Below are 109,849 nucleotides of genomic sequence, written 5' to 3'. Positions count from 1 at the left end.
CTGGTACGGCCCCGCCGTCGAGCTGGGAGACACCCTCGTCCAAGCAGGCCGGTCCTACGAGCCGGGCCCCACCCACGCACAAGCCCGCACGGGCACCTACGTCGTGAACCGTCGGCTTCCCGACGGAGCGGCACGCTGGGTGTACGAGACCGACCAGCCGCTCGCCGGTCTCGACGGTGACGAGCGCACGGTGTACGTCGTCTACCTCACCGGCGAGGCAGAAACCCTCGACACGGCGACGGGCGAGGTACGGGACCGGTACACCCTGCGCGCGCACGGCCACCGGGTCACGCCGGTGTCCGTCGCGTTCCGGGCGGACCAACAGCGACTGGTCATAGGAACGGTCGACGGAAGGATCCTGGACTGCACGGTCCCGGGGTGACCGGGCCGTGACCCCCCAAACCCGCCCGCCGCACCACTGAGGTGCCCGGCAAGACCGACGACGAAGTGCTCGTGCGCGAGGTGACAGCCCAGCAGCGCCACGTCAATTCAGGAGCCCGGGTGCCCTCGACGACGCCGTGGGTCCTGACCCCTGTGGAGCGGCTGGGGTGGCCATGCCCCCGAGGTGACTCGACGGGGTCAGGGGGCTGCGGCGGCCGGCGCGGGGTGAGTCGCCGTACCGGGAGAGGCAGCGGCCACGGCGGCAGAAATGCGCCGTCCGGCCATACGGCATCCCAAACAGTCGGGGTGCCCCCGACGCGCCGCCAGGTCCCTCACCCGCCAGGACCACTCGCCCGCCGCACGGGGCCCCGTCGGCTTTCCCCACCCCGACAGGTGCAGCAACCACGTCACAAGACCAGCGAAAACGCCGATACCCGCACCCAACACGGCGAGCGGCAGGGAGACCACGACCACGGCGAGCGCCAGGACACCCAAACCGACGAAAGCGATCACCGTTCCCATCCACCCGGCCACCGGCGCGAGCCGATCCCTGGCGCGAGGCGGCGTCAGCGGCGGCAGAGGGCCGTATCCACGACGGTCTCGACGCGCCTCGTGCCCGAGATGTCGGCCGGGATGCTCGTCACCGCGATGTTCGCGGCGTAGCCGTCGTCGGTCGCTCCGCCGCGGGTCTCGTATCCCACGATGTCGCCGCCGTGGCCCCAGTAGACGCCGCCGCACGACAGCTTCCTGCTCATGAGGCCCAGGCCGTAGCGGGCACCGGTGTCGCCGACCGGGACAGTGGTGCGCATCTGGGCGAGCTGGGCGGCCGGGAGGAGGCCGCCGTCGAGGAGCGCGGTGAAGAAGCGGTTGAGGTCAGAGTTGGTGGAGATCATCTGGCCCGCCGCCCAGCCTGCCGAGGGGTCGATCTCGGTGTACTCGCGCAGCGGCTCGCCCGCCGGCATCACGCGGTAGCCCTTCGGGTGGGGTTCCCTGATGGTCCTGTCGCCGGGGGCGGGGAAGTAGGTGTGGCGCAGCCCGAGGTGCTGGACGACGCGCCGGTCGATTTCCTCGGCGAGGGGGCGGCCGGTGACCTTCTGGACGATGAGGCCGGCCAGGACGTAGTTCGTGTTGCTGTAGCTCCACTTCGTCCCGGGCCGGAACTCGGCCTTGTACTTGAGGGCGATGTCGACGAGGTCGCGAGGCTCGAAGTACCGGTACGCAATCTCGTCGTCGCTGATGTGCGCCCCGTACTCGGGAAGCCCGCTGGTGTGCTGCAGGAGCTGACGGACGGTGATGCGGCGGCCGTCGTTGCCCTTCCCGCGTACGAGGCCCGGGAGGTAGGTGTCGACGGAGGCGTCGAGGGCGATCTTCCCCTCGCCAGCCAGTTGCAGAACGACGACCGCGACGAACGTCTTGGTGTTGCTGCCCATCCGCACCTGGCCGTCCCTCGGCACCTTCGCACCGGTGGCCAGGTCACCAACGCCCGCGGTGTACGTACGGGTGCGGCCGTCAGGGCCCTGGACGGTCGCCAGCGCGGCGGGTTGGCCGTCGCGTACCAGTCCATTCAGGCCCTGCTGGACAGTGTCCGGCCGGGCGGCGGCAGATGCCGTGGGCGGAGCCAAGGCGCCCGTGGTCATGACGGCGACGGCCACCGCGGCCGCGGCCGCCATCACTCCGCGGCGCCGCGTCGTGGAGGTACGGGGCCCGTGCCAGGTCTGCTCACGCATGAGTCAACTCCAGGGAAATCGTGGGGTGCTGTCGGCTGAGCCGCCCGTCAACCGGGCAGGGCACGATCATGGATTCCCGGGCTCCGGCGCGCATCGCGGGAAAGCGGGAGAACGTACTCCCCCGATCGGGGGAGGCCGCGCGTGTGCCGCCCGTACATACTGGCCGATCATGATCAAGGTTCTTCGGCCGCTGCTGCGCCGCTCCACGTACTCGGGTGCGCTGTTCGCCTACGGCGCCGTCCTGGCGAGCCTTCCCCTGCTGTCCTTCGCGCTGCTGCCGGCGCTGGCGTGGCGCTCCGCTCCCGAGGGCGTGCAGATCGTCGTGGTCCTGCTCAGCTGGGCGGCACTGATCGGCCTGGTCGGTCTCGCGCGCACCACGCGGCGGGTGCTGGTCGTGTCCGCCCGCCGGCTGCTGAGGGTGTCGTTGCCCGAGCCTGTCGCCGTACGTACGCCCCCGAGCCGGCCCGGCGACGGGCCGGCTGCCGCCGTGCCGTCCCGCGGCGACCGCTGGCGGACTCCTCTCTGGCTGCTGCTGCACGTGGCGCTCGGATGGACGGGAGCACTGGCGAGCGGCGTACTGCTCTTCGCGGGCCTGACCCTTCCGGGGGGTTGGCTCGACGCCGAGGTGGGGCTGAGCCTGTTCGGCCGGACGGTACGGGTGAAGGACGGCTGGCAGAGCTGGGCGGTCGCGCTCGGCTGCCTGCTGCTCGCGGCGAGCGTGTGCGTGGTGGTGACGAAGGCCCTGCGCTGGTCGGCGCCCCGGCTGCTCGGGCCGTCCTCGGCCGAGCGGCTCGTGCTGGCGGCCGAGCGGGAACTGCGGCTGGCCGAACGGAACCGGCTGGCCCACGAACTGCACGACTCGATCGGGCACACGCTCACGACGACCACGATCCAGGCGGCGGTGGCGGGCGAGGTACTCTCCACCGACCCGGTGGCAGCGCGGGCCGCCCTGCGCAGCATCGAGGAGTCGTCCCGGGCCGCGCTGGAGGACCTGGACTACGTGCTCGGCGCCCTGCGCGAACGAGAGGCCGAGACGGCGCCGGCCCGCACCCTGGCCGATCTGCCCGAGCTGCTCGACCGGTTGCGGCACGCGGGCGCGGTGGTGGAGCTGGGGCTGTCGGGGGACCCGGCGCAGGTGCGGGGGACGCTCTCCCGCGCGGCCTACCGGATCCTGCAGGAGGGGCTGACGAACGCGATGCGGCACGGAGCGGGCGGTCCGATCGAGGTCCGCGTGGCGGCCATGACGGACCGGCTGGAGCTCGGTGTGGTCAACCGGACCGGGGACGGGCCGCGTACGAGCACGGGGCCGGGCGCCTTCCCCACGTCCGGGCACGGCCTGCCCGGCCTCGCCGAGCGCGTGCGACTGCTGCACGGCGAGATCGACGCGGGCCCGGACGGGCCGCGGCACTGGCGGTTGGCCGTCCGGCTCCCCGTACGGTTGTCGCCATGACCGGCACCGGCAGCACACCCGTCACCCTCCTGATCGCGGACGACGACGAGGTGACCCGCAGCGGTCTGCGCACCTTGCTCGCGGCACAGCCGGGGCTCGCGGTGGTCGGCGAGGCCGCCGACGGCGTCGAGGCGGTCGAACAGGCACGGCGGCTGCGTCCGGACGTGGTCCTGATGGACGTCCGGATGCCGCGCCGCAACGGGATCGAGGCCACCCGGCACCTCCTCGCCGGGTCGGCCGAACCGCCGAAGGTCGTGGTGATCACCACCTTCGAGAACGACGACTACGTCACCGCCGCGCTCAGCGCAGGCGCCAGCGGGTTCGTGCTGAAGCGGCTTCCGGTCCGGCAGATCGCTGAGGCGGTGCGGGTGGTGGCGGCGGGTGAGGCGATCCTCTTTCCGACAACCCTGCGCCGGATGATCGCACCCCGGCCGCTGCACTCCACCAAGGCGCTGCCGAGGGCGGCGCTGACGGGGCGGGAGGAGGAGGTGCTGCGGCTGATGGCCACCGGCCTGTCCAACCCGGAGATCGCGGAGTCGCTCACGGTGAGCCTGGAGACGGTGAAAACGCACGTCGGGAACGTGCTGACCAAGCTCGGCGCACAGAACCGGACCCACGCGGTGGTGATCGCGTACGAATCCGGCCTGGTGGTCCCGGGGTTCACCGGCTGAGCCCGGGAACGTCGTCGGAACCCGCACCCGAGCCGCCCCTCCGATTCCCCACCCCGGGGGACGGAGGGGCGGCTCTCGTGCACTCCAGGGCCGGGCCGTTTCGTGTGTCTCCCATGAGCGACCCACCTCCGGTCCACGCCCCGGCACGCTTCAGAAGTGCTCCAGTGGGCTCTAGCGCACGGCGACCTGCGCGTGCCGTTCACGTACCGCATCCCGGAAGGAGAGGAGGCCGAGGGCGTGGGGTGGCCGAGCTCGCTCGCCAACTTCCCGCTGGGGCAGCGGACCGCCGACGCACGCCGCTTCTACGCCCGCGGTGACATGGACGAGGAACGTGCCGCATGGCCTGGTCCCACTTCGACGTCGCGTGGGCAGACTTGAACGCGTTCAAACTCTGTGGCAGGGTACGACGTGCGCGCGCGAGCCCTCCGGTCGCACACGCGGTCCGCGGAATCCGCTAGGAGTGGAGTGTGTTGCGTTACCGTCGTACTGCGCTGATCTTGCTCGCCACGGCCCTCACTCTGACGGCCTGCGGCAGGCTCTACGACCTACCGCCGCCTGACGGCGAACCGGTCATGCTGAAGCCGGCCGAACTCGTGACCACGTGGACCGACATCCACGACGGCACCCTCACGCTCAAGCAGGACGGGACATTCATCGCCGACAGAATCTGCATCGCCGTCGACTGGGAGGAAGGCCTGACCCAGTCCGGAACTGGCACGTGGAAGCAAAGCTCCAACGAGAAGCAAACCTTCGTCAGTGTGTCCTTCGACGCTCCTCACCCCGAAACGGGGGAGGAACGGCCCGACTCCTACTCCGCCTTGAGGCGACAGAACAACGTCCTGATGCTCTGGACCGCCGTCGGCGATCCGGACCACGACTATCCACACTGCATGCTGACCAGCTCGGCTAGCTGACCCGGCTGCGCGCGGCACGCACGAGGCCCGGATCCACAGGCCGACGATCCGCTCCCGCCGCGGGCCCCGGCGGCGCAAGCCGGGCAAGCTCCACGGCGACAGCCTTCCGACGGAAAGCTCTACCTCTACCCGGGCTGCCTCAACAAGACCAACGAGTGCCCAGACGGCTTCAAGCTCGCTGCCCCAATCCCCTAAGGCAACAACGGCTGGAACCAACGTCCGTACCTCACCTCCCCCGGCAACATCCAAGGAACGGTCGACGGCACCTCGATCACGACCACGGATCCCGATGCGGTCACGATCGAGAATCCCGAGGGGAAGATCACTTACAACTTCAAGCAGTTCACGCCCACAGCCGGCGAAGGGCACGGCGACTTCTGGGCCACGACCCCGGCCGACCCCTACACTCCCGTCCAGTTCATGAATGAGGCAGGCAACTGGACCAGCGAGGTGTGCCCCACCGGATGCCTCCTCACCTACCCCGGCACGCTCACAGGCCACGGGCTGCCACGCATTGCAGGCAGGGGAGCCTGGGGCACCGTCATCACCGGCATCTTCTAGCAAGTCGCCACCAGCAGGGCGGGCCGTGCCTCCCCGAGGCCGGCCCGCCCTCCCATCCAGTGGCACGCCATCTCTCGTCGCCTGCCCCACTGCGTGTCAGAACCACCAGTCCCCACCACATCCTGACTTGCGAAGGTCCGCACAAGCCGGGGCACGCGCGCCCTCGCGCTGACCTGCCGGGCGAGATCCGGACACCGAAGAAGCCATCCACAGCACGCAGGCGTTCCGCAAAGGGAAGGGGTGCCGCGCTCACCCGGTACCTCGCCCGTAGGGAGAGAGCCCCCGGTGAGGCAGAGCTACCACAGCTGCTCGTCATCGGCCGGGAACACGACCTGACTCTGGGAGCTGGAATGGCGAACCGGGAACCGCGCCGCGACAAGTACCCGCCCGGTGCAACGTGCGACGGCTTCCCGGGCGGGTCTGCTCCCATCGTCCGCCAGCGGGGCCCCAAGCGCGCGCTGGGGCTCTGGGCACGGCGAGGAGACCCAACACGTGCACTCCTTGCGTTCGTCGCAAGGAGAGCACCAGATGTCCGGGAGATCGTCCGCCGCCCCAGAGTTTCGGAGACGGGGAACGTCGACCAGCCCCACTGGGACTTGCAGTCGAGGTCGGCGAGGACAACCAGGTCCTCCTCACTGCCGCCGGCCCGGAGACCGTGCAGCGGCTTCCCGCCCATCTCAGGCGGTCGCTGACCTGGGACCAGGGCTCCGAGATGGCCGCCCACCGCTCGTTCACCGCCGCCACCGATGTCCCGGTCTGCTCGTGCGACCCGGCCAGCCCCTGGCAGCGCGGCTCGAACGAGAACACTAACGGGCTGCTGCGGCAGTACCTCCCCAAAGGCACCGACCTCGCGGTCCACACCCGCGACCACCTCGACGCCGTCGCAGCCCAGCTCCACGGCCGCCCACGCAAAACGCTCGGCTGGGAAACCCCAGCCGAGCGCCTGCATAACTGCTCACGGCCTGATCAAACCGACCACGTGTTGCCACGACCCCTAGCAACCGCCCGAGGACGCCGGGGCCCTGTTCCGGTCACTGACCGACGCTCATCGCCCAGCGCACGGAACTTGGAGCCTGGACGTTGACGGACGCGGAGTCGCGGTCGTGCTTGAGCTCGATCTGGTTATAGGTGGTGCTGACCTCACCTTCCACGCACTTGAGCGGGAAGGAGAGCCCGGCGGGTGTGAAGGAGACGTTGATCGTCCCTTTACCCTGACACGCCACCATGATGCCGAGCGGGCCCTTATGGACGCCTCCCTTGAGGGGGATCTCCCTACTTCCCTCGACCTTCGCCACGGCCGAGATCGCGGTCGTGTCCGGGAGTTTCGGCGCCACCTCGACCGATCCCGCCGGACTGTCGGTGGGAGACTCCGGAATCCCGCTGGGCGACGACGTGTTTGACGGATGCGTGGGTGAGGAGATTGATTTTTCCTCGGGAGTACATCCGACTGAAACGAACGTCGCAGAAATCGCAGCGCCCATCATCAGGCGTTTCAGAGCCCGCGTCCGCATCGCCTCGCTCATCACCTTTCCCACAGGTTCCACCCCACGTACCAGGGCGTTTAGCTGGTCACGTTGCTCTTCGCCGACGTCTTGCAGTTGCTGTAGAGGGTGTAGCTCGTGCCCGTGTTGTGCATGCGCCACACCCCGTACGCTCCGTAGGTCGTCTTCCGGAGCGGTGTGTCGATCTGCGGCCTTGACCGGGCGCTGGCAGCCTGCCGCACGACGGAGAGAATGCGCTGGTAGTCCGGCGGAAGCATGGTCTCCTCCGCATTGGCCGCACAGTGCGGGATGACCATCGCCGCCCTGCCGCCCACCTGCCCAGGGACCGGCGCGAACACTGCCCGTTCCTCGGCGATCTGCTCGGTCATCCGTTCCAGGACCTTCTCAGTGTCGGGCGGCTGGATCAGCGGGGCGGGAGGAAAGCCAGAGAATGGTCCCATTGATCAGCCGCGCGAAGCAGCGCTGCGGCGTCCAACCTGACCTCCACAACGTACTGGTAGATGTCAGTCCTGTCCTCACCCTGTTGCCACGGAGGCGCCGACTCCAGGGACAGATGAACACGGATCACCGCGGTCCCACCTGCGATTCGATTGCCGAGGCTGAAAGCCACGACCGGCTCGATGAACGACAGGTCCGGCGACAGCTCGCCTTCGGCATTGGGTTCGGTGACGTCCACCGTCCCTGCGGCCACCGCGCGCAGCCACGCGGACACCTGGCGAGCCTCATCGGTGAGCAGACACGGATCGGCGAAGGACCAGTTCCCTTCAGGAGTCATCACCGTGCCGTCAATGACCAGCCAGTTGTCGTCGTACGAGTCGCCCCGAACGGTGGCGAACTGATAGCGCACTGGGCGGAGGTCGACACTGCTGGAGCGATCGTTCAGGAGCACGGGGCCAGGATGGCATGCACCGGCCAGCAGGACGAACTGTGTTTCCCAGCCCAGGTGCACGGACCGGAGCGCTGCTCCGGACTCCGTTTCAGAGGCAATCCCGACCTCTGGCAGACGATCTTCTCGATGGGCTCCCGCCCACGATCAGGATGAGTACCCCGGAACACGGTCACACCAGCCCTGCTGACCAGGGATTTTCAGGTTGGCGGGGGCTCATTGGAGAGCACTCCGGGTCGCAGAGGGCGTTGTCACCCAGTGGGCAGAGTGGACGAGTTCAATCAGGTCGGGTGTCCTCAGTGGCCTCCGCGGCGCCGTGCCGTCGCGAGTGGGCATGGGGGTGCGGCGAGGGCGACAGAGAGGCCGGTGACGGCGGTGAACAGTCGCCGTCTCCCGGGATGCGAAGGCGTCATCGATGAGCATGAGGACTTGACGGAGTGAGTACACGATCAAGCCATTCCCGTTGCGGTGGATCAGGGGAGGGGGTGTCCAAGACCAGACCGGGGACCTCGCCTCCGGATGAGAGGCAACCGAGCGTGCTGGCACCGTAGTCCAGCGCTGCAGATCATTCCGGTTGCCGACTCCCTCTGACGGCTCTTGATCGGATCCGCCTGTTTCATTGGTGCGGACCTTTTCAAGCCAAGGAGGGAATAATTCGTGGTGTTCCTGGCGAGCGCTGCTGAGGATGGCGGTGCGCGAGGGACTCACGGGATGCACCTGGCCAGGGGAGGCCGGGCGCGGCGTCGGCAGGCGTCGTACGTGACTCTCGCGTCCTACCGAGCCCCAGCGGGGCTCTCATCCAAGGGGGAGGACTACCGAATGCATCGCATAGCGAAGCTGGCTGCCGTCGTCGTTACCGCGGCGGCCTTCAGTGCGCCCGCCACAGCCCAGGCCGGGTCGTCTTTCATCTACAACAGCTACAGCTACGACACGCAATACGTCTTCGTGTCGTGGGGAAAGGTCGTCGTGTGTGACGGCGACAGGGATGGCAACTCCGTCAAGGCGCACTACACACGTGACGACGGCGTGTCGCGCAGCATCCATGAGGGACGCGGTATCTACAACTGCACCCACAGCGAGGCCAGCACCACGAACCGCGTGACCAAGCACCGCTCGCAGCAGATCCGTGACTGGGCCACCGACCCGTACGGTCCCTGGGTGTACCGGGTCTGATCAACCAGGTAAGTCACCGCGCCGAGCCGATGCCTCTCATCAGAGGGCGTCGGCTCCGCGCCGCCCGGCGTAGATAGAGGATATGTGAGTACCGAGTTGCACAGCCGGAAGACGGCCGCGGTGGAAGTCCAGAACCTGCGTTACAGCATCGGCGATCGTCGCCTTCTCGATGGCCTGACCCTCAACGTGCCTGCCGGGTCGTCCGTTGCGGTCACGGGCCCCAGCGGCTCGGGGAAGACGACGCTCCTGTGCTGCCTGAGTGGCTTGATCAGCCCCTCCTCAGGCGTGGTGCGCATTGGTGGTGTCGATATCACGCAGGCATCCGCAGGTGAGCGTGCCGCCTTGCGACTGCGCACTGTGGGGACCGTTTATCAGTTCGGTGAACTGATACCAGAGCTGTCCCCGCTGGAGAACGCCGCCCTGCCCGTCCTCCTCGCCGGCGGCAGCGCAAAGGGCGCGTACGCCGACGCACAGCAGCTGCTGGACGAGCTCGGTGTACAGGGTGCGTCGTCCAAGACGACGGGATCGCTATCGGGCGGGGAGCGCCAGCGTGTCGCCGTCGCGCGGGCGCTGATCGGCAAGCCCTCGGTGATGCTGGCGGACGAACCCACTGGATCACTGGACCAGCGAACCGGGGACCTGGTGGCCGACCTGCTGTTCGGTCTCCCTGCCCGCTTCGGGTGCGCTTTGATCGTTGTCACGCACAACCGGCAGATCGCGGACCGCGCCGACCGAGCCCTTGAGCTGGCGGAAGGCCGGCTGATCGCCAACTCGGGGGAGGCCAGGTGAACAGGCATCTGACGATGCTCCGTCTGGGACACCGCGTGGGGCGGGCGAGTGGTGCGTCCGGACTGGTGCACCGCTTCGGGCTCTTCGCCGCATCCTTCCTTGTCCTGATGGTGACCTGGAGTCTCCTGGCGGTGGATGCCAGCCTGGAGGCCAGACAGGAGAGACAGGATGCCCGCTCTCCGGTCCTGACCGACCAGCGGCAGGAAGCCGTGGCCCGATGGCTTGAACGTCCGGACTACGCGGCTGGCGAAGCGGTGTCCGTGATCTTCACCGAGCCTCTGAGCGCCTCCGCTGCCCCTCCCCCCGGCCTTGACCGATGGCCTGAGAAGGGCGAGGTGTTCCTCTCCCCGCAGGCTGCCAGGCATGCCGACGGGGTGCTCGTCTCTCGCTACGGCACCATGGCGGGAACCATCGGGCGGCAGGGCCTGACCGAGCCCGATGAGCTGCTCGTCTACACCCGCTCCCCCATCGAGGGGATCTTCGATGAGACGACCCTTAACACCTTCATCTCAGGCTTCGGGCGTCCGGGATCTCAGTTCCTCGACTATTTCACGGTCAGTCACCAGTTCGAGAGATCCCCGGTGGACTTGTGGGTGCTGCTGTTGCTGTTCACGGTGCTGCCGGCGACAGCCGCTCTCGTAGTCGTCGTGCGCGGTGGCTCGGAGCTGCGGGACCGCCGTATCTCCATGCTCGAAGCCCTCGGTGCTTCTCGCCTGTCGCGCCTCCTCGTAGTGATCGGTGAGGCCGCTGTCCCTATGGCAGCGGGTTCACTGCTGGCCGCGGCCACGGCCTGGGCGACGACTCTTTGGGACATCCGCCTTCCCTTCACCGGGCATACCGTCGCCGCTGGCGATCTGGCCCGTGTACGCCCCTGGCTCCCTGTCCTGATCGTGGCCACGGCCGCACTCATCGCGGGCGTCAGCGCCCTGCGGTACGCCAGGCCGCCCAAGCGGACCTCCACTCGCCCCCAACAGACCAAGACGGCGTCGGGCCGAACGACCTGGCTCCTGTGCGGGTCGGGATCCGCACTGTGCCTGTACGGAACATGGCGCGCGGACGGTCCCGGCAGGGTCGTCTTCTTCTTGGGCGTCGTACTCGTGCTTGGCGTCCTGCCCAGCCTCGGGGGGCGTCTGTCCGGCGCGCTGGGTTCGGCCATCGCATCCTTCTCCGTTCGCCGGGGTGGCCCCGCGGGTCTGATCGCCGGACGGTGGCTCGCAGCCCGCCCGGCCGTCCTCGCCGTGCTCAGCGCATCCATGATCGTGGGACTGGGACTGACAACACTGGGGCAGGTCGTCACCAGCCAGCTCGAAGGACCGGAAATCGTCGCCAAGCAACTGGCTGGCGCAACGGACCGCAACGCGATCCTGATCAACGCATCCGGCGACCCCTCCCGATTCGACCGGCTCCGCAAAGACCTCCCCGGACAGCCCTCGGTCCTCTTGTACTCCGAGAACGACAGGGTCGTGTTCTCCGGCAACTGCACGTCCCTGGCCTTCTTCGGCCCGATGACCACCTGCCCCAAGAAGAGCACTGCGCTAACCGGTGTCATCAAGAACATCGGACCTGGACCGCAGAGAGCGCTGGCCGTCCTCGGGCTCACCCCGGACAGGGTGAATGTCACTTCCAGCCACCCGGGCATCACGGATCCCGAAAAGGTCTCGCTCGTCGTCTTCAACACGACGGGCGACGCGGGAGCCGACCGCGTCTGGAAGGCCGCCTATCGCACCCTGGGCCTACCCATGCTCGACGTGCCCGTGGAGTCCGGAATGCTGGGGGCACAGGCACGAGCCGGATACGTCAAATGGGTCCTGGACGCGGCACTCATCGGCCTTGCGGCCCTCGTCCTTGCCGGGGTGGTCGGTGCAGCATCCGTCTTCGACGACCAGGCACGTGGTCTCGGCCCGATCGCCTCATTCCGCAACGACCGACGCTTCTACGTGCAGGTCGCCTTCTGGAACCTTTCCGTCCCTCTCGCAGTCGTCGGCGTCGGAGCCGGTGCCGCCACCTACGTGCTCGGACAGATGCTCCTATCCATCGGCGACGGCGGCGAACTCTCCGCCGGCCTCGTCGCCACCGGCTCCCTTCTCATCGCCCTCGGCGGCCTCGTCGTCGCCGTCGTCTGCGGTGAGATCGCCGTGCGCCGCGCTCGTACGTGGCGCCCCACCGGCGATTGACGCACCTCGACGACATGGACTCGGGCGCTGATCACTGCCTGACTACGAGCTGTCTCCTTGGTTATGTAGATGGGGTTGGCTCTGTAGCCGGGTATCGAGAACGTTTGTCGTCCGACCGCAGGAACAGTCGCCTCATCCGGAGAGTGATGTCGTCGAATATTGAGAACACCTCGGTGCTTGCTTCGGCACCGTGGTTGTGTCCACGTGCGCGATGCAACGGACTTGGCAGGACCCGTTCGATCCCCAGCCCCACGCGGGATCGGCCGGGCAGGTCTGGCTAGTCGTCGACGCCCCCCGGGGCGAGGGCGGGGGCCGGGAACGCGAAGCGTGCCTCAGCGCCCGACCACCAGACCCCGATGGCGAAGACGGCAGTGGCCTCCAGGAGGGCAGCGCGATCGAGCCCGCCGCAGGGCAGAGGCGTGCAGTCCATGGAGGTGATGACCTCCGTCACCCGCGTGGCGGCGCCCGGCTGGTCGGTGCAGAACGGGACCGCCAGAGGGGACCCTTCGAAGGCCGGCCGGTCCAGGGTCCAGATGCTCTCGTGGCAGATCCCGAACGCTTTCACCACATGGGCGCCGGGGGCGGCGTCCGCGATGAGCCGGGCGACGGAGGTGGCGCCGCCCGTGGTCAGGGCTGGACCGTCCTCGGCCGGCGCCATGGGAACAGTGCAGTCGATCACCGTCCGCCCGGCCAGCAGGGGGGCCAGTTCCTTGGCCAACTGCGGCGCGGCGCCCGCTGGCAAGGCGAGAAGTACCACGTCCCCGTGGGCCGCGGCCTCGGCGAGGTTGCCGTGCCCGGAGGCGCCGGTGAGCAGGGCGGTGCGGGAGGCCGCTTCGGTGTCCCGACCGCCCACCCGAACGTCATGGCCGGCGCGTACCCAGGCCGCGCCGAGAGCGGTGGCCATCGCCCCTGTACCGAGAATGCCGATGCGCATGTGCTTGCTCCTGTCGTCCGTGTCGCGAGATGTGCGAGGTGTGACGGACCAGACGCTAGGCGCGCCGATGCACACCACACGGTGTGCATCGGGCCGGGCAGGATGAACGCATGAGCGGCACGGCGGCAGAGGCAGACGGACAAGGCCTGGGCGAGGACCTGGGCGGTGGCGAGTACGCCGCGGACTGCCAGGCAAGGGTGGCCTTCGAAGTCCTGTCGAACCGTTGGGACAGCGTGATTGTGTACATCCTCGGCGAGAGCGGGCCCATGAGGCCCCGTGCGCTGATCACCCGCATCGGCGGGATCAGCCCCAAGGTCCTCAACGAAGCCCTGCGCCGCCTCGAGTACAACGGCCTGGTCGCACGCACGGCGTACGCCGAGGCCCCGCCGCGCGTCGACTACTCACTCACCGAGGCGGGCCTCGCACTGCTGGTCCCGATCCATGCGATGGGCGCGTGGGCGGGACGCTACACCGAAGCCGTCCTGGCGGCCCAGGCCCGCTTCGCACCCCGGGAAGACCGCCAGGACAGCAGCTAGCCAGGACGTTCCACTACCCTGGCCGGCGCGCTGCCTCTGCTGGCTGCCGTCGCGCGACACCCGCGGGCTCCGTTCCTGTTTCTCGCCAACATTTCCCGCAGCAGCCTCCCACGGTCGTTCCCAGAATCCGGCAACAACCGTTCCTGCATGTGGCCTACGTAGCCATGGGGTCAGGCGAAGAGCCGGCGCCACGTCTCGGGTCTGGGCAGTCCGTCCGCGTCCGCACCGCTCCAGCTCTGGGCGCGCTGGAAGGCCGAGACATTCAACCGGTCCGCCTCGCCCCAGTCGCGGCTGGGGCCGACCCGGTAGTGCGTGCCGTAGCCCCGGCGGACGAGCTGCTGCCCCAGCAGGAGGATCGAGGCGTTCGACTTGCCGGGGCCGAAGGCGGCGTGGCCGGGGTAGCGGGGCGGGCCCGGCTTGGGGGCCGGAGCCCCGCCCGCGGGCCACTTCGGCATCGGTCCCGGGTCCGTGTGTGTTCTCCGGCGTCTGGCTGTGCCCGTAGTGCCCGCCCCGGGTCTCCCACACCTTCTCGCTCCGGTTTGCGGACCAGGAGGAGAGCCCATCGGCCAGCCGTCGGGAACGCCCCAGCTCCGAGCCCAAGCCAGGATCTTGTCCAGCCCCTTCGCCGGGGTGCCACGGACGGTCGCATAGGTCCTGCTGTTGACGCGGCAGTACGGGAAGAACAGGGTCTCGACCTGGAGGCAGACCCGTCCAGTGCGGTTGGTGCGGGTGCCGCCGGCGCGGTCAACGACGGACTTCGAGCGGCTGGTAGCGCGGTAGAACTGGGCGATCCTGCCGGTGAAGGGGTCCCAGAGGATGTGCGGGGCCGAGCTGCGTCCGGCACCGGTGAAGTAGGCCACGAGCCGGTCGAAAGGAACGAGATCGGCCGGCTTGGTGGCGCTGGCGTTCTTGTCCCAGGTGATGTGCCAGATCACACGGGGTGCGTACTGGGTGTCGGTGGGCGCCGTGTCGCCGAGCGGGTGTCGCTCGGCTCCGGGCAGCCAGAGGTCGGGCATGAGACGCGTCCTGCTTCTCCCCGCGCTGGGTGAGTTGTGGGTGACGGAGACCGGCCTTGGGGAACATCGGGGCAGCCGATATCGGCTGCCCCGATGTTCCCCAAGGCCGGAGATGGCTCCCCACGTCGCAATCTCGGAGGAGAATCAGGCGAGGCAGAACTCGTTGCCCTCAATGTCCTGCATCGTGATGCACGACTCGTTGACGCCATCGGCGCGCTGCGTCAGCACGTGTTTCGCGCCGAGTGCCATCAGTCGTGCGCATTCGGCCTCAAGTGTGGCAAGGCGCTCCTCACCCACAAGCCCGGTGCCGGCCCGCACATCGAGATGCACCCGGTTCTTGACGACCTTGCTCTCGGGAACTCGCTGGAAGAGCAAGCGCGGGGCCACACCCGAGGGATCGGTGCACGCGAAGTAGATCTCATCCTCGGGCGGCAGCGAGAGGTGGTACTCCTCCCACGTGGCGAAGCCCTCCGGGACCGTCGGCACGACGTACCCCAGCACCTCGCACCAGAAAGAGGCGAGGCGCGCAGGCTCCGCGCAGTCGAAGGTCACTTGGAACTGTTTGATCGTTGACATCGGCGCACGATAACAGGGCCACTGCTCATCTCCCCAGGTCGGGAGGTCCACACGTTGTCGGGAGGAGGCGTCTGCTACCCGCTGTTGTGTCGTGCGGTCGCAGGGGTGAACCGAAGTCAGTGCCTCCCCAAGGGGAACCTGGGATGCGATACCGGCCAGCCACTCTCGTGCTGCCAAAGATCAGTTACGGGACAACCCTTAGCGAATCAGGTGACCTGGCAGCACGAGAAGCCGCGTATCAAGTTGCGTCTCAAGCCGTTTGCTCCTCTATGGGCTGGACCCCCCGCCAAGCCGGGATCGCGTTGCGCTACTGCCTGAATACGGGCTCCGCTGAGGACAGACGCAGAAGGGCTAAGCAAGGATTGCATGAACGTACGGATGCCCTGATTGAGGCCGCCCGCGCCATGCTCAAGTCCGAGGACGACGTCGCCCCGACGGTGCCAGCGCAGCGACGGCGGTGGTTGCGGCGTTCGCGCTCGGAGGTCGTGCCCCCTGTCGAGTAGTCCACTCGTCGCTCACGAGGGCCATTCCTTCCATCCGCCGTTGTCCCAGTCGTACTGGCGGAGGGTGGTCCACTCGTACACGGTGGGGGTGGCGTTCTCCGGGCCGGCGTAGATCCTGACGAACGCGACCGACCCGCCGTCCGCGTTCTTCTCCACCTGCTCGGAGGCGCGTTCGAACGGGCCGCAACCTGCGCACGAGGGAGTGATCACCGGCGCGGCGCCGAGGCGGCGTCCACCTAGTACTGCAACGGTTCTTGTAGTGACGGTTTGACTGCTTGTTCGTTGATCTGTTCATGGGTGGGGAACTTGCTGAGGCCCGATGGTGGGCGGGTGAACTGAAGGCTCTGCATGAGCGGTTCGTGCATCGTTTCGCCAGGTCGGAGCCGCGTGAATCCGCGTTGGCGTATATGCGTGGGCTGATAGCTCCGCTGCGGCGGAAGAACGGCTGGACGCTGGCGGATGAAGCCGGTCATGCCGGCCCGGACCGGATCCAGCGGATGCTGAACCGGATCGAGTGGGACGCCGAGGAGGTCCTGGACGACGTGCGCGAGTACGTCGTCGAGCACCTGGGCGACCCGAGTGCGTGTAGGGGAGCCCCGTCCAAGAGGTGGTATGAGGCATGGCCGGCAAGGCTCGGTGCGACACGCACAGTCAGGTCAGGACTGACGGCCAGCAGGCCGCTGTCGAAGAGGCGGTGGATGTCCGAGCGCAGGAGCAGCCCCTCCTCGATGAGAAGCCGCTCCGTGGTCGCGAACGGCCGAAGGTGAGCGGCTTCGAGGACTTCTGCCGGCGCTGCCCCGGTGACGGCGCAGACCAGCCCGTACTGGCGGACCAGGGCTCGACGGAATGCATCTTGACCGCGTCGAGCTGCGGCTGTCGTCCGCCTGCGGCCTCCTGGCAACTCGAAGGGCCGGTGCCCGTCTCCGAGGGCTGCCCTGCTCTGTAGAGGGAGGCGGATTCCTCGTGAGGCCACCGCGGCAAGCGTCTTCGCCTTGTGCATGGCCTTGATGCCAGGTCCCGCCGTAGTGGGCCCTGTAGTTGGTCACCTGGATCGTCTCGAGCCTTGGGTGATCGAAGACCGTGGTGCACGGGCTGCACCGGTAGCGGGGTTGCTGGGACGTACGCTCTTTGAACCCGGTACTGCCGCACTGTGGACACCGATGGCGGGGCTTCTCCTGCTTCGGGATCACCTCCAGTTCCTCTACGTACCCGATGCCAAGAGCTTCGCGGCCGGTACGGACGACGACCAGATCGCCCACTGCAACGCGTCGATGGTTTCCGACAGTCGAGTCGTAGCCGTAGGACTCCCCCACGACGTCCTCGTAGCCGGCGTTTCCCTGGAACTGTCGTTCCTCTCCCACGACCAAGAACGACCAGGCGTTGCCCCGCGCGATCTCTGTCGCGACCTCCACCGCGTCCATGGCGGGATCATATGAACAAGCACTGACACTGAGCGCGGCAACCGTCGATGTCGGCGGTGCGGCGCTCCTCCCCCAGGCGCGGCAAGAACTTTGGCGCCGGCCCGCTCAGTACGGTCCGCCTGAGTGAGGGGCGGTCAGTCAAGGAAGGGGGTGAGGGCTGCAGTGACGGCGGCGGGGAAGGTGATGGCGGCGCGGTGATGGCCGTGGGCCAGGTCGCGCCGTCCATTCGGCGCGGCCAGCGTCCCGGCCGCGCCTGCGAAGAGCATGGCGACGAGAAGGACGACGGCCACGGTGAGAAGAGCAACGGCGACGATCACTGCGAACTCCCAGGAAGCGGTGGAGGTGCTGACAGAGACAAAGCTCGCGGAGTCGCTGTGCACCATGGTTCATAGCGACAAAGATGGACACTGGCGCACACACCCCCGGGGGGACTGCATGCACGACGATCCGGGCCGCCGCTCTGCACACGCCGAACTGAGCAGGAGACTCGCTGAAGGACGGGCCGGCGCCAGCCTGAATCAGACGCAGCTGGCAACCAGGGTGAGGAATGCCGTGCGCGGAGCTCCCCTCGCGCAGCCTCCATTTGGAACCGACCTTGCGTTCACGACTGCCTCCGGTTCTGGCTCTCCAGAGCGGCGGAGACGGTGCCGTCGAGGTGTCGCCTCAGGGCGCGGGTGCAAGAGTCTGAGCTGACGCATGTGTTGATCGAGGTCGTGCTCGCGTAGTCGTGGCCGACCTGCTCCTGGACGAATGTGGGGTCGGCCGTCTTCGATCAGAACCGTGACGCAGGTCCTGCGGGAGGAGTGGAAGTCCAGCCCTTCGCCCATGCTCAGGGCCCGGCTGTGGGCGATGAGCCAGGCTTCCGAACAACTGCAATCGCGTGTCTGCATTCTTCCTACGCCCTCCCGGTCCGGTTCTTCTGGACCGGGAGGGCGGTTCGTCGTTGGTCAGTCCCGGGGAGCACCATGGACGATCCGGTCGATGACGGCTGCGGCCCGCTCCGGATTTTCCTTCAGCCACCTGCCGAGGTGGTCCTGGACGGCCTGTCCGACGCAGTCGCGTACTTCGGCGTTGCCTAGCCAGCCGAGCGTGGAGCCCTCGAACTCGGGACGGTCCAGCTTCACCGACACGACCGCCGTCAGGCCCTTGCCGATCCGGGCGGCGTCAACGTCGGCGTCCGTAACTGTCAGCAGCCCCTGTTCCCGCGCGTACGCGGTGACCGCGGCTGTCATTCCATCGCGGAAGCCCCTCGCGTGCGTGCCGTCTACGGTGGGCCGGCTGTTGGCGAAAGTCCAGACCCGCTCCTCAGGAGAGCTGGACCAGCGGAAGGCCACCTCCATACTCCCCGCCATCCGAGGGTCCTCCCGCTCGAAGGCCATGGTGTCCTCGGGGGCGGACGCCGCCGCGTGGCCGTCGAGGAAGTCGACGAAGTCCCGTGCCCCGCCCGGGAACCGGAACCGCACCGAACGGACCTCATCCGAGCCGCGCAGGTCGGTCAGGGAGATGTCCAGGCCCTGGTTCAGGAAGGCCAGTTCCCTGAATCGCTCTTCCAGTGCGTCGAACGAGAACTCCGCGGCTCCGAAGATGTCCGCGTCGGGCCAGAAATCAAGGGTGGTCCCGCTTCCGGCCGCCGCCCCCACCTCGGCGAGCGGGGAGGCGGCCACGCCCCGCGCGTACTCCTGAACCCATCGAACTCCCCCGCCCCTCACCTCTGCCGTCATCCGTTGCGACAAGGCATTGACGACGGCGGGCCCGACGCTCCAGAAGCCGAGCGATACGTTGTGGCGGCCTCCGGCTCCTGTCCCGGCCTGCATTTGGGTGAGCAGGGATTCGAGCCCGGGACCTGCTTCCGTTTCGTCGATGGGAATGCCCGGCCCATCGTCCGCGACACACACGCCGCCGTCGGGCGAGAGAGTGACGTCAACGGAGGCGGCACGGCCGTGCAGAACCTCGTTCACCGCCCGTTCCGCGACCTCGAACACCATCTGGCGCAGCCCGCGTTCACCAGTCGAGCCGACGTACATTCCGGGCCGCTTTCGAACAGCTTCCCACCCCTCCAGTACCTGGATGTCGCTGGCGTCGTAACTGGTGGCTTCCTCGCTCACGATGTCCCCTCCGATGATGTCCAGCAGAACTCCCCAGGCTAGGCGAATCCCAGGAAAACACCAGGTCAGAGCCACTTCTACGATGTCACGGGCGGGCGTGTGAGGGACTGCCCGGAGGTGGTCGACCCCACGGCCTCGAATCATCGCCGGAGTGCGGCTGCGGCACCGTCGAGGGCGCGAACGGCACCCTTACCAGCGGCCCCGAAGCCCCAGTTTCGACTCCGCCAAGACCCTCCCTCTGTCCGGCCCCGCTCCCCAGGCAACACCCCAGCTCCCGAGGCGCCGCCAAGGACACGTCTGCTCCTCTTCGTCCTCGTCGAGCCCGGCTGCATCCGGGTCGAGCAGGGGCCGCAGACCACCGCTGGCCGCGGTGGAGGCGGTGGACGCGGTGAAGCACCAGCGGCCGAGCACGTTGAGATTGCGGTACTTGCGCCGGGAGAGCCTGGCGCTGTCCTCGTCCCGGATCTCGCAGCCCTCGGCCCGGAGCTGGGCAACGAAGGCTGCGACGTACCGCGTCGTTCAGAGCGCGGGTGGCGTCAAAGACCAGTCCGAGCGCGCCAAGCAGGTTGGGTCGGCTCGATGGACATGGTGGTTGCTCCTCCCGGGGGCGCGTGAGTCAGTGCTGCTCGACGAAGTGGGCGTGGACTGCGTCGAGGAGGAGACGGACGCGTGCATGAGTCACGTACGGCATGACAGTGGCAAAGGCGGCGTCCAACTCGGCCGGCGTGCGGAACAGATACAGGATGCGCTGCAGCTCGCCCGCGAGGTTGCCGAGTCGCTCATGGCAGTCCTCCGGGTGCTCGCTGGTGAGGACCTCCTCCACTGCCTCATCCACGTCGTCGTACTCACCCGAGAACATCAACGAGAGGAAGTGATCCGTCTGTGCGAAGCGTCCGCGCGCCTCCCAGAAGGAGAGCGGCAATTCAGTCATGTCCGGGTAGGAGCGGAGCTGGCTGTCACGGACCAGCGCGGCCAGCGAGCACAGGAAGTCCGCCGGCGCATCGTCGCCCGCCGCACGCGCCAGCCTCTGGCGATACACGACAGGCCTTGCCTCGAACGCCTCCGTGCCGACCTCGTCGGCAAGGAGATCGAGCAGCGAGGCCAACGCCACCAGTGGCATCACGCGGGCGATCGCCCTGGAGTCTTGCAGAAACCGGGACAGCCGCTGGAGTTCGTCCTCCAGCGGCGCGGCCCCCGGGTCGCGCGACGCGGCGGCGACGTCCAGCAGGAGCCCCACCGCACCCTGGGTGAGGAACTCTTCGTGTCTCGTGATCACATGGCGCATGCTACGGGGGCGTGGAAAAGCGGCCCGGACACGGCGCCGGCCCGGCCTCGCGATGCATCCGGTACTCCGTCGCCGCCTCACTGCGCCACCGCGCCTCGGCCCGGCCCACGAGCGCGTCCATCCGGCGCACCACCCCGTCGATGTGCGTCCGCATGGCGTCCAGGCCGTCGGCGAGACGCTTCAGATCCTCCTCCGACACCGCGAGGGTCGGCTCGATGGGCATGACGTCGGCTCCTTCCGGGTTCGGGTGGGTCAGTGCTGCTCGGCAAAGTGGGCGTGGACGGCGTCGAGGAGGAGGCGGAGCCGGACGTACGTCACCGACGGCATGACGGGCGCGAAGGCCTCGTCGAGCTCGGCGGGCGAGCGGAACATGTACAGGACGCGCTGGAGCTGGCCTGCGAGGTCGGCGATTCTGCCGTGGCAGTCAGGGTGGTCCATGGATACCAGGTCACGTGCCTCGGCCTCCGGGTCACTCCCGTACCCACCGGTGGGCAGCTGTGACGCGAACTCGTTGACGACGTCGAAACGGGCCAGTGCCTCCCACTGAGAGAACGGGAGTTCGTCGTAGCCCGGAACGACACCGAACCAGGGGTCGCGGACGAGTTCCGCCAAGGAGCGCAGAAGGGCGTCGACAGGTTCGTCGCCGGCCGCCCGGGCGAGCCGATCACGGAACACGGCGGGCCGCGCGGCGAACCGCTCCGTGCCGTACTCGTCCGCCAGTCCGTCGAGGAGCGAGGCCACCGCGTCGAAGGGCATGACCCAGGCGATCGTGTGAGAGTCCTGCATCAGCCGGGAGAAGCGCTGGAGTTCGTCCTCCAAGGGGCGGCCCTCGGGTTCCGTGAGGTCACGGCGAGGGAGACGAGGCGGGCGAGCACTCCGCTGGTGAGGACGGCGTCAGTCGGTTCGGTCACCTGCAGCATGCTAGGAGCCGGCGGCGCGGGCAAGGCCAAGGCGAACCTGGGCACGCCCCCGTTGGCCTTCGGTTGACCGCAAATCCTCACCTACTTCCCGTCCGCGACAGGAGATGAGTCAAGCAACAGCCAAAGAAGCCCCGCACTCTTGCCGCGCGCACTCACGCGCGCTTCACTGTCGATCACCCCACAGGAGAGCCCCCGCCCCACGACATCGAAGGGTTTCCCTTGACTGCCGTACCCATACGCCTGAGTGCCCTCACAGCCGCGGCCTGCGCCCTCGTCCTCGGCACGGCCCTGCCGTCCTCGGCGATCAACTCGTACAACGCGACGCCGGCGCCCGAGCGCACCGAGGTGGGCGCCCTCGTCGCCACCTGGGACAACGACGACGACCCCACCACCCCGGACCGGGTCGACTGGGTCTGCTCCGGCACCATGATCGACGCGGACACCTTCCTGACCGCCGCGCATTGCACCACCGACTGGCCAGCGAACGTGAAGTTCTACGTCTCTCTCGACCAGGACGTGCAGGCGGGTCTCGACAAGGCCTCCGCCGAACACCCCGACGACCCGACCGCGGTGGCGAAGCGTGTCGCCGTGCAGGGCGCTGTCCACAACCATCCCGCGTACCCCGGCCCTGCATCGGATAATCACGACATATCCGTTGTGGAGTTGCCTGCCGCCCAGGTCAAGGCGCGCTGGGCGTTCACCCCAGCCACGCTCCCCAAAGCGGGAGCGCTCGACGCACTGGGCCCGCAAGGACTGCGCGCCACTCCGTTCTCCGTCACGGGGTACGGCACGCAGGAGGCCGTACGTGGCCCCGGCGGCCACACCCACCCCGGAGGCGGCGTCCGCATGAAGGCCCCCGTCACCTTCGACGCCCTCAACAACGCCTGGGCCCGCCTGGCAATGACCGCGCCCCAGGGCAACGGAGGGGCCTGCTACGGCGACTCGGGCGGCCCGAACTTCGCTACGCTCGGCGGCAAGCTCACCCTGGTCTCCACCACCATCACGGGTGACGGCCCGTGTTACGCGACGAACGTTTCCTACCGCCTGGACACGCCCGGCGCCCGCGCCTTCCTCTCCCCCTTCGCCAAGCTGCCGTAACCGGCACCCTCACCCTGCCGGGGGCGGGGACAGCCCGATCAGGTTCGACCACCGGCCCTCGTCGGGCCTGTCCGGCCCGCGGCACACGCATGCGCCCGTGAACCCGTGGGTCGCGGCTGGCCTCCACCCCGTGGAGCCGAGCTGCTGCCCGCACATATATTGGCGAGATGGACGAAGCGGAGGCGAGCGGTCAGGTGTGGAGGGACGAGGTCCGAGCGCGTCCGACAGCTGAGCAGGATCGGGATGCCCTTGCCCGGCGTGTCGAGGTGGACACGGACTCTTTCGAGGTTGAGCTGTACGAGCGCGCGGCGGATCCTCAGGTTCTTTCAATCGATCGCGCCCAGAGGTCGCAGGCTGGGCAGTACGCCAGGCATGTGCGGCGACTTCGAGAGCGTCAGCCTTGCCAAGGAAGTTGAGTAGCTTTCGGATCATCCTTAGCCGAGCACCGCTCGCCTATCCGGCGAGGGCGAGGTTATGCGTCCGGGCGATGCCGAGCATGGCGTGATGGACGCCGTCGCCTTTGAGGCGGCGTTCTCGGAGGATCTTCCAGGTCTTCATGCGGGCGAAGACGTGCTCGACGCGAGCCCGGACCTGCTTGTGGGACTTGTTGTGTTCCTCTTTCCAGTGCGGGAGTTCGATGTGGCCGCGCTTGCGTCGGTGCGGGATGACAAGTCGGTGCCAGGGTAGCCGCCGTCGGCGATCGTGAATGCCTTGCCGACGGCGGCCTCGGCGCCGGATTCCTCCCACGCCTTGCAGTCGTTGCGGTTCCTGGCGAGCGGCCGGCCGACCACGACGACCAGACGGGTGTCGGCGTCGATGACGACCTGGTGGTTGGTGGAATACCGGTAGTTCTTCGACCGCTCGGCGATGGTGTGGTCGCGGGTGGGGACCGGGGTGCCGCCCACGATGAACACGGTGTCCTTCGCGAATCGCTTGCGGGGCTGGAGCGCGAGCATCGGTCCAAGGTTGTGGATGATCCGGTCCGCCGCCGACTTCGAGATCCCGAACAGCGGGGCGAGCTGCCGCATGGTCAGGTTGGTTCGCCAGGAGGCGGTGACCAGCAGGGTCCGGTCTTCCAGCGGAAGGCTCCACGGCCGCCCCTTGCGGGCGGTGTCCGCACCTGCACGACGCAGCACTGTCACCAGCTTCCCGTCTCGATGTGGCTGGTGTGATCACGGCGTCGGACCCGTCGTGGATAGCCCCGTTCTCCGGGCTGAGCCCGCGCGCCTTATCTCGCCCATGCGGCCACTTCCGCTCAGGCCCGTGGTCGAGAATCCTGCCATGAGCGAAGGTGACCGCCACGAGGCATCCGCACGTACATTCCTTGCATGCGCAGCCGAGGTGGCTCGCCTGCTGGACCTTGCGGATGCGGCCGACGTGCCTGATGACCGACGTGCGCGGCACCTGGCCGGAGCCGCACGAAGGCCACTGCTGGAACGTGCCGCTCTGTCTGAGGAGTTCTTCGATCCACTGATGGCTGCTTGGCTGCGTAGGTCATCTCCAGGAACAGTTGTTTGCGGCTTCCAGGAACGCTTCACGATTGCCGACGTCCGGAATGCCGGCGAGAAATGGGAACACCCGCCACGGGAGCGTATAGTGCTGCTGACGTATGGGACCGGCACGATCGGCGGCCAGGACGCCGGCCGTGGTCCCCCTCGGTCAGCGGTTGTTGGGGCTCAGTAGCGTGGCGGCCGCAGCGACGAAGGCCACGGACGCTTCCTTGGCCGCATGCCGCCGGGCGTCCAGCTCCGTACGGCCGGTGGCTTTGCGCAGTGCGTACGTGGCATCTGCGGCCTGCTGGGCGGGGCCGGCCAGTTCAGGGACCAGGACCTGAAGGCGGATGTGGGGCGCTGTGATCGCCGCCCGAGTGTCGTGGGACCTCGTCTGGGCCTCCAGCTGATGCTCGGTGCCTGGCTCGGTCAGGGCCAGACGCTCCCGGTGGAACATCGCCGAGCGGTGCGCGTCCAGGGCGGCAGCGAAGTCGGTGATGGCGCCGAGCTGGTCCTGGCGGTGGCTGTCCGCGCGCTGCTCGGCGCGCGCGGTGCGCGCCGAACGGTGCTGGAGGAGTCCGGCGGTCAGGGCACCGGCGAGGGTGCCGAGTACGGCAACGATCGAAGGCCATATGAACATCAGGCGTTGGGTCCTTTCGGGTAGTCGGTTTCGGTGGTCAGGGCGGCGGACAGCAAGGTACGCGGCGGCCACTTCGGTGGCCGGGTTACGCCTGCGGCGCTCCGGACCTACCCCGGCGGTCAGTCTTCGCGGCTTGGGTCAGAGATAAGGCCGGGCCCATGATCACCTGCTCTGAGCCGACCAGCACACGGGACGGCTGGAAGCAATTAACGGCACGCTTCCAGAACTCAGCAACACGTTTCTTGTCGCTGGTGGACCGTTCCCAGCGGTGACCAACAAACGTTGCTGGCTCCCGGCGACAAAACCAGGCTGGGTCTGCTGGGCGCTCGTCGATACCCCGGAGTCCGCTGAGCGGCTGAGGAATGCTCTACTCTCCGCGATCCGCTGGCCCTTGGAGAAGGCTGGACTCGACGTCGAGCAGGTGCCGGCGGCGACTCCGACGCTGCGTTCGAAGCGCGGGAAGAGCTCGCGGCGCAGCTGCTCAGGAACCGTCGGTCCCCGCGCCGGGACCTGGACGGAACGCTGCGCGAGTACGCGGCCAGAGACGGTGTCGAGCTGCCTTCGAGCCGCTCGGTGCCGAATCTCTTCCACCGGGCGCTCACGGAACCGGGGGCCCGCATGATGGTCGGCGGGGTGACCGACGTGGGCTTCGGGGGCCTGATGGACTCGTGGGAAGCCACCTGGCCGGAGGGCAGGGAGACGATCGAGCGCATCCGGGAGGCCGAACTCGCCGGCGTCGACCTGATGGCACAGTCCCCGATGGCGGACGGGCTTCGCGGACTGATGCGATTGGTCGAGCAGACGGACGACCGGCTGCTGTGCGCGGCAGTCCGCGCCTGCACGAGGGCCTCCGGCACGCTCGCGGTGCTGTGGACGCGGGCCGTGGAGAACCTGGAGCTCGTGCATCACCTGATGGCAGACGTGATGTGGGACCAGTGGGTCCGGGTGGGCGGTCTCGCACCGAACGGAGCAGCCGGTGAGGCCGCGGTCGCCATCAGCACCGTGCAGTACCTGGCCGCTCACGTCTTCCAAATCTTCAGCTGGAAGAAGAACATCGTGAGTACCCTGCAACGTCACGGGTGTTCGCAGGCCTGCTCGGCAGAACGCTGGCCCCGTTCACCACGCTACTCACGCTTTGGCCGTCACTGCTCCTGTCGCTCGCCACCCTGGCAGTGCTCGCCGTCCGAAGCGCGCCCACGCGACCCGTCCCAGCGCCCCACTGCCATCGGCCTGTTGAACCTGCGCCAGCCACTCGGCGGCGCCTTCGACCCCGCCACCGCGGCTCTGGCCGTCTTCGATGCGCTCGTGAAGGAGCCTTTCGTCGCCGTCCTGCGCCGATTGATCGGCGATGGTCTCCAGGAAGGAAAGGAGAGCCGCGCAGTCGACGGTGAGAGGTCGTCACCGCCGACGTCCGGGTAATCGAGGAGTGGCTCCAACATGGTCGGGCGCGGCGAGACACGGCTCGGTCGCTTGACCGGTGCTCAGCTCCCACCCCGACACCATCCGCTGCGCGGTGCAGCCAAGTTGGGAGGTCGAGGCGACCACGGTCCCGGACTGCGCCCGGGCGCCTGCGGGCGGGGGCGCACAGCAGGCGTGCACGGTTGGGCTGGGCGAGCGCCGGGGGCTCGTCCGGTCCGCGCGCGCCCGCCGCTCAGGTGATTCCTGCCGCTCGCCATCGGCATGTGCACACGGCATGGGAAGGACCCCGGCAGAGCGAAAGCCACTCCGAGGGGATCTTCACCATGGCGCTGGTGGTCAGTTTCGTCGGGACGGATCCGATCCCGCAGTCGGGCGCGGGCAGCTCGTACCGGATCTGGCGGTACAAGGTCGAAGGCACGGGGGCGGAGATCCCCAACGGCCTGCGCATGGCCCTGGCGCTGCCGGCCGGCGTCCAGGTGGTGGACCCGAGCCTGTACGCGGACGTCACCGAGCTGAGCGGATCCTTCTTGTGGGACGACCCGGTGTCGGGCCTCCACTTCGTGGGGCGCGCGGCGACCTCGCCCGGCAACCTCACGATCTCCTTCGTCGCCCCGGCCCGGACCTCCACCGGTGAGATGCAGCTCTTCAAGTCGGCGTCCGGCGCGGGCTGGATCGCCGCGCCGTTCGCCACGGTCTCCGGCGGCACGGCGGGCCCGGCGCAGACCATGGTCATGCCGGCCCCAGGGGCGCCCGCGTACACCGGTCAGCCCGTGTACGACTTCGCGGGCACCCTTCCGTACGCCAGTGAGCTCCTCGGGGTGTACCAGCCGCTGGTGGGCTGGCTCGGCGCCCAGTCCTCCCTGTCGGCCGCAGCCGCGAACCCGGATTCGGCGTACGCGCGCCTCGTCCCGGACAGCTTCCGTGGGGACGTCGCGCGAAGCCTGAGCCACGAGGCCCTGGCCGCGCTCGCCGGGCGGTTCGCGGCGCAGGCGGCGGGCGGGCTCTCGCCGGTCGGACTGGTCAACCTCTACAGGGAGTACTTCTTCGAGTTCGACACCTTCCTCGGCGTACCGGCGGGGCACATCTGGGTCAGCCCCGGTGGCTCGGTGGAGGTGGTCGAGACGAGCACGCGCCGCACGCTCGTCGAGAAGACGGCCGAGGTCTCGGAGGAGGTCACCCGCAAGACGGAGGAGAGCCTGACCGAGCAGGACGACGTCGCGGATGCGGTCAAGGAGGAGAACGCGAGCGACACGAAGCTGGGCGTCAGCGCCACGGGCGGGGTGAACGCGAAGATCTACCACGCCGACGCCAGCCTGAGCTTCAGCACGCAGAACACCGCCAAACGCGGCTCGGAGGCCACGCACAAGCAGACACGCACGCAGACCGCCAAGGCGAGCAGCGAGATCAAACGGAACTTCAAGACCACCTTCAAGACGGTGACCGAGTCGACGGACACATCGAGCCGGCGGTACTTCCTGCAGAACAACACCACCGAACTCGTCAACTACGAGATGCGGCGCAAGATGCGCAAGGTCGGCGTGCAGCTCCAGCACGTGGGCACGCGGCTGTGCTGGCAGGTGTACCTCGGTGATCCGGGCTTCGACCTGGGGCTCGGGGACATGGTCCACGTGGTCGAGGCGCCCGACCTGACCGCCGTACCCAGGCCGGAGAAGTTGCCCGACCTGGAGGACAGGCTGATCCCCTTCCACTTCGACATCCCCTTCCTCCACAACGACGGACCGGACGACGAGGGCGAGCTGACGTACACCCCGAACCCCACCAACGCCTGCCGCGGCATCAACACCACGACCGCCGGCGTCGACGACACGGTGCAGTTCTGCTTCACCAAGCCGCTGCCCCCGCCCCCGGCGGACTACGAGCTCACGGGCATCGCCTCGATCGAACGGCACGGCGCCCGGGTGGAGTTCGCCCCCTTCGACTCCGCCGACCTGGTGCCCAACCCGGACACGACCACCACCCCGAACAAGCTCAAACTGCGGCTGACGTACGCGAACTGGCAGGGCAAGCCCTCCCTGCCCTTCGACGCGATGCTCACGTACAAGCCCACGGCTGCGGCGGTCGCCAAGCGCAAGCAGGCCAATGACGACGCGGAGGCCGCCTACCGCCGGCAGGTGGAGCGGCTCCAGCACGAGGCGTACGGCAAGGCGGTGCGCGAGCGGCTGCGGCTGGTCAGCCAGATGCGCTCCCGGCCCTCGGAGGACCTGCGCAGCGAGGAGCGCCGGTGGGTGTTCCGCAATCTGATCCGGAAGCTGCAGAACAGCGGGCACTATCCGGCGCCGCCGTCGGCCGGGATGCCCTCGAGCCTGCCGTACGTGGAGGCGGAGCAGATCCAGCGGTTCTTCGACGTGGACGAGATGCTGTACTTCGTGGCCCCCGACTTCTGGCGGCCGGGGCCGCTGGCACCCCCGCCCGTCACCCGGGACAGCGTCGGCAGGTATCCCGTACCGCCGGCGGAGGAGCCGCCCCCGGCGCCGGGCACCGTGGCCCTGCCGCTGGCCGGGCAGACGGTGGCGGGCTGGTACTCCCGCGCCGACGAGTACAAGGCGGCGGGCGGGCCCATCCCGCCGGTGTCCGAGTACCGGGTGGACTACCTGATCACCGAGCAGACCGATCCGGCGCCGCTCGGCAGCTCTCTGGGCTGGCTGATCCAGATCGACGCCGACCCGCGGCGCAACGAGTTCCTCAACGCGGCCTGGGTGAAGGCCGTCATGCCCGTCCGGCCGGGGCAGGAGGCCGCCGCGCTGGCCTGGCTGAAGGGGGTCGAGGGCGAGGCCGGGCTGGATGTCGCGTACACCCTCCAGGACGGGGACCCGGGCTCGTTCGGCGGGAAAAAGGTGGGCGAGGTGCTGGCCATGGTCGCGCAGGAGCTCAAGGAGTCGAACTCCGACCACCGCAAGACGGCGGCCTCGGAGAAGGTGTTCGAGAGCGGTTTCGACCCCCTGGAGGGCGGGTTCCGGCCCGCCGAGCCGTACCAGGTCTTCGACCAGTGGGTGGAGGTGCTGCCGACCGACCAGGTGGCGGCCGTAGCCGTGCGCTACGACCCCAAGACCGGCCAGCAGCTCTGACGTGCGCGTCACGGTCAACGTCGGCGACGTCAACGGCACCCCGCTGCACGGCGCGCACGTGACCCTCGTCTTCACGGCGCCGGGGCCGCTGCCGACGAGCCTCACCGTGCGGCCGGGACAGGCGGTGGACGTCACGCTCGCGAGGGACGAGATCGAGGTCACGGTCGTGATGGACGGGTTCGCGGCCGAACGGTTCGTGTTCGGGAGCGGGGGCGCCGGCTCGGGCTGGCAGTCGTCCAACCCTGCGGGGCAGGCCTTCCTGCTGGGCCCCGAACTCCACGTGAACACGGTGATCGGCACGGTCCGCCTGGCACCGACCGTGGCCGTGGACCCGAACCATCCTCTGCCGGGCAATCCGGGGGCCGCACTGGTCGACGACGTGGGCGAGCCCGACTGGATCTACCGCGGGGCCCGGCACAACCGGGAGACGATCCATCGCCTCGACGAACCGGTCTTCGGCGACCTCACCGCCATGGAGTGGCAGCGCTTCAAGCACTCCGTGATCCCCGTCGACCTGGCCAGCCGCGGCCGGTTCGTGCTCCTGGAGTACGGGGCCCAGCCCCAGACGGCCCCGGGCGGCGGGGGCGGCGGGACAGGAGGCGGTGGGGGCGGGGGCGCGCGGCTGCCGCGGTTCCTCACCGGCGCCTGGGTACCGTTCGCGCCTCTCGGCCCGGCCCCGGAGGTGGTCGTCTTCTACTCCCCGCCGACCTTCCCCGACCGCGGCTACCCACCGGACTCGTACCCCTTCCTGGGCGCCTACCCGTACGCCGTCACCGCGCCCCAGTCCCCGAAGACCGCGGAACAGCCGTACGTCGGCATCCTCGTCAACTACCTCCTCGTCGGCTACAAGATCGTCTATCAGATGCTGGCGGCCGGCCGGAACCCGGTGGTCATCATGCCCAGCCAGCCCAGCACCGACTGGGGCCCGCTGGACACCCAGCCCGGCCTGGCCCGCCTGATCAAGGAGGTGCTCCGCTTCCTGTACGCGCGCCAGCTCGTGGCCGCCCACAGCGCGCCGCAGGTGAAACTCCGCCTGCTGAACGGCCGTACGCACCTGTTCCCCTGGGACGGGCCGCGGGGCTCCGGGCGGCTGCCCGGGCGGTTCACCGCCACCGTCTCCGGCTTCAGCGCCGGGATCAACGCGGTGGTGAAGCTGTGCACCGCCGACCGGCTGGACGAGAAGCGCTACCCGCCGGAGCTGTTCCACGCACCCGCCGCGCACCTGACGAGCAACTGGCGGGAGTTGTGGGACATCGACGGCGTGGACAGCCAGGGCCGACAGCACATGGTCACCGCCTTCCGCGGCTGGCTCGCCGGGCCCGGCGCGGACCGGCGCAGCCTGCGCGCGTACCACTCCCAGGACACCTACTCCGGTCCGGAGAACGGCCTCGTCCCACGGGACCGCGTGGTCCGAAAGCCGTCCGCGCCCGTGAAGGGCGTGTACGTGGAGGAGGGCAGCACGGAGGACGGGCGCGTGACGTGGGTGCACTTCTCCAACCCGGCGCTGCTGGGGGACGTGAAGGCCCCCGGCCACCAGAAGACCATCCCGGAATTCGGCACCCTCGACGCGCACCACATGGTCCCGGCCATCGCCTTCGGACACGCGGCCCAGTTTCCGCTGCGCTGAGTGCCGGGCCGGATGGCCACCCCCGCCTCGGGTGGCCGCGTGAGGACGCCGGTATGACGATCTCCTGAACCTGGCCTCGTTCTTCGCATGCCACTGGCGGGCGTTCGCGCACCTCACCGGGTGCGCTCGGCGGCCGGCATCGGACCGCGGTGCGGGTCCGTCTGCTGGGTGCGGACAGGAGACCTGGAGGCCGACTCGTTCTGGCGCGACGTGATCCAGGCGATCGGCAGCGCGGTGCCCTGACCCGCACTTCATCGGCTACTCCCTGGTCCACCAGGCCCAAGTACGCGCCCGGGGCCGCGCTCGCGTCCGTCGGCGAGGAACTGCCCACGCCGACAGGCCTCCCCGAGCATCCACGCGCGACCGCCCGGCGCCGGCCGTGAAGGCCGTGCGCGTTCATCACCTCGCATCAGCATGCAGGGACGACGCACAGTGGGCGGGCTCTCGCTGGGCTACCAGGTGTCGCGCCGACGACGTGCTCGCTCGAGCTCGGCTACATCCGACATCCAGGGACCGTGCTGTTCGAGTGCGACACAGCCGCCGCGGACAAAGGCCTTCACCAGGTTTCGGTATCCGCCGATCCCGTCGACCAGTCTGTACTCGACCCGGTACTGCGGATCCGCCGCTCCCCTCCCCTCACGCAGCGTCGGATGCGGGCGGCGGAGTCCGCATAGAAGTGGAGGTGGATCCCCTCGCCCAGCTCCTCGTCCTCGATGGTGAACACTTCGTTGTCCGCGACGGAGCGGTCACCGACGAACTCCCAGAACTCCGCGTCCGCGGTACGGGGTCCGTCCTGACGCCACTTCTTCTCGACGCCCTTGTCGTCGGTGAACGACAAGGCCGTCTTCCCCGCGCTCTCTCCGGCGTCGGAGCGGTGGTCGGCAGCCTCCTCGTCGTCATCGACGGGTGCTTTCCTGGAGCGGTCCGCGGCCTCCGAGCACATCAGGAAGCTCACGGCGCGCACCGCGTCATCGACGAGCTCAGGGTGGCACGGCGTACGGCTGCTTCGACCGTCGCCTCCATCCGGTGCCAGTCACGCCTGTCCGTGGCGCGGCTTCCCCGTCGCGGATCGCGGCCGATCTGCATCCCGGCGCACGCCTGCTCCGCGGGGGCGACCACCCGCATGACCTGGGGCAGCAGCGCGGGGTCGACGGCGTCGGGTATTCGCCTCGGAACCGTCGCGCCGTGCACTTACCGGCCCGTGGACCTCAGAATCGCGGCGTCTAGTGGACCGAGCACTACTCCGCGCTCGGCGCGACGGCGGCCCGCGTGGTACTCCTGAGCTCGCTTCCCGTCTGGCGTCTCGGTCGCCCCGCCCAGTGCCGCACACACCTGACCGCGCTCAAGTAGACCGATGTCGGCCCCGTGGGCGACGAGCCGGCCCCAGTCCCACCGGACGCGCTGGAAGAGCGCGTCGATGTCCGCAGGCGCGGCAAGGAGGATCGGGTCCAGGAGCGCGACGACAGCATCCTCGTCGAGCCGGCCCCGGGTTCCGGCGGCGTCGCACAGCGGAAGGACCGCACTCCACAGCAGCAGGTGCCTGGCGAGGTCCTTCCGGATCACCGCCAGATGGGCCTCGCTGATCGAGAAGGTGAACACGCGAGGCTCGTGGTTGGTGTCAGCCCCTGCACCGAGCATCAGCTTCAGCTCGCCATCCTCGCGTATCACGCTCGGATCCAGCCGCTCATGGATCCGCAGCCGGCGGGACACCTCCATGATCGAGTGACCCTCGGCGCACTCCAGCACGATCCGCGACCTCTGAGCCAAAGCCTGAGCCGTCGTCCGGCGGCGTAACCAGCCCTCCAGCACAGCCCGCTGGGCATCAGCGACCGACAACAGCGGAATCTTGGGCCCCGGACGACTCATGCCCAACCAACGACTAATCTCCGACTCGAGCCACTAGGTCAAACCGTACATAACGACCGGCGGCTGCTCGCTCTGAGGGCGGGCTCAGCCCAGAGACCAAACCCGGAAAGGCAGCAACCATGGGCATCGCAAGAGCCGCTTACCTGCAGGTTCGGGGACTCATGAAAGAGTCCGACGGCAAGGCTCTGCAGAATCCCGCCCTGCAGGCCGAAGGCCGCAGGATGCGTGACGCGGGCCGAGCAACGCGCGCGGCTCCTGCCGCGACGCTTCCGCTACTGGTTCCCCTCCCCCACGCCCGGATTGACGGGTGGCCCGCCCACCCGTACCGATCGTCCTGCTCACTGCCGGCGGCGCATGGAACGGGCGACGGTGGTAAGTCGCCGGGTTATGAATCCCATGACGGGTCCAGAGCGGGATGAGCCCCACGGCCCCGGTTCCGGCTCATTCGTCGGTACCGGACCGTCCAAGCAGGTGGAGGAGCGGGCGCCGGACCGGCTTTCCGAGATGCCCCGTCGGTCCTGGAAAGCCGTGCTGCGCGGCACGCTGAAGGAATTCAAGGACGACGAGCTGACCGACCGCGCCGCGGCCCTGACGTACTACGGCATCCTGGCCATCTTCCCGGCTCTCCTGGCACTCGTGAGCATGCTGAGCATCGTGGGTGAGTCCGCCACCAGGGAGGTGTTGGACAACATTCAGAAACTCGCGCCCGGCCCCGCACGCGATGTGATCCCCGACGCGGTGCGACAACTTCAGGGCAACAGCGGCCTCGGCTCCGTCGCAGCCTTCGTCGGCCTGGCCCTGGCCGTCTGGTCCGCCTCCGGGTACATCGCCGCGTTCATCCGGGCCTCCAACGTCGTCTACGACATGCCCGAGGGCCGGCCCGTGTGGAAGCTCCTCCCGCTGCGCCTCGTCCTGACGGTAACCCTCATGATCCTTCTCGTAGCCAGCGCGCTGATCGTCGTGTTCACGGGCGGCCTGGCCCGGCAGGCGGGCGAGGCCATCGGCGTGGGGGACACGGCGATGATGATCTGGTCGATCGCAAAATGGCCGGCCCTCGTTCTCCTCGTCACGATCATGATCGCCCTCCTCTACTGGGCCGCGCCGAACACCAAAGGCCGCGGTCTCAGGTGGATCACCCCCGGCAGCTTCCTGGCGCTGATGCTCTGGATGATCGCCTCAGCGGGTTTCGCCCTCTACGTCGCCAACTTCGGCTCGTACAACAAGACGTACGGCACCCTGGCCGGAGTGATCATCTTCCTGGTGTGGCTGTGGATCACCAATCTGGCCACCCTCCTCGGTCTGGAGTTCGACGCCGAGTTGACGCGTCAGCGCGCCATCGCCGGAGGCAACCCCAAGGATGCGGAGCCGTACGTCGCGCCCCGGGACACCCGCACATGGACCGACGAGGACCGTCAACGCCTCGACTGAGCACACCGCGAACCGCTGCGGTCCCACGAATCGGTCGTGCTGGGCTTCCTCACGTCGACGCGAGACGGCCGGCCACGATTCGAGGCCGGTGAACTCGGCACGGGGGGGGAGTCGCGGATGCGCACGTGACTCCCACGGCACTCAAAGAAGGATGAGCAGGAGAAGGACCGTCACGGTGCCTGCTGTGGCCATGGTTCCCACCACGGCGAATACTGTGTGGACCGTTGCCGAGTCCCAGCCCTGGATCGCGAACCGGCGGGGATTGTTCTCGTCATAGAGGATCGTGACGGAGGCACCGACGCCGAAGCCGCGTGTGGTGGTGCCGCGGCCGAGCCTGGAGGAGTGCTCGCACTCGCGGCCGTCGCGGGTCGTCCAGGCCACGACCGGGTGGTAGTACTTGGCTCCGTCGTGGTCTCGCTTGGTTTCGTGACGGACCACTCTCCCCGCCGCGGTGATGCCTGTGCGACGGAGCGCGCCGGCCAGGCGGAGACCGTGCACGCCGATGCAGAGGAAGATCACGCCGATCACCAGCGGTATGAGGAAGAAGAGCCATTCGCGTTCCATGTGGTGTCCGACGCGCGGGTGCGGGGATCGGTTGCCCGCTGCTGGAGTGCTGTCCGTCTCGCGGTGACCTGCGGGGTCCGCGCGTACCGACGGTCCCGGAACGTCTCCGGAGGGGGACCGACGCGCACGGCCTGTGATCCAGCCTGGCCCCGGTCGAGGATTTCCCCGCGCCCCGTCGTACACGCCCTTGACACGCACGGATGCGTACCCGGGAGTCCCGGCCGAAGGTCGTCAGAGGGCCGAACAGCCGCCGGCCCAGGAAGCGGCCGAGCCGCGCTCGGGTGCGGAGAGTGTCGCGGGGTGTGTGCCGGGCGCAGGGACGCGGGCCGGAGCGGAGCCGACCTTGACGGCCACCGGCACGGGTCGCGATCCGGGGTGGCGAGGCAGATTTGGGCCGACTGCGCGTCGCGTGTTCTCCACGGCGGATAGCGGCATCAATGACGCGAACATGATCAACTAGGCTGCCGCAGTAGGGCGCAGCCGGGTTTGCTGCGCGTTTCGGATTGCGGGGGAGTTCAGCTGGCTATGCGTCATCTCGTCAACACCTTGGGCTCGGCAGCCTCGCGGGTCGGCGACCCGACTCGGCCCGACCGGATCGAGGATCCGGTCATCGCCCGTATGCAGAGTCTCCGCTCAGCTGTGGGGCTGACCGCGACGCTGTGGCTGCTCTTCGCCTACCCCATGCGTGTGGACCGTCAGAGCTTCTTGATGGGCAAGCTGCAGGAGTTGTTGATCGGCTGCGGCATTGCGCTGGCCGCTGTCGTCGTCGGAATTACAGCCTTCATCGCCTTGGCACGAGCTCCTTTGGGGCGCGGGTACGCCGCTCGCGTGGGTGGCCCTTTGACCGCGCTGGGTGCGATACCCATGGGAGTAGGTGCGGTCTGGCTGATGGTGGCGGCCCTGGGTGGTGACATTGTCGCGCCTGGGGACATCGGCCCGCACGACTTCACGTTCGGACTGTTCGGTACCGTCATCGGCACACTGATCACCGGTCTGGTGATCGGCGTGCTGTTCTTCGTGGCCGCGCTTGTCTGCGCCGTCGTTCTCGTTGCGGCCTTGCTGTTCACGCTCGCTGCGGCTGTGAAGGGGCTGAACTCATGTTTTCGTGCTGGGGATGTGCATGAGCTGTTGCCTGCCCTGGTCTCGCCTCTTCTGGTCTGGTCACTGTTCGCCCTGCAGCTTTTCGACGATGCGGATGTGGCTGCTCCTCCCCTCGTGATCTACGTCTTCTCGCTCGGCGGTCCTTTGTCGGTCACTCTGCTTTCGCTCTGGGAGGTGCGGCGCTTGCGTGTCCGCTACGGCGTGACGCTCCGGTCAGCTCTCGGTCGGTAACTTCAGTTCCGATCCCGGAAGGATGGGGCTTCAACACCGTTGCGCGGCAGGCGCGATGCCATGCGACGAAGGCACGGTCCGGGGGCCCGCTCCGAAGGGGCCATGCCTGCGGGATGGGGTTCTCCGGTACCGGGTGTGCGGGGCAGTGGTCCATGGGATCGGTTGTGATCCGGGAGGTTTCGCCCGGAATCGGGGCCTGGTGAGGGCTGTCCGGAGGGCGGACGGTCGGTTGTAGGGTGTCCGCCATGCCCTGCGTACTCGTGGTCGAAGACGACCCCAGCATCCGTGCCTCGCTGATGGAGATCCTCGCGGAGCACGGCCATGCGGTGCGCAGCACGGGCGATGGGTTCGGCGCGCTGCGCGAGGTCGCGCAGGGTTCGGTGGACGCGGTGGTGCTGGACCTCGGCCTGCCCGATCTGGACGGCGGCGACGCGCTGCGCATGATCCGCGGGATATCGAACGTGCCCGTGGTGGTCGCGACCGCCCGCGACGACGAGAGCGAGATCGTCAAGCTCCTGAACGCGGGCGCCGACGACTACCTCGTCAAGCCGTTCTCCGGGGCGCAGCTCCTGGCCCGGCTCTCGGCGGTGCTGCGGCGCACCGCGGTCCCCGCCGCGGTCGCCGGGCAGGCCCCACCCGTCGATCCGACGAGTCTGGTGACGGTCGGTGAGCTGACCGTGGATCCGCCGGCGCGTTCGGCTTATCTGGCGGGGCGTGAACTGGTCCTCACGCGCCGGGAGTTCGACCTGCTGGCCTTTCTTGCCCGGCACGCCGGCACGGTGGTCTCCCGGCATCGGCTGCTCGCGGAGGTCTGGCAGGAAGCCTACATCGAGGACCAGACCATCGACGTGCACGTGTCGGCGCTGCGTCGCAAGCTCGGCGAGCGGGCCTCGGCACCGCGGTATCTACGCACCGTGCGCGGGGTGGGCATCAAGCTGGTGGCGCCGCACTGAGGAGGGGCTCAGGAGGGAGTGCCGAAGTTCTGGGTCCACCAGGGGCCTCCGTCGGTGCTGACGCCGACGCCGATCTCGGTGAAGCCGCAGTTGAGGATGTTGGCCCGGTGGCCGGGGCTGTGCATCCAGGCGTCCATGACGGCGGCCGCGTCGGCCTGTCCCTTGGCTATGTTCTCGCCGGACCGTGACCAGGTGTATCCGGCCGCCTCGATGCGGTCCTGCGGCTGGGAGCCGTCGGTTCCCGTGTGGGAGAAGTTGCCGGTGGCGGCCATGTCGTCGCTGTACTTCTGCGCCGCCTCGGTGAGGTCCGCGTCGACCGTCAGGGCCTTGCAGCCGGCCGTGGCACGTTCGACGTTCACGAGGCGTACCACCTCCTCGGCCTCGCCGCCGCCCGCCGGGCGCGTACCGCTGTCGCGCTCGGTGGCCGGCGGCTTTACGGTGGCCGGGGGCGCGGGCCTGGGCTTCCGCGCGCTCTGGGACGCGGAAGGTCTGGCCGCCTTGGCGGTGGCCGATGGCGGTGGAGTGGCCGATGGGGTCGTCGGCGTGGCGGAGGGGGTCGTCAGGGTGGGCAGGGCGGCCGACGCGGACGTCGGTCCGGTCGGCGGTGCGGTGGTCGGCGTCGGGTCGGGCGAGTCGCCGCCCATGGCGACGGACTCGGCCTTGTCGTGCGCGGAGCCGACGAGTTCGGCGCCTGCCAGGCCGCCGGCGGCGACGGCCAGGATACTGAGGCCCGCCACGGTGGCTGTGACGCGCGGGTTACGCGGGGCGCGGTGTCCGCGACGTCCGTGGGCGGCTCGGGAGCTCATCTCGGTACTCCTCCAAGGGGTTCGGTTACGGGGTGGACCTGCGGGGTGACCGGCACGGGCCGGGCGCGGCGGCGCGGATCGGCCGACCCTGTCAGTACGGCCGGGTTCGTGCGGCGGAGAGGCGCCGCCGGTTGCCGTGACGGGAGCGTAGGCGTACTTGAGCTGCGAAAACGCCGTCTGAGGGATGCGCTCAGGAGGACCTAAGCATCAGCTCAGGTTCGGTCCCCGCCTGGGGGCCCGACCGAGGGGCGATATGCGGGGCGAACCTCGAGGCGGAATGCGGGGGCCCATGTCGCCCCGACCGCGTCCGCCACCTTTCCGTACGCCTCGGGGCGGAGGCGGGGCCCCGAGCCCGACCGGTCGCGGCCGGCCCGTCCGGGACGCGTGCGCCTCTCCGTGAGCGAGGGCGGGGTCCGTGGTGCGGTGGGCGTCGGCCACACTGATGCGGTGCCACGCCTCCTGCGCTATCTCCTCATATGGCTGTCGTGCACCGCAGCCAGCGTCACCGCGGTGATGCTCACGGTGTACTTCGTCATCGGCCTGACCCGACCGACCCCGCCCGCCGCGCGGTCGGTCCAGGCGGTGTACCCCTCTCCGTCCGTCCTCGTCGGGGTGCCGGCCTCGTCCGTCGCGACCACGCCGAAGGCGCCCCCCACCACGCCCACGTCCCCCTCGTCACCGCCGCCGACCACCCGTACGCCCTCGCCGTCGCCCTCGGACACGCGGGCGCCCGTCCCGCCCACGCCCCGGCCGTCGGCTTCGAAGTGCAGCGGCGGTCCCGGGTTGCACACGGTTCCCTCCGAGGGGGGGAAGGTCACCGTCCAGTACGGCCGCGACAGCGTGTGCTTCGTCTCGGCCGTTCCCGATCCGGGGTTCCGCACGAGCACCAATCAGAGCGATCCCGGCACGCTGGTGGTCGTCTTCACCAGCGACGACCACCGTTCGCAGATCACGGCGACCGTCGTACCGAGGGCGCAGGCCAGCGTGCGCGAGACCCGGCTGTAAGTCCTCGGGCCGACGCCGCGGTCGGCCGGAGAACCCGGAGAACCCCTGGTGGAGGGCGTGCGGTCGCGAACCTGAGCAGTTCCTTAAGCGTGCCTGATGGGTGGCATCAGGACGGTCCAGGACGCGTTTTCGGCACCTAGGCTCACGGTCGGTCAGGACGATCGCTCCGGCCCCGGCGGACACGACGCCGGGCCGCGTCCTGCGCCCGCTCCGGCATCGGCCGCCTCCAGGCCCCGGAGAGCTCACCGACTCAAGGGGTTGATCCGTCATGGCCGCACATCGGCGCAGACAGCGCACCGCCGGCATTCAGGGCCTCGTCCGCTTCTCGGCCGTCTCCCTCACGGTCGCCTCCGCCGCCGTCGCCACGGCCTGGGGAATGGGCGGCTCGAAGAACGACGCGGCGCAGAACGTGTCGGTGGCGGCGGCTCCGGACGCGCCCGCCGACCAAGGCACCGGCACACCGGTGCCCATGGAGGCGGCCGCCTCCCCCACCGGCGCCGCGACGTCGGTCCCGCCGAGCCCTTCCGCCTCCTCGCCCGTGGCCAAGCGTTCCGCGGCGACGACCAAGGCCGCCCCTCGCCCCGCCAGGACGACTGCGGCTCCCGCCCCGACCAAGCCCGCGGTGAAGAAGAGCGCGCCCGTCTCCGGCTCCTCGGGTTTCACCAGCGGCTACCCGACCGGTGCGGACGCCCGTGGGGCCGTCAAGGCCGCGGTCGCCGCCGCCAAGGCCGACGGCAAGAAGGTGCTGATCGACTTCGGCGCCAACTGGTGCGGCAACTGCAAGGCCGCCGACCGGGTGTTCGCCACGAGCGGCGTGGGGGCGGTCCTGGACGCCTCGTACCACGTGGTCAAGGTCGACATCGGCAGCCAGGACTCCTCGGCCTTCGACCTCCTGCGCGAATACTGCTCCGGCGAGGGCGCGTACAAGATGCCCGTCCTGGTCGTTCTCGACGGCAACGGCAAGGTGGTGACCGAGACGCACTCGACCGGCAACCCCGAGCTGACCGAGACCGGCCTCGGCGCGTTCCTGCGGAAGTGGGCCTGATGACGGCCCGCGGCCACAGACGCGGCGCGTCGGCGGCGGTCGCCCTGTTCCTCCTCGCCCTCACGGCCACCGCCTGCGGCGGGGGCGCCGTGGCGGGCGCGGACGGCGGCGTGCCGGGAGCGGGCACCGTCGAGACCGCGGCGGTGCTGCCGGTCGCCGAACGCCCCTCCGCGCCCGACACCTCCGGCCGGGACCTCACGGGCCGGGACCTGGCGCTGCGCTCGTACCGCGGCAAGGTCGTCGTCCTGAACGTGTGGGGCTCCTGGTGCGCTCCTTGTCGCGCCGAGGCCGCCGACCTGGAGGCGCTGCGCGGTGCGCAGGCGGCGCGCGGCGTGGAGCTCCTGGGCGTCAACGTCCGCGACCGTTCCACCGGGCCGGCCCGGGAGTTCGAGCGGACCTACGGGCTGCGGTACCCGAGCATCCACGATCCCGACGGAAAGCTGCTGCTGGCCTTCCCGCCCGCGCTGCTCAACCCGCAGGCCATCCCTTCCACGCTGGTCATCGACCGGCAGGGCCGGATCGCCGCCGCCGTCTCCGGTCCGGTCACCCGCGCGCGGCTGGAGCCCCTCGTGGACCGGGTCGCCGGCGAGGACTCATGACCGGCCCCACGTGGGCGGCGCTCGCCGCCGGGCCGGCCGCCGGCGCGGTGTCGGGCACCCTGCTCCTCGCCGTGCCGGTGGCCGTGGCCGCAGGCCTGGTGTCCTTCCTCTCTCCGTGCGTCCTCCCGCTCGTGCCGGGCTACCTGAGCTACGTCACCAGCCTGTCGGTGTCCGACCTCGCCGAGGCGGACGGCGGGCGGCGCGGACGGATGGTCGCCGGAGCGGCGCTGTTCGTCCTGGGTTTCAGCGGCGTCCTGGTGTCCGGGGGCGCCCTGTTCGGCTTCGTCGGGCGCAACCTGCTCGCCTACCAGGACGGCATCACGCTGGTCCTCGGCCTGTTCACCGTCGTCATGGGGCTCGCGTTCGCGGGCTGGCTGCCCGGCTTCACCCAGCGCGAGCTACGCAGCAGCCGCCGCCCCTCGTTCGGCCTGGCCGGTGCGCCCCTGCTGGGCGTCGTCTTCGGCGTGGGCTGGACCCCGTGCATCGGGCCGACCCTGGCCGCTGTGCAGGCCCTGGCCTGGAACGAGGCCAGCGCCGGGCGCGGCGCCCTCCTCATGGTCTGCTACTGCGTGGGGCTGGGCGCGCCCTTCCTCCTCACCGCACTCGCCTTCCAGCGCGCCCTGCGCGCCTTTCGATGGGTCAGGAACCACCACGGAACCGTCATGCGGGCCGGCGGCGCACTTCTGGTCCTCGTCGGCGTCCTGCTGATCACCGGACTGTGGACCGACCTGGTGTACGCGTTGCAGGTAAGGCTGCAGGGCACGACCGCGGCCCTGTGAGCACCGGTACCCGAGTGCCACCGCCACTCGTCGCCCGGGAGAGCCCGACTCCCGCTGCGCACCGTACGGCTGCACTCCCCCGCACGCAGGAGGGCCGGTCGCGCCTCCGGCGTGCGGCCCACCTCCCCGAAACACGAGAAAGACCCGGAAAGACGACATGAGACACCCCATGACCTCCCCCCGCCTTCCCCGCGCCGCGCGCACGCGCCTCGCCTGGGCCGGCGCCGCGCTGCTGGCCGCCGCCTCGCTGACCGGCTGCGGCGAGGAGTCCGTGCCGTCGCACGCCGCCGCCGTGACGCAGTTCAACGAGAACGGGGTCACCGTCCGGCTGAGCGTGGCCGACTGGAAGTCCGACGCGGGGACCCTGGTCGCCACGTTCACGCCCGACGAGGCCGGCTTCCACCTCTACAGCACCGCGCTCCCCGCCGAGGGCGTCGAAGGAGTGGGGCGGCCGACCGAGGTCCGTCCGGTCGGTTCGGTTGCCACCGCCGGTGAGATGACGGTGGACAAGCCGGTCAAGAGCATCAAGGTGCCGGGCGTGCGCGCCGCCGTACCGGTCTACCCCGACGGCGCCGTGACGGTGACGCTGCCGATCCGGGCGACCGCTCCGGGCGAGGCGAAGGTGCTGATCGGCTATGCGAGCTGCAGTTCGACCGAGGGGTGTACGATCCCGGTGGCCGACCGGGCGGTGTCCCTGCGGACCGGCGGGGACGGCCTGTCGTTCGGGACCTCCTGACGGCCCGTCGCCCCGGATGACGGGGCCGGTGACGGCACACACCACTCCCGGAGGACGTCGTACCGGGAGACCTCCGGCGGCCCGTCGCCCGGACCCAGATCCGGACCCGAATCCGCCGACCGTGGCGCTGCGCGCACGGCTACCCGTTGGAGCGCTGCACCCGTGAACCGAGGGCCCCGAAGACGCCGCGCCGAGCCCGGGGCCCCGCGGTGAGGCGCTCCCTGGCGGGGGTGGCCCTGGCCGTCACCTCCATGGTGGCGCTGTCGTTCCTGATCCCGCTGGGACTGCTGGTGATGTCGCTCGCCCGCGAGCAGAGCATCACGGCGGCCGAGCAGAGCGCGGCGGCGATGGCTCCGATATTGGCCCTCACCACGGACGCGGCCGAGCTGCGTGAGGCGGGGGCGGGGCTGCGCGCGGCCGAGCACATGGTCATCCATCTGCCGGACCACAGCACCGTCGGCGGCGCGGGGCACGCCCCGCCGGATCTGCTGGGCCGGGCCGAGGAGGAACGCGAGTCCATCTCCCGGGACGTGCCCGGCGGCTGGATCTACCTGCAGCCGGTGATCCTGCCCCAGGACCGGGTCGCGGTGGTGGAGAACTTCGTGCCCGACGACGACCTGACCCGTGGTGTCGTCCTGTCGTGGAGCGTCATGGCCGGTCTGGCGGTCATCCTGCTCGGCGGCTCCGTCCTGGTCGCCGACCGACTCGGCTCTGCCGTCGTCACGGCGGCGAAGCGGCTGGCCGAGGGGTCACGCCGGCTCGGCGCGGGCAACCTCGACACCCGCGTCCAGACGAAGGGGCCGCCGGAACTGAAGGAGGCGGGCACGGCCTTCAACACCATGGCCGACCGTATGACGGACCTGCTCGCCGTCGAACGGGAACTGGTCGCGGACCTGTCCCACCGGCTCCGTACCCCCCTGACCGCCCTGCACCTGGCGGTCGAGCGGATCGCGCCGAGCGCCGACACCGGACGCATCCAGACGGCCGTGGCCGAGCTGGAGCGGGAGCTCAACGCGATCATCGCCGAGGCTCGCACGCCGCTCGCCGTCGGCCCGATGGGCCGGGCGCTGCGGGGCGAGGAATCGCCCGACGGGCCGCGGGAGGGCAGGGATCGCTGCGAGGTCGCCGACGTCGTCCGTCGGCGCGCGGCCTTCTGGGCCGTGCTCGCGGGTCAGCAGGACCGTCCCTGCACACTGCAGATCACGGACGAGACGACCCCTGTCTGCCTCCCCGAAGCGGACATCACGGCCGTCGTGGACGCGCTCGTGGGCAACGTCTTCCGGTACACGTCCCGGGGCACCGCCCTGGAGGTCTCCGTGTGCCGTACCGCCCACACCGTGGAACTGACCGTTCACGACGCCGGCCCCGGCATCGCCGACCCGGACGGTGCCCTCGCCCGCGGCGGGAGTACGGGCTCCACCGGCCTCGGGCTCGACATCGCCCGGCGCGCGGCCCTCGCCGCCCGGGGCGCCGTACGCATCACGCGCGGTCCGCTGGGCGGTGCCCGCGTGGCGGTCACGTTCCAGTTGTCGACGGACCCGGCGCCGGGGCGTCCGCGCTCACGCCGCAGGGGTAGGAGGGCGGCCGCGGCTCGGACGGCGCCGGGCGCGGCGGGCGCGGCGGGCGCGGCGGGCGCGGCGGGCGGGCGAAACGCCCAAGGGCTATGACGAATACCCTTCTGCGTGCGAGTGGGAGCCGGGCGTGAGAAGAACCGTGGAGCGCATCTCCGCCGTCGCCCTGCCCGCCAACCCGACCGTCGGCCGCCCTGCCGCCGCTTCCCCAGGGCGAGCAGCGGGGGCGACCGCCCCGTTCTCCTCGGGCGTCTACTCCCCCGGGCGGCGTGTCCCGCGACGGCGCAGGCTACTCAGACTGTTCGAGTCGGCGTGGGATCTGTCCGGCCGAACAGGCCGGCGTGACCCGGCGGAAGCTGAGTGAGGATGCGGTGCAGCAGCGCGTCGTCGGCGACATCGGCCACGGCGCCGAGCACCGCTGTGACGGCTCGTCGGGCATCCACCGCGTCGATGCCGTCGCGAGCGGCCACTGCCTCGCCCTTGCCGACGTCCAGGCCGAGGAAGGCGCCGATGTCACTCGTGTCGATCACGTGCGTCCTCCGGTCGTCCCCGCCCGGCCGTCCCACGGCACCGATCGCCACATCCACATGACGAAGAGCCTCCCGACCTGTGGAAACGCCGGTGGTCATGCCCCTGATCAGCGGTCTGTCGATGCCTCCGGAGCCGGTGACACCACCCCCCAGGCCATGCGTTCGACAGGGGGAGAAAGTCATGCCAACTCCGGAGGCCGGGCGCCCCATTGCGGGGCAACCAAAACGGTAACGGGGGTTGCCGCCACCGGCGAGGCGGACATCCAGGGTGAGGCGGCGGGCGATCTTGCCGCTGTCACAACCGCCGATACCACCCCGAGGGATCGCACGAGAGGGGCGATGCGTACCAGGGCGGGTATCGGGGGGTCTTCCGGGCACACGAGAGGTCATGCACGGACAACATGCGCGTCCCAGCAGCAGCGTTCTGTTCGGCCCGACTCCCGAAGCCCGGACGTCGCCGCCCGGCCGCACCGGCGCCAAACACTCGCGCCGCAGCCGGCTCACCGGCCGCCTGCGCCGACGTATCCTCGCCTACCGGGCGATCGACTTCCTGTCCACGCACGTCCCGGACACGTCCGGGCCTGGCGAGGAATGCCTGCTCCTCGTCCACATCCGCCAGGTCGTCGGCCAGGTCCACTACCGGCTCTGCACCGATTGCGCCCAGGGTGTCATCACCGCCGTCGTCATCGACGAGCGCTTCCACAGCACGGGCCTAGGCACACGCGCACTCTCCCACCTGCGCTCCCGCCACCCGGGACTAGCCTGGCGCAGCACGCTGAGCAAGCGCACCACCCGTGATCTCCTGCGCCGGATGCGGATTCCCACGACCACCTCTGCCGCGCCGTGTCCCCACGCCCACGAGACAGCCTGCCCCCGGCCCCCTGCGGACTCGGCCGGCCACAGCGACACCACCCCGAACGGCAGAGGCACCGGATGGGCCATGGCGATCGTGCCGGCCGAGCCCCAGGGCCGGTCTCCGGATGGTGCGGCACGAGGACGATGAGGACGAGGTGGCCATCACGCTCACGCCCGTTGCCGGCTCCGTCAGTCCGGCTTGCGGTCGGTGTGGCCGTTCGGAGTGGTGGTCGAGATGAGGTGGTCGACGACGTCGGTGAGGCTGCCGCGGCGGCGGTGGGCGGTGCGCTGGGCGTCGGATCGGCTGCCGTGGGTACGTAGGCGTGACCAGAGGGTGTGGACGAGTTCGGTGTCGCCGTGTTGATGGAGCGCCATCCGGATGTGAGTGAGCAGCTGGCCCATCTGGGTAACGGTGGGGGTCAGTCGGCCGGTGAACAGGTCGATGCCGTCGCCGGCGAGGCCGTCGCGGGCCGCGCGCCAGCAGGCGGCCCTGAGCATCTCGGGATGGGGGCGAGGCGCCGGTTCTCCGCCATGGATAGCCGTAAGGGCGGTGGCGGCCAGGGCTCTGACGAGGCCGGCGAGGAGGACGGTGTCGTCGGCGGTGGCGGTGGCGTCGGCGGCGCGGATCTCCAGGGTGGAGACGTGGTGTGAGGGCCTGATGTCCCAGTACAGGCCGCCCCGGTCCATGACGGCGCCTGTGGTGAGGAAGCCGGAGACGAGGTCCTCGAAATGGTTGGCGGACTCGAAGTAGGGCGGGGGTCCCGAGACCGGCCACCGTCCCCAGGTGGTCGTGCGCCAGCTGGCGTAGCCGGTGTCCCGCCCGGCCCAGTACGGGGAGTTGGCCGCGACGGCGATGAGGAGGGGGACCCACGGGCGGAGGTGGTTGCTGACCTCAAGTGCGGTGGCCAGGTCGGGGACGCCGACGTGGATGTGGCAGGCGCAGGCGACCTGCTCGTCGTCCAGCCCCCGGAACATGGCGGCGCTGCGGGTGTAGCGGGCCCCGTCGGTCAGGGGTGGCGGTCCGGGCGGAGCGAGGACGGGTGTTCCGGTGGAGACGATACGCAGGCCCTGCCGTGCCGCTGCGCGGGCGAGGGCTTCGCGGGCGGACCCGATCTGGTCGGCGAGGTCGGCGAGGTGGGTGTGGGGATCGGTGCGTGTCTCGACCTGGTAGCGCGTGAGTTCAGGTCCCACGTGGTCGCCGAGGTCGGGTGAGGCTTCGGCCACGACCTTTTCGGCGGCAGCACTCAACTCGCGTGATACGGGGTCGACCAGAAGGAACTCTTCTTCGACACCGACGGTCAGCGGCCCGCTCTCCTGGGAAATGGGGCGGCTTCGGCCTTGGCTTGCGGTGGAGGGTTGTGTGGTGGACGACGTGTGCCCTCTACTCGTCATGGTGACCATGCTGTCACGCGTGGTGAGCGTCGGGTCAGATGGCGAAGGCGTCGTTGCTCGCCCTCCTTGCTTCCCCCCGGCACCACATCGGGGAGGGCTGTCGCATACGGTTCTCAGGCCCGCACTCACGCCGAGGCCCCGACCTGGATCGCGAACCGGCGGTCCAGGAGATGAGGGGGAGGCGTGCACAGGGGCGCCCCGAACGGGGGCATGGCGTGCGGGCGCGGATACTCCGGTGCCCCGGCCACGCGCTTCTGTGTACCCTGCCGAGGAAGTCGCCTTCGTCTAGCGGCCAAGGACGACGTACACCGGCTTGCCGGATGCGTTACCCGGGTTCGACTCCTGGCGGCGACCGCTCCTCACTGCGGGCTGCGGGACAGGCGGGGGCAGGCCTCTGCGGTAGACGGAATCTGCCCGCAGGCTACCGACACCGGGGCCAAGCTCCAGCTCGGCCGGAACGCGACACGGCCTGATATCCGGCATCGCGCCGCGTTCTCGATGCCGCCGGCGCCCGCGACGCCGTCAGCGCGCTGCGCTGCGGCGTACCCATGGTGTGTGGTGTCGAGGGTGCTCGGCCGTCTGAGCTAGAGGATCGCCGCCGCCGCTGCCGCGGTCGACCACGGCAGCGGCAGCGGCAGGCAAGGTTGTTCTCGGTCCGTCCGAGGAGTCGCCGATCACCGGCTCAGGCATCAATGGGGGGATCAGGCGTACATCAGCCTGTCGGGGCGGACGCGGAGCCAGCTCATCGGCCGCTTCCTGTTCGACGTGTTCCCCGACAACCCCGGCGATCCCGCCGCGACCGGTATGCGCAACCTGTACGCCTCCCTGCGCCGCGTCGCAGCCAGCGGGGAGCCCGACACGATGGCGTTGCAGCGCTACGACGTGGAGGACTCCGTGCGGCCCGGGGTGTGGCAGGAGCGGTACTGGAGTCCGGTCAACGTCCCCGTCCTCGCCCCCGACGGCACGGTGGCCCTGGTGCTGCACCGGGTCGAAGAAGTCACCGAACTCATCCGCGCCCGCGCCGGGCGCCCGGAGGGGGCCGTGCCCGGGTCCTGGAGGCCGAGCTCTACACCCGCGCCCGGGAACTGCAGGAGGTCAACGAGCGCCTGCGCAAGGCCCACGCCCGCGAGCGCGAGGTCGCCCTCCACCTGCAGGAAGCGATGCTGTCGGCGCCCCGGCCGCTCGGCCAGCATCGCGCGGCCGTACGCTACCGGCCCGCCAAAGGAGCGCTGAACGTGTGCGGCGACTGGTACGACCTTGTCGACATGCCCGGCAGCAACCGGACCGCCGTCGCGGTCGGCGACGTCGTCGGCCACGGACTGCGCGCCGCCGGCGTCATGGGCCAGCTCCGCAGCGCCCTGTCGGCGGCCTCCCGTGTCGCCACCGGCCCGGCCCAGGCCCTCGACGTCCTCGGCCTGTACGCCCGCTCGGTCGAAGGTGCCGAATCCACCACCGCGGCGTCCGTCTTCGTCGACTGGAACGCCCGCACCCTCACCTACAGCAGCGCTGGCCACCCCCCGCCCGCCCTGTGTCGTCCCGACGGCACCGTCACCTTCCTGGACCAGGCTGCCGATCCACCGCTGGGCGCCAGCCCGGACCACGTTCCCCGGCCCCAGTCCCAGGCCGTGTTCACCGACGGCTGCGTCCTCCTCCTCTACACCGACGGGCTCGTCGAACGCCGCCACGAGGACATCGACACCGGCCTCGCGCGCCTCGCCGGCTCGGTCGCCCGCCACCACGCCACCGACCCCGACACCCTCGCCGACGCACTCCTGGGATACCTGATCCCCCCGGCGGGTCTCACCGACGACACCGCCCTCATCGTCATGCGGCTGTGACGACGCGCGCACCTGCACGAGGTGCGCAACGCCCGGGATCACTCCCACCGACACCGCACTACCGCTGCTCCCCAAGACCTATAAGGCTCTTGAGCTCAGGCAAACCGAAGGCTGATGGCATATCCGTCGGCCGGGGCTTCCCCTCGCCAGAGACGCCCGGCTCACGGCCGATGAGTTGCCGGCTCCCGGCCGGTCCAAGCTCGTGACACCCCAGGAGAGGACACCGCCATGTCGGAGCTTCTGATCGACTTCATCACCTCCGTCGACGGATACGCATCGGGAGAGGGATGGCCCGGGTTCTGGGGCCTCGAGGGTCCGGAGTACCTCGCATGGCTCGGCGAGCAACCCGAGTGCACGTATCTGATGGGAGCGAACACCTACCGTCTGATGTCCGGCTTCGCAGCAGGTGACGTCCCGAGCGGCCAGGACGAGTTCAGGCCCGAGGAAGAGGCGTCCGTCGACCAGCTCACGCAAGCGTCCAAGGTGGTGTTCTCCTCCTCACTCGAGGCGCCGCTGACGTGGGCCAATGCCACGCTCGTGCGCGACGACGCCGTCGAGGCGGTCCGCGCCATGAAATCGAGTGGCTCGGGGCTCCTCAGCACGATCGGCAGCCTCAGCCTGTGCCGGTCCCTGCTACGAGCCGGACTCGTCGACCGCTTCCGGGTCGTGATGTTCCCGGTGATCACCGGGGCCACGGGCGAAGAACGCATCTACGACGGCTATCCGGACGTTGCCCTGGAGATGATCGGGCACCGCACCTTCGACGGCCGCATCCAGCTGGTCGAGTACAGGCCCCGCGTGCTCGAGCACCCGCCGCTCGACGTCCCTGCGTGACGCCGCCCGCCGGCCGGCCTGGACGGATCAGACCGGCTGGCGGGCACGGAGCGAGCCTGAGCACCCCAGCGGCTCTCTCGGCTTCGGACTCGGTTGGCTCGATGCCCAGCAGCGTCACCGGAGGAGAGTCAGGAGGCCCGCATCCTCAGCTCAGTCGATCCAGTCTCGGAACCGGGCGCGTGATGGTCCGCACGCGCCGCTGGCCAGGGCCTTCTCGTAAGCCTGCCGGGTTGCGGCATCCACCTCTGCCGCCGAAGCGTTGAGGGGCACGTACGCCCCTGGGTAGACCGTGCATGCAGGATGGACCGGCTGGGCGGCGTACCACCCGAGGGCGGCCATTCCGGCCAGGACGGTGAGGGCGATGAGTCGGCGTCTGGATATGCGGAACAACGGGTTGATCACCCCTGGTTGGTACGGAGCGTGTCTGGGCCGGGCCGGAGGCCGGGGAATGCCCCGGGCTTGGCGCCCGGGCCTTCCCCATGGCGGGCCCCCTCCCGCGTGTCTGGCATCAGGGGCGTGGGATCCCGACCGAGGTCAGGGGCCTCGCGCTCCGGGCTGTGTGCCCGACGACTCAGACGCGGCTCCATTCGGCCGGTGGAGCTGAGGCTTCCTCTCCTACACCGTCCAGGGAGTCGACGCCTGACACGAGGTCATGCGCGTTGGTGCCGCTCTTCCTCAAGAGGCGCACGGCTCTCCCGCCCATCGGACGCCGAGTTCGCCTGACGGACGTCCCCCTCACCCTGTCTGGCGGCCAAGGCCCTCGCCAGCACCTTCGCCCGGTGGGGGTTCGACTCACCGAGGGCCTGCGCCACCTCCACTGCCTCGTCCAAGAGGGCCAGCCGTCGCTCGGGCAGGTCCCGTACCAGGGGCGACGCGCTCTCCTCCACCAGGACGTACGCCAGCTTGGACCCGCACACCTCCGGCTCGACCTGTGTCAGAAGGCGGTAGATCCACAGCCCTTCGGCACCGCGCACCACCTTCCGGTTGGCACTGAGCAGCTTGACCCTCGCCAGCACAACCATGTCCTGATCCATCGATCCCCTTCGTCTCCCACCCCCAGCCTGCGCATGTCACGGGGCGAGACTGCAAAGCGAAAACGTCGGCAACCGAGAAGGGTTGCCGACGGGTTGGCCGGGAGGTGGATGACGATGAGTCTGACGCGCGGCGCCGGGCGTCACAAGGCCGAACCGGCGTGCCGTACGTTCTACCGAAGCACCACCTGAACAGGCATGATGGACCTGACACTCACACAGATCCCGGCCGTCCCCCTGACGCAGACGCGCGACGGAATCCAGCGCATGAGTGCCCGTTCCTGATCGCGGACATGGGAGACGGCGTACCCCCCACTCCTCGTTCCGCCGCGCGTGCACCACCTCCGCGCCCCTCTCCGCATCGCGGTGCATGCCGAGCAACCGGTGGGCGGAGAGCATCGGTTACCTGTGCGTACCGCATGCGCGAGACGTGACAGCGGCGACTGTCCCGGCCCTCGCGGCGCGTGACAACGTCATTCCGTCACCGGCCGAGGGAGTGCGTTGTGAACAAGGGGTACGCGGTCTACTGCGACGCCGACCGTCATTTCTACGACGCGCCCCACCGTCTCGTCTTCGCCGACGGAGCCGGCGACTCCCTATACCCGGCCGCCACCCTGCCCGTCCCCGAGGGATGGACCAGCCATCGCACGGGTGACTGGCTCGCCCTGCGTCCGGTGGGCGGCACGCTCCCGTCGCAGGGTTGGAAGATCCATGTCTCGGCCTGTCTCGACAACGCGGAACGGGTCCTCGACAGGGTCCGGGAACACTGTCTGCGGCACGAGGTGGCGTTCAAGTTCGTGCCGAGCCGGTATCTGTTGCACCAGCGCAACGCCAAGTACGCGGACCGCGCGGCCAGCGGCAAGTTCATCACCGTCTACCCGGCCGACGACGAGCAGTGCGAGCGCCTGGCGACCGACCTGGCGCACCTGCTCGACGGTGAGCCCGGACCGTACATCCTCAGCGATCTGCGCTGGGGGCGGGGCCCCGTGCATCTGCGGTACGGCAGCTTCACGCGCCTCCACTGCTACGACGAGCACGGCGAGCTGCGGCCCGCCATGGAGGACGGCTCCGGCACCCTCGTACCCGATCAGCGCGGACCCGTCTTCCGTATACCCGGGTGGGTCACTCCCCCGCCGTTCCTGCGCCCGCACCTCGAGGCGCGAGCCGCCGTGACGGTCCAGGAGATGCCGTACGAGATCGAGAAGGCCCTGCACTTCTCCAACGGCGGGGGCGTGTACGAGGCGCGGCACCGCGAGACGGGGCGGCGGGTCGTGCTGAAGGAAGCACGTCCGCACGCCGGGCTGGCCGCCGACGGTGCCGACGCCGTCACCCGCCTGCACCGCGAACATACCGCGCTTGAGCAGCTGTCCGGACTCGCCTGTACACCGGAGGTCCTCGACAGCTTCACCATCGGCGACCACCACTTCCTGGTCCTCGAATTCGTGGAGGGCAGGCCGCTCAACACCTTCTTCGCCCGCAGGCATCCCCTGATGGAGGCCGAACCGCCGGCGGAGCGGCTCGCCGAGTACACGGAATGGGCCCTGCGGATCCACGGCCTCGTCGAGCAGGCCGTGGCCGAGGTGCACGCGCGGGGCATCGTCTTCAACGACCTGCACCTGTTCAACGTCATGGTCTCCGAGGACGAGACCTCAGTGGTGCTCCTGGACTTCGAGGCGGCCCAGCCAGCCGCGGAGGGCGGCCGGCAGACCGTCGCCAACCCCGCGTTCGTCGCACCGGCCGACCGGCGCGGCTTCGACGTGGACCGCTACGCTCTCGCCTGCCTGCGGATCGCGCTGTTCGTCCCGCTCACCAGCCTGCTCGCCGTGGACCGGGGGAAGGCGGCGCATCTGGCGGAGGTCGCGGCGGCGCGATTCCCCGTGCCCGGCGAGTTCCTGGACGCGGCGGTACGGGAGATCGTGCGGGAGCCGGCCGGCACTTCACCGCGCGCCACCGCGTCCGGCGGCCGTGCTCCGTTCCTGCCGGTCGAGCCCGGAGAGTGGCCGGGCAGCCGTGACGCGATGGTGCGCGCCATCCTGGCGTCGGCGACGCCCGACCGGGAGGATCGTTTCTTCCCCGGCGACATCGCTCAGTTCGCCACGGCCGGGGGCGGCATGTCCGTCGGCTACGGCACGGCGGGAGTCCTGCACGCCCTGCACGAGAGCGGGGCCGCGCGGATCCCGGCGGCGGAGGAACGGCTCTTGCGGTACGCCAAGCAGCCCGGGTCCGGCACGCCGCTCGGCTTCTACGACGGGCTGACCGGCGTCGCGTGGACCCTTCAGCGACTCGGGCACACCGCCTCCGCCCTCGAACTGGCCGAGTTGGTCATCGCGCAGGACCACGCCGCGCTCGCGCCCGATCTGCACGGCGGGACCGCCGGAATGGGTCTCGCCCTGGAAGCCCTCGCCGCCGCCACCGGCGAGTCCGGCCTGCACGCGGCGGCGCTGAGGTGCGCCGAACTGGCGGCCCGCCCGCTCGCCACGTCCCCGCGGCCCGCAGGGCCAGGGGTCGGGGGCCGGGTACGGACCGGGCTGCTCCACGGTGCGGCCGGCCGGGCCCTGCTCTTCGTACGGCTCTACGAACGCACCGGGGACTCCGCGCTTCTCGACCTCGCCGCCGAAGCGCTCCACGACGATCTCACCCGCTGCGTGCGCGGCGCCTCCGGCACACTTCAGGTCGACGAGGGCTGGCGCACGATGCCGTACCTCGGTGCCGGGAGCGTGGGCATCGGCATGGTGATCGACGACTTCCTCCTCCACCGCCACGACGAGGCCCTCGACCGTGCCCGGTACGAGATCGTGCAGGCGGCGCAGGCCACGTTCTACGCCCAGCCGGGCCTCTTCCGCGGTGTCGCGGGCATGGTCCTGCACCTCGCCCGCACGAACGCCGGCGGGCCCGGCACGGGGCCCGAGGACGTACGCCGTCAGGTCGGCTGCCTGTCCTGGCACGCGATGTCCTACGCGGGCCATCTCGCCTTCCCCGGCGAACAGATGATGCGGCTCTCGATGGACCTCGCCACCGGCACGGCGGGCGTCCTGCTGGCCCTCTCGGCAGCTCTGGGCGACCGCCCGGCACACCTGCCGTTCCTCCCGCCGCTCCGGCGGCCCCAAGAACCGGCCCCGCTCCGGGGTCGCACGGCACCACCGTCCCCACACGAAAGGAAACGATCATGAACCTGTTCGACCTGCAGTCGCTGGAGACCCCCAAGGACGAGGCCATCGGCGACGTCGAGACCGGCAGCCGCGCGAGCCTGCTCCTCTGCGGCGACAGCAGCCTCAGCGTGACCACCTGTAACTGAGTCCATCCGGCTCCGCGAACGGTGCGTAGAGGCGCCGGCGCGTAGTCACGGTGCCCCGGGAGCCGAGCTCCCGGGGCACCGGCCATCGAGCACCGGGCACCGGGCACCGGGCACCGGGCACCGGGCACCGGGCACCGGGCACCGGGCACCGGGGCGAGCGTCGCGGGTGCCCGCCGCGCCCGTCAGGAGAAAGGGGCATCGGATGGCTTCTCGGACCGGGGCCGACCGGCTGCTGCGCGGCGCTGTACGACACACCGCCGGCCCTACCGCGCTGCTGCTCGCCTGCTCGGTCGCCGGCGCCGCCTGCGCGCTCGCCGTCCCCGCAGTCACCGGCCACACGCTGGACCTGCTACTGCACCGACACCCCGCCGCGGGGACCTGGTTGACCTGGGCCGCCGTATTGCTCGCCGCGGAGGTCCTGATGGAGACCGCCACCGTCCTGCTGACGCAACTGACCACCGCCCGCGCCACCGCCTGGGTCCGCCTCCGCGCGTCGACCGGGCTGTCGGCCACCACCCCTCACCGAGCCGAGCCCCACTCCGGCGGTGACGTCGCCGCCCGGCTGTGCGTGAACGCCACGGACAGCGGCGCCGCACCGGCGGCCCTCGCGACCTCGGTGTCCTCCGTCCTCGTCCCGGCCGGCGCGCTCGTCGCGCTGGCCCTGATCGACCCCTGGACCGCGGCCGTCTTCGCGGCGGTCCTGCCGCTGCTCCTCATGGTGCTGCGGACCTTCGCGCAGCAGTCGTCCGACTCCGTCGGCCGGTACCAGCACGCACAGGGCGCCGTCGCCGCCCGGCTGACCGAGGCGCTGCGCGGTGCGCGGACCATCGCCGCCGCGCAGACGGCACGCCGCGAGGAGGAACGCATCCTCGCCTCGCTGGAGGACATGACGCGGTACGGCACCCGGTTGTGGCTCGTCCACGGCCGCGCCGTGGCCCGCAGCGGCGTGCTGCTGCCGTTGTTCACCACGGCCGTCGTCGCGGTGGCGGGGACGAGACTGGCCGCCGGGGAGCTCAGCGTCGGCGACCTGCTCGCCACCTCGCGGTACGCCGCCCTCGCCGCCGGGATCGGATCCATCGCGGCGCCGCTCGGCACACTGGTCCGGGCCCGCACGGCGGGCCGCCGCACCGCCGCACTGGCCGATCTCCCTCCCATGACCCACGGCTCCGCGGTCCTGCCGCCCGACGGGCCCGGTGACCTGGAGCTGAGGAGGGTACGGGTGGTGCGCGACGGCGTCCCGCTGCTCACGGACGTGACGCTCGCGATCGACGGCGGTTCGACGGTCGCAGTCGTGGGCCGCTCCGGCGCCGGCAAGTCCACTCTGGCCGCCGTCGCAGGCCGGCTGACCGACCCTGACGAAGGGCGCGTCCTCCTGGACGGCGTCGACCTGGCCGAACTGACCCGCGCGGAGCTGCGTTCGGCGACCTCCTACGCCTTCGCCCGCCCCGCTTTCGACAGCGACGCCACGCCCACGGTTCGCAGCGCGATCGCCTCGGGGCGGATCGGGGCCGTCGGGGAGCCGGCTGAGGGTGGCGGTGGGGGTGCGGGTGGGGGTAGCGGTGCCGTGAGTGCCGTGGAGACGGGTCGTCGTGCCGTGAGCGCCGCGGCTCCTCGTACCGCCGAAGCCCTGGCGGTGCGGGACGCCGCGAGGGCCGCGAGCGCCGACGCGTTCATCCGCCTCCTGCCACAGGGATACGACACACCTCTGGACGACGCGCCTCTCTCCGGCGGGGAACGTCAACGCCTCGGCCTGGCACGGGCGTTCCTCGGGGCCGGGCGGCTGATGATCCTGGACGACGCGACGTCGAGCCTGGACACGGCGACGGAACGGCAGGTGGAGCTCGCCCTCTCCTCGTCGCTGCGGCCGTGCACCAAGCTCGTCGTGGCCCACCGGGTCTCCACGGCGGCCCGCGCGGACAAGGTGGTCTGGCTGGAGGCGGGACGGGTACGGGGGTTCGGACCGCACCGCCTGCTGTGGGAGGACCCGGACTACCGTGCGGTGTTCCTGGCCGAGCCGGCCACGGCGTCGGCGGCGACCGTCGCCCCGGTGGAGGCCCTCGCCCCGGTGGAGGCCGTCGCCCCGGCCGAAGCCGTCGTCTCGGCGAGGGCCGCGGGCGCGGCAGTTGACCCGGGAGTCGTGGCCGCGCGGGACGACCGCCGGGCCGGGCGGCCCGTCCGCGACGAGCTCGGGAGCGACGCGTGACGTCGGCGGCGGACAGGGGCCGGACGACGGGCCCGGAGCAACGGTCGCCCCTAGGTGACCCTGCCCCCGCCGCCGAGCGGACGTCACGGCGCGTTCTGGCGTCGGGACGGACGTTCCTCGGGCGCCGCAAGGGGGTGTTGGCCAGGCTGGCGGCCTGGTCCGCGGCCGAGTCGGCGCAGACGTTCCTCGGCGGCTACTGCATGGCCCGGGCGCTGGACGACGGATTCCTGCGGAGGAACACCCCGGCGGGACTGCTCTGGCTCGCGGGGGCCGCCGTGGTCATCGTCCTCGGCGCGCCGGTCGTCCGGGGCGTCTTCACCCAACTCCCTTACCTCACCGAACCGTTGCGCGATCACCTGGTACGCCGGTCGGTCGTGCGGGCGCTGCGCGCGGCCACGGCCGGGCGCGGAACCGTGGACACGACCACCGTCTCCCGGCTGACGAGCCAGACGGAGATCGCGCGGGACAGCTTCGCCGGGCTGGTGCTCGCGGCCCGCTCCTTCGTCTTCGTCGCCGTCGGGGCCCTGATCGGCCTGATGTCCCTCGCGCCGCAGTTCCTCCTCGTCGTGTGCCCGCCCCTTGTCCTGGGCATCGCCCTGTTCACCGCCTCCCTGCGGCCCATGGCACGGGCCCAGCACCGCTACCTCGACGCGGACGAGGCCGTCGGTCGGCGCGCGGAGGTCACGCGGACCGCCCTGCGCGACGTAGTCGCCTGCGGTTCCCACGAACCGACCGCCGACCGCAACGGCCGGGCGATCGAGGAGGCCGCCGCCGCGCAGCGCGCCCTGGCCCGCTGGGCGGCGGTCCGCACGCTGTCCGTGGCGACGGCAGGCCAGGTGCCCGTGTTCCTGCTCCTGGCGGCGACCCCGTGGCTGCTCGGCCAAGGCGTCACAGCGGGCGCTCTGGTCGGCGCGCTCACCTACATCCTCCAGGCACTGCTGCCGGCCCTCCACACGCTCATGACCGTTCTGGGCGCCGCAGGGGCGCGGCTCTTCGTCATTCTCGACCGGCTCACCGGGCAGCCGGTCCCCGGCCCCGCGGCCCACTCCGGCCGGCAGCCCACCCCTGACCCGCCCTCCGCCACCGCACCCCGCGAGTACGTGCGCCCCGCGGCGGCAGGGACGACGGCCGCGCTGGAGCTGCGCCGGGTCCGGGTGGCATACGGACCGGGTGCCCGTGCCGTCCTCGACGACCTGGACCTGACCGTCGAGGACGGGGAGCACATCGCCGTCGTCGGCCCGAGCGGCATCGGCAAGTCGACCCTCCTCCAGGTCGCGGCGGGCCTGCTGACGCCGGACCGGGGCGAAGCGCTCCTCTCCGGCCGCCCCGCCGGCCGCCACCCGTCGCCCGAACTCACCTCCCTGCGCACCCTGATCCCCCAGGAGGCGTACGTCTTCAGCGGCACCCTGCGGGACAACCTCCGCTATCTACGGCCCGACGCCCGTCAGTCCGACGTCGACGACTCCGTACGGGCCCTCTCGCTCGAACCGCTCGTCGAACGCGTCGGCGGGCTCGACCGTCCGGTGCGGCCTGACGTGCTCTCGCTCGGCGAGCGCCAGCTGATCGCCCTCGCGCGCGCACACCTCTCCCCCGCTCCGCTGATGCTTCTCGACGAGGCCACCTGCCACATCGACCCCGTGGCCGAGGCCCGGGCCGAACACGCCCTGCGCGCCCGGCCCGGAACCCTGGTCGTCGTCGCCCACCGGCTGTCGTCCGCGTTGCGTGCGGACCGGATCCTCGTCCTCGACGGCACCCGCGCCCGGTGCGGCACGCACGAGGAGCTGCTCGTACGGTCGGCGCTCTATCGCGATCTGGTGGGGCACTGGAACGACATCCAGCGCTGAAGGAGGGGCCGCACCCGCGGAGACGTCACGCGGACAGTCAGGCCCGACCAGCGGCGGTCCGGTCCGACCGCCGACCGTCAGGCCCGATCGGCGGCCCTCAGGCCCGATCGGCGGCCGTCAGGCCCGATCGGCGGCCGTCAGGTCCACCCGGCTCCCTGGGCTATCCGGATGGCGTCCACCCGGTTGCGTGCGCCGACCTTGCGGATGACGCTCGCCATGTAGTTCCGTACGGTCCCCTTGGAGAGGTGCAGCGTCGCGGCGATCTCGCCGACGGGGGCTCCCTTGGCTGCGAGCGAGAGCACGCTCAACTCACGTCGGGTGAGGGGCATCTCCGCCGCCTGGAGGAAGCCGAGGGCGAGCGTGTCGTCGAGGAAGCGCTCTCCGGCGGCCACCCGGTGGAGGGCCTGGAGTAATCGGATCTTCGATCCGTTCTTGTCGACGAAGCCGGTCGCCCCTGCCGCGTGCGCCCGGCGCAGCACTCCGGGCCGGTGGGCGGGGATCAGCGCCAGAAGGGCCGATCCGCCCGCCTCCGGTGACGCCGCCACCGATGTGCTCGGCGTGTCGGGCTCCGCCTCTGGAGGCGGCAGACACTCGGCATCGGCGACGTACACGTCCGGTGCCGGCGCGCCGGCCGCCGGCCCCTGCGGCCATTGCGAGGCCGCGGAGACGACCGAGACCTCGGCGTCCGACCGCAGCAGTTCCACCAGCGCGGCACGCAGCAGCTGTGCCTCGTACACGACCGTGACTCTGATCATTCCCACCCCTTCGGTCTGCGTCACGCCCCTGGGGCGTGACGCGATCAGCCCCTCACCCCTCTGCCCCTGTCTCCCGCGCGGGAACGCGACATCGGGCGCACAGGGGGCGCACGTCGGGGCGCTGGGGCCGAATCCGTTCCCTGCGTACGAACGGTGCCCAGGCCGACCGGGTGGAGGCCGCACGGCGCCCATCGGGAATGTCCAGATCCGGTCGCACCCGCCTGGGCGATCGTGCTGATGCGGCGGGTGGAGCTTTGGGCTCGGCGGAGGATTCGCCAGGAGCTGGGCGAAGGCACGTTCGCCCGGAGTTCACAGTCGAGCGTGGTCGCGGTTGAACTGCTGGTAGCGCTCGGGCTGGTCGCGGTGGTGGTAGTACGGGGTGCGGAACGTGGCGCCCGGCGCCGTGCTCACCACGCTGCGTGCCGCGTCTCCGCGGCTGGTCGGCTACGTGGAGCGGATCCTGGCAGGCGACGACATCGAGCCGAAGCGGATTCGCAAGGCAGCCGTCTCGGTCGCCAGCTACCTCCTGCGCGCCACCGGCCGATCGACATCGTTCGGCCTGCTCGCCGGGGTCGCCCTGGCCAGAGTCGGACCCTCCGCTGCCACGATCGGCACCGCCCATCAGGCTGCCGCTCACGCCGACACGTCGTGGGTTGCCCACGTGAGACGGGACCTCGAAGGCCGCGCCGACGTGCTTCCGTTCCTCAGGATCCACGTCAGTACTCTGGCCTTCCGGAGCGGCGACACCCTCAACCTGACCCAGTCAAGGGGCCGCATCGCCAGCGCTTTCATCAGCGGGCCGCTGGCCCTCGTCCTGCGGGCCGCGGAGGCGCCAACTACCGGCCGAAGGATTCTGCAGCTCCTCACTCAAGCAGGCGGGACCCGCGAGCAAGCCCATCGTCTGATCAGCCAGGCCCTCGCCGACGGATACCTGACCAGCAGCCTGATGGCTCCGATGACGGGAGTCGATCCCGTCGGCCACATCGTGCGCACCCTCGAGCCCACGCGCAGGAGATCATGTGCACGATGAGCGAGCACAGGGTCCGGCGCCTGCCGGTCATCGACGGCCACCGCCTGGTCGGCGTCGTGGCCCGAGCCGATGTCGTCGGCGCGCTGTGCGACCCCCAAGTCGGAGACCTTCTTCAGGCCCTCTCCACCGACTGACCGTCCGCCGGTTGGGCCGCCGGTCCGTCCGCCCCTGAGGCTCCCGTCATGCGGGGAGCCTCAGCGTTTGTACATGGGAGCCGAAGGCCTCGGCCAGTACGGTCAGTGCCCGAGGGCGTTCTTGAGCTGCTGCTTGGTCATCGTCGACCGGCCGTCGATGCCGCGCTTCTTGGCCTCTTGGTACAGCTCGTCCTTGGTCCGCACGGACGAGGAGCCGCCGCCCGACTTCTGACCGCCGCGCTCTGAAGCGGACTTGCCCTGGGTGGAACTGCGGCTGGCTGACTTACTCTCCCCCGCGCGCGCACGCTCCTTGTTGACGGTGCGGGAAGCCATCTCCTTCGCACGGTCCTCGGACATGCCGCGTTTCTCACCGGATTCCTTGATCCGCTTGTACTGACGCTCACGCTTCGGACTTGAACCTCTGGGCATGGCGCATCCCTTTCTCGACGGTGTCGGGGTCACTGCCATGCTCGACGGAGCCAGAGCAGTTCGCATCTGCGGCAGGTACCTCCGAAGCTGGCAAACGGAGCGACCGGGTCGGCAGCTCCGACAAGACGGACTCGATGCCGGCTACGGCCACTCCATCCCGCCGCAGTACGTCTGGGTGCGGCTCGCTCCCGAAAGGCGTGCCATGCCCCATCCGCTTTGCACGAAGCCTGGGCTACGGAGTGCTCGCCATGCTGGGGCGGGGGTCGGCGAACAGTTCAAGCAGGCCGGCGATCTCCCGGCCCGCTTCGGCCGGATGCCGGAACGGGGCGCCGGGGACGAGGGTGTAGCGGTTGCGCCTCCCGGTGCGGGCCCGCGTGATGTACCCGGCTGCCTCAAGGTCGGCCACGATCGCCTGTACGGTGCGCTCGGTCACCCCGCAGCTCGCTGCGACATCCCGTAGCCGCACGCCGGGATCGCGGGAGAGCGCCAGCAGCACACGGGCGTGATTGGTGAGGAACGTCCACTCCGAGTGTCCCTTGGGTGTCATCCCCTCATCATGCCCCCGGACTCTCAAAATGCGAAGAAGAGTTCATGTAACTGTTGACGTATGACTGAGGCGCGAAGACACTCGATACAGGTCCCACTTCGCGCTTCCGGAGGTGTTGGAGATGACGCTGCTCCACGACCCCGCCCGCCCAGCGGCCCCTCACACGGACGGTGAATATCGCATGGAAGTGTCCGTGACGTCGGCCGAGTCCGGTGTGCTGGTTACGGTCCGTGGAGAGATCGACCTCGACACCGTCGCGGACCTGAGAACGACTCTCCTGCACGCTCTGACCGATTACGACGAGGCCCGGACCGGGGTAATGCTCGACCTGTCGGAAGTCTCCTTCTGCGATTCCATGGCCCTCAACACGCTGCTCCGCGCACGCCAGCACGCCCTCGACGCAAGCCGGACCCTCACCATCGCAGCCGCCAGCCCCGCAGTGACCCGGCTCCTGCAGATCACCGGGGCAGCCCCACTCTTCCGACCCTAGAACGGTGGGGTCTTGGTCGATCATCGTCCCCACGTTCGAGGACGGTGTCCCGCATCTCAAGCTTGTGAGCGATCTCGATGTGTCCAGCCGCGTTGCGGCCGCCCTGGATCGAGCTGCTGCTGTTCATCCATGGCCGTCACGCAGCACGTGCGGGTGCTGATTCCCTCAGCCGGCCCCTCCCCTGCGTCGTCACCGCACTCGGCTCGGTGCTCCTGTTCACCGGTTCGGGCCAGACGAGCGCGGCCGAGGAGCAGCCATCCGCTCCCGAACTGCCGCGCTGGACCGCCCACCGCCGACAGCAGGCTGCTCGCACCCGGCGTGGAGTACTTCCGCTACAAGGAGACGTCCCCGATCTCACAGCGCACGTACCCGCGTGAGCTGAACATCGTCCGGATCGCCCCCGCCGTGGGCGCCCTGCGGATCGAGAGACGTTCGGCAGGCAGGCCGGAACCAGCGAGACCGTCCGGGAGATGGTGGACACCATGCCCGAGCGCCCCCACGTGGCGATCAACGGCAGCTACTTCATGAACGAGGGCACCCCCGAACCCACGAACGCCGTACCGGAGACCATCCAGACCTTCGGCGCAACGGTCCGCGACGGGGAGGTGATGGGAGCCTCCTGCCTACTGGGCAAGAACCGCCACAGCGTGGTGCTCCAGTGCGGCGTTCCGTACGTGACCAAGCTGGAGACGGACATCACCGTGACCAGCAGCCTGACGGTGGAACAGGTCAGGCCGTACGGCCAGGTCACCCAGTGGTACGGACACCATCGCGCTGCCCGGAGGTCGCACCGCCCTCGTAGTGGACGCCGTCGCGGGAAAGAACAGCCACGCCACCGCTGTCATGGGCCAACTACGCACGGCCATCCACTCCTTGGCCGGATTCGATCTCGGCCCTGACGAGCTCCTCGCGCGCGGCGTTGCTGGCGGAGGAACGCGCCCCCCTGCGGGGTCGCCGGCTCCCGCGACTGCGCAGGGGCCCTCGATCGGGTCGTAGACGGCGCAGGGCGCACACGGGCGTAGCGTCCTCCTGCTGGCCCACACCCACGCCGATCCGGCCGACCGCGTGGCCACGTGGCGGCTCGGCCACACCCCCACGTCGGTCGCCACCGCCCGGCGTCAGGCCCGCGAGCAGACCGCCCGCTGGGGCGTCCCGCAGGAGACGGCCTTCCACACCGAGCTGAGCTCCAGCGAACTCGTCGCCAACGCCATTCGCTACGGCAGCCCACCGCTGGAACTCCGCCTCACCAACGACCACACGCTCACCCGGCGGCCGTCTCCAGGTCGGGGCAGCGGGCCAGACCATCCTTCAGCCCATGCAGTAGTCCCGCTCAGCGTGATGGGGTGTCGGCTGAGCCAGCCGGTCGCCTGGCGCCATGCTCCGCGCCCACCTCGCCACCCTCCGCGGCCTCCGGCCGGCACCCCACCCCGGCCACCGTCGGTGACGCGCCCCGGCTGAGCCGTGAACTGGAGTGGCCTTGTCCGGGCGCCCTGGGCACGCCGCCTTGTCGGTGGGCTGCGTCGCCCGCGCGGGCAGCGCGTCGGTGCCGGAGGCATGAGCGGCTTCTTCAAAGTGGTGGGTTTCGCAGGCGACGCCGTGGTCGCGTGTCCCATCCCCGCTGCGAAGGAGAGCGCCCGACGACGGGAGTGGCCGGCAAGCCCGGCGACCACGGACGTCGAGTGAAACCCGGGTCGGCGCCTGGGTCGCGGGAGGCGGGGAAGGCGGCCCTGGCATACCGTCGACGAGCGTGACGGTGAAGGGAAAGCGAGGAGGCAGGCCGTGGAACGGACCGTGATCACCCGCGAACAAGCCAGGCGTTGTAAGCGGTCCCAGACCGCTCGGTGTGCCCGTCGCGAGGCATCCCGTCATGCGTAGGCCCGAAGCAGAGCACGGCCCGGGGATGGGCCCCGGCCTCGGTCCCGGCACCACTTCCACGATCACCATTCGGGTCAACGGCACGAGCCACACGCTCCACGTCGACAACCGCACGACGCTGCTGGACGCGCTGCGCGACCGTCTCGACCTCACCGGCTCGAAGAAGGGGTGCGACCACGGGCAGTGCGGGGCCTGCACCACCCTCCTCGACGAGCGGCGTGTGAACAGCTGTCTGCTGCTCGCGGTCGCATGCAACGGCACGTCCGTCACCACCATCGAGGGCCTCGCCGACGGCGACCGGCTCCATCCGGTCCAGGACGCGTTCGTCGCCCATGACGCCCTGCAGTGCGGCTACTGCACCCCGGGCCAGATCTGCTCTGCCGTCGCCATGCTGGACGAGGCGGCGCGCGGGCACCCGTCGCACGTCACACCGGCGGAGCAGCCACCAAGCGAGGCGGTCCCCCTCACCCCGGACGAGATCCGCGAGCGCATGAGCGGGAACATCTGCCGCTGCGGCGCCTACCCGCGCATCGTCGACGCGATCGAGGAGGTCTCACGGTGAAACCCTTCGCATACGTGCGGCCGGAGCGCGCCGAAGAGGCACTCGATCACTTCGCCGCCCACCCCGGCGCCCAGTTCCTCGCCGGTGGTACCAACCTCGTCGACCTGATGAAGCTGGGCGTCGCCGGCCCGCCGCTGCTCGTCGACATCGCCGGTCTGCCACTCGACGGCGTGGAGGAGACCTCCGAGGGCGGCCTGCGCATTGGTGCGACCACGCGCAACAGTGACGTCGCGGCCCATCCGGCCGTGCGCACGCGCTACCCGGTGCTCTCGCAGGCCCTCCTGGCCGGCGCTTCGGCTCAGCTGCGCAACGCGGCCACCACCGGGGGCAACCTGCTCCAGCGCACCCGCTGCCTCTACTTCCAGGACACCTCGAAGCCGTGCAACAAGCGCGTGCCCGGTTCGGGCTGTCCGGCCCGAGAGGGCGTCCACCGCGACCTCGCGGTCCTTGGCCACTCCGCCCATTGCGTGGCCACGCACCCGTCGGACATGGCGGTCGCGCTCGCCGCTCTCGACGCGGACGTCCACCTACTCGGAGCCGCCGGCGAGCGGACCGTACCGGTCACCGAGTTCCACCGCCTGCCCGGCGACCGCCCGGAGCGGGACACCGTCATCGAGCACGGCGAGCTCATCACGGGCGTGACGCTGCCGCCGCCCCCGCGCGGTTCGTACAGCGCCTACCGCAAGGCCCGCGACCGGGCCTCGTACGCCTTCGCTCTCGCCTCGGTCGCCGCAGTCCTGACCGTCGAGGACGGCCACGTGGGGCGCGCCGCCCTCGCCTTCGGCGGTCTCGCCCACAAACCCTGGCGGGCCCGCGAGGCGGAGGAGGTGCTGCGTGGCGCACCGGCGACCACCGAGACGTACGAGCGGGCGGCCGACGCCGAACTCGCCGCCGCCGAACCGCTGCGCGACAACGGTTTCAAGGTGCCCCTCGCCCGCAGCCTCGTCGTGAGCGTGCTGCACGACCTCGCGTCCCGCGCTCGAGCCCGCCGGTGACGCCGGAGGATCGCCGCACGACCGGCACGGCGGACAGCGGAAGACACCACACACTGACGACCGGAGGAGACACCGCGCCATGAGCAGCCAACCCCTGCGCCCTGCGGCGGCCGTCCGGCATGACGCCCGGAAGAAGGTGACGGGTGAGGCCCGCTACGCCGTCGACCGGACCCCACCCGGCTGTCTCCACGCCTGCCCCGTGCCCGCCACCGTCGCGCGCGGCCGCGTCACCGCCGTGCACACGGAGGAGATCCTGCGGCACCCCGGTGTGCACACCGTACTGACCCACGAGAACGCGCCCCGCCTCGGCGAGGCCGACGACCCGACGCTCGCCCTGCTCCAGGACGACCGCGTCCCTCACCGGGGCTGGTTCGTTGCCCTCGTGGTCGCAGACACCCCGGAGAACGCGCGGGCCGCTGCCGACGCGCTACGGATCGACTACGCACCCGACGACCACGACGTGCAGCTGGTCGCCGACCACCCGCGCCTTTACACGCCCGAGAAGGCCAACGGCGGCCATCCGGCAGTACGGGAGCGTGGCGACTTCGACGCGGCCTTCGCCGCGTCCGCGGTACGGCTCGACGCGACCTACACCATGAGCGCCCTGCACAACCACCCGATGGAGCCGCACGCCGCCACGGCCTGGTGGGACGACGGCGAGCTGACCGTGTACGACTCCAGTCAGGGGGCGACCACGGTACGAGACGTCCTCGCGGCACTGTTCCGGCTGTCACCGGAGCGGATCACGGTCGACTCCTCGTACGTGGGGGGCGGCTTCGGTTCCAAGGGCACCCCGCGGCCGCCGGCCGTCCTCGCGGCAATGGCCGCCCGGCACACCGGCAGCCCGGTCCGGCTCGCCCTCCCCCGCAATCAGCTCGCGGCGGTCGTGGGTCACCGCGCGCCCACCGTCCAGCGCGTCCGGATCGGCGCGTCCGACGACGGCGTGATCGGCGCCCTCGCCCACGAGGTCGTCACCCAGACGTCGACGGTGAAGGAGTTCGTGGAACAGGCCGCCGTTCCGGCCCGCACCATGTACACCTCCCCCCACAGCCGAACCAGCCACCGGGTGGTGGCGCTGGACGTACCGACCCCCTCGTGGATGCGTGCGCCCGGCGAGGCGTCCGGCATGTACGCCCTCGAGACGGCCATGGACGAACTCGCCGAGGCGGCGGGCGTCGACCCGGTGGAGCTCCGGCTGCGCAACGAGCCCGACGTGGAGCCTGACAGCGGAAAGCCCTTCAGCAGCAGGGGTCTGGCCGCCTGTCTGAAGGAGGGCGCCAGACGCTTCGGCTGGGAGGGCCGCGACCCCCGGCCCGGCGTCCGCCGCGAAGGAGACGTGCTGTCCGGCACGGGCGTCGCCTCGGCCACGTACCCCTTCCTCCTGAGCCCGTCCAAGGCCTCGGCGCACGCCGCGCCGGACGGCACCCACGTCGTACGGGTCGACGCCACCGACATCGGCACCGGTGCGCGCACCGTCCTGGCCCAGATCGCCGCCGAGGCCCTCGGGGCTCCGCTCGAGTCCGTGCGCGTCGAGCTCGGCAGCAGCCGCCTGCCCGACGCGCCCGTCGCCGGCGGCTCCTCCGGAACGGCCTCCTGGGGCTGGGCCGTACACAAGGCCTGCACGGCCCTGCGCAACACACTGGCCGCCCGCTCCGGCACGCTCCCGCCCGAAGGCGTGACCGCCGAGGCGGACACTGAGGAAGAGGCGGGGCGAACGTCCCCCTACGCCCGCCACGCGTTCGGCGCGCACTTCGCCGAGGTCCACGTCGACGGCGGCACCGGAGAGGTCCGAGTGAGCCGGCTGCTCGGCGTCTACGCCGTCGGCCGTGTTCTCAACCCCCGTACCGCCCGCTCCCAGTTCATCGGCGGCATGACGATGGGACTCGGCATGGCGCTGACCGAGCACAGCACCATGGACTCCGTCTTCGGCGACTACTCCGAGCGTGACCTTGCCTCGTACCACGTTCCCTCGTGCGCCGACGTGCGCGGGATCGAGGCGCACTGGCTGGAGGAGCACGACCCCCACTTGAATCCGATGGGAAGCAAGGGCATCGGGGAGATCGGTATCGTCGGCACGGCCGCAGCCGTCGTCAACGCCGTCCATCACGCGGTCGGCCTGCGGCTGCGCGACCTGCCCCTCACCCCGGACCGGCTCCTCCCCATGCTGACGCGTCGACCGCCCGGGCTCGGGCGCGGCGCACAGACATGAGGTCCCGCCCAGCCCGGCCACCCGCCTCACTCCAGGGCACAAGCCGAGTCACGGTCCGGAGCGTAGGACTGCCCGCGCCATCCCACCTCCTTCCGGAGCGTCACCTCCTCGGCGAAGGCCTCTCCGACCACCTGAAGTACTTCGCCGAGCGTCTGGCCACGACGTTCGTCGATGTCGGAAACAAGGCCGAGCAGTCCGGGCTGTTCACCAGCATCCGCGGCCAACAGCTCGTCGTACTGCGTAATGCAGATACCCCGTGTAGACCGGATCTGCGATGCGCGGCGGACCCACCACCGAACGCCGTGGAGTCCCGCCGAGTCCCTCCCGGTAGCCGACGCCGGGTACGGGCGTACCTGCGACCGAGGATGCTCCTCGTCATCAAGCCCAGGAGGCAGTCGCAGGTCATCCTCAGAAACCCGAGCACGCCGCTCCTGGTCGCCCTTCCTCGCCACGACTCCGAACCGGACGCCGGGCCGCTCTGGCCGGCGGTCCGGCAGTGTGAGTGGTCGCAAACAGTTCGCGTACTCCGTCGACTCCACGGATGCGTCTACCACGTATGCCTCTCCCAGAGGCGGGTCACGGGTCATTTGCGGGATGTGTGCATGGAAGGGAGACCCGGGGGCACAGGGGCCAAGAGCGATGGGACCGCTCGAGCAGCCCGCCAGCGGCCTCCCCCCACGCCGCGGGCCATAGGCGAATGGCCTGTACCCGGACGAGGTGCAGGCCATTCGCACGTCCGAAATGGGACAGGGCGCATCGTCGGTTCTCCTTCCGATGCGCTGCCCCCCAGATGCTCCGCGCACTTGCGGACCAGTCGCATTGAGCGCGCGGCGGGCTGCGGGCAGCTCCAGGACCACGGCGAACTCATCACCCCGAGGCGGCCGACCCCAGCGCGCGGGCCCGCCCACGCCATGAGCCGGGCTGCGAACGCGGCGAGGACGAAGTCGCCCGCGCGTGACCGAGGCCATCGTTGATCTCCTTGAACCAGTCAGTGCTTGCCCGAAGCAACCGAGCCTTCTCCACGGCGAGTTCAGTTCATGTCTTCGGCCGTGGGATCAGCCAGGAAACACGCTCGACGAGCTCATACGTCCGCCGTCCGAACGAACGACGGACGTGTGAGTGGGATCAGCCGTGCATGCGCCGTCTCGGCGCGTAGAGGCCCCCGGGGAGGCTCTGGGCATTCGGCCCCGAGTAGGAGCGGTGCCCCCGCTCGGGCAATCGGTACCGTGCTGCCCATGGCGTCGGCGGCTGAGCTCGGCCCAGGGTCTTCTACGAAACCCGCTGTGCGGCCACATGCCGGGGTTCTACGCAGCGTAGTCAGCACCAAGTCAGCACGGGAGTCAGCACGCCACCTCCAAATCGCGCCCGAATAGTGCAACTCGGACAGCCTCCTTCGCGGCCTTGTCGGGGGACCCGCGACGATCAGGGGCCGCTATCCGGCTCTCGGGAGGGCGGTGAGGCCGGACCGTTCAGTAGACCCGCCGTGGGCGGGCCCGCCAGAACCCTCGTGGCGAGGGCCCGGAGCAGCCGGACGTACGGGGCCAACGGGACCGCCGGGCGGGGCGCTCGGCGAGGTCCAGGCTGTCCTCCAGCAGGGCGTCATGCATCCAGCGGTAGGCGACATCGCTCTCCGGCTACCCGCGGCCGAGTAGTGCCGCGTATCCGGATGCAGTCCGAACGCTTCCGCCCGGGGCCCGCTTCGGTGGAGCACTACCCCGTCACTCCGCCCGAGCGCGCCCGCGATTCCTGATGAAGAAGGCGGCCTCGTCTTGGGGGTGCCGTGCGTGGCGTAGTCTTGTGTCTACCGACGCGGGGTGGAGCAGCTCGGTAGCTCGCTGGGCTCATAACCCAGAGGTCGCAGGTTCAAATCCTGTCCCCGCTACTGAAGTGACGTGAGGCCCGGATCCACAGGATCCGGGCCTCATGCGTGCTGTCACCCGCGAGCACCTTCATCCGTTGAGCGTCAGGCTGGCCTGGTGGAGGCCCGCATGGGATTCAGCGGCTCCCTTCTCTTGCGGTACCGGCGTTCACGGTGGTCCCGTCCTTCCGCGCCTCCTTCTTGCGCGCCGCGAGGACGATAAGCAGTCCCGGGACGACTCCGGCGAGGAAGGGCGACGGCACGAGCAGCACTCCTCCCAGCGCGCACCAGATCGCGACACCCCAGCCGATGCCGGCCGGTACGGTCACGCCACGTCCGGCGAGATGCCGGATCAGGTAGCCGAGCAGGGCCATGGGGGCGGCAAAGCTTCCAGGACCGCCCCAGAAGGCGAGCTTGTTCTCCAGGCCGGGGACCGTGTCAACGCTCCCGGGCGAGAGCGGGACGGCCGCCCACACACCCTGCTCCACCCAGCCCGCCACGTCCTCCCAGGCGGTGAACGTCAGTATCGCCAGGTGCCCCGCCCCCAGGGCAATCATGATCGTGCCTGCCCATCGAAGCAGCTTCGTTCCGGAGTTCATCCTGCGGTCCTTTCGTGGTCGCGCACGCCCGCTCCCCAGGCTGGGTCAGCGCCGGGTGGACGAGGAGTAGTCGGGAGGGCGTGATGGCAGTCATCCGGTGCGATCCGGCCCGCCTGTTGGGCTCGGTCAGGACGGCCTGGCAGCTTCTGGTCACGGCTCGCCCCGCGCACCCAGCACCGGTGCATTGCGGTGTGCACGGCCCTGTCGGCCGGTGGGCGTGCGTAGAACAGCGCGAGGCGCGCGCCCTCGCCCCCCTCGCCCCCTCGTCCGGTGCCGGCGAGGCCGGGCCGCACGTCCGCGCCCCTGGACCGCCGCGCCCTGGCATGAATCGCCTCGCACATGAGCCCCCCTCACCTCTATGTTGATTGACATAGGCTATCTCGGTCAACATCTGCGCTGTCTGATGACATCGATGGTTAGATGGGCCGCATGGCAACGAGACGAACCGAGCGGACTCAGGAGAGCCGCCGACTCCTCATCGCGGCCGCCGCCGATCTCTTCGCCGAGAAGGGGTACCGGCAGACGAGCTTCATCGACATCGCCGACAAGGCCAACATCAGCCGTGGCTCCATCCCTTGGCATTTCGGCAACAAGCTCGGCCTGCTGGAAGCAGTGGTCGACGCCCAGCTCCAGGCAGTGCTCACCGGCTTCGCGCCGCCGGCCGCCGAGCCACTCGATCAGGTCATGGACTTCATCCGCCGGCCCGACACCCGCCTGTTCATCACCCTGCTCGCCGAGGCCGTCGAGATCGATTCCCCGCTCCGCACCCACTACGCGCGGCTCCACACCGCACTCCGGCAGGCCGTTCAGAACCGGCTCCGGACAGAAGCCCTACCGCCAGGAGCAACCCCCGAGGCCGTCGCGATCCTGATGGTGGCGACCGCCATCGGTCTTCACGCCCAGTGGCGGGTCGCTCCCGAGGCGGTCGACCTGGATGCCGTACGCGCCGCGGTCCGCACCCTCTGGCCACAGGCCAAGTGAATTCCGAATGAACCCGCGCAGCGGATGCACGGCGAACGGTTCACACCATGCCCTCGAGGCGTGACGCGATCCCGGGGAGCCGCGGCCCGAACTGTTCCGGGCCGCGGCTCCCCCGCTCGATGGGGCTGCGCCTCTCGTACCTCTCCTTGTCGAACCGCCGTTGGCCGTACGCCGCGCAGTGCCCGGCGCAGGCGATCCTGCTCGTTACCCGCGACCTCGGCCATGCGGCCCCGGAGGAGGCGCCGTGGGCCGACAACAGCGCCTGCGGTCTGCGGGCTGTCCTACTTGGACGGTCCGTCACGTTCCGGCAGCGCACGCCTGTGCAATCCGGTGCCAAGCCGGTGGCTGATGTCGTTGATCACCTGGCAACGGCCCCGCCACCGGTCGCTGTGACGATCCAGACCGACCCGATGATGCGGACACCGTCCGCGGTCTCGAACTCCATGAGCGCGTCGCGCACTTCGGCATGGATTCGCGCGATGGTTCCTGGGTCGACGTAGCGCAGGTTGAAGCGCGTCGAGCCCATGGAGAAGATGAAGTCGGCGGCGTCGCCCGCGTCGGCGCCGAAGGTCATGGGCGCCTCGACCGGGTCCACGTCGATGTCGGTGAACCCTGCGGACGTGAGCACTCGGCGGATGCGCGCGGGGGCATGGAGCGACCCCATCCCCCTGGAGGCCGGGGATGCCTCGCGGAGGAAGGGCGAGAGTGCGGCAGTAGCGCGGGCGAAGGCGCTGTCCAGGTCGCCGGGCCGCGGGCCGAGGAACGCGAGTCGGCCGGCCGGCTGGAGCGCACGCCTGAGGTTGGTGAAAGCTGCGACGAGGTCAGCGAAGAACATGACACCGCCACGACTGAGGAGGACATCGAATCCATCGTCGGGAAACGGGTGCACCTGCGCATCGCCCTGCTCGAAGGTGACGTTGTCGAGGCCTTCCGCCGCGGCGTCGCGGCGGGCGCGATCCAGCATCGGCGCGGACAGGTCGATTCCCACGACATGTCCGTCGTGCGCCCGCAGCGACGCAAGGCGCGTCGTCTGGCCGGTTCCGCAGCCGACGTCGAGGACCCGGTCCGGGGCCGCGATGTCCGCGGCGGCGAACAGGGGGGCATTGAACACGCCCATCATCGCGTCGTAGCGCTCGGGGTGTTCGGCCCAGTGGATGCCCTCCCAGTCGTTCCAGGCCGCTGCTTGTTGATGGTTGGTGTGGGTGTGCACGGCTCACGCTCCCCATTGTTAGAGTTAACCTCTAGAGTCTGACTCTAGATATAGACTCCAGCCATGCGTGAGGGCAAGGGGAAACAAGGCATCAAGGCCCAGGAGACGCGGCGGCGGATCATCGAGGCCGCCGGCGCACTTTTCGTCGACCAGGGCTACGGGGCGACGAAACTGCAGGAGGTCGCCGACCGGGCAGGCGTGGCGGTGCAGACGATCTATTTCGTCTTCCGGAACAAGCCCGCTCTGCTCAAAGAACTTGTCGACGTCGCGATCGCGGGCGACGACCAACCCGTGCCGACGATGCAACGGCCGTGGTTTGCGGAGGTCACGTCCGCACCCACCGCCGAGTCCGCACTGGCCGCACTGGTCAGCGCCACCCGCAGGACGCTCGAACGCGTCGCGGCCATCAACGAGATGGTCCGCGCTGCGACAGCGACCAACCCGGAGATCCGGGACTTGTGGCCGGACCAGGTAGACCCGCGGTACACGGTTCTCTCGACAGCGGCGAAGTCCCTGACCCAGAAGCCAGGCGCCCGCCCCGCCGTCCCCGCCGAAGAAGCGGCAGACATCCTCTACGCCGTCCTCAGCCCGGAGCTCTTCCTGGTCCTCACCCGCGACCGCGCATGGCCGCCAGCCAAGTGGGAGCAATGGGCGTACGACACCCTCGGCTCTCAGCTGTTGGCCGCCAAGAGGCCCTGATCGACTCCAGCCCGTGTCGACTACATGCCCGCCGCATCCCTGGCATCTGCGTTCGCGCCGGGCAACCGAAGCTCGCTGTCTGGTTCGCGGAGGTAGGCGACGGCGACGGCGCGGACCAAGATCGACGCGCTGGGTGAGCCGAAGCCGCTGGTGCGGCTGCGGGCCTGGGTGCGTTGGGTGCCCAGTCCGGAGCCGTGCTTGATGCCGCGGCGGGAGATCAGCGGCTTTCACGCCGAGATCCAGGCCCATGCGGCGGTACTCGGCGTGTTCGTAGCCTCGGTCGCTCAGCACTGTGGCCGGGCGGCGCCGGGGCCAGCCCCGCTGGCCCCGCACCGGCGGCACGGCTTGGAGGAGCGAATTCAGCTGGGTGACGTCGTACGATTGCCGCCGGTCAGGGCGGCGGCAAGTAGCAGCTCGGGACGGCCCAGTCGATACAACGACATGGCTCCGGCTGCAGCGTTGCAGCCGGGACCCTGTCCCGGTCACCGACCGACGCTCATCGCCCAGCGCACGGAACTGGGGGCCTGCGCGTTGACGGACGCGGAGTCGCGGTCGTGCTTGAGGCCGAGAAGCCGACGAGGAGGGGCAGTCCGTTCGCGTCCGACAGGACGTGCATCTTGGAACCCGGCCTGCCCCGGTCCACGGGGCTCGGACCTGTGAGATCGCCTCTCGAGGTGGTGCCGGCGACGGCTAGTTGTGGCCGACCCCACGAACCCTCATGGCCCGTACAGGGCGTGCACCTCACCGTCGCCAGCCGCCTCGTCGACCATCAGCGTCACGTACGGCTCGTCCCTGGCGGAGAGCAACGAACCAGCAACCTTCCGACCGTGGTGAACCACCGCGTCCAACCCGCCGTGCCCACACCGGGACGGCAAGAACCGCGTCGCAGCACCCAGCCATTGAGATCCCACCGTTACGAACGAGCCCACCGTAGCCTCGTCCAAGGCCGCTACGCCGATGGCGACCTGAATCCGGAGGCTCCACCGTGAGGCCCCGCACAGTTCCCAACCCGGCGGGGCCTCCCCCGAAGACCGGCACACTGGCCTCACTGACCTGCAGCCACGCGCACAGCGACCGTTGCCTGCACCACCGCCTCACCGTCGAGCATGGTGGCCACGGTGACGCCGGGGTGCGCTCGGGTCCGCCGGGTCACCCCGCGCGAGGTGGCGACCTACGGAATGGTCAGAGCGCAGACGCGGCTGGTGGGGTCGAAGACACGCAGGTCTCTGATCATCTTCTTGGCAAGGAAGAGGTGGCCTCGCTGGTCCGGGTGCAGCCCGTCGCCGAGGAGGTGTAGAGGAACCGTGCCGCCGTTGGTCGCGAGCCAATATGCGTGGTGGTCGATGAGCACGACGCCCGACTCCTCCGCGACCTCGCGCATGATCTTGACGTAGTCGGCAAGGGCGGTGTGGTTCGGCCACCGGTTCAGGTCGACCGGATTGGGCGTCTGGAGCAGGGGTACGGCCCCGCCGGGCAGTGCGCGGACGTTCGCCACGAGCTTGCGCAGGTTGGCCCGGTACACGTCGCGTCCGGTGGAGGCCGTGGCGGCGTCGTTCGTACCCAGCATGATCGACACGACCTTGGGCTGGAACGCAGAGACCCGTGCGGCGAACTTCGCCACCAGGTCGTTGGTGGTGCTTGCGCTTACACCGGTGTCGATGACGAAGTCGCTGTGCTTGGGCTTGCCGAGTTCCCAGCGCAGCCGCTCCTGGAAGTGCTCGGCATAGCTGCGCCAGCCGTTGGTCCAGAGCGCGCCATGGGTGATGCTGTCTCCCGTGGTCAGCCAGACGGCCGGAGTATTCGAGTTGAGGATCGAGGAGATCGTCCCGAAGTCGACGAGGTCGATGCGCACACTCACTGCGGCCACCTCCCTCGCGGACAGGACGCGGTCGTAGATGGCGACGCGCTTGATCGTGCCCGAGTAGAAGCCTTCGCCGCCGGGATGCTCGCTGTCGACACTTCGCGCGATGTTGAGCGCGGTGAGGTTGGCTGCGCTGCCGAAGAAGTTCGCCTGACCCGTGGTCAGGACACGGCGCCCGTCGGCGTAAAAGGTGGTCCCGCTGCTGGTGACGGTGATCGCGACCGAATGCAACATGCCGTCGTCGTACATGGTGCGCGTGAGGTGGTTCTGCTTGACGACTCCGTTCTCCCGCACGGAGAACTGCAGCCTGCCGGAACTGATGCAGGCTGTGACGTCCGTCGCCGGCCTCGTCCGGTCCGAGGCGCTGACCAGCGTCATCGCCGGGTTGCGGCTCGTCGTGCTGAAGGTCACCAAGATCGTGCCCGCGGCAAGCCCCCGCACCTTCGTGATCTCCGTGGACAGGTCGGTGTACGACTGCCCGTCGTAGACCCTCTCGACCCGGTGGTCCAGCACGGGCGGCATCGGCGATGCCGCGAAGGCCCGCCTGAACGGCATAGCCAGCGTAGTGGGCAGGGCTCCTGCAGCGAAGAGGACGGATCGTCTGCGCACGGTGATTCCTCTGCGGTCGGAGGGTCGCTCGCACGCTTCCGGCACACGGCGAAGTGCGATGCGTGCAAGAGCGTCGTCACCGTGCCTAACGGATCACGGGGATGGCGGGATGCGATCGAGCGCGTGCCTCGGTGAATGCTGCCGCGCGGCGACGTAGGACTCAGCTCCCCCGCGTGGCCGCAGCAGGACGCTACGTCAGCCGGGGGTGTGTCGTAAGACGAGCGGAAGTCACGTAGGCGTACGGCATACAGAGAGAAAGGCAACGGGGAGCCTGGCGCGGGACTCGTTCGTACGGTTCCGCTACGCCGACGGCTTCAGCCACTCGCGCGCGCTGGCGCTGCAGACGGTGCTCTCCCTCGTGCCGCTGGCGATCGTGGCGATCGGCCAGTCCGGGGTGCTGCACACGGAGGGCATAGGTCGGGTCGCCTAGCTGACGATCCGTCGGGTCACCAGCGGCCCCAATCAAGAGATGGTCGACGAGGCACTGCGGCTGAGCCGCCGGCACGCGGGCGTGGGGGGCCAGGCGGCGCTCTGACTGACCTGCTCTTCTCGCTGGTCAACGTCACCACGAGCCTGTGCCAGGTCGAACGTGGCGCCAACCGTGTCTACGGCGTCGAGCGGGACCGGCCCTTCCTGAGCAAGGATGCGCGGGAGACGGTGATGGCCGTTCTGGCCGGGTTGCCGCTGGGGCTGAGTTTCCTCCTCACGGTCCTCGGCTCCGATCTGACGCGGGCGTTCGCGGAGGTCTGCGGCGTCGGGCCGGACGCCACCCGCGCCTGGGAGGTGCTGCGTTGGCCGGTGGGTGTGCTGCTGGCCGTGCCGGCCACCAGCGCGATCTTCCGGCTCTCCCCGCGACGGGACCAGCCCGGCTACACGTGGCCGGCCTTCGGCGCGATCCTGTGTCTGGTGCCGTGGAACGGGGCGGCCTGCGGACTGAGTCTGTACGTCAGGGCGAGCGGTTCCTTCACCAGCGTGTACGGGCCGCTCAGCGCGATCATGGCGTTGCTGCTGTGGTCGTACCCGACGACGCTGGCCCTCTTCCTCGGTGTCGCGTTCGCGGCGCAACTGGAGAGGCTGTCCGGGCCGGCGTGGAAGAGCCGGCCGGACCCGATCCCGGCGTCTGAGGCCCCCGAGGCACGGGGCGTCGTGGCCCTCCGGTCGCGTCGTTTCAGCGGAGGCGGCGGGCGCGGAGGACGATGTCGTCGGTGTGGTGGGCGCCGGCGCCGCCCTCGGGGGTGACGCGGGGACGTTGTTCGTCGACCTCGATCCGCCAGTCGTCGTCGAGGAGGGCGGCGACCATGGAGGGCCAGACGTAGTCGGCCGGGTCGAAGCCGCCCTCGTCGGGCCGCTGGGTGTCCATGCCGGCGTGGTGGACCAGCAGGAGGACGCCCCCGGGTGCGACAGCGGACAGGAGGGCGCGTTCGGCTGCGGCGTCGGGGGTGCGGAGCAGCGCCGGGTACTGGGCGGAGACCAGGTCGAAGGAGCCCGGCCGCAGCTTCGCCTCCGTCAGCTCCGCGTGGATCCAGCGGACAATGGCGCCGGCGTCTCGGGCGTGGCCCACCGCCCGGTCCAGCGCCACGCCCGAGACCTCGAGCGCGGTGACGTCCCAGCCGCCGTGCGCGAGCCAGACGGCGTCGGCGCCTTCGCCGCAGCCGACGTCAAGTACCCGGCCGGGTGTGAGGGCTGCGGTCTCGGCCACCAGCGCTCCGTTGGGGCGCCCGCTCCAGAGTCGGTGGCGGTCCGCGTAGCGGTTGTCCCACTCGGCCCGTACGGTCGGGTCTCCCCGGTACGTGTCTGCGGGCGATCCCTCTGCTGCGATGTGTTCGGTCACCGGGCCACCGTCCCTGAAGGTGGGTTCACGACGCCACTGCTGTTGCCGCTTCGGCAAAGGCCGAGGGTGTATCGGGAACGTGATCCAGCCTGGCCTCTCGTTCGATCTTCATCACAGCGGGGCGAACGCGGGGGTGGGAGCGGGATGAGGGTTCATCGATCGCTGGGTGGCGGGCCGTGTCCGGTGCTGTCGCCGCGCTGGCGACACCGATCGTGTCTCCCGTCGGCGCGGCAAAGGCGCCGGCCGGCACGCCGGCGGTGCGGACGGTCACTGCAACGTGTGTGGTGACTACGCGGCCCATTGCCGGAGCGAACTGTCGACGGCCGCCTGGGCCGACGGGATCAAGGGGCATGCCGGCAAGTGGGAGCCCGACGTGGTGCTGCTCCAGGAGATGTGCAAGGGCCAGTTCGACCGGCTGCGGGAGATCCTGCGGCTACACCGGCGTGTGGACCAGAACCCAGCCCGCGGACGGCTGCGGGAACGGGGGCGACGACAAGAGCTTCGGCCAGGTTCGCCCTCCTGGTCAGAGCACCCAGCGGCCTGGTGACCGGGATGGCCGCCGAGAGCCACTCCCCCGGGATTCACGCCCTGTGGGTGTCCCTGCTCCGGGGTGACTACCCGCTGGGGCACAACAGAGCCGTCCTGCACGGCGTACCGCCCTCGCGCCCCCTCAGCGTCCCGGCTCCTGGTCCGCACGTGTGCGGACTTAGTCGACGGCCGCCGCCGGAGCCCCACGGCGACCCGGCCCCGACGCGGACGTCGCGCCGGGATCGCGCCCTGCCGAGCGGGCTCGGCAACGGGCCTCAACTGCACAGCAGGACCGCGGTCCCCAGGGCCCTCGGGGTCCGCCTGCGCATAGCGTGGCGCTCGCTCGTCCTCGGCGGCCACCGGGGCGCGGGGCTGCTGCGGCTGCTCGACCACATCCTCGCCGCGGAGCCGCGCGAGCAGCAGCCGCACTTCGCCGACTGCTCCCTGATCACGTCGACCGAGCCGCAGGGACGGCAACCCTGAAACTGGCCGAGCATGACGCTCCCCTCTGAACCGAACAGGGCACCCTGGAGGTCGCCGCCGCGCACGGCATGGCTCTGGGCATCGCCCCCGACCTCGACCACTGACCTTCCACGGTGATTCCGCTGCCGAATGCGGGCGCACTGATCCTCTACACGCACGGCCTGACGGAGGGCCACGCGGGGACGACCGGGAACCGCATCGGTGTCGAACACCTGCTCGCCCTGATGGACCGGCTGCCGCCTGCGGATCCGGGGCACGCACGTGGACCTCCTCATCGAGGAGACCCGCGCCCTCAACGCCGGCCGGCACACGGACGGCCTCGCCGTCCTGCGGCTGGGCCGGGGGCCGCGCCACTGAGGTGCGGGCGGCTGGGCGGCGGCGCACGGAGCCCTTACGGAACCAGGGCCCGCGCCTGGTGAGGCGCGGGCCCTGGTTTCTTCCTGCTGTCCACGGCCCGGGGGCACAGGCGCGGACATGCGATTCGAGCGGTCCCCACCGCTCACGGTCTGCTTGCCCCGAACCGCCGCCTTCATGACCGGTGTTCGGGCCGTGCCAGGCGGTCGGTCTCCGCGGTCCGCAGTCAGGCGGTCAGACGCGCGATGTCCTGCGGGTCCAGTCCGGTGAGCTGGGCGATGCGCTGCGCGGGGATGCCCGCGGTCAGGGCGCGGTGGACGAGAGCCTCCCACTCCTGGGTCGCGTCGCGGAACCCGAGCAGTTCGTGCTCCATGTCCGTGACGGACTGGGGGGCGCACTCCTGCTGGACGCGCAGCGTCTCCTCCTCGCTCAGGGGCACCGGCAGCCGCTCGGCGTCCTGCGGGATGAAGACCTCCGCCTCCGCAGGAAGGATCCTGACCTCCTCGGAGGACGCGGAGACGCCGTGCGCCTGCAACCAGCCGTGCACGGCTGGTGTTTCGGAACATTCGAGCGCACCGAGGGTGGCCAGGGCCGCCCCGATCCGAGGGTGCCTGGGAGGGAGCAGGAACAGGTATGCGTCATCAGCCATCGTGTGGACATCGCCTTCTCGGTGGGCCATCAGCGGCGCACTGATGCTAGCGCTCTCACGGCCTCGCACCTCTTTCGCCCAACCGCTGTACGGAGCGGCCGGACTTCGCCCCCGGACGTGGCCCTCCCATCACCGACGCGCCTTTCGCCCATAGACTGGCGCCGACCGGGTCGCCCACCGTGCGCCTCGCCCGCATGCGGCATCACTCACGCATGCCTTCCTCGGACCACAAGCGCCGATCCGCGGTCAGATGTGCCCGCTGAAGCCCGCCTGGTAACTCCCGGGTGGTGCACAGCGTGACCGCACCCGAGACGACGTCCGACGCTCGGTCTGCTCCAGCAGTCCGGATGCGTAACGCCCGGACAACACCGTCGACACATACGCGAAGTCCTGGCGGGTGTGGACCCGATTCTGGACGGCCACCGGGTTGCCCGACCGCTGGGCGATGGTGCAGCCAGTGGTAGCAGGTCAGCCACAGAACGGTCCGCTAGTCAACTTGACCCGGCCCTAAGGACCGGGCTTGGAGGTAGCTCCCAACTGGCTGCGGGGTCGGCTCCTCCGTCCAGACACCCCTAGGGGGTGGCAGGGACGCGTGACTCACGCCCCGCAGTCCACACGGTTACGCCGCGTGCGGCGATGTTGTGGGACGCGTTGTCGTCCGCGTTGGCCAGGAACCCGCAGGCCCTGCACGCGAACGTTGCTTGATCGACTCGGTTCTTCCGGTCGATGTGGCCGCACTCGGAGCATTGCCGGCTGGTGTACGCCGGATCGACGTACACCAGCGGCACCCCGGACCGACGCGTCTTGTACTCCAGGAACGCGCCGAGTTGGTGGAAGCTCCACGAGTGCAGCCAGGTCCGCTGTCCTTTCGGAGCCGTACCCGGCTGCGGATGCCCGTGAGGTCTTCCAGGGCGATACCGGAGCCGGTGCGTTCAGCGGTGGTGCCGATCGTCTTCGAGACGATGTGGTTGATGTTGGCGGTGTGCCGGGCTTCCTTGCGGGAGCGCTTCTTGAGCAGGCGTTTGGCGGACTTGGTCCCCTTGGCCTGGAGCTTCTTGCGCAGGTCGAGCTGACGCTTGCGGTGCCGATTCAGCCCGCGTCCGGCAGCGCGGTAGCCGGTGGACGTGGTGGCGATGTTGACGATCCCCAGGTCCACGCCGACGAACCCGGCCGGGTCCTCGTTCAGCGGGGCCTCGGGCACCTCGCACACCGCGACCAGGTAGAACACGCCGTCGCGCTCGATCAGGTCGGCCTCACCCTTCCGGCAATCCCGGAGCGTCTCGAGTGCGCCGGGCGAGCAGGCGAAACGGACGCCCTTCAACCGTCCGGCGGTGGTCCAGATGCTGACGGTCTGGGCGTCGTACTGCCAGGACAGGCACCGGTCGTCATACGGCTGGGCCGACTCGGGCCGGAACGTGATCGGCTTCGACTCGGCCTTGATCCGGCGCTTCGATCCCGGCTTGCCCAGGTTCCCGGCCCGGATGTTCGCCTTCAACGTGGTGTAGGCGTCACAGGTCTTCTTGATGACGTGCTGTGCAGCCTGGGCCCCGAGTCCACGGGCCTTCAACTCGGCGTAGGCGTGTTAGCGCAGCTCGTACTCACGGGGAATGCCCCGCTCGAACGCGACCATAGACACCCAGTTCGCGGCGTCGTTGACCGTGCGCAGGGTCGCGGACAGCGCGGCGGCCTGGTCGGCCTCCGGCATCAGCTTGATCTGCGTCACGATCTTCATGTGGATCACCGTACCTACCACGCTGGGAGCCGAACCCTAATTTCCGCAGGGGCCGCACGGTCGTCTACACCCTCCACGCTCACTTGGTCTTCACCCCCAAGTACCGGCGCGGACCGTTCCCCGACGAGATCCTCACGCGCTGCGAAGAGATCATGCGGCTCGTCTGCGCCGACTTCGAACCGAGCTGGTCGAGTTCAACGGCGAACGTGATCATGTGCACCTCCTGGTGCACTATCCGCCCAAGGTCGCCATCTCCCGACTGGTCGGCTCTCGCAAGGGCGTGTCGGCCCGACTGCTGCGCAAGGAGTACGACACACATCCGCAAGTACCTATGGGGCGACACTTCTGGTCCCCGTCCTACTTCGCAGCTTCTGTCGGCGGCGCACCGCCGAGCATCATCACGGAGTACATCGAGAACCAGAAGCGTCCAGGCTGACCGTCACGACGGAGGCGCAGAGAACTCCGGCGCTTCGCGCCTCCGGGCTCGGGAAGCGATTCCTCCCGGGCCTGAAGGCCCGGGGTTCCTCACTAGATCACGCTGAAACTTGATCGGGTGATGTCGGGACGGTTCGCCTGACAGCGGTCTGCTGGCTCCGGTAGAGGTCCTGGGTGGTGATACGCGCAGGGCGGTGGGCTGACCGACGCCGAGAGGGGCGCACGGGAGGGGATCCGTCTACGGGCAGTCGCCTGCTTCGAGGGACCCGCGTGCTGATCCAGCCATACACCGCCGATGCCGAGGCCGAGGCCAGGTCAGCAAGTTCCTTCACGGCGCGCGGAGTCAAGCCGTCTCCACAGACCTTGTCCTTCCGGAAGACCGGCCTTCTCCAGGAGCAGGACGCCGTGGCCTGCCAGCGCCAAGTAGTGAGCGGCGGTACAGCCCGCGGGGCCCGCGCCGACAACGATGACATCCGCCGAATGGCGCTGTGGGGATGAGCTCAGCCGTGAGCCGGCCGAGCCCGTTCAGCGTCGAGCCGGAGCCCGGCGCGCTCTCCTTCGTCATGCCGGACGGGGTGAAACGGTGGGTGTGCCGGAGGAGTTCGGGGGCATGGGGGAGCTGAGCGAGCGGTCTCTTTCCAGCCGTCGCCTGCAGGCACTCCCCACCCGCAGGCGACGGCACTGTTCCGCGCCTGAGGCGGGCTTCCGCCGCATGGTCTTGTTCGCCGCAGACTTCTCGGCGGCCGCCTTCTTCGCAGGCGCCCTTCCTTGGCCGCGGCCCTTTGGGCTTCGGCATCTCGTGGACTGTGACGTGTTCGCCGGCGCTCTCGCTGCGGGCTTCCCTCGCTTTGGCAACCGACCGCTCCAGTGCTGCCACCAGGGGCGACGACCGGCCCGGCCGGCGCGGTCTCGTCTGGAGGAGCGCCTCGACCTGGTCGTTGGCTCAAGCCACGCCCCCTGGTGCCCCGCAGGTGCCGGACAGGCATGCCGGGCGTTCGGGCCGTCGCCTCACCCGTCCTCCGGCCGGTCTTGCCCATCGGATTCGCGGCCCTACGCCCACGGCGGATGAAAGGCAGGACTTGGAGGCTGCAGTGATGGACCTGGACGACCGGCCCGCGAACCTGGACCGGCTCCTCGCCCTCACCGGTACCCTCGAACACCTCACCGCGCCGCTCCCCGCACGCGCGTCATCCCGCCGCATGGCGTGCAGCAACAGGGCGTACCCAATCGGGCGGACCAGTCCTAAACGCTCCCGACCGCGCAGCGCGAACGACGGCCATCTTCTGGGGAGCCCCGGTGACCGGTAAGCCGTTCATGTTCGCCACGCGCTGGGACGCGGCCTCCTACCTTCGCAACTCCACAGGCGGTGGCAACCTCGCGAACAAGGACGGCGCGGCGTTCAGCATGATCGCAACCCCCGAGTGCAGCTCCCAGCCCGGCGCCCCCGAGCAGGGCGGGGCCGAGCACATCAAGCAAGCGCTCACCGACCCGAGCACCACCAGCCGCTGAACGCGCGGACCTGAAGGGCAGGCCGATCACTTGTTTACTTTACGGGTCGACCCGTAAGGTAAATGCCGTGAACTCCTCTCCGCCCTCCAGGGGGCGCCCTAGGGATCCCCGATCGCACGAGGCGATCGTCGGCGCGACGGCAGAGTTGGTCGCCGAGGTCGGCTACGCCGGGACATCGATCGGGGCAGTGGCCGCGCGGGCCGGTGTCGGCAAGGACACGATCTACCGGCGGTGGCCCGGCAAGCCGGAGTTGGTCTTCGAGGCCGTCTTCACGACCACCGATGACGCTCCGCCTCCGGACACGGGAACGCTGGCCGGGGATCTGACCGTGCTGCTGCAGGGCTTGGTCGACGAGTTCCACGCACCTGCCGCCGCGGCGGCGCTCCCAGGGCTGCTCGCCGACTTCGCCGCCGATCCGGAACTGAAGGCGCGCATCCGCGGGGACTTTCTGGCCCCGTCGAAGGAACGGCTGCTGGTCATCTTCGAGCGCGCCCTGTCGCGCGGGGAGATCGCGGCCGAAACGGACGTGGACCTGGTCCTGGACACCCTGGCAGGAGCCGTGTTCTTCCACGTAGGGCTGATCGGGGAGCACCCTGACCCGCAGCTGGCCACAGTGCTGGCCGCTGTCGTGACCAAAGGAATCGAGGTTCGATGAACGGCTGGCTTCTCGCGGCAGGGATCTCCGCGCTCGGCGTGGCAGCGGTGCATCTCGTCGGCGGGCACCGCGACGTGGTGCGCCCGCTGCTGTCCTGCGGGCTCGCGGACGAACCGAAGCGCGTCCTTCACGCCGTGTGGCACATGGTGAGCGGTGACCTGGTGCTCTCCGGACTCGCTCTCATCTACCTGTCCCTGACGGACGGCACGTCGGGCACCACCCTGGCGGTATGGTTCATAGCCGCGCACTTCACCGCGTACGCGGCAGTCTTCTTGGTCGTCACGCTGTCCGTCGGCTGGCCCAGACCTCTCCTCCGCCTTCCCCAGTGGATCCTGCTGCTCCCTGTCGCGGTGCTGGCAGCCGCGGGTACCGCGTAGCCGCACACTCGGAGAGCCTCCCGCGACCGCCGCTGTGCGCACGAGGAGCAGCGTGGAGAGCAGCCCTACCACGAGCGCGGGCACGTGCACGTAGCCGCCGGCGCCCGGTGGGCCGCTGATGGCGTCGGGCAGGGTGACCCCGACGACGGTGTCGCTGACCTCGTTCAGGTACTGGCCTCAGCTGATGGCCACGGTGGAGGCGGCAACGCCGTACTCGAGGACCAGGCACCAGGCAACGAGGTAGGCGGCTCCCTCGTCGAGGGCCCGGCATCGAGGGCGCCCATGAGAAGGGCGGAGTGGAGGGGCAGATCGGCTACTTCCGCCGCAACCACTTCACGCCGGTGCCCGAGGTCGACTCGTTGGCCGAGCTGAACGAGCTGGTCGATCAGTGGGATCTGCACGACGGGCGGCGCAGGATCGGTTCGCGGCCGCGGACCATCGACGAGTACTTCCAGGTCGAGCGCCCGCTGCTGATGCCGTTGCCGGAGGAGTCGTTCGAGACGGGCCGGCTGTTCACTCCGAGGGTCGACCGCTACAGCCAGATCGCGGTCCGCATGAACCGCTACTCGGTGCCGGTCCGGCTGATCGGCAAGCGGGTCCGGGTGGTGCTGCATGCCTCTCACCTGGTGGTTTACGACAGGAACGTGGAGGTGGCACGGCACGAGCGGCTGATCGCGAAAGGCGGCTGCCGCCTGGATCTGGACCACTACCTCGAGGCCCTGATCCGCAAGCCGGGTGCCTTTCCCGGCGCCACCGCGCTCGAGCAGGCCCGCTCGGCGGGCAAGTTCACCCCGGTCCATGACGCCTGGTGGGCCGCGGCGGTCAAGGCTCACGGAGACACCGTCGGCACCAGGGCCCTGATCGAGGTGTTGCTGCTGGCCCGTCACGTCTCTCACGAGCACCTGGTCGCCGGTCTGGCGACTGCTCTGCGGGCTGGGGCCCTGACCGCGGACGCGGTCGCGCTTGAGGCCCGCAAGATCGCCCAGGCCGAGGACGAGCCGGCCGGGACCGCTTCGCGAGCCGGCGGCGCGGGTGAGGCGACCGTGACGTTTCTGCACGAGTGGAGGCTCGCGCATCTTCCCCCGGACACCAGGCCGCTGCCCTCGGTGACGCACTACGACCAACTGCTCCGACGCCGTCGCGCCAGCGGCGGTGAACACCGCGAGGGAGAAGCACAGTGACCCTGCCCCGCCAGCGAGGACTGACCGAGCAGGCCGCCAACACGGCCATCGACACCGCCTGCCGCCTGCTGCGGCTTCCGTCGATCAGGAACGAGTTCTCCGACATCGCCGACCGGGCGATGAAGGACCAGATGACCTACCGCGGCTTCCTCGCCGAACTCCTGATGGCCGAGTGCGACGACCGGTCCCGGCGCCGTTCTGAGCGGCGGATCAAGGCAGCGGGTTTCCCCCGGGACAAGTCGTTGCGGACCTTCGACTTCGACGCGAACCCCAACATCGACGCGGCTGCCATCCACACGCTCGCCAGCTGCGATTGGATCAAGAAGAGCCAGCCTCTCTGCCTGATCGGCGACTCCGGAACCGGCAAGTCGCACATGTTGATCGCGCTGGGAACCGAGGCGGCGATGGCCGGCTACCGGGTCAAGTACGTGCTGGCGACCAAGCTGGTCAACGAACTCGTCGAGGCCGCCGACGAGAAGCAGCTGACCAAGACGATCGCCCGCTACGGCCGCGTCGACCTCCTCTGCATCGACGAACTCGGCTACATGGAACTCGATCGCCGCGGCGCCGAACTCCTCTTCCAGGTCCTGACCGAACGCGAGGAGAAGAACAGCGTCGCCATCGCCTCCAACGAGTCGTTCGGCGGTTGGACCAAGACGTTCACCGACCCCCGTCTCTGCGCGGCCATCGTCGACCGCCTCACCTTCAACGGCACCATCATCGAGACCGGCACCGACTCCCACCGCCTCGCCAGCACCCGAGCTCGCGCCGAGGAGGCAGCCAAGGCCGGTTGATCTCTGCCGCTGCCTGCCTTGACGGCCCGCCGCCCGGAGGGCGGCGGGCCGTCAACGGGAACCACCTGAACAAAACCTGCTCGGCTGGCCGCGTTCAGCGTGCTGTTGTCCGCGTGTTCCATTGATCCGCAGTCATCCGCCATACGACGTCGATCCCCACTTCGCCAGGAGCGACTGGCCCTTCCGGTGCTTGTGAGCGTTCGATCTCGGTGAAGCCCAAGCGGCGGGCGACGGCTCCGCTGGCCGGGTTGGCAGCATCGTGATGGATCTCCAGGTGGTCGACGCCCGCCATTCGGAAGCCCTGACGGACAAGAGCCGCCGTGGCCATCGTGGCCAGACCCCGTCCAGTCGACTGAGGGTGAAGCCAGAAACCGATGTCAAGGCCGCCTGCACCGATGCGGCGATTAAGGCTGCAACTGCCGATCACCGCAGCGTCAGACGTGATCGCATAGTGGAAGCCTTGTCTGGCCTCCCACTCTTCCTGGCTCCAGGCGAGGAAGTCGACGGTTGGCTGTCTGCCATGGCCGGCTGCCCACGGCATCCATGGCATCAGATGGTCCAGAGACTCACAGATCGCCTGTTCAAGGGCGTCAAGATCGCTCATGCGCCACCGGCGCAGTTCAACCAGGTCAGAACTAAGATTTTCGGCAGGCTCTTCCATGCGCCAGATGCTCTCGCAGCTGAGCGGGTGCCGACAGCGAATTATCAGCTGCCCATGGCTCAAGCAGCCACGATCGCGACTCGTCAGCCGAGAGTGCCGCCGTTTCTCATGAACATCCGCAGAGGCCCGGGCCCTCCCTCGCCTCCCAAACTGGTGGACAAACGCTGCCATCCAAAGTGAACAAAGCCAGACACCATGATCTGGCGCGGCTGCTATTGATGGCCGCCAACACGGCCATTGACACCGCCTGCCGCCTACTGCGTCTTCCGTCGATCAGGAACGAGTTCGCCGACATCGCCGACCGGGCGATGAAGGACCAGATGACCTACCGCGGCTTCCTCGCCGAGCTGCTGATGGCCGAGTGCGACGACCGGGCCCGGCGACGGTCGGAACGGCGGATCAAGGCGGCCGGATTTCCCCGGGACAAGTCCCTGCGGACCTTCGACTTCGACGCGAACCCGAACATCGACGCGGCCGCCATCCACACCCTCGCCAGCTGCGAGTGGATCAAGAAGAGCCAGCCGCTCTGCCTGATCGGCGACTCCGGCACCGGCAAGTCCCACTTGCTGATCGCCCTGGGAACCGAGGCCGCGATGGCCGGCTACCGGGTCAAGTACGTGCTGGCGACCAAGCTGGTCAACGAACTCGTCGAGGCCGCCGACGAGAAGCAGCTCTCCAAGACCATCGCCCGATACGGACGTGTCGACCTGCTCTGCATCGACGAACTCGGCTACATGGAACTCGACCGCCGCGGCGCCGAACTCCTCTTCCAGGTCCTGACCGAACGCGAGGAGAAGAACAGCGTCGCCATCGCCTCCAACGAGTCGTTCGGAGGCTGGACCAAGACGTTCACCGACCCCCGTCTCTGCGCGGCCATCGTCGACCGCCTCACCTTCAACGGCACCATCATCGAGACCGGAACCGACTCCTACCGCCTCGCCACCACCCGAGCACGTGCTGGGCACGCTGCAGCCAGCTGACTCCCCCCACACCAATCGGCCACCCCGTACTCGGGGCCGACTCAGACATCGCTCCAGGAGGTCCGCTTGTTCGTGTCCGCCGCCAGCACGTGGCGGCGGACGCCGATCCTCTCGTGCACCCCCAGCATGTTTCAGGAGGCTGCGGCAGCCTTCTGGATACGGGGGACGAAGAGCTGGGCCAAGGAGTGGACGGTGGCCGGGTCCAGGGAGCTGCCTCCCCCATCCTCCAGCCTTACCTCGGCGATGACCGTGCCCAGGCACATGATGAGGTCGAGGCCGTCCAAACTACCGGCGTTGCGGTAGTACGCGTGCCCCTCGACGCCGGGGACCGGCGCCACCTCCGCCTTGGCGTATTCGGCCGACCAGTCCTTCTCTTTGCTGCACGCAGCCTCGGCGGCCTTTTTGTCGGCGTAGGCCTGGATGTCGAAGTAGGCGTTCTCGCCGGCCGCCTCGAACTTCACCGAGCCGTTCGCGATGCGGGTGCAGTCCCAATGCGTGTCCGGACCGCACTCCGCCGCGGACTTGGGCTGATCCTCGATGTTCGCGCGGCCGGTCTTCGGCTTCCAACCCTTCATCGCCCCCGGGTCGGGGAGCGCCTGCCGGAACCGGTCCTCGGTGTTGAACACCGTGTCGAAGTCCGCCTTGCCGCCCTTCGGCTTGCCCGAACCCGCACCCGTGCCTGCATTCGCGCCTGATGCCGACTTGTCGTTAGCCGGCGGCTTCTCCCCAATCGGATCGGAGCCGCCGCCACCACAGGCGGTGGCGAAGGCCGCCAGCGCCATCAGAACCGCCACCCTCGAACCAATGCCGGACCTCAACTGCATTCCCCGTTCCCCCTGGCTCATCGGACCAACCCATCAGGCTGTCGCATCGTCAGATCATCCTGGCAGCTGACCCCGATGATGATCAAACGGTGCCCAGCCTCGGAGACGATCGCGACGGCTGCTCCGCCCTCGGTATCGACCGCAAGGCGCTGACGTTCCGCGGCACCGTTCCCCGAAGCAGGTCAGCGAGGAGTCCACCGAGAAGGGCGACGCTGCCGTCATTTCCCATGAACATCCAGAGCGCCGATGATCACTGAACGCCGCCGGAACCCACGAACAAACGCTGTCGGTTGAAGTGAACGAAGCCAGCCGCCCACTCTTCCGCGTAGCGTTCGCCGTCGCCGGTGAGCCGGGCGATCAGTGCTGTGACCCGTCGCTGTGGACGCGTCCGCCCGAGGATCTCGTCGCGCAACATGAAGGTGACGACGATGAACTGGACAAGGCTCACCGATCGGCCGATGCGGCGGAGCGTTCGGTGCCAGAGGCCTGTCATGCCGTCTCCCTGCGCTTGTGGAGCCGAAGTGTCCAGGCCAGCGCGGGCGCCGTCCTGATCAGGAGGCGGGCGCGGAAGCCCCAGCGGACGGTGAAGTCCTCGTTGCCCTTGTCCTGGCACTCCGCCGCCCACTCCTCCGCCCACCGTTCTCGGTCGCACTTGGGCAGCAGGCGCGAGGAGAGGTCGGAGATGCGGGGGCCGCGCTGTGGGGGAGCCCCCTTCCGCGGGTTGTTCATCATGAGGAGGAGGGGTGGCTCGGGCGGCTCTGCGTCGGAGCCAACGTCTGAGGCAGCTCGTGCGGCGGCGGGCCGCGCCCGAGGACTTCCTTGTGGCGGTCGTCCCGGGCTGGTTCGCCCTCTTCGTAGGGGCCGTAGTGGGTGTAGCTGCTCATGGGCTATGCCCCCGTGCTGCCAGGGGCAGGCCGGAGCCGCGCCGAGGTGGTGCCGCCGTTGTAGGACTGGGCGAGTGCGATGCGCGCGGACTCGGCGCCTCCGGGAGAGAAGCGGTAGTAGCGGGGGCGGGGCGGGTCGGTCTTCTCGATCTCGTTCTGGTCTTCCCAGAAGGACTCGAGCCAGCCGGCGTTCTCGAGGCGGGCGAGGATCGGGTGAATGGTGCCGGTGGGCAGGCCCGCAGAGTTGGAGAGTTCCAGGCCGTAGCGAGCTTCGGCGGGGGTCTCCAGGAGGGTCCGCAGCACCAGTTGAGTCTGGAGCGTCATGCGCGGATTCTTTGCCATGCTCAAACTCTGGTGTGGCGCTGAACTGGGACGCAATGCCGCTATGAGTACCCGTCATGCCTGTTGTCGTGCGCGAGACTTCGGTGACGGGCAGCAGGGCAGGTCAGCCAACCCCTGGCGAAAGATGGTGATTTCGGGTTGACGCTCGTCGAGTCCTTGTCGAGGCGGCGCCGGGCGGACTCCAGGAGGGCGTCGAAGCGTTCGTTCCTTTGATGGCTGCAGCCCGCCGCTTCCCCGTCGCAGGTTGTCGCGGCGATCGGCGATCTCGGCCATCTCGGCCTCGGAGTAGGGCATCGGTATGGTTCCTACTCGGCTCTTCGCCGAACGCAGGGACGGAACCGTAGCCGTACCAGCCGGGAGCCCGGCCCTCTCCTACGTCCTCGATCACCTTGCTGCTGAGAGCATCGACCTCAAACGGTGCCGCGACCAGGAAGACCTGCGGGTCGAGGCCGGCCTGTCCGACAGCGACCGAAGCGACGGGGACGGGCCCGCACGTCGCCCCCGCGCTCCCGCGGCGGCCGCCGGCCGCGCATCGTGTTCATCGAGCTCGCCGAGACCCCGGTCCGGACTCTGACGACCGTGCGTATGGCCCGGCTCGACGCGGTGCTCCACGAGATCGCCTCCGACCCCTGCAACGTGGAGCCGGACGCCACCGCGTCGGCGCTGCGTGACTACCAGACTCCGGCGTCCGGATCCTGTTCTACGCCACCGCGGTCGGCAGCATCCTGCTCGTCGAAGTCGACTGAGCGCGCTGACCACGGTCGAGCGCGGCTCCGCTCCAGGCGAAGCCGCGCTGATCCCTTTCTGTGGGTGCTACGGCGTGGCGTGGTCGATGACGTTTCCGTTCGTGCAGTTGTTGGCGTGGTTCCCCACCCAGTCGCCCAGGACCGGAACGACGGCAACCTCCTGGAGGCAGACCGCGGCGGCGGTGAAGTTCCAGTTGTTGGCGGCGTTGACGCCACCGCCGAAGTTGCTGTCATTGTCTGCGTGGGCGGGGCTGGCGAGTGCTGCGGTGCTCAGGACGAGGGCAGCGGCCATGACGATCTTCTTCATGGCTGGGCAACGAACCGTCAGGGCCCGAGACACGGGCGTATGGACCGTCCGTGCATTCGTCGTCCCCAGGACCTCCTACAGGACCCGGGGGACGAAGGACGGCCTCTCGCACGGCCCCTCCCGGTCGGTCGGCTTGGATCGGTTCGCGGGATGCCGTTCTGGTTCATCAGGTCGGTACAGGTGCGCCTTACACGTGCGGGCGTACGGGCGTGGGCGGGTGCCATTCGGCCAGGAGGATGGTGGCGTCGTCGGTGAGGCGCTGATCTTGGTGGAGGAGGAGGTGCAGGATGAGTCTGCGGAGCGCTTCCGGGGCTGGATCGCCCGATGCCATGGAGCGGATGACGGCATCGGCCAGCCGGCTCTCGCCGAAGAGTTCGCCGCTGGAGGAGCGGGCCTCGGTGACGCCGTCGCTGTAGAAGAGGACGCGGTCGCCGGGTTGCAGGGGTTCGCGGTGTTGCCGCGGGGGGTGATCTGTGTGGAATCCGAAGCCGAAGGGGAGGTCGGCCGGCCGTTCGAGGGCTTCGGACAGGACCCGACCGTCTCGGATCAGCAAGGGTGGCGGATGGCCGCAGTTGATCCAGGTCAGTTCGCCTCGGATGGTGTCGAGGTTGGCGACGATGCCGGTCATCAGCCGCTCCGGGATCCACTGTGCCAGGGTCCTGTCGATGGCGGACGCGATGTCCCGCAGACCGCCTCCCGCTCGGCGGGTGGAGCGGCATACCGCGAGTCCGACGGCGCTCGCGCCGCCGGAAGCGAGGTCGTGCCCCATGGCGTCCAGGAGGGTCAGGTGCAGCCGGTCCTCGGTGAAGTTGTGGTCGAAGGCATCCCCGCCGACCTCGTAGGCGGGTTCCAGCACTGCGGCTGAGGTCGCCCGGCTGGTTCCCACCGTGCGCGACGGGAGGAACGCCCACAACAGTTCAGCCTGCAGAGTCATGGGGCGACTACGTTCCCGCTCGACGAGCAAGTCGCTGTGGCTGGCCTTGGACACGACAAGCAAGGTCGCCAGACTGGCCAGGGCGCGATACATGCCATGCGCTCCCGGGGCGGGGCTGCTGACCTCCATCACCCCGACTCGCTCGATCCCGTCGACCATCGGAATCCATGCTGTACCGGCGTCGACCGTCAGCTGGGTCTTCTGGGTCCGGTACGCCAGGCCCGCTAGCGAGTTGTCGACGTCCAGCCGGCCGTCCTCCACTCCCCCGCCGGGCTCGGAGAGCGTGTACCCGAGGGCACCGCTGCGCGAGCGCTCCGATGCGAGCGGCAGCCGTACCAGCCACACCTGCTGCAGATCGGAGACATACAACCGGGCCCCCGCCGCGCCTAGCCGTCGGGCAGCCTCATCGATCAGCACCGGTACCTCGGCGGCCGACGCGCTGTGGGACCGTTCGAGTACGTCCGCCAGGACCTCATCGGCCTGGTCGCCCGCCGCCCGCGCAGTGCTCATCAGCCGCGTGCCTCAGCGCAGCACAGGTTCACGCCGGTCCCCTTCACACTCGTCCACCGCTCCTCGGAAGTTCATACTCCTCCCCCGCTGCCCTCTCGGCCTGAGACACGAGGCTAAGCCGGGCGGCTTTGTGGGACCGGGTCCGGATGGGCCGTGATGCCCATGCGAACCGCGCAACGAATCGAAGGCTCGTTGGGCCGCGCTCATATTTCGGCGGCACACCTCTGCGGCTGTCACCGCGTTGATCACCGGCCTGGACGCCATGCGACCCTCTTCGGGCGATACCGGTCCAGGGGTCGTCTGCCCTACCCGCTCGACGAGGCTGCCCTCCTCCGTCGGCCGGCCGAGTGGACGCGCGAGGTGGCTTGCTGATCAGGCCTGCCAGGCCAGACGGCGTACTGCACCTTCAGACCCTGCGCGGCCCTCGACATCTCCCATCGCGCCGCAGCCACGTTGGAGATCGAGACTCTTCTCTTCGCGCACGCCCCTACAGCAGGGTGAGAGTCCAGCTGCCAACGGCCGGGCCGTCGCACGCCTGCCTCAGGTGTTCGCGCCCGCGCCCGGCGACTGTGCGACGACGTGGGAGTCCGTCAGCGGTCAGGTTCTCCTGCCTGTCGGTGTGGAAGCCCGCATTGCCGCACCCAGGGGCCGGGAGTCACGAGCGCGCTGACCGGCGCAGGGCGCCAGCCAGGTTCTCTATGCGTCAGCGGTGCCAGCCGGGATGCGGAAGCGTTGGCGACGTCCGTGTCTCGGGAAGCGCCGGCGATGGTCGACGGGATCCGGCCGTCTGACCGTGACGGCCAGGTCCCGAGGTGAAGACCCTCCTGAGCGCGGGGAGGAACGGCCGCCTGGCCCAATGCCCCGCCGATCCGCCCCCCGCCATCCGGGCAGAATGCGGCTGCTGCCCTCGGGTGGCAGCGAAAGTGGGTCGGCGTCGGCCGGCTCGTGGCCTCGGTTTCACCCGCCGTCTACCAGGATGTGTTCGGACCCGATGAGAACAAGGGCACCAAGACCAACTACTGCGGCACCTCGTCCTGGGGAGACCTCGCCGCCGGCGACTACTACTTCCGCCTTGAGCTCATCAACGGAGGCGCGACCGGATACCGCTTCTCGGCCACGGCTGTAACTGTCCGGTACTGACCGCTCTCGGCCCGCTCCGCCCGAGCATCTGATGCTCGCGACAGGCCGGGAACTCTTCAGTTGTTGATGGCCCGTTCAACGGTACTGCGCCGCTAGTAGCAGGCCTCGCCGAACCCTGATGGCCGCCCGCCTCGCGATCCCATGCCCACAGGCGGGCGGTCTGGCTGTCAGTGGCCTTGGAGGCCGTGCGGATAGGCGGAGCAACGCCCTGGCGTAAACCGCAGATCGCGCGCATGCGTGCGTGCGAACATGAGTCGATGTGGTCACAACTGCCATTCGGGGACGAGCTTCGGTCCGAGCTGGGTTCACCTCGTCGGGCTCGCCGACTGGGAAGCAGCCCGCGGTCTCGGGTATGGCGGGCCGAGCTGTCCGGCACACCCGTGGTGGTCAAGCAGCTCATCGACGCTCCGGAGGCGGCTGAGAGGTATGCCCGCGAAGTGGCGGCGCTGAAGCTCGCGTCCCGGGTTGACCCGCCCGTGGCGCCGATGCTTCTCGCCACCGATCCGGACGAACGTGTCCTGGTCCTTGAGCACTTGGATCACCAGCCGCCCCGCGAGGGCTGGGTGGTTGACTACGCCGCGGCATTGGCCAGACTCCATGCGGCGACCAGCACCGACGACACAGGCACACTCCCCGGCTGGTCCGGCCCAGCCCAAGGCGACATCGACTCCTTCCTCGAACTTGCCGGGGCGCTCGGCGTCGCGGTTCCGACCGGAGTCCGAGCTGAGCTGGACGACCTGGTAAACCGCCTGGCTGGCACACGGGGCCATGCCCTGCTGCATGGCGACCCCTGTCCCGGCAACGACATGCACACCAGCAGCGGAGTTAGGTTCATCGACTTCGAGCAGGCCGCGCTGGGTAATGGGCTCGTGGAACTCGCCTACCTGCGCATCGGTTTCCCGACCTGCTGGTGCGTCACGGCCCCGACACAGTCCCTGCTGCACGCAGCGGAGACCACCTATCGCGCGACATGGCGCGACGCGACGGGCACCGATGCCCAAAACGATCTCACCGATGCATGCGCTGCCTGGCTGCTACGAGGCGACGCACTGGTCCAGCGAGCCGAACGTGGAACCGTCGACCACTTGGCCGAGATCCCGAACCGGGACTGGAAATGGGGCACGGCAACGGCCCGGCAGCGACTCGTTCACCGTCTCGGAATCGTCCGCCAGATGGCCGCTGATGGAAGTGAGCTCAACGGCCTTGGACAACTCGCCGCTGCCATCAAGGGAGCCATGCTCACCCGATGGCCCTCGCTTCAACCACTACCCCTGCAAAGGCCGTAAGGGCGCCGGCCCGCAATCTGGCCTACGACGTGGCCTCGAACCACAAGCCATGGAGTTGCGGCGCTCTGTGGTCACTGGGAGACCTGTGCCTGCGCTGCCATCATGGCTGACCAAACCGCTTTGGGACCAATCCCCGCGGCCTTGTTGCCCGAGCGGCCGGAGTTCCGCCCGGACCATCCGCTCGGCTGCCACCGCCGGCGCATCAGCGACCGGGTCATCTTCGACAAGCTCCTGCAACTGCAGCGCTTCGGCTGTTCTTACGAGGCGATCGCCGACACGGCCTGCTCGGCTACCACGATCCGCAACCGCCGCGACGAGTGGATACAACTGGGCGTCTTCGCCCGGCTCAAGCAGATCGCGATGGAATCCTACGACCGGATCGTCGGCCTCGTCTTCGACCAGATCGCCGTCGACGGCTCCATCATCAAGGCTCCTGGAGGTGGCGAGGCCGCAGGGCGCTCACCGGTCGACCGCGGCAAGCAGGGCCTCAAACGCTCGGGCATCACAGACGGATACGGCATTCCACTGGGGCGTGTTCTGGCCGGTGCCAATCGCCACGACTCCCCACTGCTCGGTTCCAGCGAGTCACCGACTCGGGAGAGCGCGTCGATGGCGGAGACGGTGCCGAAGCCGTTGCCGCCGACGCTCTCGTCGCCAGCACCCTCCCGGACAGCTCCATCGTGATTGCCCCTGATGAGGGCCCCAGGGAACCGCTGCCCGAACTGCCTGCCTCGCTTCGCGCGTCGGCGAGACTCGCACTGGACCGGGTTCTCCAGGACGGATCAGAAAGGGCAACCGGCTGGGTGGACAGCGCCGACGCCGACCAGTGGCGCCAGGAAGTGCGACAGATTCTCCCAGCACTCCAAACACCCGCTGATCACTAGCCGTGACCGCTTCACGGAAGTCGTGCCAGAACCGCTAGAGATGAACGAACCATTGGGCGCCGATGCCAGGAGAGCTCAGCATGATCGGGACGTCGGAATGAGCTCGAAGGGCTTCCCCAGTGGCCTCGCCAAAATCGGCGGCCGCTTCGCAAGCAGCATCCAGCTGCAGCAGCAGGGCCCCAGCCTGTTTGCCTATATCCTCCTCGACCAGCGGGACCCGGTGCCGCGCCTCCCGCAGGAAGAGCTGCTGCAGACGCTCAGCATTCGGCCTCGATGTTCCTCGCCAGCCAGCGCGCTTCATCATGGCCGTCCGGCGCCAGAGCGGCAGCTTGGCAGCCAACGCGGGCGTCGGTGCCACCGCCGGGATTCAGCAGGCGTTGGGACGGGCCAAAACCACCCTGCTTGCCCTTGAACGCCTCCAGGGACGCCGAAAGCACGTCGTCAGCGGCTCCCTGGGCAGGCCGGGGCCCTGGGCTCGGCCTGCCCAGGGCCCCGGCCTGCGGCACACCACCCGCAGTGCCTAATGTCGCGCCGAATGGGCGTGCCTGCCCCGCTCCGTACTCGCGCTCGCCCCATTACCTTGGTCGGCGCACTCGCGGCGCGGGAGGTCAAGCCGTGGCGGTTCAGGCGGTGACGGAAGTGAGCACGCCCCTCCCGGTGGAGAACCGGGTCACAGCGACAGCCGCCCCGTGGTCACGTCGCCCGGACCGGACCCGGGCGACGTGACCACATCGGAGCAGACTTGCCGGACACACTTCACTGAGCCGTCGGCCTGTCCTGCGGCGGCGTCAGTTCCCCGTCATCCGCAGAGGCTGTCATCGGAGTAGGAGAGGTAGGCGATGCTGCTGCTGCCGGCGACGTACCACCGGCCCGCGCTGTTCCTGTACATGCTGCCGAGATCACTGTTGGTGCCGTTGTAGCGGATCTCAGACCCGTTCCAGAAGAGATTGTTGTCGGCTCTACCGAAGGTCTGTGGCCCAACCTCTCCGTCCGCTTTGAGTCCGCGATCGCTCTGCCACTCGATCGTTGCGGCTCTGGTGTTCGGGCCGAAGTCACAGTCGAGGCCTGACTGAGGCAGGTATCCATCAGCGATCAGGACTCCCTGCCACAGCCCGACCACGCTGTTGTGTCTGTTCTTGGTGGTGGAGAGTGGGCCCTCGTCTCCCCAGTCGTCCGTCACCGTCCCTGAGCCGTACACGCTTCCCTGTGCCACGCTCGCGTGCGCTGGTGACTGCACGCCCACTGCTACCACAAGCGCCGCAGCAGTGACCGCACTTCTCCAGGCCCAGATATGGTCAGAACGATTCAACGGAACCCCCAGCCAATCGTCTTGGACTAGACCGCGCGTACCGTCGCACGCCCTTTACCGCGTGTACAAGACATCCGGCGTCTGACCGGACCGGGACCTTGACGTTGTGATCGACGACATCACCCTGCCCTGGAACTTCGGTGTCATCGAAGGGCACGTCGACCGGATCAAGATGCTCCGTGATCACGGGGGTCTGTGCCCGTACTGCTGCCGGGGTCCCAACCGTGCCTATCCGCGCGGCCTGCAAGCGGAGAATGTTCGGGCAGCCTTCCACTTCTGGTATGCCTGGCCGTTGCAGTCCCACAACTCCAGGGCAGTGCCCGAGTCGGTACTGCCGTCCACGGGGGGAGACACGCCTGTCGGCGTTCCGACTGACCAGGGCGAAACCGAGCACCCAGGTTCGACCCGCAACCGAACCTCTCGGTACGACAAAAGCTACTTACGTGTCGGAGTGCTCCGGCAGGGTGAGCCAGTCCGACCAGGAGATCTCTCGGCCGAGGAAGCGCGGCCGCTCGAACGGCCAGTCGGCGGCGATCCACTGCGGCACCAGCTCATCGAGGGCCTGCTCGACCTTGCTGTCCACCAGCTCGTCCACCACCCACCAGGAGATCTCGCCGTCCGCGCCGGCCCTCTCCGGTGGGTCGATGTAGACGCAGCCGAGCAGAGCTGTCTCCGCCGCGTCGAACAGCGCGTAGTTGAAAGACTGGTGTGCGGCGATCTCCTTCTCGTGCCGCAACAGGTCGGCCTGGTCGGCCTCGTAGGTCATGGTGGCCGCAGGCCAGCCCCAGGCAGGGCCGAAGATGGTCCACAGCCGCTCGCGCGAACCCATCACAGCCGGATAGTCGAGCGGGGTGTCCGCCTCCCGGATCGGCCGCAGGTGATGACCACTGCCCGGCAGCGGTACCAGGACGGGATGGACGAAACTATCGGGGAGCCAGCTCATAGCGCCCGACCGTAGCAGCGCACGGCCCTCCGTTCCTTTGGATATTGCCCGTATACCGCCAGGACCGGCTCTCATGCCGGGCCGCACCCGCGATCACCCGATCGAGACTCCCGTTCGATCGACGTCTCCATGATCGGTACGGCAACGGCTTCTTACGCCCGCAAGCTCGCGTGCCTGCGATCACCATGGGCCCCGGACACGCCGATGATCAAGGAAGCAACATTCGCAGACAGATCCCAGACGTCAACCAAGCCCAGCACCCTCCCTTGGGCATTGGAGAACAAAGCTCCAGTCGAGGGGTCGACCCTGCGCTGCTCCTGGGCTGGTGGTGGAACCTCCCTGATCGCCGGGGAGAGAGTCCACTGGCGCTGCCTGGAGGACGAAGGCACCCTAGTGGGCGACGCAGCGGGCGACGTTTCGCAGTCCAAGACTGCTCCGTGGACTGTGCTCTACAACCCCGACGACCCTGCCGAGGCGCGGTAGGCAGCGATCCTCACTGTCTGGCACTAGGACTTGTCCCGCCGAGCATGTGCCTGCTCCGCGCCGGACTCGTTGATGTGGGCATGGGGCGGCGTCATTTGACGGATGCCCATTGAGAACGGCTGCGGCCGTTCCTGCCGGTCAGCAACGGGCGTTGTCGCCGGTGGCGGGACCATCGACAGGTGATCGACGGAATTCTGCACCAGAACCGCTGACGCGTCATCCGGGGCCGCAAAGAACTCGCCGATGATGCTCACCCAGGCATCATGCCGCACCGCCCACGATCATGATCGGCCGGACAGCTGCCAGCATGCCGGTCCCGTGGCAGTGCCAGCAGCTTCCCCTGGCGTACTGCGTGCGGCGATGGCGCCGGCGGTTCCTGCAGGAGCCGGGCGATGACCGTTGCCTTGGGGCTGCGTGCGAGCCATCTCCTGCCGCCTGCCGAGCGTGACCTCCAGGGCTACGCCGGGGCGGCGAAGCGGGAGTCCAAGGAGATGCCATGGGTGACTGCGCGGAGCCCGTCGTGCACATCGCTCATTCTGTACACCCATGGCACCAGGCCGACAGCCGGCCGTCCAGGCGCGCAGAGGACGACATCGACGCACGAGACGGACGACGGGATCTGTCCTAGGAAGGCGTGGAGCGCTGGTGTCTCGGACGATTCTGGTGTCGTGGAGTCGCTGCGGGAACGGCGAGTCAGCGCTGCATCCGCAGCCCCCATGGGGCTCCGTAGGCGCCGAGCAGGTCGAGGAACGGGCGGGGCGGCAGCGCTTCGGGGCCGAGGACGCCGCTTGCCTTCCACGTGCCGTCGGCGATCAGTTCCAGGGCGATCACTGGGTTGAGGGCGGTCTGCCAGACCACGGCCTGGGAGCCGTACTCCCGCATCGTCCACTCGTTGTCGACCACGTGGTAGAGGTACACCTCCCGGGGCGTGCCGTCCTTGGTTCCCTTGATCCAGGTGCCTGCGCAGGTCTTGCCCTTCATCCGGTCGCCCAGGGTGGCCGGGTCGGGCAGGCAGGCGGCGACCACGTCGCGGGGGGAGACCTGGAGGGGTCCGTCGGGGCCGGGGAGGGTGACCTTGGCCGTGGAGTCGAGGCCTAGGTCGCGGAGGGTCTTCAGCTTGGCGATGAAGTCGTCGCCGAGACCGTATTTGAACGTGACCCGGCGTGCGTCCAGCCAGCGGGGCATGAGGAGAACCTCCTCGTGTTCGACGTTGACGCACTCCACCGGGCCGATGCCCTCGGGGAAGTCGAAGACCTCCGGCTCGCTGAAGGGCGCTGTGGTGAACCAGCCGCGGCCCCTCTCGTAGACGACGGGCGGGTTGAGGCATTCCTCGATGGTGGTCCAGATGTTGAAGGACGGTGCGAAGTCGTAGCCCTCGACGGTGAGGTTGGAGCCGTCGCGTACGCCGATCTCCTCGATCTCGTCGAAGAGTTCATCGGCCGCGTAGCGGGCGAACACGTCTGACAGGCCGGGCTCCACACCCATGCCGACCAGGGCGAGGCGGTCGGCGTTCTTCCAGGCTTCGGCGAGGGCGAACTGCTCGTCGCCCAGCTTGACACCGCACTGTTCGTAGGGAGTGGTCGGGTGCGGCACGGACAGCGACATCGCCATGTCGAGGTAGTGCGTGCCGGCGGCCAGCGCCGCGTTGAACAGGGGCATGACGAACCTGGGGTCGGTGGCGTTCAGCAGCACGTCGCAGTTCTCCTCGGTGAGCAGGCGGCGGACCGCCGCCTCGTCGGAGGCGTCCAGACGGCGCGCGCTGAACCGGCTCTGGTCGCCGAGCGCGGCCACTGCGGCCTGCGCGCGGACCGGGTCGTGGTCGGCCACAACCATGTGGGTCAGGAAGTCACGGCGGGCCGCGATACGGGTGACGGCGGTTCCGACGCCGCCCGCACCCACAAGAAGTACTCGCATCTCACACACCACTTTCGCTGGACGGCCCCGGCGAACACCGGGAACGCCTCGATGCAACACCGCCCCTACCGTTAAGGTCTACAGCGTTGGCATAAGGAGCGATGGCGGGGTGGTGGAGTGATGCCGAAGAAGGTGGTTGCGGAGGCGGAGCGGCGTAGACGGCGGCCGACCCGGCAAGGCTCCGTGCTGTCGGAGAAGCTGATCGTGGAGACGGCGCTGCGGATGCTGCGCGAGCACGGCAGTGCCGGACTGACCGCACGTCGACTCGGGGCCGCTCTCGGCGCCGACCCGAGCACCCTGTACCGGTACTTCGCCGGCCTGGACGGCCTTACGCGGGCGATCGGCGAGGAGCTGATGGGGCGCGCCCTGGACAGCTGGACAGCCACCGGGAGCTGGCGCGCCGACCTGCGTTCTCTGGGGCTGGCGATCCACGCCTCCTATCTCGCCCACCCCCAGGCCGCGCTGCTGACCGCCAGCCGTGTCACCGGCCGCCCCCGGGAGATCGAGGTGGACGAGACGATCCTCGGTATCCTGCGCGACGCGGGCTTCGGCGAAGCGGACGCCGTCGGCGTGTATCACGCCTTCATCGACCTGGCTCTGGCCTTCGCCGCCCTGGACTCGGGCGCACTGGCCGTCAAGGACGAGGCCAGAGAGGCGGACGAGGGCATGTGGGCCTCCACCTATGCCCGGTTGCCCCGCGAGACCCATCCGCACATCGCCGCCACCGCGCACCTGCTGGCAGAACGGATGAATCTCAGCGCCTATCCCGACGTGCTGGACACACTCCTGGACGGCGCGGAGGCGAGGCTCACCGGCGCACGGTAGGCCGGCGCGACGGATCCCCGCCTTGCGGGCGCCCTAGCCTCATCCAGGCACCGTTCACCCGGGGACAGCCCGCCTGCTGGCGCTGTGGCCGGTGTCAGGCATTCCGCGGGTCGCCGAGGAGGACCGGCTCGTTGATCTTCCCGAAGGGCACGTGGACGCTGGGGGTGGTCCGCGACGTGCTGACCAGGTGGCTTGCCTGGTCGTCGAAGAAGATATGCGGCTTGAGAACTTTCATGATCTCACCCTTGTCGATGCCTCCGAGGAAGAAGGCGTCGTTGACCGTCACTCCCCATTGTTTCAGGCTCATCACTGCCCGCTCGTGCGCGGGGGCGTTGCGTGCGGTGACGAGAGACACGTGAAGACGGATCCGGTATTCGGCGTCCCCCTGCCGTTCCGCTTCCTCTCGTCGCTGGATGCGATTGATGCCGGCAAGGAAGTCTTTCAGCGGCCCAGCGTCGTGCGGAACCGCGGCGTTCAGCACCTCGTGGGCGCGAAACCCTTCGAGGCCTCCCCTCTGGTAGACCTGCTCCGATGCGTCGGTGGCCAGCACGCCGTCGAAGTCGAAGGAGATGCGCAGGTCGTGATCGTCGGTGTCGTCCTCGTACGGCTCTCCCAGGACGTGTCCCGCCGGCAGGCCCTGTGAGACGGCCTCGCGGACGTCGCTGTCGTTCGCCGACAGGAACAGCGACATGTTGAGGGCCGGCATGAACGGGTAGGGCGAGCGGCCTTGCATGAAGATGGCCCGGCTTATCGACAGCTCGTGGGCCTCTATCGACCGCATGACACGAAGCCCGGTGTCCGGGTCGTTCCGGGACAGGACGATGACCTCGACCAGGGGGTCGCCGTCCTCGCTCAGGTCGTTCAGTGACAGCAGTCGGCGGATGAACGGGAACGCGACCCCGGGGCGGAGTGTGTGGTCGAGGTGCTCTGCCTGGTAGGCGCGGTAACTCTCTTCGCCCTGCTCCCGGAAGACGGCGTCCGACTCTGCGAGGTCGAACAGCGCGCTGGAAGCGATCCCGATGACAAGCCGGTTCGCCAGTTCGTAAGCGACCACAGCAACCTCTTTTGATCAGCCCGCTCTCGTCGCTCTCAATCATCGCACCGGCCTCATTGCCGGGCCTGCCGCACAGCCCCCGAGCAGTCCGGAAGCACTCCGGCGGGTACCTCCCAACGACACAGGCAGGAGCCCGGCCCACCATCCACCCCGGCAGCAGGACCACATACAAGTCCATCGCCGCTCGCTCACTCGACCTGGTGCCATCCCTAGCGTCAGAGAACCGGCGCGCGGCCGGCTGCGTCTCGCACATGGACCTTGTCCACGAGGTGCACGTCTGCGAGCCAGGGCCTGGCGGTCCTGGACGTCACAGCCCCACGAAGCGCAGCAGGCCGCCCGAACTGTCATGACTGTGCTGGAGAAGGTGTGGGCCACCCTCGGTATGGCGGGCGTCCAGGCCGGCATGGACGTACGCACCACTCCCCCACCGACACGCTCAACCAGCAGCGCATCGCTCCTGCGTGAACTTCCCGACTCGCATGTCTCCGTGAGAGCCAGTGCATGTCCGCTGCGGAGGCAGACCGGGTCCTAGCCCAGGGCTCGTCCGGCGGATCATGGGCCCGAGCCAGGGCCGGACCGAGGCGGGGGCCGGCCAGTGCCCTGATCGTGTTGACCGCCCCCGGCAGGCAGTGCTGGAGTCGGCACGTGGACAGCATCCCCGCCAACCGTCGGGTCTGGACCAGATCAGCAGCGCCTACCAGCACGAGAACGACCCGCAAATCGGCGCCACACCGCGGCTGTGGGGCATGCACTCCATCCCCGACGCGCGCCTGCACGCCTTGGGCGGCGTCACCGGCAAGCGCGTCCTCGAAGTTGGCTGCGGTGCCGGCCAGTGGTCCAGGGCGCTCGCCGCCGAGGGCGCCACCGTGGTCGGGCTCGACCTGTTCGAAGCCCAACTCGACGCAGCGGCCCGCGCGATGGGAGCGGCACACTACCCGCTGGTGCAAGGCGCCGACGAACAACTCCCCTTCGCCGCCGACAGCTTCGGCCTAGTGTTCTGCGACTTCGATGGGCTCAGCTGGGCGCCCCCGCACCTGGCCGTCCCGCAGGCCGCACGCGTCTTGGGCCGAGGCGCGCGCCTGGTGTTCAACGTCGCCAGTCCATGGTTCGAAGCTTGTCATGACGAAGCCGCCAGCCGCCTGACCACGACGCTGCAGAAGGACTACTTCGGGCTGAACACCATCGCCGAAGACGACGGCGCGACCAGGTATCAGCTCACCTACGGCGACTGGGTCAAGGGCCTGCGCGGCGCGGGTCTCATCATCGACGACCTCATCGAGCCGCGGCCCGAACTCGGAACACCCAACGGTTACAACGAAACCGACCCACCCGACTGGGCACACCGCTGGCCGGCGGAACTGCTCGGGGTAACCCACAAACCGTAAGTTCCGCCGCGCCGAGACGTGAAGGAATCCCCTCGCCGGGCAGGCCTAGTGATCTGAGTCAGAGATTCGTCGGCAGTAAGGGCTGCCCCGCAAAGTGCCGGTGGGACGAAGGCCACCTGAAGGGCGCCGATGCGGGCTGGACGGATAGCGTGCAGAGGTTCGTGGAGGCAGCGGGGGGACAAGTGGGATGCAGCAGGTTGCCTGTGGAGAATGTGGGCGACGGCGACCTCTGGCTCTTCGTAGAGCCGTACGGTGAGGACCACTGGCTGAAACCCGGGGAGGCCTTCACGGTCGCTCCGGAGGTTGAGGGGATCGGTGTCGGGTTCTCCCCCGCTGTCTGCCAGGAGGGCATCGCGGTGTGACTCTTTGAGGACGGTGACCCGGCCAAGGTCGTCCTGGAGTACACAGGTGACTGACGCGGACGGCAAACAGCTGGAGTGCGGGCACCAGAGGCCCCCGAAACGGCAGGCCCCGGCGCGGCTGAGCCGGGCTGAACCCCTCGCTCATCGGGTCCAGTAGCGGTAGTTCTTGGACTGCCCCGCCACACTGTGGTCCCGTGTCGGCACCAGGGTGCCGTCCACGATCAGCACCGTGTCCCTGCGGAAGCGGCTTCGCGGCCGCAGCGCGAGCACGGGCCCGACATGGCTCACGATTCAGCCCCGCAGCCGCACGCACCCGAGCCGCCGAGCCTGGCACTCGTCCCGTACCCAATATCCAAGTCGACCGGTATGGAGTCGGTGGGAGTCCGCCCTGCCATGAAGCCCGTGCCCGGCTTGTGGAGTCCCAGCAGAAGCCGGCCCACCCCGGAGCCTGACCCGGCAGGGCTCTCTGGCCGTATCCACACGCCATCCTCGCGGCTGTTCCTGAGGTCGCTCCTGCAACCGTGCTCCTGCCCGGCTGCCCTGGTTGCTCCGGGGCGAACGGGTCAGATTGGTCGGGAGGCCGGATGCCTCTGTCGACGGGGGCTCCTTGACGTTGCCGGGAGCGGTGCGGAAGGCCGTGGGGGCTGTCGGCGTCGGCAGGCCGCGACGGGAAGTGTGCCCTTGACGCTTCTAGCCCTGTCCGCTCCACCGATCCGTCCGCCCCTGCGTTCGGTCCCGCCGATATTTCCGCGCGAAGGCCAACACGCCAAGGTCTATACAAACGCTGTTGCCCCGTCAATCATCTTGTCATGCACCTGCGGCCCATAAGGCGGGCCGCAGTCTCATGGAGGTGTGGGATGCACCAAAGACTTTCCGTCGGCCTGTCCGCCTCGGCCCTTGCCCTGCTCACCACCGTCGCCACAGCCACTGTCGCCACGGCCGCCCCTGCCGACAAACCCCAGGTGCTCTCCAGCTGGACGCAGACCAGCGCGTCAAGCTACAACCTCTGGGCCGCCGCCCGAGCCAATCAGGGCGCCTGGTCCGCCTACGCCTTCGACTGGTCGACCGACTACTGCTCCACCTCGCCGGACAACCCCCTCGGCTTCCCCTTCTCGATGTCGTGCGCCCGACACGACTTCGGCTACCGCAACTACAAGGCCGCCGGCACCTTCAGCGCCAACAAGTCTCGCCTGGACAGCGCCCTGTACGAGGACCTCAAGCGCGTGTGCCTCAACTACAGCGGTGCCACGAAGACGACGTGCAACAGCACGGCGTGGACCTACTACCAGGCGGTCAAGGCCTTTGGCTGACCGGCCTCCCGCGCCACCACGCCCCGCACCCTCGCCAGCTGCGAGAGGATCAAGAAGAGCCAGCCTCTCTGCCTCATCGACGACTCCGGCACCAGCAAGTCCCCTGCGTCGCCCCGGGCGACGAGGCCGCGATGAAGGGCTACGGCGTCCGCCGCGCCCTCGCGACAAGGGTGGTGAACGAGCTGGTCGGGGCCGCGGACGAGAAGCAGCTGAACAAGACCATCGCCCGCTACGGCCGCGTCGATCTCCTTCGCATCGATGAGCTCGGCTACGTGGAACTCGACCGCCGCGGCGCCGAACTTCTCTTCCAGGTCCTGACCGAACGCTAGGAGAACAGCGTCGCCATCGCCTCGACGAGTCGTCGTTCGGCGGCTGGACCAAGACCTTCACCGCCCCCGTCTCTGCGCGGTCATCGTCGAGCGACTCACCTTCAACGGCACCATCATCGAGACCGGCACCGACTCCTACCGCAAAGCCAGCACCCGAGCCCGCGCTTAGGAGCCCGCCAAGGCCGGGCGCTCGGCTCCGTCGAGTCGTCATCCGGTCCATTGGCGCCTGCGTGTGCTGACGTCCTCGAACGTCGCGGAATCGGTGTTCGCCGGGGGCCGGCCGCACGAAGATGGACACCGGCGAACACATCTCATGGGCCGGGGGGGTCGTACTACAGAGCGGTGATGAGCAGCGAGAGGACGAAGGGGGCGATCAGCAAGTGCGCGGGGGTGACCCGGGCGCCGGGCGGCATGGGCGACGTGGACCGCGACGGACGCAACAGCCTGTTCGCCTACGGCAAGAGCGGCTCATTCCTCTACCGGGGCACGGGCGTCGCCGTGGCGCCGTTCGCCCCCGCGCGAGTCCAGCTCCGTCCACCCGGCGACGCCGACTCCGGGCCACCCGATCGTCTGACACGTCCGGCCCGCCGGACGGGACATCCGAAGGACGGCGGGGCGGTCCTGGACCCGGCGGGGGCTGCCGACCCAGCTCTGCTCGGCTGGTTCTTGACCAAAGCACGGTAGGTACACGTCAGCCCCGGGCGGACCTGTTGTTCCAACAGGTCCGACGGGGGCTGGGCTAGACCCGAGCCTCGTGGCCTGGTCGAAGTCGGCCCGGCGCACGCCGAGGCGGATCGCGGCCTGGTTGGGGCCTAGGCAGTGTCTGACAAATGATCACGGACTGGTTCGCGGAGCCAGAGGATCAGCGAGGCGAGGACAACTCCGGCGCGGTAGCGGTCGGCGAGCTTGTCGAACCTGGTCGCGATCGCGCGGAACTGCTTGAGGCGTGCGAAGCATCGTTCGACGACGTTGCGGTCGCGGTAGACCTCCTTGTCGAATGCGGGCGGCCGGCCGCCGTGGCGCCCCCGGCGCCGGCGGTTGGCCGCTTGGTCGCGGCGCTCGGGGATCGTGACGGCGATACCGCGGCGCCTCAACAGGTGCCGGATCGCCCGGCTGGAGTAGGCCTTGTCACCCAGGACTCGGGGCGGGGTCGTGCGCGGGCGGCCAGTGCCGGCTATCGAAGCGCGGATACCTTCGAGGACCTGACCGAAGGCGGTGGCGTCGTTGACGTTGCCGGGCGTGAGCACGATGGACAGGGGAAGGCCCCGGCCGTCGACGGCGAGGTGGACCTTGGTGGTCAGCCCGCCTCGGGACCGGCCGAGGGCCTGGCGCGTCTGCGAGCGGCCCGGATCTTCCAGTTCGTCCCCGTCAGCGGCCCCTTTTACGTGCGCCGGCGGCGTGCTGGTGGGCACGGTTGACCGTGGAGTCGACGGCGACGGTCCACTCCACCTGGCCCATCGCGTCGTCGCGGACCTGCACATGCTCCAACAGCCTTGCCCACGTGCCATCCGCCTCCCAGCGGGCGAACCGCTCGTAGACCGTCTGCCACGGCCCATACCGCTCGGGCAGGTCACGCGACGGAGCCCCAGTCCGCAACCGCCACAGCACACCGTTGACCACCTGCCGGTGATCACGCCTCGGCCGACCACGCCCATCCACCTGCGGCAACAAGGGCTCTATCCGCTCCCACACCGCGTCCGTCAACCCACCTCGACCTGCCACAAGATAATTATCAGAGACCCAGGTCAGGACACCGCACTCGACCAACTTCATTGGCAACGGACAACGACGCCGGGCGGCCTGGCCCCGCGTCAGAGCGGTGTTCCCACACCGCACGTGCGGTCACCCGGTACGGAGCGGCTCAGCGCTGCTTGGGACTACCGCGCATCGGTAGTCCCCCGAGCCGGTCCCCGCCCCGCCTCCCGCCCCCTTCCGCCGCGTTGGGGACGTCCTGCTTGCCTTGTGGGTTCACCCCAGTCTAATCTCGTCATCATGACGATAATCGCTCAGCGGCCCCTGCTCCCTGCGGGCATTGACTCCAGGGGCCTCGATCCGCCGCCGCGCGCACGGCCGTGACGTCGAGCACGAGCCCGGAGCCATGCCGGCGCGCGCACCAGCCACCCGGCGGCCGCCTGCCACCGGACCACCGGACCACCGGACCACCGGACCACCGGACCACCGGACCACCGGCAGAGATCAACACAAGGCGGTCCTCATTTCAACGCTGCGGCACCCCAGCGCCTGATCCCTGATGCACGATCCCTGCTCTCCGATCCACCGCTCGTGCACTTCAAACCCTCGAAGACTCCGGCGCTCGTGGCGCCGCGTGCCGACGCGAAGAAGCGCGTCGATCGAAGTGTGAACTCGGATGGCGCAACCCCTCTCATCCCGGAGAAATCCACCCGCCAGGAGCGTTTCGTGCGCCACGCCAGTCCCCCTCCGCCCTCCTCCACGCTGCACCCTGTTCTCCTCGATTGCCTTTCCGGAATCCGCTCAGTCCGAGCGTTCGAAGCGGCCGACTACGTTCGCGAGAAGTGTCGAGTGCGGGCCTCGTACGACTTCGTCGAGCTCTATCCGGAACGGCTCACGATCCCGTCCGGCGAGAGAGAATCACACAAAAAGAGTTGGCCGGAATTCGCCCACCTCGAATTCGAGGAACCGGCAGCACGCTTGGAGTACCTCCACAGATTCAACGAGCACAAGTACGTGGCCGGCAGTCCCGCCATTCACCTCACTGTGCCGCCCGCGGCCGTTCTGGACGCTTGGGGCCGCGGCCACGGTGGCATCGACAATGACCTCAGGACGGAAAAGTGAGCATGTTCGGAATTCCGGTAAATCCCTTCGACCTCTCCAAAGAAACGCTGAGCCGAATATCCGCCGATGACTCATGGGCCCCGACCGAGTCGGAGATCCCCCACGTCGATGCCAGGGTGATCCGCCATTTCCTCACTCCGGCTGAAGTGGAGGTATTCGCGGCCGAACTCGCTGCCCAGCGCTTTGTGCCGGTGGGCCTAGACGGCATTGCCGCCAACTACGCAGAGGGAGATCCGGTCGGCTCTCTCCGTGCCACGGCTGACTCCGAAGTCTTGGCGGCAGAGTTCTACCGCAGGCTGCGGACGTTTCTGTCGTCTGAAGTAGGACCGGACGATCCGACGGATTCAGACGGAAGGCACTGGAAGCCGGCGTCCGTCAATCCGCGTATGCGCTTCATCACGTACGAACACGGCGGATTTCTTGTCCCGCACTACGATTCACCCTATTTCGCCCCCGACGGAACGCGAACTCACCTGACGGTCGTCGTCTACCTGTCGTATGAGGCAGTGGGCGGAGAAACGCGGTTCATCGCCGACAAGCAGAACGACCTTCCCTTTGCGCAACGCGACTTCTCGGACTGGCCCCGACTCGCAGAGCCTGAGGAAATATTGAGCGCCCACCGCCCCGAACCGGGCGATGCGCTCCTCTTCTGGCATCGGACGCTTCACGACTCGGCCCCGCTTCTTGAGGGTACGAAAACAATTCTCAGAACCGACGTGCTCTACGAGCCCATAGACGTGCCTTGAGCAACAGCAAGGCAACCGTCGCACAGGAGGGCCCACGTGGTACCCGCCCGGGCTGGTGACACCGGGTGGGCGCCCAGGGCGGGCTTCGGATTCGACGACGTGCATGTCGTGCTCCCCCTGAAGGGATCTTGCGTGCAGGGACGGTAACCCGCATCCCATCTGGGGCGGAACATCTTTCGATAACAGGGCGTGCCGAGCCCGCAGCGGGTGGTGAGGGGGGCCTTCGATAAGGAGGTCTACCGCGACCGCAACCTGGTCGAACAATGCTTCGCACGCCTCAAGCAGTTCCGCGCGATCGCGACCAGGTTCGACAAGCTCGCCGACCGCTACCGCGCCGGAGTCATCCTGGCCTCGCTGATCCTCTGGCTCCGCGAACCAATTCATGATCATTTGTCAGACACTGCCCAGGTTCTGTCGTCAAATGTCACGCCCACATCAGGAGTGAGGCAAGGGTGACGGCCGCTTCGTAGGACTGGGCGGTCTTGTCGTAACGGGTAGCGATGCCGCGCCACTGCTTCAGGCGGTTGAAGCACCGTTCGACGACGTTGCGGTGCTTGTAGGCCTCGCGGTCGAAGGCCGGCGGGCGGCCACCTCGGCTGCCTCGCCGGGCCCGGTTGCGGACCTGGTCGGCCCGCTCGGGAATCGTGTGGGCGATGCCCCGACGGCGAAGCCAGGCGCGGATCGCCTTCGAGCTGTAGCCCCCTTGTCACCCAGGACGTGACCGGGCCTGACCCGTGGCCGCCCAGGTCCGATCCGGGGCACCCGGATCGCCTCCATCACGGCGGTGAACCGGGTGCAGTCGTTCGCGTCGCCGCCCGTCACGACAAGAGCGAGCGGCCGGCCCCGTCCGTCGCAGGCCAGGTGGATCTTGCTGGTCAGACCGCCTCTGGACCGGCCGAGGGCCGGGTCGCGGAGCCCCCTTTTCGGGCCCCCGCCGCCTGCTGATGGGCCCGGACGACCGTTGGAGTCGACCGACACCAGCCACTCGATGTCGCCCGCCGCGTCCGCCTTCGCCTGCGCGGCCCGCAGCATCCGGTCGAACGTGCCGTCCGCCGCCCACCTGCGAAAACGCGTGTGCAGCGTGGCCCACGGCCCGTATCGTTCGCGCACATCCCGCCAGGCCGTCCCGGTCCGGAACTTCCGCACGATCCCGTTCAGGATCCTGCGGTCGTCCAGCCGCTTCCGCCCCCGCAACGACTCGGGCAGCAACGGCCGGACGAACTCCCACTCGGCATCGGACAGTTCATGGCGACGTATCACGACACCATGATCCATCACCCAAGATCATTTGAAGACACCCCTTAGGGGGACGTGCCGGTCGAGCAGCACGGGCATGTCCCGGCGCCGGGCGAGCGCGGCGACCTGGTCGGGGTGGACGTCAGGGAAATCGACGTCTCTCCCAGGTAGACCAGCAGACCGGCCCGGACGGCGTGGCCGGCCGCGAATGCCGTCACCCGCGGCCTGCACGCGGCGAGCCCAGGGCCTCGGTCAGCCGGTTCGCCGCCGTCTGGACACCGAGCCAGGGACGTTCAGGCGCCCGGAAGGAAGAGGCAGAACGGATGGCCGTGCGGGTCACGTAGAACCCTCACGTCCTTCTGGGGCTGGTATTCCTCGAGCGTCGCGCCCAGGGCGCAAGCCCGTTCGGTCTCCGCCTCCAGATCGTCGACCTGGAGGTCCAGGTGCGCTTGCATCTGCTGAGAGCCCGGGCGCTGCGGCCAGGTGGGGGGAATGTGATCGGTTTCCAGCTGGAAGCTGAGGCTGGGGCGTTCCTGTTCTGGATCCCGCAGGCGGACCCACTCCGGCGTTCGGTCGACTTCCTGCCACCCCAGCAGGGCTCGATAGAAGTCGGCTAACGCGGGAGGGTCGGGCGTGCCGAGGACAAAGGCACCGAGCATCGTCGTCATTGCTCCAGTCTTACCCCGGCACGCGCCTCCGCACATCTGTGTGGCAGCCGCCAGTGATAGCGCTTTCGCTTCCGAGTGGGGCGGGCGCACGATGCTGTGCGTCCGCCCTGCGCGCCGCGCCCTACTGCTCGGGTTGCCGGCGGTCGCCGCCGTACGCACGACGGGTCGCGTCGGTCACCTTGTCCCTCTGCGCCTCGCACCTGTCCCGGTAT

102 protein-coding genes, 2 tRNA genes and 20 pseudogenes (1 of these 124 only partly in view) are annotated in these 109,849 nt (G+C 69.4%); 66 read left to right on the top strand and 58 right to left on the bottom strand.

The window, feature by feature from the left end; translation table 11 throughout:
* On the top strand, positions 1-382 hold the final stretch of the coding sequence (locus ACZ3OF_RS19660; RefSeq protein WP_467305834.1) for a hypothetical protein. 1,133 nt of this gene lie to the left of the window's left edge; only the last 382 of its 1,515 coding nucleotides appear in the window; its start codon lies off the left edge, out of view; the stop codon is at positions 380-382.
* 197 nt (positions 383-579) lie between these two features.
* Here the strand turns inward: ACZ3OF_RS19660 and ACZ3OF_RS19655 are convergent, their stop codons facing one another.
* Together ACZ3OF_RS19655 and ACZ3OF_RS19650 are read right to left on the bottom strand one after the other, a co-directional pair.
* Complete coding sequence (locus ACZ3OF_RS19655) at positions 580-903, bottom strand: HGxxPAAW family protein (RefSeq protein WP_467305832.1); 324 nt, start codon at positions 901-903, stop codon at positions 580-582.
* Positions 904-947: 44 nt separating this feature from the next.
* Positions 948-2,108 carry a serine hydrolase domain-containing protein gene (locus tag ACZ3OF_RS19650; RefSeq protein WP_467305830.1) on the bottom strand — a complete coding sequence of 387 codons (1,161 nt, stop codon included), beginning with the start codon at positions 2,106-2,108 and terminating at the stop codon, positions 948-950.
* A 169-nt stretch (positions 2,109-2,277) separates the two neighbouring features.
* Here ACZ3OF_RS19650 and ACZ3OF_RS19645 point away from each other — a divergent pair, with 169 nt between their 5' ends.
* The 5 genes and pseudogenes from ACZ3OF_RS19645 to ACZ3OF_RS19625 all read left to right on the top strand — a co-directional run.
* Positions 2,278-3,558 (top strand): sensor histidine kinase, encoded by a 1,281-nt coding sequence (locus ACZ3OF_RS19645; protein WP_467305829.1) that lies wholly within the window; start codon positions 2,278-2,280, stop codon positions 3,556-3,558.
* Positions 3,555-4,229 (top strand): response regulator transcription factor, encoded by a 675-nt coding sequence (locus ACZ3OF_RS19640; protein WP_467305827.1) that lies wholly within the window; start codon positions 3,555-3,557, stop codon positions 4,227-4,229. Before ACZ3OF_RS19645 ends, ACZ3OF_RS19640 begins: the two co-directional genes overlap by 4 nt.
* A gap of 467 nt (positions 4,230-4,696) precedes the next feature.
* The gene (locus ACZ3OF_RS19635; protein ID WP_467305825.1) at positions 4,697-5,143 is read left to right on the top strand and encodes a hypothetical protein; all 447 of its coding nucleotides are present in this window, start codon (positions 4,697-4,699) and stop codon (positions 5,141-5,143) included.
* A 420-nt stretch (positions 5,144-5,563) separates the two neighbouring features.
* Complete coding sequence (locus ACZ3OF_RS19630) at positions 5,564-5,704, top strand: hypothetical protein (RefSeq protein ID WP_467305823.1); 141 nt, start codon at positions 5,564-5,566, stop codon at positions 5,702-5,704.
* 655 nt (positions 5,705-6,359) lie between these two features.
* Positions 6,360-6,650 (top strand): annotated as a pseudogene (locus tag ACZ3OF_RS19625) (IS30 family transposase); the annotation flags it as partial.
* A gap of 85 nt (positions 6,651-6,735) precedes the next feature.
* Here the strand turns inward: ACZ3OF_RS19625 and ACZ3OF_RS19620 are convergent.
* Genes ACZ3OF_RS19620 through ACZ3OF_RS19610 form a run of 3 tightly spaced genes read right to left on the bottom strand, consistent with a single transcriptional unit; the run spans position 6,736 to position 8,095 of the window.
* Positions 6,736-7,227: a hypothetical protein gene (locus tag ACZ3OF_RS19620; RefSeq protein ID WP_467305822.1), complete on the bottom strand. Its 492-nt coding sequence runs from the start codon at positions 7,225-7,227 to the stop codon at positions 6,736-6,738.
* A 38-nt stretch (positions 7,228-7,265) separates the two neighbouring features.
* Complete coding sequence (locus ACZ3OF_RS19615; protein WP_467305820.1) at positions 7,266-7,574, bottom strand: hypothetical protein; 309 nt, start codon at positions 7,572-7,574, stop codon at positions 7,266-7,268.
* A 35-nt stretch (positions 7,575-7,609) separates the two neighbouring features.
* On the bottom strand, positions 7,610-8,095 hold the full coding sequence (locus ACZ3OF_RS19610) for a WapI family immunity protein (RefSeq protein WP_467305818.1): 486 nt from the start codon (positions 8,093-8,095) through the stop codon (positions 7,610-7,612).
* Positions 8,096-8,911: 816 nt separating this feature from the next.
* Between ACZ3OF_RS19610 and ACZ3OF_RS19605 the strand changes: the two genes are divergently transcribed.
* The 3 genes from ACZ3OF_RS19605 to ACZ3OF_RS19595 all read left to right on the top strand — a co-directional run bounded on the left by ACZ3OF_RS19605 (position 8,912) and on the right by ACZ3OF_RS19595 (position 12,228).
* Positions 8,912-9,265 carry a hypothetical protein gene (locus ACZ3OF_RS19605; RefSeq protein ID WP_467305816.1) on the top strand — a complete coding sequence of 118 codons (354 nt, stop codon included), beginning with the start codon at positions 8,912-8,914 and terminating at the stop codon, positions 9,263-9,265.
* An 84-nt stretch (positions 9,266-9,349) separates the two neighbouring features.
* Positions 9,350-10,054: an ABC transporter ATP-binding protein gene (locus tag ACZ3OF_RS19600; RefSeq protein ID WP_361680106.1), complete on the top strand. Its 705-nt coding sequence runs from the start codon at positions 9,350-9,352 to the stop codon at positions 10,052-10,054.
* Positions 10,051-12,228 (top strand): hypothetical protein, encoded by a 2,178-nt coding sequence (locus tag ACZ3OF_RS19595; protein ID WP_467305814.1) that lies wholly within the window; start codon positions 10,051-10,053, stop codon positions 12,226-12,228. Before ACZ3OF_RS19600 ends, ACZ3OF_RS19595 begins: the two co-directional genes overlap by 4 nt.
* Before the next feature lie 277 nt (positions 12,229-12,505).
* Here ACZ3OF_RS19595 and ACZ3OF_RS19590 read toward each other — a convergent pair whose 3' ends face one another.
* Complete coding sequence (locus tag ACZ3OF_RS19590) at positions 12,506-13,237, bottom strand: NADPH-dependent F420 reductase (protein WP_467305861.1); 732 nt, start codon at positions 13,235-13,237, stop codon at positions 12,506-12,508.
* Positions 13,238-13,272: 35 nt separating this feature from the next.
* Here ACZ3OF_RS19590 and ACZ3OF_RS19585 point away from each other — a divergent pair, with 35 nt between their 5' ends.
* The gene (locus ACZ3OF_RS19585; RefSeq protein ID WP_361680115.1) at positions 13,273-13,698 is read left to right on the top strand and encodes a winged helix-turn-helix transcriptional regulator; all 426 of its coding nucleotides are present in this window, start codon (positions 13,273-13,275) and stop codon (positions 13,696-13,698) included.
* 170 nt (positions 13,699-13,868) lie between these two features.
* On the opposite strand, the gene ACZ3OF_RS19580 is transcribed toward ACZ3OF_RS19585, so the two are convergent.
* From ACZ3OF_RS19580 to ACZ3OF_RS19570, 3 genes are all read right to left on the bottom strand, one after another.
* Positions 13,869-14,714 (bottom strand): peptidoglycan-binding protein, encoded by an 846-nt coding sequence (locus tag ACZ3OF_RS19580; protein ID WP_467305813.1) that lies wholly within the window; start codon positions 14,712-14,714, stop codon positions 13,869-13,871.
* A 144-nt stretch (positions 14,715-14,858) separates the two neighbouring features.
* Entirely contained in the window at positions 14,859-15,290 is a 432-nt protein-coding gene (locus tag ACZ3OF_RS19575; protein WP_467305812.1) for a VOC family protein, read from the bottom strand.
* A 515-nt stretch (positions 15,291-15,805) separates the two neighbouring features.
* Positions 15,806-15,949: a hypothetical protein gene (locus ACZ3OF_RS19570; RefSeq protein WP_467305811.1), complete on the bottom strand. Its 144-nt coding sequence runs from the start codon at positions 15,947-15,949 to the stop codon at positions 15,806-15,808.
* Positions 15,950-16,086: 137 nt separating this feature from the next.
* Between ACZ3OF_RS19570 and ACZ3OF_RS19565 the strand changes: the two are divergent.
* Positions 16,087-16,377: pseudogene (locus tag ACZ3OF_RS19565) on the top strand (transposase); the annotation flags it as partial.
* On the opposite strand, the gene ACZ3OF_RS19560 reads toward ACZ3OF_RS19565, so the two are convergent.
* Positions 16,263-16,793, bottom strand: coding sequence for an HNH endonuclease (locus tag ACZ3OF_RS19560; protein WP_467305859.1), 531 nt, complete (start codon positions 16,791-16,793; stop codon positions 16,263-16,265). The pseudogene ACZ3OF_RS19565 and the gene ACZ3OF_RS19560 sit on opposite strands and share 115 nt — an antisense overlap.
* Before the next feature lie 160 nt (positions 16,794-16,953).
* Between ACZ3OF_RS19560 and ACZ3OF_RS19555 the strand changes: the two genes are divergently transcribed.
* Entirely contained in the window at positions 16,954-17,229 is a 276-nt protein-coding gene (locus ACZ3OF_RS19555; RefSeq protein WP_467305809.1) for a hypothetical protein, read from the top strand.
* 119 nt (positions 17,230-17,348) lie between these two features.
* Here the strand turns inward: ACZ3OF_RS19555 and ACZ3OF_RS19550 are convergent, their stop codons facing one another.
* The 7 genes and pseudogenes from ACZ3OF_RS19550 to ACZ3OF_RS19520 form a co-directional block, all read right to left on the bottom strand.
* Positions 17,349-17,597, bottom strand: a complete 249-nt coding sequence (locus ACZ3OF_RS19550) for a hypothetical protein (RefSeq protein WP_467305807.1) — start codon at positions 17,595-17,597, stop codon at positions 17,349-17,351.
* Between the two features lie 564 nt (positions 17,598-18,161).
* Entirely contained in the window at positions 18,162-19,319 is a 1,158-nt protein-coding gene (locus ACZ3OF_RS19545; protein WP_467305805.1) for a DNA gyrase subunit B, read from the bottom strand.
* Between the two features lie 297 nt (positions 19,320-19,616).
* Positions 19,617-19,881 (bottom strand): annotated as a pseudogene (locus ACZ3OF_RS19540) (hypothetical protein); the annotation flags it as partial.
* A 54-nt stretch (positions 19,882-19,935) separates the two neighbouring features.
* A complete protein-coding gene (locus tag ACZ3OF_RS19535; protein WP_467305803.1) occupies positions 19,936-20,595 on the bottom strand; it encodes a hypothetical protein in 660 nt (219 codons plus the stop codon).
* 10 nt (positions 20,596-20,605) lie between these two features.
* A complete protein-coding gene (locus ACZ3OF_RS19530) occupies positions 20,606-20,827 on the bottom strand; it encodes a hypothetical protein (protein WP_467305801.1) in 222 nt (73 codons plus the stop codon).
* Positions 20,828-20,856: 29 nt separating this feature from the next.
* Positions 20,857-21,423, bottom strand: a complete 567-nt coding sequence (locus tag ACZ3OF_RS19525) for a hypothetical protein (RefSeq protein ID WP_467305799.1) — start codon at positions 21,421-21,423, stop codon at positions 20,857-20,859.
* Entirely contained in the window at positions 21,390-21,515 is a 126-nt protein-coding gene (locus tag ACZ3OF_RS19520; protein ID WP_467305797.1) for a hypothetical protein, read from the bottom strand. Before ACZ3OF_RS19520 ends, ACZ3OF_RS19525 begins: the two co-directional genes overlap by 34 nt.
* 228 nt (positions 21,516-21,743) lie before the next feature.
* On the opposite strand from ACZ3OF_RS19520, the gene ACZ3OF_RS19515 reads away from it, so the two are divergent.
* A complete protein-coding gene (locus tag ACZ3OF_RS19515; RefSeq protein WP_467305795.1) occupies positions 21,744-22,622 on the top strand; it encodes a trypsin-like serine protease in 879 nt (292 codons plus the stop codon).
* 453 nt (positions 22,623-23,075) lie between these two features.
* Here the strand turns inward: ACZ3OF_RS19515 and ACZ3OF_RS19510 are convergent.
* A pseudogene (locus ACZ3OF_RS19510) lies at positions 23,076-23,758 on the bottom strand (transposase).
* Positions 23,759-23,781: 23 nt separating this feature from the next.
* Between ACZ3OF_RS19510 and ACZ3OF_RS19505 the strand changes: the two are divergent.
* Positions 23,782-23,859, top strand: a pseudogene (locus tag ACZ3OF_RS19505) (IS5/IS1182 family transposase); the annotation flags it as partial.
* Between the two features lie 422 nt (positions 23,860-24,281).
* Here the strand turns inward: ACZ3OF_RS19505 and ACZ3OF_RS19500 are convergent.
* A complete protein-coding gene (locus ACZ3OF_RS19500; RefSeq protein WP_361680135.1) occupies positions 24,282-24,752 on the bottom strand; it encodes a hypothetical protein in 471 nt (156 codons plus the stop codon).
* A 633-nt stretch (positions 24,753-25,385) separates the two neighbouring features.
* Here ACZ3OF_RS19500 and ACZ3OF_RS19495 point away from each other — a divergent pair.
* From ACZ3OF_RS19495 to ACZ3OF_RS19485, 3 genes are all read left to right on the top strand, one after another.
* Positions 25,386-26,171, top strand: a complete 786-nt coding sequence (locus ACZ3OF_RS19495) for a hypothetical protein (RefSeq protein ID WP_467305792.1) — start codon at positions 25,386-25,388, stop codon at positions 26,169-26,171.
* 323 nt (positions 26,172-26,494) lie between these two features.
* Positions 26,495-29,257 carry a hypothetical protein gene (locus ACZ3OF_RS19490; RefSeq protein ID WP_467305790.1) on the top strand — a complete coding sequence of 921 codons (2,763 nt, stop codon included), beginning with the start codon at positions 26,495-26,497 and terminating at the stop codon, positions 29,255-29,257.
* Position 29,258: 1 nt separating this feature from the next.
* Complete coding sequence (locus ACZ3OF_RS19485) at positions 29,259-30,884, top strand: hypothetical protein (RefSeq protein ID WP_467305788.1); 1,626 nt, start codon at positions 29,259-29,261, stop codon at positions 30,882-30,884.
* Between the two features lie 452 nt (positions 30,885-31,336).
* Here the strand turns inward: ACZ3OF_RS19485 and ACZ3OF_RS19480 are convergent.
* A pseudogene (locus ACZ3OF_RS19480) lies at positions 31,337-32,600 on the bottom strand (DUF6357 family protein).
* 546 nt (positions 32,601-33,146) lie between these two features.
* Between ACZ3OF_RS19480 and ACZ3OF_RS19475 the strand changes: the two are divergent.
* Positions 33,147-34,178, top strand: a complete 1,032-nt coding sequence (locus tag ACZ3OF_RS19475; RefSeq protein ID WP_467305786.1) for a YihY/virulence factor BrkB family protein — start codon at positions 33,147-33,149, stop codon at positions 34,176-34,178.
* 141 nt (positions 34,179-34,319) lie between these two features.
* Here the strand turns inward: ACZ3OF_RS19475 and ACZ3OF_RS19470 are convergent, their stop codons facing one another.
* Complete coding sequence (locus ACZ3OF_RS19470; protein WP_467305784.1) at positions 34,320-34,742, bottom strand: DUF3592 domain-containing protein; 423 nt, start codon at positions 34,740-34,742, stop codon at positions 34,320-34,322.
* A 525-nt stretch (positions 34,743-35,267) separates the two neighbouring features.
* On the opposite strand from ACZ3OF_RS19470, the gene ACZ3OF_RS19465 reads away from it, so the two are divergent.
* Positions 35,268-36,074: a hypothetical protein gene (locus ACZ3OF_RS19465; protein ID WP_467305783.1), complete on the top strand. Its 807-nt coding sequence runs from the start codon at positions 35,268-35,270 to the stop codon at positions 36,072-36,074.
* Positions 36,075-36,319: 245 nt separating this feature from the next.
* A complete protein-coding gene (locus ACZ3OF_RS19460; protein WP_361648057.1) occupies positions 36,320-37,027 on the top strand; it encodes a response regulator transcription factor in 708 nt (235 codons plus the stop codon).
* An 8-nt stretch (positions 37,028-37,035) separates the two neighbouring features.
* Here the strand turns inward: ACZ3OF_RS19460 and ACZ3OF_RS19455 are convergent, their stop codons facing one another.
* Both ACZ3OF_RS19455 and ACZ3OF_RS19450 read right to left on the bottom strand, forming a co-directional pair.
* Positions 37,036-37,833, bottom strand: a complete 798-nt coding sequence (locus ACZ3OF_RS19455) for a CAP domain-containing protein (protein ID WP_467305780.1) — start codon at positions 37,831-37,833, stop codon at positions 37,036-37,038.
* 464 nt (positions 37,834-38,297) lie between these two features.
* Positions 38,298-38,624 carry a hypothetical protein gene (locus ACZ3OF_RS19450; protein WP_361680168.1) on the bottom strand — a complete coding sequence of 109 codons (327 nt, stop codon included), beginning with the start codon at positions 38,622-38,624 and terminating at the stop codon, positions 38,298-38,300.
* Here ACZ3OF_RS19450 and ACZ3OF_RS19445 point away from each other — a divergent pair.
* The 6 genes from ACZ3OF_RS19445 to ACZ3OF_RS19420 all read left to right on the top strand — a co-directional run bounded on the left by ACZ3OF_RS19445 (position 38,617) and on the right by ACZ3OF_RS19420 (position 43,664).
* Positions 38,617-38,838: a hypothetical protein gene (locus ACZ3OF_RS19445; RefSeq protein ID WP_361680170.1), complete on the top strand. Its 222-nt coding sequence runs from the start codon at positions 38,617-38,619 to the stop codon at positions 38,836-38,838. The two genes, ACZ3OF_RS19450 and ACZ3OF_RS19445, sit on opposite strands and share 8 nt — an antisense overlap.
* Before the next feature lie 268 nt (positions 38,839-39,106).
* Positions 39,107-39,883, top strand: a complete 777-nt coding sequence (locus ACZ3OF_RS19440) for a thioredoxin family protein (protein WP_361680174.1) — start codon at positions 39,107-39,109, stop codon at positions 39,881-39,883.
* A complete protein-coding gene (locus ACZ3OF_RS19435) occupies positions 39,883-40,482 on the top strand; it encodes a TlpA family protein disulfide reductase (RefSeq protein WP_361680177.1) in 600 nt (199 codons plus the stop codon). Before ACZ3OF_RS19440 ends, ACZ3OF_RS19435 begins: the two co-directional genes overlap by 1 nt.
* Positions 40,479-41,261: a cytochrome c biogenesis CcdA family protein gene (locus ACZ3OF_RS19430; RefSeq protein ID WP_361647916.1), complete on the top strand. Its 783-nt coding sequence runs from the start codon at positions 40,479-40,481 to the stop codon at positions 41,259-41,261. Before ACZ3OF_RS19435 ends, ACZ3OF_RS19430 begins: the two co-directional genes overlap by 4 nt.
* A gap of 169 nt (positions 41,262-41,430) precedes the next feature.
* Positions 41,431-41,997 (top strand): hypothetical protein, encoded by a 567-nt coding sequence (locus ACZ3OF_RS19425; RefSeq protein ID WP_361680180.1) that lies wholly within the window; start codon positions 41,431-41,433, stop codon positions 41,995-41,997.
* Between the two features lie 209 nt (positions 41,998-42,206).
* A complete protein-coding gene (locus tag ACZ3OF_RS19420) occupies positions 42,207-43,664 on the top strand; it encodes a HAMP domain-containing sensor histidine kinase (RefSeq protein WP_467305775.1) in 1,458 nt (485 codons plus the stop codon).
* 197 nt (positions 43,665-43,861) lie between these two features.
* On the opposite strand, the gene ACZ3OF_RS19415 is transcribed toward ACZ3OF_RS19420, so the two are convergent.
* Positions 43,862-44,197, bottom strand: a complete 336-nt coding sequence (locus ACZ3OF_RS19415; RefSeq protein ID WP_361680186.1) for a DUF2267 domain-containing protein — start codon at positions 44,195-44,197, stop codon at positions 43,862-43,864.
* A gap of 289 nt (positions 44,198-44,486) precedes the next feature.
* On the opposite strand from ACZ3OF_RS19415, the gene ACZ3OF_RS19410 reads away from it, so the two are divergent.
* On the top strand, positions 44,487-45,101 hold the full coding sequence (locus ACZ3OF_RS19410) for a hypothetical protein (RefSeq protein ID WP_467305773.1): 615 nt from the start codon (positions 44,487-44,489) through the stop codon (positions 45,099-45,101).
* A 41-nt stretch (positions 45,102-45,142) separates the two neighbouring features.
* Here ACZ3OF_RS19410 and ACZ3OF_RS19405 read toward each other — a convergent pair whose 3' ends face one another.
* Positions 45,143-46,345, bottom strand: a complete 1,203-nt coding sequence (locus ACZ3OF_RS19405; RefSeq protein ID WP_467305771.1) for a carboxylate-amine ligase — start codon at positions 46,343-46,345, stop codon at positions 45,143-45,145.
* Positions 46,346-46,619: 274 nt separating this feature from the next.
* Here ACZ3OF_RS19405 and ACZ3OF_RS19400 point away from each other — a divergent pair.
* From ACZ3OF_RS19400 to ACZ3OF_RS19390, 3 genes and pseudogenes are all read left to right on the top strand, one after another.
* Positions 46,620-46,699: transfer RNA gene (locus tag ACZ3OF_RS19400), tRNA-OTHER, on the top strand.
* Between the two features lie 357 nt (positions 46,700-47,056).
* Positions 47,057-48,183: pseudogene (locus ACZ3OF_RS19395) on the top strand (PP2C family protein-serine/threonine phosphatase); the annotation flags it as partial.
* 228 nt (positions 48,184-48,411) lie between these two features.
* Positions 48,412-49,017, top strand: a complete 606-nt coding sequence (locus tag ACZ3OF_RS19390; protein WP_467305769.1) for a dihydrofolate reductase family protein — start codon at positions 48,412-48,414, stop codon at positions 49,015-49,017.
* A gap of 650 nt (positions 49,018-49,667) precedes the next feature.
* On the opposite strand, the gene ACZ3OF_RS19385 is transcribed toward ACZ3OF_RS19390, so the two are convergent.
* Positions 49,668-50,051 (bottom strand): hypothetical protein, encoded by a 384-nt coding sequence (locus tag ACZ3OF_RS19385; protein WP_467305767.1) that lies wholly within the window; start codon positions 50,049-50,051, stop codon positions 49,668-49,670.
* A gap of 500 nt (positions 50,052-50,551) precedes the next feature.
* Here ACZ3OF_RS19385 and lanKC point away from each other — a divergent pair, with 500 nt between their 5' ends.
* From lanKC to ACZ3OF_RS19365, 4 genes are all read left to right on the top strand, one after another.
* Positions 50,552-53,218, top strand: a complete 2,667-nt coding sequence (gene lanKC, locus ACZ3OF_RS19380) for a class III lanthionine synthetase LanKC (protein ID WP_467305765.1) — start codon at positions 50,552-50,554, stop codon at positions 53,216-53,218.
* Positions 53,215-53,343, top strand: a complete 129-nt coding sequence (gene ramS / locus ACZ3OF_RS19375; protein ID WP_015037662.1) for a mycelium formation morphogenetic lantipeptide SapB — start codon at positions 53,215-53,217, stop codon at positions 53,341-53,343. Before lanKC ends, ramS begins: the two co-directional genes overlap by 4 nt.
* Before the next feature lie 202 nt (positions 53,344-53,545).
* Entirely contained in the window at positions 53,546-55,546 is a 2,001-nt protein-coding gene (locus ACZ3OF_RS19370; RefSeq protein WP_467305763.1) for an ABC transporter ATP-binding protein, read from the top strand.
* Positions 55,547-55,680: 134 nt separating this feature from the next.
* Positions 55,681-57,390 carry an ATP-binding cassette domain-containing protein gene (locus ACZ3OF_RS19365; protein ID WP_467305761.1) on the top strand — a complete coding sequence of 570 codons (1,710 nt, stop codon included), beginning with the start codon at positions 55,681-55,683 and terminating at the stop codon, positions 57,388-57,390.
* Between the two features lie 137 nt (positions 57,391-57,527).
* On the opposite strand, the gene ACZ3OF_RS19360 is transcribed toward ACZ3OF_RS19365, so the two are convergent.
* Entirely contained in the window at positions 57,528-58,145 is a 618-nt protein-coding gene (locus ACZ3OF_RS19360; protein ID WP_467305760.1) for a response regulator transcription factor, read from the bottom strand.
* A 218-nt stretch (positions 58,146-58,363) separates the two neighbouring features.
* Positions 58,364-58,541: pseudogene (locus ACZ3OF_RS19355) on the bottom strand (IS5/IS1182 family transposase); the annotation flags it as partial.
* Here ACZ3OF_RS19355 and ACZ3OF_RS19350 point away from each other — a divergent pair.
* Together ACZ3OF_RS19350 and ACZ3OF_RS19345 are read left to right on the top strand one after the other, a co-directional pair.
* A complete protein-coding gene (locus ACZ3OF_RS19350) occupies positions 58,525-59,175 on the top strand; it encodes a lantibiotic dehydratase (protein WP_467305758.1) in 651 nt (216 codons plus the stop codon). The pseudogene ACZ3OF_RS19355 and the gene ACZ3OF_RS19350 overlap by 17 nt on opposite strands.
* Positions 59,151-59,309, top strand: a pseudogene (locus ACZ3OF_RS19345) (CBS domain-containing protein); the annotation flags it as partial. The gene ACZ3OF_RS19350 and the pseudogene ACZ3OF_RS19345, both read left to right, overlap by 25 nt.
* 102 nt (positions 59,310-59,411) lie before the next feature.
* Here ACZ3OF_RS19345 and ACZ3OF_RS19340 read toward each other — a convergent pair.
* Entirely contained in the window at positions 59,412-59,738 is a 327-nt protein-coding gene (locus ACZ3OF_RS19340; protein WP_467305756.1) for a plasmid stabilization protein, read from the bottom strand.
* Positions 59,739-59,970: 232 nt separating this feature from the next.
* Positions 59,971-60,285 (bottom strand): helix-turn-helix transcriptional regulator, encoded by a 315-nt coding sequence (locus ACZ3OF_RS19335; protein WP_361680212.1) that lies wholly within the window; start codon positions 60,283-60,285, stop codon positions 59,971-59,973.
* A gap of 121 nt (positions 60,286-60,406) precedes the next feature.
* On the opposite strand from ACZ3OF_RS19335, the gene ACZ3OF_RS19330 reads away from it, so the two are divergent.
* The 6 genes from ACZ3OF_RS19330 to ACZ3OF_RS19305 all read left to right on the top strand — a co-directional run bounded on the left by ACZ3OF_RS19330 (position 60,407) and on the right by ACZ3OF_RS19305 (position 66,416).
* On the top strand, positions 60,407-60,775 hold the full coding sequence (locus ACZ3OF_RS19330) for an STAS domain-containing protein (protein WP_361680215.1): 369 nt from the start codon (positions 60,407-60,409) through the stop codon (positions 60,773-60,775).
* A gap of 801 nt (positions 60,776-61,576) precedes the next feature.
* Positions 61,577-61,771: a hypothetical protein gene (locus tag ACZ3OF_RS19325; protein WP_361680221.1), complete on the top strand. Its 195-nt coding sequence runs from the start codon at positions 61,577-61,579 to the stop codon at positions 61,769-61,771.
* 69 nt (positions 61,772-61,840) lie between these two features.
* Positions 61,841-62,233, top strand: coding sequence for an ATP-binding protein (locus ACZ3OF_RS19320; RefSeq protein WP_467305753.1), 393 nt, complete (start codon positions 61,841-61,843; stop codon positions 62,231-62,233).
* A gap of 442 nt (positions 62,234-62,675) precedes the next feature.
* The gene (locus tag ACZ3OF_RS19315) at positions 62,676-63,212 is read left to right on the top strand and encodes a 2Fe-2S iron-sulfur cluster-binding protein (RefSeq protein WP_361680306.1); all 537 of its coding nucleotides are present in this window, start codon (positions 62,676-62,678) and stop codon (positions 63,210-63,212) included.
* The gene (locus tag ACZ3OF_RS19310; protein WP_361680227.1) at positions 63,209-64,207 is read left to right on the top strand and encodes an FAD binding domain-containing protein; all 999 of its coding nucleotides are present in this window, start codon (positions 63,209-63,211) and stop codon (positions 64,205-64,207) included. The genes ACZ3OF_RS19315 and ACZ3OF_RS19310 overlap by 4 nt, the downstream gene beginning before the upstream one ends.
* A 79-nt stretch (positions 64,208-64,286) precedes the next feature.
* Positions 64,287-66,416 (top strand): xanthine dehydrogenase family protein molybdopterin-binding subunit, encoded by a 2,130-nt coding sequence (locus ACZ3OF_RS19305; RefSeq protein WP_467305751.1) that lies wholly within the window; start codon positions 64,287-64,289, stop codon positions 66,414-66,416.
* A 26-nt stretch (positions 66,417-66,442) separates the two neighbouring features.
* On the opposite strand, the gene ACZ3OF_RS19300 is transcribed toward ACZ3OF_RS19305, so the two are convergent.
* Entirely contained in the window at positions 66,443-67,003 is a 561-nt protein-coding gene (locus ACZ3OF_RS19300; RefSeq protein ID WP_467305749.1) for a hypothetical protein, read from the bottom strand.
* Between the two features lie 1,221 nt (positions 67,004-68,224).
* Between ACZ3OF_RS19300 and ACZ3OF_RS19295 the strand changes: the two genes are divergently transcribed.
* Positions 68,225-68,298 (top strand) — tRNA-Met (locus ACZ3OF_RS19295).
* Between the two features lie 113 nt (positions 68,299-68,411).
* Here the strand turns inward: ACZ3OF_RS19295 and ACZ3OF_RS19290 are convergent.
* The gene (locus ACZ3OF_RS19290) at positions 68,412-68,873 is read right to left on the bottom strand and encodes a DUF6463 family protein (RefSeq protein WP_467305747.1); all 462 of its coding nucleotides are present in this window, start codon (positions 68,871-68,873) and stop codon (positions 68,412-68,414) included.
* 429 nt (positions 68,874-69,302) lie between these two features.
* Here ACZ3OF_RS19290 and ACZ3OF_RS19285 point away from each other — a divergent pair, with 429 nt between their 5' ends.
* Positions 69,303-69,854 (top strand): TetR/AcrR family transcriptional regulator, encoded by a 552-nt coding sequence (locus ACZ3OF_RS19285; RefSeq protein ID WP_361680238.1) that lies wholly within the window; start codon positions 69,303-69,305, stop codon positions 69,852-69,854.
* Positions 69,855-70,212: 358 nt separating this feature from the next.
* Here the strand turns inward: ACZ3OF_RS19285 and ACZ3OF_RS19280 are convergent, their stop codons facing one another.
* On the bottom strand, positions 70,213-71,064 hold the full coding sequence (locus ACZ3OF_RS19280; protein ID WP_467305744.1) for a class I SAM-dependent methyltransferase: 852 nt from the start codon (positions 71,062-71,064) through the stop codon (positions 70,213-70,215).
* Between the two features lie 63 nt (positions 71,065-71,127).
* On the opposite strand from ACZ3OF_RS19280, the gene ACZ3OF_RS19275 reads away from it, so the two are divergent.
* On the top strand, positions 71,128-71,763 hold the full coding sequence (locus ACZ3OF_RS19275) for a TetR/AcrR family transcriptional regulator (RefSeq protein WP_467305742.1): 636 nt from the start codon (positions 71,128-71,130) through the stop codon (positions 71,761-71,763).
* A gap of 170 nt (positions 71,764-71,933) precedes the next feature.
* On the opposite strand, the pseudogene ACZ3OF_RS19270 reads toward ACZ3OF_RS19275, so the two are convergent.
* From ACZ3OF_RS19270 to ACZ3OF_RS19255, 4 genes and pseudogenes are all read right to left on the bottom strand, one after another.
* Positions 71,934-72,170 (bottom strand): annotated as a pseudogene (locus ACZ3OF_RS19270) (transposase); the annotation flags it as partial.
* 167 nt (positions 72,171-72,337) lie between these two features.
* A pseudogene (locus tag ACZ3OF_RS19265) lies at positions 72,338-72,433 on the bottom strand (IS5/IS1182 family transposase); the annotation flags it as partial.
* Between the two features lie 55 nt (positions 72,434-72,488).
* Positions 72,489-72,569: pseudogene (locus tag ACZ3OF_RS19260) on the bottom strand (GNAT family N-acetyltransferase); the annotation flags it as partial.
* Positions 72,570-72,934: 365 nt separating this feature from the next.
* Positions 72,935-74,179 carry a GDSL-type esterase/lipase family protein gene (locus ACZ3OF_RS19255; protein ID WP_467305740.1) on the bottom strand — a complete coding sequence of 415 codons (1,245 nt, stop codon included), beginning with the start codon at positions 74,177-74,179 and terminating at the stop codon, positions 72,935-72,937.
* A 259-nt stretch (positions 74,180-74,438) separates the two neighbouring features.
* Between ACZ3OF_RS19255 and ACZ3OF_RS19250 the strand changes: the two are divergent.
* A pseudogene (locus ACZ3OF_RS19250) lies at positions 74,439-75,357 on the top strand (YihY/virulence factor BrkB family protein).
* Between the two features lie 44 nt (positions 75,358-75,401).
* Here the strand turns inward: ACZ3OF_RS19250 and ACZ3OF_RS19245 are convergent.
* Positions 75,402-76,064, bottom strand: a complete 663-nt coding sequence (locus tag ACZ3OF_RS19245; RefSeq protein ID WP_361680253.1) for a class I SAM-dependent methyltransferase — start codon at positions 76,062-76,064, stop codon at positions 75,402-75,404.
* 552 nt (positions 76,065-76,616) lie between these two features.
* On the opposite strand from ACZ3OF_RS19245, the gene ACZ3OF_RS19240 reads away from it, so the two are divergent.
* Positions 76,617-77,075 (top strand): hypothetical protein, encoded by a 459-nt coding sequence (locus ACZ3OF_RS19240; RefSeq protein ID WP_467305737.1) that lies wholly within the window; start codon positions 76,617-76,619, stop codon positions 77,073-77,075.
* A gap of 580 nt (positions 77,076-77,655) precedes the next feature.
* Here ACZ3OF_RS19240 and ACZ3OF_RS19235 read toward each other — a convergent pair.
* Together ACZ3OF_RS19235 and ACZ3OF_RS19230 are read right to left on the bottom strand one after the other, a co-directional pair.
* Positions 77,656-78,078, bottom strand: a complete 423-nt coding sequence (locus ACZ3OF_RS19235; RefSeq protein WP_361444296.1) for a DUF6003 family protein — start codon at positions 78,076-78,078, stop codon at positions 77,656-77,658.
* A 572-nt stretch (positions 78,079-78,650) separates the two neighbouring features.
* Positions 78,651-79,810 (bottom strand): annotated as a pseudogene (locus ACZ3OF_RS19230) (RNA-guided endonuclease InsQ/TnpB family protein).
* 83 nt (positions 79,811-79,893) lie between these two features.
* Here ACZ3OF_RS19230 and tnpA point away from each other — a divergent pair.
* Positions 79,894-80,246: pseudogene (gene tnpA, locus ACZ3OF_RS19225) on the top strand (IS200/IS605 family transposase).
* Between the two features lie 265 nt (positions 80,247-80,511).
* Here the strand turns inward: tnpA and ACZ3OF_RS19220 are convergent.
* Positions 80,512-80,749, bottom strand: a pseudogene (locus tag ACZ3OF_RS19220) (FAD-dependent oxidoreductase); the annotation flags it as partial.
* Positions 80,750-81,541: 792 nt separating this feature from the next.
* Between ACZ3OF_RS19220 and ACZ3OF_RS19215 the strand changes: the two are divergent.
* From ACZ3OF_RS19215 to istB (ACZ3OF_RS19195), 5 genes are all read left to right on the top strand, one after another.
* A complete protein-coding gene (locus ACZ3OF_RS19215; RefSeq protein ID WP_467305734.1) occupies positions 81,542-81,754 on the top strand; it encodes a hypothetical protein in 213 nt (70 codons plus the stop codon).
* 67 nt (positions 81,755-81,821) lie between these two features.
* A complete protein-coding gene (locus ACZ3OF_RS19210) occupies positions 81,822-82,409 on the top strand; it encodes a TetR/AcrR family transcriptional regulator (protein ID WP_361680265.1) in 588 nt (195 codons plus the stop codon).
* Entirely contained in the window at positions 82,406-82,786 is a 381-nt protein-coding gene (locus ACZ3OF_RS19205) for a hypothetical protein (protein WP_361680268.1), read from the top strand. The genes ACZ3OF_RS19210 and ACZ3OF_RS19205 overlap by 4 nt, the downstream gene beginning before the upstream one ends.
* A 296-nt stretch (positions 82,787-83,082) precedes the next feature.
* Positions 83,083-83,967 carry a Mu transposase domain-containing protein gene (locus ACZ3OF_RS19200; protein WP_467305733.1) on the top strand — a complete coding sequence of 295 codons (885 nt, stop codon included), beginning with the start codon at positions 83,083-83,085 and terminating at the stop codon, positions 83,965-83,967.
* The gene (gene istB, locus ACZ3OF_RS19195; protein ID WP_467305731.1) at positions 83,964-84,761 is read left to right on the top strand and encodes an IS21-like element helper ATPase IstB; all 798 of its coding nucleotides are present in this window, start codon (positions 83,964-83,966) and stop codon (positions 84,759-84,761) included. The genes ACZ3OF_RS19200 and istB (ACZ3OF_RS19195) overlap by 4 nt, the downstream gene beginning before the upstream one ends.
* 94 nt (positions 84,762-84,855) lie before the next feature.
* Here istB (ACZ3OF_RS19195) and ACZ3OF_RS19190 read toward each other — a convergent pair whose 3' ends face one another.
* The gene (locus ACZ3OF_RS19190) at positions 84,856-85,422 is read right to left on the bottom strand and encodes a GNAT family N-acetyltransferase (RefSeq protein WP_467305730.1); all 567 of its coding nucleotides are present in this window, start codon (positions 85,420-85,422) and stop codon (positions 84,856-84,858) included.
* Positions 85,423-85,640: 218 nt separating this feature from the next.
* On the opposite strand from ACZ3OF_RS19190, the gene istB (ACZ3OF_RS19185) reads away from it, so the two are divergent.
* Positions 85,641-86,402, top strand: a complete 762-nt coding sequence (istB, locus tag ACZ3OF_RS19185; protein WP_467305728.1) for an IS21-like element helper ATPase IstB — start codon at positions 85,641-85,643, stop codon at positions 86,400-86,402.
* 131 nt (positions 86,403-86,533) lie between these two features.
* Here istB (ACZ3OF_RS19185) and ACZ3OF_RS19180 read toward each other — a convergent pair whose 3' ends face one another.
* From ACZ3OF_RS19180 to ACZ3OF_RS19155, 6 genes are all read right to left on the bottom strand, one after another.
* The gene (locus ACZ3OF_RS19180; RefSeq protein ID WP_361680275.1) at positions 86,534-87,184 is read right to left on the bottom strand and encodes a hypothetical protein; all 651 of its coding nucleotides are present in this window, start codon (positions 87,182-87,184) and stop codon (positions 86,534-86,536) included.
* Between the two features lie 292 nt (positions 87,185-87,476).
* A complete protein-coding gene (locus ACZ3OF_RS19175; RefSeq protein WP_361680277.1) occupies positions 87,477-87,719 on the bottom strand; it encodes a hypothetical protein in 243 nt (80 codons plus the stop codon).
* Positions 87,716-87,958, bottom strand: a complete 243-nt coding sequence (locus ACZ3OF_RS19170; RefSeq protein ID WP_361680280.1) for a hypothetical protein — start codon at positions 87,956-87,958, stop codon at positions 87,716-87,718. The genes ACZ3OF_RS19175 and ACZ3OF_RS19170 overlap by 4 nt, the downstream gene beginning before the upstream one ends.
* 155 nt (positions 87,959-88,113) lie before the next feature.
* Positions 88,114-88,434, bottom strand: a complete 321-nt coding sequence (locus ACZ3OF_RS19165; RefSeq protein ID WP_467305725.1) for a PadR family transcriptional regulator — start codon at positions 88,432-88,434, stop codon at positions 88,114-88,116.
* Positions 88,435-89,265: 831 nt separating this feature from the next.
* Positions 89,266-89,505, bottom strand: coding sequence for a hypothetical protein (locus tag ACZ3OF_RS19160; protein ID WP_361680286.1), 240 nt, complete (start codon positions 89,503-89,505; stop codon positions 89,266-89,268).
* Between the two features lie 187 nt (positions 89,506-89,692).
* A complete protein-coding gene (locus ACZ3OF_RS19155; RefSeq protein ID WP_467305722.1) occupies positions 89,693-90,949 on the bottom strand; it encodes a PP2C family protein-serine/threonine phosphatase in 1,257 nt (418 codons plus the stop codon).
* A gap of 1,397 nt (positions 90,950-92,346) precedes the next feature.
* Between ACZ3OF_RS19155 and ACZ3OF_RS19150 the strand changes: the two genes are divergently transcribed.
* From ACZ3OF_RS19150 to ACZ3OF_RS19140, 3 genes and pseudogenes are all read left to right on the top strand, one after another.
* Entirely contained in the window at positions 92,347-93,375 is a 1,029-nt protein-coding gene (locus tag ACZ3OF_RS19150; protein ID WP_467305720.1) for a phosphotransferase family protein, read from the top strand.
* Positions 93,376-93,460: 85 nt separating this feature from the next.
* Positions 93,461-93,948: pseudogene (locus tag ACZ3OF_RS19145) on the top strand (transposase); the annotation flags it as partial.
* The gene (locus ACZ3OF_RS19140) at positions 93,888-94,259 is read left to right on the top strand and encodes a DUF4259 domain-containing protein (protein ID WP_467305858.1); all 372 of its coding nucleotides are present in this window, start codon (positions 93,888-93,890) and stop codon (positions 94,257-94,259) included. The pseudogene ACZ3OF_RS19145 and the gene ACZ3OF_RS19140, both read left to right, overlap by 61 nt.
* 257 nt (positions 94,260-94,516) lie before the next feature.
* On the opposite strand, the gene ACZ3OF_RS19135 is transcribed toward ACZ3OF_RS19140, so the two are convergent.
* From ACZ3OF_RS19135 to ACZ3OF_RS19115, 5 genes are all read right to left on the bottom strand, one after another.
* Positions 94,517-94,696, bottom strand: a complete 180-nt coding sequence (locus tag ACZ3OF_RS19135) for a hypothetical protein (protein ID WP_361680296.1) — start codon at positions 94,694-94,696, stop codon at positions 94,517-94,519.
* Positions 94,697-95,058: 362 nt separating this feature from the next.
* Complete coding sequence (locus ACZ3OF_RS19130) at positions 95,059-95,472, bottom strand: peptidoglycan-binding domain-containing protein (protein WP_361444500.1); 414 nt, start codon at positions 95,470-95,472, stop codon at positions 95,059-95,061.
* 535 nt (positions 95,473-96,007) lie between these two features.
* A complete protein-coding gene (locus tag ACZ3OF_RS19125) occupies positions 96,008-96,511 on the bottom strand; it encodes a GNAT family N-acetyltransferase (RefSeq protein WP_467305715.1) in 504 nt (167 codons plus the stop codon).
* Positions 96,512-97,017: 506 nt separating this feature from the next.
* Positions 97,018-97,248 carry a hypothetical protein gene (locus ACZ3OF_RS19120; RefSeq protein ID WP_361682129.1) on the bottom strand — a complete coding sequence of 77 codons (231 nt, stop codon included), beginning with the start codon at positions 97,246-97,248 and terminating at the stop codon, positions 97,018-97,020.
* 439 nt (positions 97,249-97,687) lie between these two features.
* On the bottom strand, positions 97,688-98,908 hold the full coding sequence (locus ACZ3OF_RS19115; protein ID WP_467305712.1) for a saccharopine dehydrogenase family protein: 1,221 nt from the start codon (positions 98,906-98,908) through the stop codon (positions 97,688-97,690).
* Positions 98,909-99,028: 120 nt separating this feature from the next.
* Here ACZ3OF_RS19115 and ACZ3OF_RS19110 point away from each other — a divergent pair, with 120 nt between their 5' ends.
* Positions 99,029-99,733, top strand: coding sequence for a TetR/AcrR family transcriptional regulator (locus ACZ3OF_RS19110; protein ID WP_361682132.1), 705 nt, complete (start codon positions 99,029-99,031; stop codon positions 99,731-99,733).
* 94 nt (positions 99,734-99,827) lie between these two features.
* Here ACZ3OF_RS19110 and ACZ3OF_RS19105 read toward each other — a convergent pair whose 3' ends face one another.
* The gene (locus tag ACZ3OF_RS19105; protein ID WP_361682135.1) at positions 99,828-100,787 is read right to left on the bottom strand and encodes a 5'-nucleotidase; all 960 of its coding nucleotides are present in this window, start codon (positions 100,785-100,787) and stop codon (positions 99,828-99,830) included.
* 554 nt (positions 100,788-101,341) lie between these two features.
* Here ACZ3OF_RS19105 and ACZ3OF_RS19100 point away from each other — a divergent pair.
* Both ACZ3OF_RS19100 and ACZ3OF_RS19095 read left to right on the top strand, forming a co-directional pair.
* Entirely contained in the window at positions 101,342-102,172 is an 831-nt protein-coding gene (locus ACZ3OF_RS19100) for a class I SAM-dependent methyltransferase (protein ID WP_467305710.1), read from the top strand.
* 149 nt (positions 102,173-102,321) lie between these two features.
* Positions 102,322-102,534 (top strand): DUF2917 domain-containing protein, encoded by a 213-nt coding sequence (locus ACZ3OF_RS19095; RefSeq protein WP_361682138.1) that lies wholly within the window; start codon positions 102,322-102,324, stop codon positions 102,532-102,534.
* Positions 102,535-102,681: 147 nt separating this feature from the next.
* Here ACZ3OF_RS19095 and ACZ3OF_RS19090 read toward each other — a convergent pair.
* A pseudogene (locus ACZ3OF_RS19090) lies at positions 102,682-102,825 on the bottom strand (IS5/IS1182 family transposase); the annotation flags it as partial.
* A 566-nt stretch (positions 102,826-103,391) separates the two neighbouring features.
* On the opposite strand from ACZ3OF_RS19090, the gene ACZ3OF_RS19085 reads away from it, so the two are divergent.
* The 3 genes and pseudogenes from ACZ3OF_RS19085 to ACZ3OF_RS19075 all read left to right on the top strand — a co-directional run bounded on the left by ACZ3OF_RS19085 (position 103,392) and on the right by ACZ3OF_RS19075 (position 104,857).
* Positions 103,392-103,844 carry a phospholipase gene (locus ACZ3OF_RS19085; RefSeq protein ID WP_389566344.1) on the top strand — a complete coding sequence of 151 codons (453 nt, stop codon included), beginning with the start codon at positions 103,392-103,394 and terminating at the stop codon, positions 103,842-103,844.
* A 21-nt stretch (positions 103,845-103,865) separates the two neighbouring features.
* Positions 103,866-104,342: pseudogene (locus ACZ3OF_RS19080) on the top strand (ATP-binding protein); the annotation flags it as partial.
* Between the two features lie 176 nt (positions 104,343-104,518).
* Positions 104,519-104,857 carry a hypothetical protein gene (locus ACZ3OF_RS19075; RefSeq protein WP_467305706.1) on the top strand — a complete coding sequence of 113 codons (339 nt, stop codon included), beginning with the start codon at positions 104,519-104,521 and terminating at the stop codon, positions 104,855-104,857.
* A gap of 128 nt (positions 104,858-104,985) precedes the next feature.
* On the opposite strand, the gene ACZ3OF_RS19070 is transcribed toward ACZ3OF_RS19075, so the two are convergent.
* Positions 104,986-105,895 (bottom strand): IS5 family transposase gene (locus tag ACZ3OF_RS19070; RefSeq protein WP_467305856.1). Its coding sequence is split into 2 segments (ribosomal slippage): positions 104,986-105,556 and positions 105,555-105,895, totalling 912 coding nucleotides; the frame shifts between segments, so codons are not numbered across the junction.
* 561 nt (positions 105,896-106,456) lie between these two features.
* Between ACZ3OF_RS19070 and ACZ3OF_RS19065 the strand changes: the two genes are divergently transcribed.
* The 3 genes and pseudogenes from ACZ3OF_RS19065 to ACZ3OF_RS19055 form a co-directional block, all read left to right on the top strand.
* Positions 106,457-106,987, top strand: a complete 531-nt coding sequence (locus tag ACZ3OF_RS19065) for a hypothetical protein (RefSeq protein WP_467305704.1) — start codon at positions 106,457-106,459, stop codon at positions 106,985-106,987.
* Positions 106,988-106,989: 2 nt separating this feature from the next.
* Positions 106,990-107,733, top strand: coding sequence for a 2OG-Fe(II) oxygenase (locus ACZ3OF_RS19060; protein ID WP_467305703.1), 744 nt, complete (start codon positions 106,990-106,992; stop codon positions 107,731-107,733).
* 219 nt (positions 107,734-107,952) lie between these two features.
* Positions 107,953-108,189, top strand: a pseudogene (locus ACZ3OF_RS19055) (hypothetical protein); the annotation flags it as partial.
* Here the strand turns inward: ACZ3OF_RS19055 and ACZ3OF_RS19050 are convergent.
* Together ACZ3OF_RS19050 and ACZ3OF_RS19045 are read right to left on the bottom strand one after the other, a co-directional pair.
* A protein-coding gene (locus ACZ3OF_RS19050; RefSeq protein WP_467305854.1) for an IS5 family transposase occupies positions 108,158-108,990 on the bottom strand; the annotation gives its coding sequence in 2 pieces (ribosomal slippage) (positions 108,158-108,433 and positions 108,436-108,990; 831 coding nt in all). The pseudogene ACZ3OF_RS19055 and the gene ACZ3OF_RS19050 overlap by 32 nt on opposite strands.
* A gap of 272 nt (positions 108,991-109,262) precedes the next feature.
* Positions 109,263-109,637: a VOC family protein gene (locus tag ACZ3OF_RS19045; protein WP_361681874.1), complete on the bottom strand. Its 375-nt coding sequence runs from the start codon at positions 109,635-109,637 to the stop codon at positions 109,263-109,265.
* Positions 109,638-109,849: the final 212 nt, after the last annotated feature.

It is taken from the genome of Streptomyces sp. NPDC022552, assembly GCF_055561875.1.
This window is presented reverse-complemented; position numbering and strand designations above follow the sequence as displayed.

Bases quoted from the DNA above. Each gene is read 5' to 3' on its own strand.
- ACZ3OF_RS19630 (WP_467305823.1), top strand. From the start codon at position 5,564: ATGAATGAGGCAGGCAACTGGACCAGCGAGGTGTGCCCCACCGGATGC.
- ACZ3OF_RS19315 (WP_361680306.1), top strand. From the start codon at position 62,676: ATGGGCCCCGGCCTCGGTCCCGGCACCACTTCCACGATCACCATTCGG.
- ACZ3OF_RS19290 (WP_467305747.1), bottom strand. From the start codon at position 68,873: ATGAACTCCGGAACGAAGCTGCTTCGATGGGCAGGCACGATCATGATT.
- ACZ3OF_RS19235 (WP_361444296.1), bottom strand. From the start codon at position 78,078: ATGGCTGATGACGCATACCTGTTCCTGCTCCCTCCCAGGCACCCTCGG.
- ACZ3OF_RS19205 (WP_361680268.1), top strand. From the start codon at position 82,406: ATGAACGGCTGGCTTCTCGCGGCAGGGATCTCCGCGCTCGGCGTGGCA.
- ACZ3OF_RS19470 (WP_467305784.1), bottom strand. From the start codon at position 34,742: ATGGAACGCGAATGGCTCTTCTTCCTCATACCGCTGGTGATCGGCGTG.
- ACZ3OF_RS19410 (WP_467305773.1), top strand. From the start codon at position 44,487: ATGCACGGACAACATGCGCGTCCCAGCAGCAGCGTTCTGTTCGGCCCG.
- ACZ3OF_RS19300 (WP_467305749.1), bottom strand. From the start codon at position 67,003: ATGACCCGTGACCCGCCTCTGGGAGAGGCATACGTGGTAGACGCATCC.
- ACZ3OF_RS19405 (WP_467305771.1), bottom strand. From the start codon at position 46,345: ATGACGAGTAGAGGGCACACGTCGTCCACCACACAACCCTCCACCGCA.
- ACZ3OF_RS19640 (WP_467305827.1), top strand. From the start codon at position 3,555: ATGACCGGCACCGGCAGCACACCCGTCACCCTCCTGATCGCGGACGAC.
- ACZ3OF_RS19240 (WP_467305737.1), top strand. From the start codon at position 76,617: ATGGCCGCCGAGAGCCACTCCCCCGGGATTCACGCCCTGTGGGTGTCC.
- ACZ3OF_RS19175 (WP_361680277.1), bottom strand. From the start codon at position 87,719: ATGACAGGCCTCTGGCACCGAACGCTCCGCCGCATCGGCCGATCGGTG.
- ACZ3OF_RS19620 (WP_467305822.1), bottom strand. From the start codon at position 7,227: ATGAGCGAGGCGATGCGGACGCGGGCTCTGAAACGCCTGATGATGGGC.
- ACZ3OF_RS19460 (WP_361648057.1), top strand. From the start codon at position 36,320: ATGCCCTGCGTACTCGTGGTCGAAGACGACCCCAGCATCCGTGCCTCG.
- ACZ3OF_RS19530 (WP_467305801.1), bottom strand. From the start codon at position 20,827: ATGCCCATCGAGCCGACCCTCGCGGTGTCGGAGGAGGATCTGAAGCGT.
- ACZ3OF_RS19190 (WP_467305730.1), bottom strand. From the start codon at position 85,422: ATGGAAGAGCCTGCCGAAAATCTTAGTTCTGACCTGGTTGAACTGCGC.
- ACZ3OF_RS19560 (WP_467305859.1), bottom strand. From the start codon at position 16,793: ATGCACAAGGCGAAGACGCTTGCCGCGGTGGCCTCACGAGGAATCCGC.
- ACZ3OF_RS19305 (WP_467305751.1), top strand. From the start codon at position 64,287: ATGAGCAGCCAACCCCTGCGCCCTGCGGCGGCCGTCCGGCATGACGCC.
- ACZ3OF_RS19385 (WP_467305767.1), bottom strand. From the start codon at position 50,051: ATGGATCAGGACATGGTTGTGCTGGCGAGGGTCAAGCTGCTCAGTGCC.
- ACZ3OF_RS19465 (WP_467305783.1), top strand. From the start codon at position 35,268: ATGCGTCATCTCGTCAACACCTTGGGCTCGGCAGCCTCGCGGGTCGGC.
- ACZ3OF_RS19605 (WP_467305816.1), top strand. From the start codon at position 8,912: ATGCATCGCATAGCGAAGCTGGCTGCCGTCGTCGTTACCGCGGCGGCC.
- ACZ3OF_RS19085 (WP_389566344.1), top strand. From the start codon at position 103,392: ATGCACCAAAGACTTTCCGTCGGCCTGTCCGCCTCGGCCCTTGCCCTG.
- ACZ3OF_RS19335 (WP_361680212.1), bottom strand. From the start codon at position 60,285: ATGACACCCAAGGGACACTCGGAGTGGACGTTCCTCACCAATCACGCC.
- ACZ3OF_RS19330 (WP_361680215.1), top strand. From the start codon at position 60,407: ATGACGCTGCTCCACGACCCCGCCCGCCCAGCGGCCCCTCACACGGAC.
- ACZ3OF_RS19370 (WP_467305763.1), top strand. From the start codon at position 53,546: ATGGCTTCTCGGACCGGGGCCGACCGGCTGCTGCGCGGCGCTGTACGA.
- ACZ3OF_RS19415 (WP_361680186.1), bottom strand. From the start codon at position 44,197: ATGACCACCGGCGTTTCCACAGGTCGGGAGGCTCTTCGTCATGTGGAT.
- ACZ3OF_RS19115 (WP_467305712.1), bottom strand. From the start codon at position 98,908: ATGCGAGTACTTCTTGTGGGTGCGGGCGGCGTCGGAACCGCCGTCACC.
- ACZ3OF_RS19585 (WP_361680115.1), top strand. From the start codon at position 13,273: ATGAGCGGCACGGCGGCAGAGGCAGACGGACAAGGCCTGGGCGAGGAC.
- ACZ3OF_RS19160 (WP_361680286.1), bottom strand. From the start codon at position 89,505: ATGAAGAAGATCGTCATGGCCGCTGCCCTCGTCCTGAGCACCGCAGCA.
- ACZ3OF_RS19060 (WP_467305703.1), top strand. From the start codon at position 106,990: ATGTTCGGAATTCCGGTAAATCCCTTCGACCTCTCCAAAGAAACGCTG.
- ACZ3OF_RS19155 (WP_467305722.1), bottom strand. From the start codon at position 90,949: ATGAGCACTGCGCGGGCGGCGGGCGACCAGGCCGATGAGGTCCTGGCG.
- ACZ3OF_RS19430 (WP_361647916.1), top strand. From the start codon at position 40,479: ATGACCGGCCCCACGTGGGCGGCGCTCGCCGCCGGGCCGGCCGCCGGC.
- ACZ3OF_RS19165 (WP_467305725.1), bottom strand. From the start codon at position 88,434: ATGACGCTCCAGACTCAACTGGTGCTGCGGACCCTCCTGGAGACCCCC.
- ACZ3OF_RS19435 (WP_361680177.1), top strand. From the start codon at position 39,883: ATGACGGCCCGCGGCCACAGACGCGGCGCGTCGGCGGCGGTCGCCCTG.
- istB (WP_467305728.1), top strand. From the start codon at position 85,641: ATGGCCGCCAACACGGCCATTGACACCGCCTGCCGCCTACTGCGTCTT.
- ACZ3OF_RS19255 (WP_467305740.1), bottom strand. From the start codon at position 74,179: ATGCCGTTCAGGCGGGCCTTCGCGGCATCGCCGATGCCGCCCGTGCTG.
- ACZ3OF_RS19655 (WP_467305832.1), bottom strand. From the start codon at position 903: ATGGGAACGGTGATCGCTTTCGTCGGTTTGGGTGTCCTGGCGCTCGCC.
- ACZ3OF_RS19440 (WP_361680174.1), top strand. From the start codon at position 39,107: ATGGCCGCACATCGGCGCAGACAGCGCACCGCCGGCATTCAGGGCCTC.
- ACZ3OF_RS19125 (WP_467305715.1), bottom strand. From the start codon at position 96,511: ATGAGCTGGCTCCCCGATAGTTTCGTCCATCCCGTCCTGGTACCGCTG.
- ramS (WP_015037662.1), top strand. From the start codon at position 53,215: ATGAACCTGTTCGACCTGCAGTCGCTGGAGACCCCCAAGGACGAGGCC.
- ACZ3OF_RS19425 (WP_361680180.1), top strand. From the start codon at position 41,431: ATGACCTCCCCCCGCCTTCCCCGCGCCGCGCGCACGCGCCTCGCCTGG.
- ACZ3OF_RS19575 (WP_467305812.1), bottom strand. From the start codon at position 15,290: ATGTCAACGATCAAACAGTTCCAAGTGACCTTCGACTGCGCGGAGCCT.
- ACZ3OF_RS19180 (WP_361680275.1), bottom strand. From the start codon at position 87,184: ATGGCGCTGGCGGCCTTCGCCACCGCCTGTGGTGGCGGCGGCTCCGAT.
- ACZ3OF_RS19615 (WP_467305820.1), bottom strand. From the start codon at position 7,574: ATGACCGAGCAGATCGCCGAGGAACGGGCAGTGTTCGCGCCGGTCCCT.
- ACZ3OF_RS19500 (WP_361680135.1), bottom strand. From the start codon at position 24,752: ATGTTCATATGGCCTTCGATCGTTGCCGTACTCGGCACCCTCGCCGGT.
- ACZ3OF_RS19170 (WP_361680280.1), bottom strand. From the start codon at position 87,958: ATGATGAACAACCCGCGGAAGGGGGCTCCCCCACAGCGCGGCCCCCGC.
- ACZ3OF_RS19150 (WP_467305720.1), top strand. From the start codon at position 92,347: ATGTGGTCACAACTGCCATTCGGGGACGAGCTTCGGTCCGAGCTGGGT.
- ACZ3OF_RS19390 (WP_467305769.1), top strand. From the start codon at position 48,412: ATGTCGGAGCTTCTGATCGACTTCATCACCTCCGTCGACGGATACGCA.
- ACZ3OF_RS19475 (WP_467305786.1), top strand. From the start codon at position 33,147: ATGACGGGTCCAGAGCGGGATGAGCCCCACGGCCCCGGTTCCGGCTCA.
- ACZ3OF_RS19275 (WP_467305742.1), top strand. From the start codon at position 71,128: ATGCGTGAGGGCAAGGGGAAACAAGGCATCAAGGCCCAGGAGACGCGG.
- ACZ3OF_RS19645 (WP_467305829.1), top strand. From the start codon at position 2,278: ATGATCAAGGTTCTTCGGCCGCTGCTGCGCCGCTCCACGTACTCGGGT.
- ACZ3OF_RS19650 (WP_467305830.1), bottom strand. From the start codon at position 2,108: ATGCGTGAGCAGACCTGGCACGGGCCCCGTACCTCCACGACGCGGCGC.
- ACZ3OF_RS19550 (WP_467305807.1), bottom strand. From the start codon at position 17,597: ATGGTGCACAGCGACTCCGCGAGCTTTGTCTCTGTCAGCACCTCCACC.
- ACZ3OF_RS19110 (WP_361682132.1), top strand. From the start codon at position 99,029: ATGCCGAAGAAGGTGGTTGCGGAGGCGGAGCGGCGTAGACGGCGGCCG.
- ACZ3OF_RS19100 (WP_467305710.1), top strand. From the start codon at position 101,342: ATGGGCCCGAGCCAGGGCCGGACCGAGGCGGGGGCCGGCCAGTGCCCT.
- ACZ3OF_RS19360 (WP_467305760.1), bottom strand. From the start codon at position 58,145: ATGATCAGAGTCACGGTCGTGTACGAGGCACAGCTGCTGCGTGCCGCG.
- ACZ3OF_RS19490 (WP_467305790.1), top strand. From the start codon at position 26,495: ATGGCGCTGGTGGTCAGTTTCGTCGGGACGGATCCGATCCCGCAGTCG.
- ACZ3OF_RS19285 (WP_361680238.1), top strand. From the start codon at position 69,303: ATGGCAACGAGACGAACCGAGCGGACTCAGGAGAGCCGCCGACTCCTC.
- ACZ3OF_RS19555 (WP_467305809.1), top strand. From the start codon at position 16,954: ATGGCGGGGCTTCTCCTGCTTCGGGATCACCTCCAGTTCCTCTACGTA.
- ACZ3OF_RS19075 (WP_467305706.1), top strand. From the start codon at position 104,519: ATGAGCAGCGAGAGGACGAAGGGGGCGATCAGCAAGTGCGCGGGGGTG.
- ACZ3OF_RS19580 (WP_467305813.1), bottom strand. From the start codon at position 14,714: ATGCCCGACCTCTGGCTGCCCGGAGCCGAGCGACACCCGCTCGGCGAC.
- ACZ3OF_RS19455 (WP_467305780.1), bottom strand. From the start codon at position 37,833: ATGAGCTCCCGAGCCGCCCACGGACGTCGCGGACACCGCGCCCCGCGT.
- ACZ3OF_RS19045 (WP_361681874.1), bottom strand. From the start codon at position 109,637: ATGACGACGATGCTCGGTGCCTTTGTCCTCGGCACGCCCGACCCTCCC.
- ACZ3OF_RS19340 (WP_467305756.1), bottom strand. From the start codon at position 59,738: ATGCCCAGAGGTTCAAGTCCGAAGCGTGAGCGTCAGTACAAGCGGATC.